Here is a 115343-nt window from a genome sequence, read left to right on the forward strand (position 1 = left end):
TTCCATCCATCAAGTCCTAGCCATTGCATCAGGCATCATATTTGAAGGGATACCGTTTTTATTGTTAGGAACCATCATTTCTTCTGCTATCACACTATTGGTACCGGATCGTTGGCTAATGCGTTATCTGAAAGCAGACTCTATTAAAAGCTATGGCATCGCCATTGGTAGCGGTCTTGTATTACCTATCTGCGATTGTGCTACTATTCCTATGTTTAATGCATTATTAAAGCGTGGTATCCCTCAACATATAGGATTATTGTTTATGCTCGCAAGTCCTATTATGAACCCCATCGCATTATTAGCAACCTATTATGCATTTCCAGAGACGCCACAAATAATACTAGCTCGCATAATTGGTGGTATATTAATCGCATGTATGGTGGCCCTCACATTTAAATGGAAACCACACAAATTATCTACCATCACTAACAATTTACCTCAGCCAAAAGATTATCAGTATGGTTCACCAAATCAAGAAGGCAATAAAAAGAAAATCTTTCTATTGCACGTAGAGCGTGAATTCAGTCAATTACTTATTTACTTCTCTGCAGCAGCTTTCACATTAGCCCTATTCCAAGTATGGATAAAACCTACCTTCTTCTCTGGTTCACTCGATGTAGCCACACCTATTGCTAATGCATTATTACTAGCTTTAGCTTTCCTCTTCTCCCTATGTTCTACATCAGATGCCATTATAGGCCGTTCGTTAAGCAATTTATTTCCTATATCAGCAGTTCTTGGTTTCCTATGGTTAGGTCCTATGATTGACATCAAAAACGTATACATGTTACGTCAGTATATCTCAACATCATTTATACTTCGCTTAGTTATTACTATAAGTATTATTACGTATATCATGACATTGCTATTTCAATTTTTATTTAATGTATAAGGAGAACAGACTATGTTATCAGAACTACGAAACAAAGACATACTCAGTGTCATCAAGGGTCTGCTATATACGGCATTAGGTATTAGTTTTTTATATCTAATCATTACGGGCCAATATAAATTATATGTGGCCCCTCGATATGAATTATTTTTACTCTTAGCAGGTATAGCACTATTATTGGGAGGCATTATTTCAATCCTTTGGTCCCCAAATAAACAATATAAACATAATTGGCGCTCTATTACACCAATCATAATCCCTCTTGTGTTATTTGTGGTTCCACCAATTTTATCGCCTAACTCTGTACAAGTAACTGGAAATACGGCCGCCACAGAAGATACTAATGATTTTAATTTTTCTCAAGACGATATTGGCGAAGTTATTACAATCAATAATGAGGCCAAAGATCCTGGCATTTCAAAATCCAAAAAGGAAATCGTATTAAACTCGGATAACTATTATCGCACCATCGTTGCACTCGGTTCTAAACCAGAGGAATATGTAGGGTACAAAATCTATATGACAGGTTATGTTAATCGAGAAGACAATACATTAAAATCCAATGAGTTTACACTTTCACGTATGGCCATGGCTTGCTGTATTGCAGACGTCGCCCCTATTGGTCTAACAATGCATAAGAATGATGGGGATTCTTATAGCAATAAACAATGGGTAACCGTAGAAGGCACTGTATCCACACGAGACTTTCACGGGCGCAAGCAACCATACATAGAAATTAACAAAACAAAAGATGCACAAGAAATTTTAGGATATGTATATCCATAATATAGTAAAAGGGCTACCACAAATGTGATAGCCCTCTATTACTATTTTGTATATATTATCGCAAATGGCCTATAATACGTTTCCCCATCACAGCAGCTACAGCACATAAAAATACGTCAGGCCCAACAGGAATCAAGAAACAAGACCAGATAACAGCCCACCAACCAATAGGTGTCCCTAAATATACATTCATTATCATATATAAATAAATCATGCCAAAACCATATACAATAAGCAGATTGATAATAGCACCAATGAGCAATGTTTTAACAGAATGTGTTGGTGAAAGCTCACTGAAGCGCCCCACCACATAAGCGCCAACCATAAATCCAATCAAATAGCCGAATGTAGGTTGCAATACATAGCCTGGCCCGCCGCCAGATGTAAACACAGGTACACCGATAAGTCCCAATATAATATAGATCCCTACACTAATGGCACCGAGGCGGCTGCCTAATATAATACCAGCCAGTGTAGTAAATAAAATCTGCAGTGTAAATGGACAGTTTGGAAGTGGCACACGAATAAATGCACCGGCTGTAATTAATGTTACAAATAAGGCTGTCATTGTCAACTCTCTTGTGCTGAGACGTCGATTGGAAATGGAACTCATGGTATACCTCCATTAATAGAATAAAAGAAACCTATCTAAACAAACTACATATCTATTCAAGGTTATTAAACCATTCCATTTTATTTATGTCAACCATATATACTTATATTAAGTTTACATTATGCAAAATATACAAATAAAAAAAAGGATATACATAATGTATGTCGAATATATTATGTATATACCTAAAAATAAGTATATAGTTTTAGTTTTCATTTTATATTCATTTTGTGATATTAAATTATGTATAAGTAGATTGAGTAAAATCTACTTGCACAATTGCTTTTGAGCAAAATCCTTTTATGGAGGTAATTAACATGAAAAAAGTAAATAATTTATCTAAAGTATTATGTGCTCTTGGCGTAAGTACTGTATTGATTGCAGGCGTAGCATCTGCAGCTCCTACTTACCCAGCTCCTAGTTCCTGGAATGGTGTTGGTAGCGTAGCATCTCCAATGCAAAGTAGCGAAATCGACTACGTAGGCGCTGTTACTACATTACATCGCTACTATCCAGATGCAATGGTAACTTCTATCTCCTATGATGCAAAACATCATCCAACTTACGAAGTAGAAGCATATACTAAGACACAAAAAGTGGAAATGAAAATCGATGAAGCAACAGGTCAAGTTGTTTCCAATCAAGCAAAATCCATTAGTGCATGGAACAAATTAAAGAAATCTCACAGCTTTAATCCACAAAACTCCATCACACCAGAATCTGCTGAAACAAAAGCTATCGAACGCGTAGGCAGCGATTTCCAAACAATGGAATGGGAATTGGAAATGGAAGGCAACAAACTTGTCTACAAACTAGACATGACTAACGGCGGCGACAAAAAAGCAGACGTTAAGATCGATGCTATTTCCGGTAAAGTTCTCAGTGCTAAAGTAAAAACTACAAAATACTAAGCATAACCCATATATTATATAGATACACCTAACCACTATATAATATATCTCTCCAATTTCTTAACACACTCATAAAACTAAACACTCATAAAAACTATACACACATAAAACAAACCCTTTTAAACACACATATACACATATTAAAAGACCTTGAATCGTTGAATTCAAGGTCTTTTTCTTTACAAGGTTTTCTTTTTATGTTCTATAGGTTTTTGGAGTTATGCTTTAAGGAGTTGAGAAGTTAAGGATTAAGCTTTATCCAATGCTTGGGAAAGATCATCGATAATGTCATCAATGTTTTCAAGACCAACAGATAGGCGAATCATATCTGGTGTAACACCAGCAGATTTTTGTTGTTCTTCATTAAGTTGAGCATGTGTTGTAGATGCAGGGTGAATAACAAGAGATTTAGCATCCGCCACATTAGCAAGGTTGGAGAAGATTTGCAATGCATCAACCAATTTAATGCCTGCTTCTTTGCCACCTTTTACACCGAATGTAAATACGGCACCTACCCCTTTAGGGAAGTATTTGTCAGCTAATGGTTTGTATTTGCTATCTGCAAGTTCTGGATAGTTAACCCAAGCAACTTTAGGATGTTTGCTCAAGAAATCCACTACTTTACGAGTATTTTCTACGTGACGTTCTACGCGCAAAGACAATGTCTCAATACCTTGCAAGATTTGCCAAGATGCTAGAGGCGTAATGCATGCACCTGTATCACGAAGCAATTGAGCACGGATTTTTACGGTGAAAGGAATTGGTAAATCGCCGTATACTAAACCATTGTAATGTTCGTCACCTTCAACGAAACTAGGATATTTACCAGATGCTTTATAGTCGAATTTACCAGACTCTACAACTACACCAGCCAATGTTGTACCATGGCCACCAAGATATTTAGTAGCAGAGTGAACGACTACGTCAGCACCATGTTCTAATGGACGGAACAAGTATGGAGATGCAAATGTATTATCTACGATTAAGATAATATTATGTTTATGTGCAATATCAGCTACTGCTTGAACATCGATAAGATTAATGCCAGGGTTACCGATAGTTTCGATATATACAGCTTTAGTATTATCATCAATAGCTGCTTCAAACTCTTCCAAATTATCAGGATTAACAAATTTAGTGTGAATGCCTAAACGAGGTAATGTAGCAGTAAATAAGTTATATGTACCACCATACAATGTAGATGCTGCAACGATATTATCACCTGCGCTTGCTACATTCAAAATGGAGTATGTAATCGCTGCAGAACCAGATGCTACAGCAATACCACCAGCACCACCTTCAAGTTGAGCTACACGAGCATCCAATACATCAGTAGTAGGATTGCCAAGGCGAGAATAAATGCCACCAGGATTAGTCAAGGCAAAACGGCCAGCTGCTTCCTCTGCATCTTTAAATACGAAAGATGTTGTTTGATAAATAGGTACTGCACGAGAACCAGTTGGATCCACCGTTTGACCTGCATGTAATTGTAATGTTTCAAATTTATATTGTTTGCTCATTAAATTCAACTCCCATTCATATAAAGGAATAAACTTCATTTCTTATGCCTATTATATTACTATGTATTAAAAAATATGTCTACCACTTTTTATAATACATTCTCCATAACTATAAGCTATAGCAAAAATTTTGGTGCCTATCTATGTACCGGTAAACCAAATCAATTCCCAATGGCTCCACCGGCCGGGTCTGACTCCGGCCTGCGGCCTCCGCAGGGCCAAAGTCGCCCTTGGAAACCGATTTGGTTTTCTTCATATATAACATATTCAAAGGGCGCCAAAATTTGGGTGCCTTCAACTTAAAGTTCGAGATGAGAAGAACCTACCAGTTCTCAAAACGACTTCGGGCTCTACTAAAATTTGGGTGCATCTTAAAATTATAGCTGATATGGAAAGAACCGAATGCGTTCCCAAAGACGACTTTGGCCCTGCGTAGGCCGTAGGCCGGAGTCAGACCCGGCCGGTGGAGTCTTTGGGAACACATTCGGTTCACTTACATACTCTGCATTTAAATATAAGCACCAAAATTTTTATCTCGTTCAAACTTCATCTTCTGAATTTGTTCAATAATATATGGTGTTTCTTGGTATACATAATAGTTCAACCAATTCGTAAAGAGCAATGTGCTTACAGATCGCCATCTTACGATTGGTTTTTGTTTTGGATCATCATCAGGGAAATAGTTTTCTGGCACCGCAATGTCTTCACCTTTGGCAAGGTCTCGTACATATTCACGATTGAGTGTATCCCAATCGTACTCAGAGTGACCAAAAACAAAGATATGTTTATTATCCAAACTACGTACGATAGCAGCCCCAGTTGGTTCAGAACCAGCTAACAATTCTAATTCCCTATGTGCTTTAATTTGCTCTAATGAAACTGTTGTATGTCGGGAGTGTGGCATCCAGAACTTTTCATCAAATCCTCGCAAGAGTACTGGTTGATCGTTGTAGATATCATGCTCATAAACGCCGAACAATTTAGTATCCATAATTTGTTTATTAATACCAAAATGATGATACAAACCAGCTTGTGCGCCCCAACAAATATAGAACGTGGAGTATACGTGTTCTTCACTCCAATCCATAATTGTTACGAGCTCATCCCAATAGTCAACCTCTTCAAAAGGCATCAACTCTACAGGAGCACCTGTGATAATCAAGCCATCAAAACACTCATCTTTAACTTCGTCAAAGGTACGATAAAATGTATCCAAATATTCTTCGTCTACATTTTTAGATTTTCGAGATGCTGTATGCAATAAAGTTAGGTTTACTTGCAATGGGCTATTACTAAGAGCGCGGAGGATTTGTGTTTCTGTAACCTCTTTTGTAGGCATCAAATTGACAAGTAAGATTTGGAGCGGCCGAATTTGTTGTGTTTCTGCTCGTTCTGTATCCATTACAAAAATATTCTCTTGTGCTAACTTTGTTATAGCCGGTAAATTCTTAATAACTTTAATGGGCATCGTGAAACCTCCTAAAACCCTTTAGCAATATAAGCGCGATGCAATGCCTCTAAACCTTCTGTCAATGTTGCACGAGGACAGGCAACATTAATGCGTTCAAACTTTTCACCATCTTTACCAAACATGGAGCCACTATCTAGCCATAGCTTTGCATCATTAAGTAGCCATTGTTCACGTTCTTCTGGTGTCAATGGCAACTGGGAGCAATCAAACCACATGAGATACGTACCTTCAGGTCGATACATGTGCAGCTTTGGTAAATGTTCTTTAAAATAATCAAGGGTATATTGAATATTACCTTGAATATATTCCTTTAATTCATCAAGCCATGGTCCACCGACTTCATAAGCGCCTTGACAACCTACGAGTCCCATCGTATTCAATTGGCTATATCCTGCACGGTCAATTTCTTTTATAAATCGACGACGCAAGGAATCATTAGGAATGAAAATGTTAGACACTTGTAAGCCTGCAATATTAAAGGACTTACTAGGTGCTGTACAAACGATGCAATGCTCAGCATAGCTTTCACCAAGATTAGCAAAAACAGTATGCTTGTGACCATCCCATACGAAATCCGCATGAATTTCGTCGCTAATAATAATGACATTATGTTTAATACAAATATCTCCAAGACGTTTTAATTCTTCTTCGGTCCACACACGACCCACAGGATTATGAGGATTACAGAGCAAGAATAATGTTACATTATGCTCAATAATAGCCCGTTCCACACCTTCAAAATCGATTGTGTATCTATCTTCACCTTGAATCAAAGGCACGTTAATCAAATTACGATTATTATCATCGATCACCATGCTGAATGGATAATATACAGGTTGATTAATGAGTACGCCTTCCCCTTCCTTTGTGAAAGAACGTACTGCCATAGCAAGAGCAAATACAACGCCCGGAGTTTTTACGAGCCATTTTTTATCTATATTCCAATTAAAACGGCTAGCAAACCATTCTTTTAGTACATTGAAATATGCATCATCAGATTCCGTATATCCGAAAATACCATGATTAACGCGATCTAACAAGACTTGCTTTAATTCACTAGGAATTTCAAAGTCCATATCCGCTACCCAAAATGGTAATACATCAGCAGGTTTACCACGTTGTGCAGCAAAATCATATTTTAGAGACTTTGTATGTTTGCGATCTACGATTTTGTCAAAATTATATCGGCCCATAATAGCCTCCTTTTATTTATTGAAAGCTTGTGCTAAATCAGCAATCAAATCATCTGTATCTTCAATGCCAACGGACAAGCGCAACAATCGACGTGTAATCCCTTTGCGTTCCGCATCTTCAGGTTTTAAATCTGGATGTGTTTGTGTAACAGGATATGTCAACAAGGATTCGGTGCCGCCTAAACTTTCAGCAAATTGAATCAATTGAATACCTTCTAACACTTGTTTAGCGGTCTCTTCACTATCTACTTCAAAGGACAACATACCACCAAAGCCAGTAGTTTGAGATTTGTTCACTTCATAGCCTGGATGGTCCGGAAGTCCAGGGAATAATACCTTTGTTACCTTCGGTTCTTGTTTCAACCATTCTGCGAGAGCAATGGCATTCTTTTGATGCTGTTCCATACGGAGCGCCAAAGTTTTAATGCCACGAATGACAAGCCAGCTATCAAAGGCAGATAAACACGCGCCTACTGTCTTATAAATAAGACGCAACTGAGCTGCCAAATCATCATCTTTCACAATAGTAAAACCAGAAATCACATCATGATGACCACCGATAAATTTAGTCCCACTATGAACAACAATATCTGCACCAAGATGTAATGGTTTTTGGAAATAAGGGCTTAAAAATGTATTATCTACGATAACAAGTGCATTACGGTCATGTGCCATTTTACTCAACGCACGTACATCAGTAATTTCCATCATCGGATTTGTAGGTGTTTCAATATAAACAGCTTTAGTATTAGGTTTAAATGCTGCTTGTACAGCATCAAGGTCAGATGTGCCTACATAAGTAAATTCAACACCATTCTTTTCGTAGATATTAGTAAATAGTCGAATGGATCCACCATACAAATCATCCCCTAAAATAACATGGTCTCCAGGGGAAAACAAATGGAATACTGCATCAACAGCAGCCATGCCAGAAGAAAAGGCGATAGCATCAGTACCTTCTTCAAGACCTGCAATTAAAGTTTCAAGGCGATCACGAGTTGGGTTAGATTCACGTGTATATTGAAATCCTGTGGTTTCACCTAAACCAGGATGTGTAAATGTACTGGACATATAAATGGCTGGAGAGATGGCCCCTGTACTATCTGGTTTACCACTACCGTGGACGCATTTTGTATTAAACTTCATCGTATTGTCTCCTTATATATCTGATAAGATATGTTTCTATCTGCAAACTACAACCGTAGATAATATAATTCCTGTATTTAACTAGGAAATAATAATCCCACTTCGAAACTATAGTATTATAATATATCTATTATAAAAAGTACGCTGTGCTTAGTCAATTAAAAAGGCTTGTCATATAGCTGAATACGTCTATTGAGTCATATGTATTTTGAATGACTTGTCATAACTTTTAGTTTACATACAATAAAGGTCTGTGAAAATGCAATTTTGCTCATTTTCACAGACCTTCTATTTTAATCCTGATGCTCTATACATATATTCAATTTGCTAACATCCAATCCACTAGTAACCATAATACAACTAACACCACTATAAGTACTATAGTCAATGGTGTAGATGGGGTCGCATCAATAAATCCATATTTATGTGCCATTTGCTTTGTAATGACTTCTACCCCTGTTGGATTTCCAAACCGGTTAGCCGCGGTCTTTCCAGGCAAGGCCATTAATATTAATACTGCCGGAATCCCGACAAAAGGTATGAGTCCCAATAGAACAGGCCACCCAGACCAACCAAGATCATGTAAACGTCGAACAGCAACGGCTACACCTGGTATGATAAATCCAATGGACAAAATAAAAAGGACTACCAAACCTAGTCCAACGCCCGTTGTCCCCGATACAGGTGTTACACAACTAATAGCAGCACATATAAACAATATAATGGCTATAATTAATTGGTACACAAGCATAAAATGCCAGTATTCACTGCGACTAGCACGTCCCTCAAAATCCGCATATTTATGAACCACACAGTGTTTAAAATTTTCTATAAAACCCAATTCATAGGCATCAAGTGGTAATGGAATATTTTTCATATGCCCACAATAAGGACAATAACGCTCTGAACTAGGTATTCTTTGTCCACACTTTGGACAAGCACGCATGCCGAACCTCTTTCTACAATATGATTTACATAATACTTAGTATCTAATTCGAATTATTTAGTTTCATCTATTATTCATTTTACAATATTTTTCAATATAGTCAATAAATCCATATTTAAACTTTCATAAAATTTTCATATAAAAAGAACCTCGTCTTACCAAATGGTAAAACGAGGTTTGACTAGAACATGCCTCTAGCATTAAAGGATACCCATGCACTTTCAACAAACTGCTGGGTAAAAATCCAAACGTATAAAATAATAGCCACCGCACCCATCAAAATATCTTCTCTTACAGTAGGCGTATGCTCTAGGCCTAACTGTTGCTCCATAACAGGTGTAACACAGGTATACCCTGTTTTTCCCCCATACACATTCATGGATACGTCACCTTTTTTCACAAGATTAGATAAGAGCACAAAGATACCAACAATAGGAATAAATACTAAAAGAAATGTTAATCCGCTCTTTCCAACATCATGCAATCGACGACAGGTAATAGCAAGACTAGGTAGAAAAAATACGAGCTGTAATATGACGAGCAGCACCATTGCATAATCACTAGCAGCCGATGTATTGCCGAGCACCATATCTACGATAAGACCGAAACAAGCTAGCCCGTCTAAAATAATTTCTCGGCACACCATAAAACGCCAAAACTCACTGCGGCTAGCACGACCAGAAAAGGTAACATATTGCTTGAATCCACGTTTAAGGGCATCCATATAACTTACATCATATATCATATTCTGATTCATAGGCCCTCCTTATCGCTCTTCATATTTTTGATCGTACGGCACAATCGACTCAATACGCCACGTATCATGCTCATATATCATCTTGACGAACATTTGATTAGGATAGGCTTTATCTGTGAAAGTCAGCTCAAAGGAAATATGATCTACATCGTCATCATCTCGCAACACAGCTTGTAAACGGAGCGAAGACATTTGACGATTATGAGTAGCTTTAACAGATTTAACCCATTGATCATAGGTGCCATATTTTTCACGTTCTCGATGAGCCAATAAACGATATGCCTCTTGATATTGTTCCTTATTAAGATATGTATAATAATTTATTACAACCTGTTTAGCAGATTCAACAGCTGTACTACTACCTAAGGTCTTCTGTGCCATAATCATAAACGCACCAGGTTGCATCTGTAAATACGCATCGATTTCCTTATCTGCAGCAGAGGAAAAACTATATATCCCAATCCCCCAACTAACAATAGTAAGAAAAACAGCAGCAATAATACTTATTTTCCCATATGATGTATGAGATGCATTGCTTAATATACCTAGGTTTTGTGGATTATCCACCGCGTTATCGCTAAATAAATCTATTTCTTCAAAGGATTCAACTGAGCTTTCAATAATAGGATGTTTCTTTGTACCTCGCAGCAATAATACGATAACGATTAGAATGCCTATATAGGGAATAAACCCTAATAGCAATAGCCATTCGCTATTATTTGTATCATGTAAGCGACGTACCATAGCACCCAAATTAGGCAATGTAAGGGCCATAATCGAAATAAACCACAGCGCAAAAACTATGCCTATTGTATATATAAATAGGGCACTATACAGGGACAGTAAACCTAGCACGGCGAAGCAAACACCAACAATCAAATGTTCAACAAGCATAAATCGCCAAAATGCGCCCCGAGAAATGGTGCCAGAAAAATCACAATACCGATCTATAATATTATCTTTTATTGTATCAATTACTAATTGTCGTATCATTAAACATCCTTTTTCTCAAACGACAGGGCAACTATATTATGCACCAGCCTTTAAAACGGCTTGCTTCATAGACTGTACATAATCAAATAATGCTTGGTCTGCATTATTGCCATGTTCTGCCACGATTTTTACAATAGCAGATCCTACGATAGCACCATCGGATACACGCGCCATAGCTTCTGCTTGTTCAGGTTTGGAAATACCGAAGCCAACGGCTACAGGAATATCTGTGTATTTACGAATGGTTTCAACGATGGATTTAATATCCGTCTTGATTTCGCTACGCATACCGGTAACGCCCAAGGACGATACACAATACACGAAACCTTCCGCTTCTTTTGCGATCATTTCGATGCGATTTTCAGATGTTGGGGCAATCAAGGATACTACTTCAACACCATGTTTATGAGCAATTGTTCCAAGTTCACCTTTTTCTTCAAACGGCATATCCGGCACAATAACGCCAGAGATACCCACCTCTTCGCAGAGGGTAAAGAATTTTTCACGACCGAATACATAGATAGGATTCAAATAGGTCATGAATACGAGTGGCACTGTCACCGCATCATCACCAGTACGCAAACGGTGTACCATATCGAAGATATCGTGAATTTTTACACCTGTAGACAATGCACGCGTGCTTGCCTCTTGGATAACTGGGCCTTCCGCTGTCGGGTCCGAGAACGGAATACCAATTTCCACCATATCAGCGCCAGCTTTCACCATGATGCGAATATACCGTTCCGTATTTTCAATACCATGGTCACCAGCACTAATAAATGGGATGAATGCCTTGCCCTTTGTGAAAGCGTCTTTAATTTTACTCATGAAGATCCACCCCTCTGTATTTCGCCATAGCCGCAACGTCCTTATCGCCACGACCAGATAAACAAATAATAATGATATCGTCCTTACTCATGGTAGGAGCAATTTTACGTGCATGTGCCACCGCATGAGCACTTTCAATAGCAGGAATAATTCCTTCTAAGCGGGATAGATATTCAAACGCATCTACTGCTTCATCATCTGTAACAGGTACGTATTCAGCACGGCCACTGTCGCGCAAGTACGCATGTTCAGGTCCAATGCCAGGATAATCAAGGCCTGCAGAGATGGAATATACTGGCGCAATTTGACCATCTTCATCTTGGCAGAAGTAGGATTTCATGCCATGGAAAATACCTACTGTACCATTTGCCATCGTAGCAGCATTCATATCTGTATCTACGCCATGGCCAGCTGCTTCACAACCAATGAGGCGTACACCTTCATCAGGAATGAAGTTATAGAACATCCCCATCGCATTGGAGCCGCCACCAACACAGGCCATAACAGCTGTTGGCAATTTCCCTTCCGCTTCGAGAATTTGTTCACGCGCTTCACGGCTGATGATGGATTGGAAATCGCGAACAATCATAGGGAATGGATGAGCCCCCATAACGGAGCCCAACACATAGTGTGTATCGGACATACGATTTGTCCATTCGCGCATAGCTTCGGATACAGCATCTTTCAATGTGCTAGTACCTGTTGTTACAGGATGTACCTTTGCACCCAACAATTCCATGCGATATACATTGAGCGCTTGGCGTTCACAGTCTTCAGCGCCCATAAATACTTCACATTCCATGCCCATCAACGCAGCTACCGTAGCTGTTGCTACACCATGTTGACCAGCCCCAGTTTCAGCAATAACGCGTGTTTTACCCATCCGTTTTGCCAATAGCATCTGGCCAATTACATTGTTCAATTTGTGAGAACCAGTATGGTTCAAATCTTCACGTTTCAAATAAATTTTGGCACCGCCGAGGTCCTTTGTCATGCGATCTGCATAATACAAAAGGGATGGACGACCTGTATATTTTTTATGTAAATCCTCAAGTTCGCGCACGAACTCTGGATCATCTTTGTACTTGTTGTACGCCTCTTCCAATTCGATGACTGCATTCATCAATGTTTCTGGCATAAATTGACCACCAAAGGCGCCAAAATAACCATGTCTTTCTTCACTCATATAACTTACCTTCCTATACTCTTCACAATCTTGATGAAAGCTGTAATCTTCTCATCATCCTTCACACCATTTGTTTCAATGCCACTGCTAATATCAATACCATATGGGCGAACAGTGCGAATCGCACGCGCCACATTCGTACTGTCGATACCTCCAGCTAGCATGAATGGACGTTCAAAGGCATCTAAAGAGGACCAGTCGAATACTTCTCCTGTACCGCCCCTCTCATCTTTATGATATGCATCAAAGAGAAGCATATCTGCACTGCTATCAATCCATTTTTCTGTATCTGCAGCAGTGCGGATTTGAATCGCTTTCCAAACCTCTACATTAGTACGTTCTTTTAAGGATTGGATGAAAGTCTCATCTTCATCGCCATGCAATTGCACAGCATCTAGATTGGCTTCATTAGCAATGGTAACGAGGTTGTCTACTGTTTCATTTACAAAAACACCGACAGTTTTTATTGTATCATTCTTATCATGTTCTGTATCTGAGCCATATTTTTTGGCATATCCTCTGTGTAGTTCTTCAACTAATATTTTAGCTTGGTCAACAGTAACTTGTCGTTTGCTCGGTGCAAATACCAATCCCATATAATCTGGCTTTGCCTCCACTACAGCAGGAATTGTTTCAACCTTGGAGATACCACACATCTTAACCTTTGGTGTGTAATAGGTTGGGCCATAAAGGTAGGCCAATTTTTCCACCTTGTTAGGAGAACGCATAAAGGTTTCCCCCATCAAGGCTACACCGATATTGTTATCCCGCAATACTTGGATATCCTCTGGTGTTTCAAGACCACTTTCAGATACGAAGATCACATCATCTTGAACGAGATTACGCAAACGCACACTATTTTGTACATCTACGGTGAAGTCTTTCAAATTGCGGTTATTAACGCCAATAATGCGTGCCCCACAATCGATAGCCATTTGTACTTCCTGTTCGTCATGAGCCTCTACTAAAGAAGATAAGCCTAAGGAATCGGCTAACTCACGGAACTTAGTCAATGTAGGCACATCGAGGCATGCACAAATTAATAGAATTGCACTAGCGCCCCACACCTTCGCTTGATAGATTTGGTATTCATCGATGATGAAGTCCTTACGAAGCACAGAGATTTTGACAGTGCTTGCAATTTCTTGCAAATATTTTTTATCGCCTTTAAAGAAGTCTGGCTCCGTCAAAACAGAGATAGCCGCAGCACCAGCCATTTCATATTCTTTGGCGATGTCTAAATAGGGAAAGTGCTCAGCGATAATGCCCTTAGATGGAGATGCCTTCTTTACTTCGCAAATGAAGTTAAAGTCTTGCTGACGAAGGGCTGCTTCAAAAGGAAATCCTGTATCAGAGGGTAACGCCAACGCCGCTGCTTTTACAGCCTCAGGTGATTCCACCTGTTTTTCTTGGGCTACCCGAATTTTGGTAGCCTCTACAATTGTATCTAAAATCAATGGTTATACCTCTTGTGTTGCTTTCACAAATTGTTCCATTGTAGCAAAAGCCTTGCCAGAATCGATCATATGTTTTGCCTCTTCAATGCCCTCTGCCAATGTAAGGCCCTCTTTTGCAAGATAAATCGCCATGCCTGCGTTAAGAAGAACTGCGGTGCGTTTACCGCCTTGCTCACCACTGAGAACGCAGCGAGTAATCTCAGCATTTACCGTAGCATCGCCACCTTCAAGCTCAGTTTTATCAGCGTATTCGAAACCATAGTCCTTAGGATCGAATTCGTAGCTTGTGAAAGTACCATTATTAATTTCGCATACGTACGTTTTGTTGGTAGCCGTAATTTCATCAAGGCCATCGAAGCCGTGTACCACAGCACCGCGTTTCACACCAAGGTTAGCCAATACATGAGCCAATGGTTCTACCAAAGATTTATCGTAAACGCCCATCAACTCAACCGTAGCGCCTGCTGGGTTCGCCAATGGTCCAAGGATGTTGAATACAGTCCGAACGCCTAACGCTTTACGTACAGGTCCTGCATATTTCATAGCTTGGTGGTATACAGGAGCAAACATGAAGCACATATTGGCTTTGTTGAGAACTGCCTCGTTTTGTTCACCATTAAGCTCTAATTTAGCGCCTAATGCTTCGATTAAATCAGCAGCACCACATTTACTAGATACACTGCGGTTGCCATGTTTCGCTACAGGAATACCTGCTGCAGAAATGATAAAGCCAGATGTAGTAGAAATGTTGAATGTATTCGCTTCATCGCCACCAGTACCAACAATTTCAACTACTGTTTGCTCGTGCGGAACAGAACCAGCCTTTTCACGCATAACCTCAGCAAAAGCTGTAACCTCATCTACAGTAGGGCCTTTTGCTGCTAGAGCACACAAGAAACCAGCCATAGGGACTTCGGCTACGTCTCCACTCATAATTTTGTTCATTGTATCTTTTGCAAGGTCGTAGGATAAATCTTGACCATGGGTTACTTTATATAATGCTTCTTGGATCATTTATAACTCCTTACTTGTTGTTCATTTTGCTTCTGTTCAACGGTAATAGGGCATAGACTCTCATTCATATCGCTTGTGGATTCACAGGGACCTATTCCCTCCACCGGCCGGGTCTGACTTCGGCCTGCGGCCTTCGCAGGGCCAAAGTCGGGACTAGAACCCTGTGAATCCACAATAACACTACGACATTTAGTCCTCTATATGCCCTACTACCTGCTTACACTGCCATCAAAATGAACAACAATTAAATATTTAAAATTGTTTCTGCGGCGCTGGGAAGGAAAACGGCGATGCCGTTTTCTTTCTTTTTGCGTTTAAGGAAACAAATGATTCGCAATTTTTATTAAAAGTGGTCATAGGACCGGATTTGGATTTAAATAAAGATGAAGTCGAGATGGTGGTCCTAAAACGACTTTGGCCCTGTCCCGCAGGGACAGATCTGGCCGGTGGAGGCTTTAGGGCCTCCATCTCGACTACAAATGTATATAAGACAATACCGGTCCTGGTACTACTTAGATAAGAAATTGCGAATCATTTGTTCCCCATTTGGTGTCATGATGGATTCCGGATGGAATTGCACACCGTAGATTGGGTAGTCTTTGTGTTCTACGCTCATTACTTCACCGTCGTCTGTAATGGATGTAACGATGAGTTCGCTTGGCATGGTTTCGTCAATGATCGCCAAGGAGTGGTAGCGTGCTACTTCAAATTGTTCAGGTACGCCTTTAAGGATTTTGGATGGGTGTACTTGTTTAGCTACGCTTTGTTTGCCGTGCATAACTTTTTTTGCGTAGGAAACGGTGCCGCCGAATACTTCGCCGATGGCTTGGTGACCAAGGCATACGCCGAGGATTGGGAATTCGCCTTTGCATTCGCGTAATAGGTCTTCGTATACACCCGCATCAGCTGGTCTACCAGGTCCTGGTGAAAGTATCACATAGTCTGGTTTCAACGCGCGGATTTCTTCAACTGTTAATTCATCACTGCGGATGACTTTAATGTCTGGATCGATAGAGCCTACTAATTGGTATAAATTAAAGGAAAAACTATCGTAATTATCTATAAGGAGTACCATTATTCTACCTCCTGTGCATCTGTAATTGCGGAAATCATGGATTGGCCTTTGATCAAGGTTTCGTTATATTCACTAGCAGGAACACTATCGCGAACGATACCTGCGCCGGCGCGAACATAGACCTTACCGCCTTTATTCATAGCCATGCGGATACCGATACATACGTCCATGTTACCGGAGAAGTCGATATAACCTACAGCGCCGCCATATACACCGCGCGGGCTTTTTTCAAGTTCGTGTAAAATCTCGATAGCACGAATTTTAGGAGCTCCGGACAAAGTACCTGCTGGCAATGTAGCACCGATGGCATCGAGAGCATCTTTACCGTCTTGAATATCACCGCTTACAGTAGATGTAATGTGAATTACGTGGGAGAAACGTTGCAACATGTGTAACGCCTCTACTTGTACGGAACCGAATTTAGCAATTTTACCTAAGTCGTTACGGCCAAGGTCAACGAGCATGTTATGTTCAGCCAACTCTTTTTCGTCATTAATGAGTTTTTCCTCAATAGCGAGGTCCTCTGCTTCGGTTTTACCGCGGCGCATAGTACCTGCAATTGGGAAGGTGTACATTTTACCATCCGTCAATTTTACCAATGTTTCTGGAGAAGCACCTGTAAGCTCTACATCGCCACCAGATAGGTAGAACATATATGGAGATGGGTTCAACGTACGCAATACGCGGTACGCATTTAACAAGCTGCCATCGAACTCAGCTTCACGGCGATTAGATACAACACATTGGAAGATATCCCCTTCTTTGATGTAATGCTGTGTCTTTTTAACAACTGCTTCAAACTCATCCTTTGTAAATTCAGAGGTAAACTCTGTTTTAAGAATACCTTTTGGAACATCTGCCTCTTTCCCGTTTACTACGAGATCAGCTAATGCTTTAAGTTCAAGCTCAGCCTTATTGTAGTTACGTTCTAAATCATTTGTGCTGATGTTAGCAATTAAGTAGATTTTATTTTTATAATGGTCAAAGGCGATTACCTTATCAAAGAGCATAAGGTCTACATCGTTTACCATGGCGGAGTCATCGTCTGGTGTTGGGAAATCCAATGTTGACTCGATGTAGCGAATGTATTCGCAAGCAAAGTACCCTACAAAGCCGCCTGTAAAGGTTGGTAGCTCTTCTAAGCGAGGGCTTTTATATTGGCTCAAAATATTGCGAATCTCTGCAGCTGGGTCAGAGCATTCAAAAGTACGCGTTGTACCGTCTTTGATAGTCATTTTATGGTTTTTGCAAAAGAGCTCAATCTTAGGATCGTAGCCTAAGAAGGAGTAACGGCCCCAATGATTACTATTATCCGCACTTTCAAGCAAGTACGTATGACTACTCACTTGTTTTAACGCTTTCAACACACTAATCGGTGTGCGTACGTCGGATAAAATTTCCATATATACAGGCACGATATCGTAGCCCGGTGCGATAGCTTTCACACGGTCAAGACTAGGAAAAATCATGAGAACCTCCATCTGGCATTTGCCAATAAAAAAACTCGCCCATGACAATGTAACGTCAAGGACGAGTCTATAGTTCTATTATTACAATATGATTGTATGTGCTATAAATCGCGGTACCACCTTGTTTGAATGCAGCGCATTCCCCTTTCGCAGGATACTAACATATCCCTCACGACTAACGCTCGTGTGACGTCGCACCATACTAGGAATGAAAATTCATTCTGTTCCATGCGCCCTCGGTGGTCCATTTAATAAGCTGCGTACTACGGGTTCTCAGCTAATCCCGCTCTCTGTGAGTGCATTTCCTATTTTTATCTCCACCTCATCGGTTTCTTTCAGGCGAGTATAAAATTATAATCTGATTATAATGTTTCTATAGAATGAAAGTCAAGAAAAATCTCAACTAACATTATAATTTCTAAACTTATTTGTAGATTTCTTTCCTATGTGCTACTTCAAATAAAAAGATAACAAGTTTATCATCTTGAATATCTGCAAAGAGCCGATAATCCCCTACACGATAGCGCCAAACACCTTTAAGATTGCCTTTTAAGGGTTTTCCATGCATTCTCGGATCAACACAATCAACAAGGTTCTTAACAACCCAGTTTTTTATAACTCGTACTACCGGTTTATCTAACTTCTTCAATTCTTTTAATGCCGAATCAGTAAATATAACCTCGTACATGTTCTATACCCCCAGTTCTTTCCAAACTTCCTCATGGGAGTAGTGTTTTTCTTTATTAATCCGATTACGAGCCCTCAAAATACGCTTTTCATCTAGTGCTAAGTCATCTTCAATTTTATCAAACACGACTTGTCTAATGAACGATGAAATATTTAAGTTATGTGCAGCTAAATAGGTTTGTAATAGTTTTTCTTCATCTGAACTAATACGTAATGAAATCGTTGCCATATGCTCACCTCCAAAATCATAGTATTAAATTAATTCTATCCACTCTCTTTAATTCGTATTACTTGTATTACAATTATATCTAATTATATATTATTTTTCTAATATTTATAATGCATAACAACCTATATCACGTTATACTATAAATTACATACTAGTATTCATTTATCGATTTAGGAGTTTTTATGGAAACGTGGAAACGAACGGTATACATCAGTTTAGTCTGTGTATTCTGTACATCCTTTGGGGTTAGCCAATTAGGTCCAATTCTCCCGCTCTATTTTCATGATCTAGGTGTCAACACACCAGAAGGGATGTCCTTATGGTCTGGCTTAGCTACAGGGATTACATTTCTTATTGTTTGCTTGGCTGCACCATTTTGGGGCCGTCTTGCAGATAGAAAAGGGCGCAAAATTACATTAATTCGTTCTAGCTTTGGTATGGCTCTCTGTAATGTATTAATCGCCTTTCAAACAACGCCAGAAGGGGTTGTTTTAATTCGATTAATCCAAGGTTTAGTCAGTGGTTTTTACTCGGCAAGCATTACATTAATTGCCTCAGAATCACCAATTGAACGGACTGGCTGGGCTTTAGGTCTATTGGCATCGGCCAATCTAGCAGGATCGCTCATTGGACCGTTATTAGGCGGATACATTGCAGATACTGTAGGTATTCGCAATGATTTTATCATCGTCGGCATCCTCATGGGCTTAGCTGGTGTATTAGCCACAGCATTCATCCATGAAAACTATGTACCAAAGCCTAATATAGAAAAACTTTCTATTAGTAAATTAAAGGAACAAATTCCTGAATTTAGTAGTATCGTAGCACTATGTGTGGCCTCCTTTATCTATGCTATCTGCATCATGTCCTTACAACCTGTTATCTCCGTATATATTAAGGGCATTGTACCGAGCAACACCGAGAATTTAGCATTTATTGCAGGCGCTGTGTTCTCTGCTATGGGGATTGCCCAATTGATGAGTAGTTCACCTCTTGGAAAACTCGTCGATAAGGTAGGACCACGTAAGGTACTCGTAGTATCGCTTATCTATGTAGGTTTATTCAATATTCCTCAAGCGTATGTTACAGACGTTTACCAACTAGCACTCATTAGATTCCTACAAGGCTTTGGTTTAGGCGGTATGCTTCCTGCATTGAATACATATCTATCCTCCAAAACACCTAGAGAATTTACAGGACAGGTTTTCTCCTACAATCAATCTTGTTTGTTCTTTGGATATTTCCTTGGTGCCATCGGCGGCTCTAGTCTTATGGCTCTACTAGGTTTCACTACACTATTCTGGGTAAGTGGTGGATTATTCATCCTCAGTGCCCTATGGATTGCCTTTAAACTAAAATAATTCATATAACAAAACCTTCAACATATGAGAATAGATGTTATAACTACATCGACGATCATCATTGTTGAAGGTTTTTATATTAATCTAAGGCATTGCCAACTAGACTTATATTCTTTATCACATTTTCTAATACTTCTGCACCAGCTACTATATCATCCATAGCAGCAAACTCTGCTGAATTATGACTAATTCCATCACGGCAAGGAATAAATATCATCCCTGTAGGTGCCACCTCAGCCCAATGCATCGCATCATGGCCAGCTCCGCTAGGCATAATCATATATTCTAACTGTAGAGATGTAACGGCTCTTTCAATCTCCTTAACCATAAGCGGATGCATAGATACTGGATGGTCCTTTGAAATAGGCTCAATAGTATAAGATAGACCTCTTTTTTCTGCAATAACATCGATTAATTCTTTAATAAGAAATACTACAGAATCTCGAGCTACCTTTGAAATACTTCGAATGTCTACACCTAGTTTTACAGCTCCAGGAATCACATTCATAGCACCAGGCACAACTTCGGCAATACCAACAGTGCCTACCACAGGTGGTTCCTCTTGCATCGATGTTACCTCTTCAATACCGAGAATGATTTTTGAGGCCCCACACAATGCATCATGGCGCAAATTCATCGGCGTCGCACCACTATGATCTGCATTACCACGAATGGTCACATAGAATCGTTCAGGTGCGGCAATGCCAGATACAATACCAATCTGTTTCTGTTCATGTTCCAATACTTTACCTTGTTCAATATGCATTTCTATAAAAGCTTTTACAGGCCGATTATATGCCATACTTTCAATAGCATCGGGATGTAATTTACGCTCTTTCAACGAATCGTATAAGGATATGCCTTGTGTATCGACTAATCGGTGTAAATCATTTAATGTCAATTTGCCCCGCATAGCCTTGCTCCCCAATGTGGCAGCTCCAAATCGACTAGACTCTTCACACATAAAATCTACTACAGCAATAGTGTGTTCATGTTCAAAACCATCGTCTATCATGCTACGCACTGCTTCAATGGCTGATAAAACGCCAACTACACCATCATAATTACCACCATTGGGCACACTATCTGTATGTGATCCAACCATTACAACTGGTAAATCAGGATTTGTACCAATCTTATAACCGATAACATTACCAAATCCATCTATCTCTACATCAAGGCCCGCATCAATCATACAATCTATAATATATTGACGCCCTTCCCAATCTGCATCGGTGAAAGCAAGGCGATTAACGCCTTCTCCAAGTCCAGTCAACTGTGCCATAGCAGCAAAATCTTTTTGTAAACGTTCTTTTTGTATCATATGTAGCCTCATATACTAAATACCATCATATAGCTTACTATCTGTTCCTATACATTTTACTATAGGAATAGATATCTAAATAGTCAACCAAGTGAGGTATGTATATAAAATTAAAAGACTAACTATGATATAATAGTAGTAATAAAGGAGGTACCTATGACGTTAAATGTAAGCAAAGAAAAACTCACTATTTTAGATGTACAATTTGACAACTTTGAAGACTTTGATGCAGTTTGGTATGCCATAGGTTCATCTATGATTGAGGACTTTATACCTACTACTGAATCTGTTCTAGAATTAAAAAACTACGTTGTAAATAGAAGAAAGGAACTACAAATTGGCTAAAAACCAATACGAGGGTTACCAATATATAGATTTAGATAATTTCTATACCTATAAAAACTCAACGGTTTTAATAAACAAACAAAATATTCTAGATTCTAATTCAGCCAAAAATAATGAACATCTACATGTATCAAAACGGCTTGCAGATTTATATATACAGCCGATTTTAGTGTATTCCACTGATGATATACAAAAAATTCATAAATATCTTTTTCAAGACGTTTATTCTTGGGCCGGTCAATACAGAAGAGTTAATATCTCTAAAAGTGGAAATCCTTTTATGTCGATTCAATCATTTAACTCTGCCGAGGAATATCTAAATGATTTGCTCAATACATATCATCAAAAGGCCAACACAAAAGAATGTATTATTCGCTCACTGGCTAAAATTTTAGATTCGCTAAACTTCTTTCACCCCTTCAGAGAAGGGAATGGTCGAACACAACGCGAAGTAATTCGAGCACTTGCCATATCAAAAGGATATCGAGCACAAATCCGTGTTGCCGATAATGACATCATATATAATACCTACATGGACGGTACGGTATATGGAGACTTACAAAAACTAGAGAATTTATTTGAATTAATATTAGAAAAAATATAATATATTATAGCAATAACAATAAAACACATATGTCACGATAATTAACTATCGAGCATATGTGTTTTTCTATGTCTACATTATCTCTTTCTTATTCAATTTCTCTAACACTTCTCGTTTGATTTGTCGTTGTCTATCCCAAGCAATGATGAACACTGTGGCGATGATACAAATCATACCAAAGATACCCACTAAAGTGAATTCATTGCCTAAAAGGGCCCATCCAAATAATGCGGCCGAGATTGGTTCTAAGGATGAAAGAATCGATCCTTGTACGGCACCGATACGGCGCACACCTTCGATATAAGCATTAAAGGATACAACTGTACCGAGTATGATAATCGTAAACAATCCACCCCAAGTCATACCATCCCAAATAGCTTCTGATGCCACTTGACGGAATACGATACACGCCAAAATGCCAGATATAAACATCCCAAAGCCAACGATGGATGATGTACTGTATTTTTTTAAGAGTTCAACAGGTTCCAATGTGTAAACACAAATACTCGCCGCAGAAATGAGGCCCCAAAACAAAGCAACCCCATTAAATGCAGATAGATTTAGCCCCTTTTGCATGATAATACACACCGTACCAATCATAGCGAGGGCTACACAGTATAATTCTGGTAAGGATGGCTTTTTAAAATATCGTAAGAATAAATAAATAATGAGCAACGTCGGCGCCACATATTGAAGAACAGTAGCCACACCTACACCCGAAATAGCGATAGCTTTAAAGTACGAGTACTGTGCCAACGCAATGCCCAATAAACCGAATATGAGGAGTTTACCAAAGTCTTTTGGATTTTTAAATATATCAAAAATGCGTATCCCATCCTTCATATAGGTGAGTAGAATTGTTAATAAACCTGCTACAAGTAACCGCACTTCTAACAGCCACTCTACATTTAAATGCTTTGCATTTTCGAGGAATTGCACCGATGTACCTGAAAGCCCCCAAAATAGTGCCCCCATAATGGCAAGGCCCATGCCTATCCACTGTTTTTCTTCCATACAACCTCCGCATAAGGATTGATTACTATTACAAAGAGTTTATCATTAAGATGATTGACCTCGTTTCTCTAAGGCAATGATGATAACTGTAGCAATAATCATGGCCATCCCTAAGATACCAACCCAATTAAATTGATTACCTAACAAAGCCCATCCAAAGAAAGCTGCCGAAATCGGCTCAATCGATGACAAAATAGATCCTGAGACAGCACCAATACGTTTAACCCCTTCAAGGTACGCATTAAAAGACACGATGGTGCCAAGAAAGACTACATTAAAACAGCCTACCACAGTCCATACATCCCACGTCGCATACGAATGAGGTTGCTGGAAAAGGACCGCTGCCACGAGACCACTAAGGAGCATACCAAAGCCTACAATAGGAATTGTCCCATAGGTAGCTAATAATCGCACTGGTGAAACACTATATACGGCTACGCCCACGGCAGATAATAAGCCCCAGAACAACACGTCACTACGAAAGCTTTCAAAAGAAAAACCATTATTTCCCATCAAACAAATAGTGCCGGCTAAAGCAAGGATAACTGAAATGATTTCTCCTGTGGATGGCCGTTTTCCATAGCGCACCAGCAAATAGATGATAATCATAGATGGCGCCAAATACTGCAATACCGTCGCAATGCCCGCACCGGCGATGACGATGGAGCGGAAATACGTGTATTGGCACAGGGCCATACCAAATACGCCGAATATTATGAGGCCTAATGTATCTCGCCAATTACGGAATACATTAAAAATAGCATTGCCTTGACGAATCCACCCATATAAAACGGTTAAAAGGCCGGCCGTAATAAGACGCATCGTCAAGAGCCATTCTAGGTTCATATTGCGGAAATTACCTACGAATTGGACAGATGTGCCTGACACGCCCCATAAGGTGGCGCCTAATAATGTTAATATAATACCGATAATTTCATATCGTTTCATCATGTTACTCACCTAATAGAGACACATGCACCTTTACAACAACCTTACGAATTTTTATAGGCTTATCGTCAACGGCTAAAAGAGGACGATGAATATCCGATGGGAAAAATACCGTATAATACCCTTCTGGACAGTGGATGTGTCCTTCATCGACAGATTCATTAGGATAGAAATAGCAATCTCGTTCAGGATAAGATTCAATCGGTTTTACACGACCACGATCTACAAAAAAGCCCATATTCTCTTCACCCTTTACCATAAACTGTATATCTATATAATTTTTATGAGATTCTGGTTTTGTAGTTTCAAACAATTTTGTTTCCACATCATCCACATTGGCATACATCATATCACCTTCGATAGCATGACGACCTCCTGGCAATGCTTGTAAATCAGTGTTTTTTAAGAAATCAAGGGCTCGAATGATGGCTGCGGGATAGCCCATTTTTGTATAATCTGCATGTATACTGGAGAAAAACATAACTATATCCTTTCTATAGGAACCATACTGCATAGACATACTATACTAAAATACAATAGTAATACGATCTTTATACCTCTATCGTAGCACATAAAAAGCTTAGCTTCCACATAGGATTATATAAACACAAACCCTCCATACGCTACATATATGGAGGGTCCGTAAAATACTATTCAGTTTTATGACTTACGTCAAGACTGTTATACATATGAAGTTGTCTATGAAATTGTATATGTAGTTGTTACTTACATGTTAATTCATATTAGAATTAACTACGTGGACAATTTTATATTACTCTTTTTCCTTAAAAGCAGCGATAATCTCATCGGCTTGCTTATGAGGAACCTCTTCATAACTATAGAACTGACGATTAAATACGCCTTGTCCTTGTGTCATAGAGCGCAAAACAGTAACATAATCTGACATTTCTGCCAATGGTACTTGCGCTTTAACAACAGATATACCAGTTCTTTCACTTTGTTCCATGCCTAATACGCGACCTCGACGACTATTTAAATCGCCCATGATGTCACCCATGAAAGCATCTGGTGCAAACACGTTAACTTCATAGATTGGTTCTAATAGGACTGGTTTCGCCTTTGGAATTACATCCTTGATAGCCTGTGACGTAGCTACTTTAAATGCTAACTCTGAGGAGTCTACACTGTGGTAAGATCCATCCAAGAGTGTCACTTGCACGCCAATCATAGGATATCCCGCAATTAAGCCTTTATCTAGGGTTTCTTTGGCACCCTTTTCCACTGCTGGTATATATTGTCTTGGTACAGCACCACCAAAAATCTTGTCTACAAAGGCAAATTCTTGACCATCATATAATGGATCAACTTGAATTTTAACATGTCCATACTGACCATGACCGCCACTTTGTTTTTTATATTTCGATTCTGTTTCTGCAGATCCTTTAATTGTTTCACGGTATGGAATATATGGTGTTACAAGTTTCGCTTGTACGCCGTATTTACGGTCCATCTTGTTAAGGATATGTTCTAAGTGCACTTCGCCCATGCAGTCAATTTGCAATTGGCGAGCTTCCGGATTTTTCACAACTACACAAGTTGGATCTTCTTCGGCTACTTTTAACACAGCGCTAGCTAATTTTTCCTCTTCACCTTTTTTCACAGCTTCCATAGCTACGGTATATAAAGGTTGAGGGAAACGAATTGCATCGTACTTCACCTTAAAATCAGGAGCTGTTAAGGTATCGCCTGTTTTTGCATTAGCTAATTTCGGTATCACTACGATATCGCCAGCTTTTGCGGCAGTCACTGGAATTTGTTGCTTCCCGATAAGGGTAACCATCTTATTCCATTTTTCCTCAGTTCCTTGATTAACGTTGAACAGCTTATCACCTTCTTTGAGTTCACCAGAGAAGATGCGTACAAAGCTTTGTTTGCCTGCGAATGGGTCAAGCAAGGTTTTAAACACGAATGCGGTTAGGGGTTTATCCACATGCACTACAACTGGTTCACCAATGTCTGCTGATTCAGCAGTCATCACTTTTTTTGCTGCATCTGGCATATACCGAATCATTCTGTCTAATACTTGATCTAAGCCAATACGGGATGTGGCGCTGCCACACATGATTGGACACACACGGCCTGTAATCATCCCTTCGCGTAGACCTTGGCGAATTTCTTCCAATGAAAGTTCTTCACCTTCTAAATATTTTTCCAACAATTCATCGCTACCTTCAGCCGCGGCCTCTACGGTCATTTCCCGTATTTCTTGGGCCTTTTCGATAAGATGAGCCGGTACAGCAATCTCTGTTGGTTGGCCGTCTTTGTAAGTAAACGCAGTCATTTTGGCTACGTCTATAACGCCTTCAAAATTGGCACCTTCGCCAATTGGAATTTGGAGTGGCATAATTGCCTTGCCAAATAGTTCACGCATACGTTCAATAGTACCGAAGAAATCAGCACCATCAACGTCCATTTTATTGATAAATGCCATACGTGGCATTTGTAATTCAACAGCATAATCCCACGCGCGCACCGTATCTGTTTCAACGCCAGTCGTTGCAGATAATACCATTAACATGCCATCACAAGCACGCAATGCGGCACGAACTTCGCCATGGAATTCATTGTAACCCGGTGTATCAATAAAGTTAACCTTATGGTCATGCCATTCACAAGGGGCCATCCCCAATTGAATCGTTACATTCCGTTTAATCTCTTCTGGCTCAAAGTCCATAATATGTTTATTATCTTGACCACGGCCAACAAAATCAACAGCACCAGAGGTTAATAACAAGGATTCTACTAAAGCCGTTTTCCCCGCCCCATCGTGGGACACCACAGCTACATTACGAATCTGATCACTACTATATTCTTTCATCGGAATCGCCTCCTTATGTGAAACTTTGAGTTCTTGATATATGATTTCGACGTAATACTATAAAAATCCTCTTTTTCCGAAAAAATATTTATCGAAAAAAGAGGATTTTTTATAATAATGAAATTATCGGCCTACCAAGGCTGCACAGCCACCAAAAAGAGCCATGAAAATAAGCGAAATAATGACGAAGATAACAAATGTTACGATACCGGCAATGAATACTTGCATCTTAGTCAACGTAGTTTGTCTTGCCATCAATTCAAGGCCTACCCACACGGATAAGACAAAAATTACTAAAGAGCCTAAATTAGAAATAAGCTTGGATAATGTAGAGCTACCAAATAGGCCACCGAAGATAGCCATGAGAATAAAAACAATTGTATACACACAAGTACATAATAATACTTCATAACCTTGTAGATACCATTGGACCTTCATAACAGACTGTACATCGTCAGTACCGCCCATTTTTACAGCCACCCAGTTAAATACATAGGACCCAACAGCCACCATGACAAAGGACCAAATGATACTAGCAATATAGGCTAGAATAAAGAAGAAGCCTACGCCAGCCCCAAGGAGCATGCCCATAGCAGAAAATTCGTTTCTAGGAAGCAATGGGAACAACAAGGCCCCAAACAAACCTAGTAAAATGTAAGGAATCGCCCATAAGAGCGCTGTCCCTAAGAAGCCCTTTTTCAATGTACCATACTGTACGACTTGATCGATACCACCCTTGAATGGTTGAGTCAATAGATTCCAAAAGTCAGAATACCATTTTGTTTCCATAAAATCACCTCATATAATAAAACAAAATAAACTATGTTCTTATTATATCTAGGTTTTATTTATATTTCTACATAAATATAACAATTATAAACAATTTAATCAATAATCTATATCAATGTGTTTAAAATGACCCAGTTCTCTTACCGTAATGCTTAGAATCCCCATTTTTCTTCCATCCAACAGTATCACCAATGGACATAACGCGACGCGTCAAGCAATCTTTACATTTATCTGCATTATCATCCACACATGGTTTATTATCATATAACAAATATTTGGCACGATGTTCTGGGATTGTAATGATAGGCATCAAAATATTGGCACCTGCAGCGAGCCCCTTTTCACGACCTAGTGGATCTAATGCTTGTAACGCTGTAGTAGCTGCAATATTTACGTCTTTCAAGAATAGACGGGTTAAGGCAATCATCTTGAGCCCTAGTTGAATACGGCGCAATTTACCAGCCTCATCATCAATGCCCATTGCTAACGCCTCTTGGCCTAATGGCGTATCATGATGCACCACATAGGGGCCCATGCCAATCATATCGATATCCATATCACGGTAGAACAAGATATCGTTCACAAGGTCTTCCTCGGTTTGCCCAGGCAGACCAATCATAACGCCTGTACCCACTTGAAATCCTACACGACGCAAACGGCGTAGACATTCAACTCGAGTTTCAAAGGAATGTAGTTCATCGCGAGGATGAATTTTGTGATATAACTCTTTATTCGTCGTTTCAATGCGCAATAGGTAACGGCTAGCACCCGCCTCACGCATGCGGCGGTACGCCTCTTCACTTTGCTCCCCTACGCACATCGTAATACCAAGGGAACCATCGCCGATAGCTTTGATGTCGCGGATAAGATCGACTACATAATCGACAAATACATCATCACAACGTTCTCCAGATTGAAGCGTAATAGAACCATATTCATGGTCATAGGCCCACTGTGCCATCTTGATGATATCTTCACGATTCATATCAAAGCGTTCCGTCTTATCATTTTCGCGGCGAATACCGCAGTAATTACAGTTTTTAATGCATCGGTTCGAGAATTCGATGAGGCCGCGATAATACGCTACAGGCTGTACATATTTTGCCTTCACTTCGTACGCTTTTTTATATATTAGCTGCAACTGTTCTTCATCAGTTACAGACATGAGAAATCTTAGCTCATCCTCTGTCAGCCATTCATCGCCGACGAGGTCTTTTGTGAGAATATCTTGCACTTGCAAATCATCACTTCCTTTCATAACGAATCGTCATCGATTCGCTTGGTATGGTAATAGATTCAATATCAGTAACGCAGATAAATCCATTAATTTCGCGTGGTAAATCTCGCACATGCTTCACTTGGTTCGTTAAACATGCATGCGCCATCATACCACGACTCATTTTGGAGGACGTACTCATCTGTTTATATGTATCGCCTCGTAATTCCCAAAATTCAACGGTTACCACCTTTGGATGATTCACCATTTTTGCATATTCTTTAGACGCTAGATTTAGGATCCAATCCTCCTTGTGAAAGTATGCATCCACCACTTCACGCCAGATTTCATATAAATTAATCCCTATCTTATCGACCATATCTAATCGATAGTCACGTACGCCCATCGTAGGCTCTACAACGCCGTATAACGCAGACATGATAACGAGATGCTTCTCACCAAAGGCTTTAGCCTCATCAGATAGTCCTGCCCAGTCTAAATATTTAAAAGCGATCCCATCGTAACTTTCACAAGCGACACCTACTGGATGAAACTCAAAATCTTGATAAAAATCAAAGAGCGCTTGTGCCTTATCATCCTTTAATTTCAAGGCCTTGCCAAGTGATGCCACATCGAGAGATTGTACATGATTTACAATCTCTTGAGTAATATGAGGCTGAAATTGACTGTCACGGATTACTGCTGCAGTATGGGAAATTGTTTTTGTCTTACTAGGAGAGAGGACGATTTTCATGGGACAATTCCGCCTTGATACTTTCCTCTGTCAAATTGTCAATAAGATCTGGATTCCACAACATGAGAGGCACGGCCACAACGTGACTAGCTTTCATTTCTTTACACAATTTAATGCATTCTGCCAAATAAGGAGATTCATTATCGTGGATATCACAAATGATAACTACATGGCGTCCCTTAAGATTAACCCCTTCGTAATCGATGCTTTCACCAGACACGGTAAGCAAACCTGTTTCCAAACGACCTTCGCTCATATCATTTACGCGAGACATTAAAATATGCTCAAGCATTGTGGATACAGGTGTTACAACAGGGCCTGTACCAACGAGGGCCTCCGGTTGAGCATGAACGATAACGGTTTTCTTGCGTTTGTCCGTTCTAAACTCCATAAGTGCATGTTCTAATGCGGAGAAGAACACAAATAATTGCCAAGGATCTAAGGAGCCTGTTTGAAACATATCGATAATAGCGCCATCCTCTTCAATGTTAAGACGCGCTAATAATTCTTCTGCAATGTCGCGAACAACCTCTTTATAATCAGATTGTAATGGTGCATTTAATTCATTCATATCTTTTTCTGTTGCCATGAAATCCTCCCAAAAACATATATAAACTGCTATAGTAGCAAATTAAATTCCATTCTTTATTGTACCATATTTCACAGGCTTATACGTTACTACAACTACATTTCATAAATCTATTTGGTTCTGGTTCTAAACAAAATAAAATACCGCCTATTTCTGTGAAAGCTTTCACAAAAACAAGCGGTATATATTAGCCTATAACTAATAAGTAAATATTCATCAATGTTACGATAATACCAATGCCCCAAAGAATAATCCCCGTAAATCGGCGGTTCGTATAAGCGCCCATAACACGACGACTACTCGTCATATATAATTGCAAGAATATGGTAATCGGCAACTGTAAACTCAAGAACATTTGTGAAACGAGCAAGGCTTGAAAGGAATCCGTAATAAACAGGATCAATAATAGTGCAGGAATATATGTTAACCCCAATCCTAAACGACTATGAAAGTCCTTCATATCATAGGACTCGCCAAACATGCCGGCAAATATGCTCGCCCCAGCCATACCAGCTGTCGCCGATGATGCAAGGCCGGCAAACAGCAAGGCCAATGCAAAGATAGTACCTGCAGCAGGTCCAATTAAAGGTCTCAATAATTCCTCAGCCTGTTCTAATTCGGTAACAGCAATGCCATGACTAAAAAATACGGCCGCCGCTAGTATAATCATGGCGGAGTTAATCATCCAACCAATGCCCATAGATAATAATGTATCTACGAATTCATATCGCAACTGGCGATGCATAATCTCCTTATCTTGTCGATTAAACTGACGACTTTGGATGACCTCGGAGTGCAAAAACAAATTATGAGGCATAACAACAGCCCCTAAAATGCTCAAGATAACGAGCATCGATTCATTAGGTATGCTCGGATTGACCCAGCCAATACCCGCTGCAGCCCAATTGACATCGACCATATTGACCTCCACAAGGTAGGCCAATGCGATAAGGGATACAAACCCGGCTATGATACGTTCTAATTTACTATAGGAGTTTGTAATGAGCATAATTGTACATACGATAGCCGTCAACACGCTACCGATAACGAGAGGGATACCAAAGAGCATCTTTAATGCAATAGCAGCACCAATAAACTCCGCCAGCGCCGTTGCTACGGCCGCAATCCCTGCCGTACTAAGCACCGTACGAGATAACCATTTCGGTAAGAATTCATAAGCACATTCTGCTAGGCATTGCCCCCGCACAATCCCCAAATGGGCCACATTATGCTGCAATAAGATGAGCATAAGCGTAGATAGTGTTACAACCCATAGCAATTCATAACCATAGCTAGCACCTGCTGCTAAGTTGGCAGCCCAGTTGCCAGGATCAATAAATCCGACGGTTACTATAATACCGGGTCCGATATACTTAAATACTTCACTAACATGTTGTTTGCCATTCTGATGGACGGTAAACAACTTATTTTTAAGAAAATTAATCATGTTGTTCCCTTACAGGGATTATAGAGTGAACGTCATTTCTGTTTGTACACGCGCATCTGCTTTAGATTTTCCATTCTTGGAACCTGTATAGCGAATACGAACATCACCGTTAGTCTTTACACGAGAGTCATCAATTTTGAATTTCTTCATTTTTTCCTTAATTTGTTCATCTGTTAAGGTCCGTTCTTTGGTGATTTTCTTATCTCGTTCAATGCGATAATCCATGACATCACGCATGTTTTCTTGGTAGATACGCAACGCAAATTGACGATCATTGTCGTTCATTTGTTCCCGTTTTTCCACAACTTCATCAAGTAACGGCATCAACTCATCCTTTGTATAGCTAGTGCTATCATCGAATGTAAATCCGTGTGTATCTGTAATGGCCCCATGTTTTACCAGTGTCTTTAACGCTTTGTATGTCCAATCATTTGGTGTAATAAGGTTAGCGCTACCAGGATGTGCAGCAGATACGACTTTAACATCATCAGTACTCATACCATCTACCACAGGACGGGCACTAGGAATTGTAAAGTCTTCTGCATGGGCCACACCAAAGGATGCCACCAAACAAAGGGTTCCAATACTAAGGACGCGACGAATCATCGATAAACGACGTATATATTGTGTATTCATAAAAGTCTCCTTAAATTAAATTTTATACAATTCATTATAAGCAATCAGATATGAATACGTCAACTCTATCCCTATTCCTTACACTGTATGGTTAATAAAAAAGACCTCACATCAGACGATGTGAGGTCTCAGCATGGCGGAGGATTAGGGATTCGAACCCTAGCGACGGTAACCCGCCCTAACGATTTAGCAAACCGTCCTCTTCAGCCTCTTGAGTAATCCTCCATGCTTTACTGGGTAATCATATCATACCCAGTAAGGCGTTGTCAATTGAATTATTTCAACATAGATTCAATGAACCAAATTTGTTTTACATAATATTCAATATGGTCTTCCATCATGTTGGAAAGCAAGAAATTATCTTCCTCACCAGCAGCTTCACGGATAGCAGCAGCTTGATCCTTCATATATTTGAAGTCGTGAAGTAAAATTTCAATAACTTTATGTTGAGGAACATCTTCTTGACCTAGCTCACCGATTTTTGCTAATTTAGCATATTCAACAGAATTTACCAATGGAAATTCACCTTGCATTTTTACATGTTCAGCGACTGCATCAAAGTATTCAAAGGCTTCATCATAAATGGATTCTAAGTATTCATGGATAGATTTGAATTGTGGACCAGTTACATTAAAATGAAGGTTGTGTAATTTTACATTCCATACGGAAAAATCTGCTAAATATTGATTTACTTGTTGTACGTTTTTCATAATAATTACTCCTTTTTCATTTAATTCTCAATTACAATTTGTCCTAACATCAGGACAAATCCAGTCAGCGTTTATGCCTGTTATTTATTTCTGTAATTTATAATCAGTATTTATTACATAATCATATTAACAATAATGATTTTCCTTGTCAATAACTTTATCGATTTTTTTCAATGAATTTTTTATGAAACAAAAAACCTCTTACCATCAGATATGCATCTAACAGCAAGAGGTCTAAGCCAGTCTATATTATATATAGTATTCTATGTAGTTTTCAGGATATGGACTATCATTAGATGCGCCATTTTTATTCTTTCGTCTAGGCTTCCGAACATACATATTTTCTGGATCTGTTTCAAAGATAACCATATCTTTCGGAATATCGTGTTTTATAACTAGATTACAACCGATTTTAGTGCGCGCCCCAATCGTAATATCCCCTAAAATTTTTGTACCTGTACCAATGAGTACATCATCTTCAATGGTGGGATGGCGCTTTGTTTTCTTAGAGGACATACCGCCCAATGTTACTTGGTGGAACAATGTCACATTATCTCCGACGACGGCAGTTTCACCGATAACAACACCCATACCATGGTCAATAAATAAGCCTCGACCAATGGTAGCTCCCGGATGAATTTCAATACCTGTTACATGACGAGAATGAAGTGCTATACGGCGTGCCAATGTAGGCCATCCCGCTTTATAGAGACGATGTGCAAAGAAATGCCAGAACAAAGCTGTAATATGAGGATACGTCCATATAACCATCCACACATTAGTAGCCGCCGGGTCAGAATCCATGACGCGTTTAATATTATATTGAATTTTGCCCCATAACTCGCGCAAACCTTGCATCATAAGTACTCCATATCTACGTTCATTACACGAACAGTGTGTCTATCAAAAATATAACGCCCTTGGATACTCCCAAGGGCGTAAGTCACGGTTTTAATAATTACCAAACTATACACTGGGTATAATCATTTGTACACTCTATAAATATATTCCTACTCTAACACCTAGGAATATATCTGTCAAGAATTTTGAGGGTCTTTAAAGTCCGCAGTTTATAGGAAATAACTGAGTTTATCGTATCTTACTAAGTGTGTTAATTATCGAATCCCACGTAACAGGCACAGTCACAATGGCAACGGCAATTCCTATCCATAAAAGACTGCCCACGATAACTATAAGCCTAGAGAGCACAAACTGGAAAGCCCTGCTATTGCCATATAAGATGATGTTCTTTCGTTCATGCAATACAATATGACCCCATAAGAAACCAGCCAAGGTATACGTTACAATATGTGGATCTAATATCAAATAAGAAACCACATCTGGCATATGCTCTTTTCTAGATATAATCGGTGAAAGCAAGCCATTCACTTCAACAGCCCATAGTTTATACCAGAATAACATCAATATGGCAGGCCACATAGAACGCCATGTCATCCATAAGACATAACAATAATTTACCAACGCCCCTGCTACTTGACCAGGATGCTGTTGTAAATATCGTTCCATCCAAGAGTTTAAACTGTAACCCTGCTCAACTTGCCAATAGTGAAACTGTACATTTCGTTCCCCATGTGTAAAATCTACGAATCCCAGGGTTTGTAGTAGGACGAGAGCAAATATAATAATGGTGACAAGCTGAAACCATTCACTAAACATCCAGCTAGACGGCACCATACTGTCTGTTACAGTAATGTCGATTCGCAATACTAATAGTATCAACGATACGTAAGCACTCCACCGTGTCCATCGGCTGTATGTATGTAGGGAACTATGATTACCAACAACGAGCGCTGTGGGATGCAATGACAATAATAGGCCAAACACAAAGCAAAATATGATTGCCGAGATGACAGCTATAAATTCGTAATTCATCTTAACGGTACGCTACGCGTTCAGGTTGCATATCGTGGAAATGAAGGCGCTCTTTTGCCGTCTTTTCCCAGTCTGTACCAGGCTTGCCATAGTTTGCGTATGGATCGATGGACAAACCACCGCGCGGCGTAAACTTGCCCCATACTTCGATGTATTTAGGATCCATCAACTTAATCAAATCCTTCATGATAATATTAATGCAGTCCTCATGAAAGTCCCCGTGATTGCGGAAACTAAATAGATATAATTTCAAAGATTTGGACTCAACCATTTTCTTATCTGGCACATAAGAAATATAGATGGTCGCAAAGTCTGGTTGCCCTGTCATAGGGCACAAGCTAGTGAACTCAGGACAATTAAACTTAACGAAATAATCGTTATCAGGGTGTTTGTTATCAAACGCCTCTAACACCTGTGGTGCATAATCAGTAGGATAATCGGTCTTGTGACCTAACATCGTTACGCCTTGTAACTCTTTTTCAGATCTGCCGGATGCCATAAGGAACCTCTTTCTATAAAATAATATAATATATGGAGCAATTCATGCGATACTTAATTATATCATAGGGGGTTCAACCTCATTATATTTACGCTTCTATATACGTAATTAATTGTTTAAGATGTTCTAAAATAATGATTATATTGATCTCCAAAGATTAATACCACCAATAGTAAACGCGATTAGTTTTATCAATATACCACTTTCAACTTGTATGCCCCAACCAATAAAACAAATGCCTATAATTATACTTGATATACGGGTAAAATAACTTGTTTTACTATATTTCAATAAACGTATAGCCTTTTTTATACCTTCCCCAAACCGTCCTTCCTTTATATATCTATAAATGACTTTTATTTCCCCAAAATTTAGATATATAAATACCGCATTAATAGCCCCAAAACAGACTATAGCATCTATCTTACGATACGAACCATTTCCTAACTGAACTAGTGAGTATACAAGAGCCACATCCAATAAAAAAAGAACAACAAACATATATATAGCTTTAAAAAAATTTTTATTGTTAGAAGACATTCCTACTTCTCCCTTGATTCTAATTTCTTCTAAGGCTAGCATATCATTTCCAGCTCTAGCTTTTTCTTCAAATTCAAGGAGACTAAATTTTACTTCTTCTAAAAAATTTATATTCCCAGATTCTATTATAGCATCTAGTTTTCCCTCAATCACATTATCAACTCTTTGAAATACATATACTTCTCCTATCGTTTCAAGGTCCGTACCTGCTATAGTTTTAGTAGGAGGCCTGTCTGTAAAATAAGCTTTACCACCATATAGAATATATTACTTAGAATAATAGCCATCACTATGATATGTACCCCCTTTACTGGTTGTCCAGTAAAGGGGGTACATATAACTCGTATGGTACGTATGCTAACTAGAAAACATGATATAGCGCCAGTATTGGCACAATTAAAGTTGGTTTATACTGCCAATACAACACTATTAGCTGAAGCAGCTTTGTATAACTTTTTAGGAACGTGGTCGTCTAAATACCCTAAGATTAAGAATACATTATCCGACATACTGATTTATCCACTTTTTTGACTTTCCTGAATCCATTAGACCGTCAATATATTCTAATAATCTAATTGAAGAATGGAATAAACACATAAAAAGACGAATAAGCCATAAAGAACAATTTCTCTCAATTGAGTCATTAGATAGTTTTGTATGCACATTTGCAAGTGAGTATAATACTAAATACTTTGGTAAAATACATCGTGGATTTGGTGTAGCATTTAGCCAGTTACAAAATATATTGGGTGATTGAAAATAAAATGACATTTACACAAAATTATTGATACTACCTAATTTTCTAATACCTCATAAGTTTTATAGCTATTAATATCATAAAAAATACGATTAGAAAAACATATTTCATATTAAATAGATTATTAATCTCTTTAAACCCATTTTTCTTAAATGCTTGCATTAATAACTCTACTTGTTTACGACTTAACATATATAAAACTATGTGCAACGCTATCACCGCTAGTATTGTTGCTTTTAGATTTCCTTCGTATCCACCAGTTATCATTGAGCTGATAAGAGCTATATCCATAAGAATAATTGGAATAGTACATATAATAACTCTGTAGATAAAAAATTTACTATACATTAATTTACACCTTCAAAATAGGATACACTTTATTGAATAGTAGTATTAGGAAAATAAAATCGTTTCTTTTTATTTTCATCAGCCTCTTCAAAAATTTTCCCACCTATTGAAATTTCCCCTTCAACATAAAGACCCTTTTGAGAAATAGCTCCAACTATTGTAGGTTTAACCTCGTCCTTTTTATCGCTTTTGGTTGAATACATAACCTTTCCGGCCCCCCCAATACCGCCTCGAATAGTTCCCTCTAAATAAAAATTATCATTTCCTAATTTATTAACAGACTCAAGTTCAACTACCGCTAACTTCCCTCCTGCTCCTATCCCAGGGTTTTCAGGGTTAACTACTGCAAGCCCTTTAACCTGTATTACACCAACATTATTATTTACTTCAGAAGAAATTAGACCATTTTTATAATGCCATAAATTTTCTTGCCCAGCTATAATAGTTTTTCCTCCATCAAATATAACTCCCGACTTTAAGTCTGTGAGTGGGACCTTCCCATCAAGGCCTGGGCCTTTATTTACTTCCTTAAATCGACCTGTAAGCTTACCATGGATTACCTCCCCACTGTGACCAAATGCATAGTCTTCACCAATCGAAGCTAAATTAGTATTTGCAACAGCTACGGTCGCTTCACGATCAGTATAATAAGCTTTACCACCATAAAGAACATATCTTGTAGTCATATAGGGTGGATTAGGAGGGTATACAGGGACCATTTGATCAGCCAAGGCATTGCCGAACTCCTTTTCTGTATATTGAGCTGGATGAGTCGTATAGTGAAATTCTATATTATCTTTACCAACTATCGCATAATTCTGCCCGCCAATAGTAATAACATGTGCTCCCTCATCAGCAAATCTATCTCCTTCATTTGCATAAACTTTAGGTTTGTTTTTTTCATATTGCTTAGAGTAATAGCCATCACTACCACTATGTTTTTCCATATGAATATTATCTAAATCATTTCGCCAATCAGATGAGGCTGCCCGATTATTTCTAGACTCTAGAAAAATCACATCTGCTTTATCTCTTAATATTTTATCACTTTGCACAGCTTTTTGATCTTCAAATTCAGCTATAACAGCATCACCCTGACTATAAATATACTTTTGCAGAATATTATACATAACATCTGAAAAAGCTGTTTGCCGCCCTGAAGTTAATACATCTGGATCACTTTGACGTAAAGATTCATAAACCTCTGATGATAAATAATTACTAGTTTTGTAGAATCCATTATAAGCATGTTCAAATTCCATCAGACTATCATAGTAAGCAAGTTTTTTTATCAAAATGTCTTGGCTTGATTTAGAAAACATAAAATCTATTGAAAAATTCAACTGATCTCCATGCGTTAACCAATTATTTGTGGTCGCAGATAAAGCAATCCCACTTTCTGTGCTCCCTAATGATTTTCCAACAACTGTACTGAACCACTTATGTAAATTTCCATCTCTATGCTTATCTAATACTTTATTTAAGTATTCATTCCCTGCACCAATTGCTAATCCATTTAAAGAATTCCCACCGGACAAATTAGAAACAAATGCACCAAAAGCACCATGTAAGGCAACTTTATATACACCACCCTCACTCCAATTCTTAGCTTCTTTCTCATACCTAGCTTTCATAGCAGCATCAGTTTCTGATTGTGCTTTTAATTCGTATTTTGTCTTTTGAGCAAATGCTAAATCGCCAATTAACTTAAAGCCTTCATCAGATACAGCATTGACATATTCCATACGTTCTTTTACATCAGCCTTATCAAATATAGGTTTAATACTATTGAGTGCATGTTCAGTATCTCTGTTAATAGCAGTAAGTGGTTTACGCTCTACTTCTACCAATATATTATTACTAATAGCAGATTTTGTTGTAGATTGGGCTTCATCTGATACGGGAATAGAAACTACCGGAGATAGTCCCAATGGGTTGATTTTACCGAGAACACCCTTTGCTGTCAATCCAGATGTGTTCATAGCTATCCCAGACTTTTTAGCCTTATACGAAGCTTCATTATGAATATCTTCCATAACTAGAGATTTAGTAGATATCTTATTTTTTTCAGGTGTAGCCTTACTAGTTATAGTGGCTCCTTTTAATGTTGTCGTATCGCCAACAACAATATTTACACCATCACTACCAGCATGAATACCAGATTGTTCTGTAACACTCTTATAAGTACTATCAATATTACCTTTTACATTAACACCATTAATCGTAGGTTGAGATATAAAGTTTGCACCAGAGATAGATATCCCCTTGTTCTTAGATATTTCATGATAGATCTGACTGTCTTGCAAGCTCTCTACAGTCAGATTATTACCTACATTCGCCGTTACACTTTTCCCAGAAATAGTAGTTCCGATAAGGTTCGTATCATTTCCACTTGTAATAGATACGTTGTTAGAACCTACAACATGTGTACCAGTATGAGTAGTACTATCTTCTATACCATTTTCTGTCCCTTTATAAGCTGACGCCGACCAGCCTACGAGCCCGCCAGTTCTCATACCAATATTAGCAGAAATATTCCAACCGCTAGACTTACTATTTGTTTCAATACGTTGCGTATTAGAACCTGCCTCTAGATTAATAACATTGGACGCATCTAATTGTACATTCTCCCCTTTGATTTGTTCACCAATTGCAGTAATATTACCTTTAATTGAATCTGCACTATTAGCATGAATCAAAACAGTTCCGTCAGAGTCAATAGTCCCACCAGAGTACGTATGGCGTTCTAACTTCGACTCAGCTACACTTTTACTAGATCCAATACCTATTTGTACATTAATAGCTCTATCAATGGCTCTATCAGTAGCTTTATTTATATTGTCCTTATTCTCTTCTAAAAGGCTTCGTTTTTTCAACAAAACATCTTGTTTAGCTTTAAGCTCAGCTAATTTAGTCGTATCAGTTTCCGGGGTATTAACTATATCAGTATTAACGCGCTCCAATTGCGATTCAATGGTCCTCATCTGACCATTATAACTTCTATCAACAATTTGTTTGGCTTCACCAAGGGCAGAAAGCAACCTATCTCTCGATTGTTTGCCTTCTAATGATTTAAAATGATTATTTTTTCTATTAGATGCACTATGTTGTTTTTTGACAGCACTATCTAATTTCTCAACAACACTGCCACCTAAACTTACTGTTAAACCAGAGGATTTGCGTTCATGACGTTCCTCTTGTTTATATACGTCATCTTTACCATCTAATAGTATATCTTGTCCGACAATGATAACACCATTTTTGCCAACCGCATTTGTGGTAGTCAAATGAACTGTATCACCAGCTTGTACAGTAACCTCACCATTAGTAGATCCTAAAGTAGTGGCTTTATGAGTAGTTTCATCGATATAATAGTTATCTTTAGATTGTTTTTTACCAATCATGATCCCCATACCAGCACCCATAATACCAGATTTTTTTACATCTTTAGAGGCGGTACTTAGCGTATGCTCTGCTGCTGCATCAGTTCTTACATCATGACCTGCTAATACAGATGTTCCTGCAGTACTCACCACATTAGAGGATGTAAGTGTCACATCATTATTAGCACCCACCACAACAGTATGACCACTAACGGTACTCATTAACGCATGTTTAGATTCATCATTAGTCTTAATTTTAGTTGCTTTCTTATTAAGAAACCCTTTTTCTTTATAGGATAACGCAAAGGCATCCTTAGATTCACTATATCCATTTTCAATGGATACGTCATGTTCACCGATCACTTTTACAGCACCGGAATCACTACTAACAGTCAGATTACGAGCCTTGATATCATTTTTGGCGCCAATAGATACATTGCCACCAGCCTCTACTGTCGTTCCTAGTTCAGTTTGACGATAGGTTCGTAAATAATTATCCCCATCTTGAGTCATATCTTTTTTAGCAGTAAGAGTATCTGTAGTGCTATTAATATCATGTCCAGCGGTAATAGTGATAGCGCCTTCTTTACCTAATGCTTCGATAGTCGCACCACCTAAGTTTACATCATTGCCAGCAGATACAATCATAACGCCTGTATCGCCAGTTACAGCAATACCAGCTGTTTTATGTAAAACATCTTGGTTTGTTAAATGCGCAATAGAGTTGTTAAAGGTAATATCCTTTTTTGCTTGTAATTCTACAGCATCACGGCCAACAATTTGCCCTTGTTGGTAAATAGTTGTATCCGATTGCAAACCAACTTTGTCTGCATTAATATGACCGCTATTAATAATATCTTGATTAGATGCAAGAATGACTGTTTTACCTTGAATCACACCTTCATTACGGATACTATCCTTTGCATTCATAACTAATGTATTAGCACTCATTAAGGTTCCATCAGTATGTAGCTGCAAACCATTGCTTTGTTTAAGATATACTTTAGGATAGATTACCTCAACAGGCTTACCCTCTACCATAACAACATCTTTTACAAGCCAGACCATATCACTAGTGAGACTAGCTGCTTGTTCTGCCGTCAGTGCTACACCTGGAGCAATACCATGTTGTTTAGCGTATACAATACCAGCATCCATTAAAGCTTTAAATTGACTTTCATCATCTGTATACCCATCAAGGAATCTATACCCTGTACCAGAGACAATCTGATTTCTAACTAAGGTCTGCTCATACAAGCCATCGCCTAGTCGTTTTTCAATATTCTCAGGCTTTGTCTTCATCTCTTTATACATATAATCGGATGATAAAAAGGCTTTTTTATTCGTAAATTGCGGATCTGTTTCAACTACATAGTTAGCAGTGCTTTCAGGATGTATTCTATACAAAGATTCTGTAGGCAATGCCAAAATATTAGTTTCTGCTGTTGGTTTAGATGTATCATTACTGCTATCTTGTGCAAATGGATTTAAGAAATCTTGTACCTCTTTACGGTGATTAGCACCAACCTCACCTTTAGCCTTACCATTTTTATCTTCTTTCTTAGCAACCCCAAGTGCTATTGGGTTTTCTTTATTCACTTGTGGTGTCATAAACACTTGACCCTTATAACCTCGACGCCAAGATTTATGAGGAAATTTACGCTTATATCTATAGGTTGCTTCAGTAGTCCCAAAAGTATTTGTTACTTCTTGATTTTCCTTTGCAACTTGATTAATTGCTCCAGTAGTAGCTAACGTACCACCTACAACCATTTGACTATTTTCATTAGTACCAGTTCCGGTGAATGACATATCTCCACCAAAGCGTACTACACCTGGTGTACTATTTTTTACTTCTTCATGAGAAGTCATAGTCTTAGTTCGAATTATAGTATAATCGTCTATTTTTTCATTAGCCACACCAGAAATCTGTTGGTTATATAGTTTAGCCTTTTCATTATGCGCTTTGATTTTATCATTTAATGATGCCAAAATAGGCTTAAACTGTGCATCCCACGCCTCTTGTTCAGGACCTGCTATTTGAGGGCGCTCTGTCGTCATAGATGTAATGCCAAACTCATTAAAAATAGGGTCATTATAGGCATATGATGGTACTTGTGTACCAATATATTCTGCTGGAATGGGCGCTTCACCAGCCGCTTGCTCTTCTGGTGTAATCTGTTCTACAGTAACATATTCTGCAGCCTCGTATATAGGCATTGGTGCCTTACTACTATGACTATGATAGGCACCATAGCCACTGTTTAATGAACTAAATTCAGACTTTTTAAAGGTTTGACCTCGCTCGCTATGATCTTTGTCTGTAATCAAGATTTGATCTTCTTGTGCTGTAAGCATAGTGTCATTACTTGTACCAGAAAGACCTTTTTCAATTTCAGGACTAACACGTTTTGCTGTAAAAGAAGAGTTCTTATTTTGATAGTCTTTGCTTCGAATAACACCATTACCCATTCCATCAATAGTACCACCGATATTGTGCAAAGTATCGTGGCCATCTAACGTCATAGTGCCACCACTATATATAAGAGATTTTTCTCTATTCAAAATAGAGTCCGCTTCAATAGTTACATCTTCTCGACCTGCAATAGTACTCCCTTTATGAGCAGATAATTCCTCTTGTACTAACTTAACAGCTTTTAGTTTTTCATCATATACTTTAGATAGTTCTTTGATTCGGTTCAAATAGTTATCTTGTTCAGTTTTTGATGTAAAAGCTGTAGTATCTACAGCATAGGCTGCTTCAAGCTTATCTTCTGCTGCTTTCATATCTGCCATAGCCGCATCTAATTTGGATTCTAACGCTACATTCTTACGGTTTTCGAGTACCTTCGTTTGTATCGCTACTTTTCCACCATAAATACGACCATTCTCTGTATTATGTAGGTCTTTACTGTTAATTGTCGTAGTACCACCAGATACAATCACTGCATCAGTATTACGAACGGTACCTGCCACAACAGACAAGGAACCCTTACTTGTAACAGCGCCTTGCGTGTTAGCACCAGCTGCAATTGTATTTTTGTTAGTTAAGGATTCTTCTACCTGAATATGTCCATTATTAACAGATGTAATATGCCCTGTATTTGTTAGTTCTTTTGTTTCTAATGCTAACTCTCCACCAGAGGCAATTATTTTTGTATTCTGTATAGAGTTTGCTTTAGCCACGAGACTTGTATCAGATTGAAGTGTACCATTAACAGATAGATGACCATTAGCATCTACTGAAACAGACTGAGTGCCTGCCACTACACCATTAAGATTAACACCTACACCAGCTTCAGTGCCAACCATAGTAATATGATTCGCGTACATCCCACCTACTGCCGCCACATCCAAACCAATCGTTGGTTTTGTTTCCACAGTTGAAGCCTCTAAAGCTGTAGCCTTTAAGTTGTTAGCATCAATGTGATTTTGTCCTGTACGAGTATTAAGTTTGTTTGCCCAAACACCTGCATTTACATCAATAGTTCGTGCCAAGATAGACACAGAATCTGCACGTTTCCCATCAAGGCCTTTATCTTCAATAGAAACATTTCCTTGTTCTACACGGTAATGTTGTAAATTTCCAGCATCATCTAATTCTGGTTTACCTGTAGTTAACACAGCATGATCTGTATTAAGGAAACCCCCTCCATTAACGGTAATGCCATTAGGGTTAGCCACCACAACGGAGGCTTTTTGTCCCGCCACTTCTAAATAACCATTCATAGATGTTGGTGCATCTGATGTAACTTGGTTTACGATAACCTTTGCAGTACCATTCACCAGGTTACTATTGCCTTGCACATAACCAGCAAGTTCTGTTTTACTCGTTACATATGAGTTATTTAGAACAGCACCCTGTTTCTCAACATTAAATTGGTCATACTTATTCATAGAGATGCCACCATTAGTAGGTGCCGTAATATTAACCAATGGAATGTGATTAGCTGTTTCCTGAACTAATGGTCGTTCCGTAATCACTGCATTATTATCAGGCATAATAGGAGCTGCCAACACCATCGATTGAGATGCTACTACTACGCCAAAAGTGAGCCAAGACAATATCTTTCGTCCCAGCGTACGTCGTTCTTGATTTGTTTTACACATACAACTCTCCAACTATATATACAAAAACTCTCTTATATTAGGGGCTGTATCAACACATATGAGCCCTCTTCTAAAACATCATCACTAAATAGATACTCTCTTTTATGATGCCACTCTACCTAGAAACGATAGCCTACAGTAAATCCTACATAGAATTTCTTAGTGTGGTATCCAGCAGGTTTATACAATGGTGTACTAATAAATGCATCGACCATGAGCCCTGATGCATAGTTACCACGTATACCTAATGCTGTACCAGCAATACTTTTCCCAACTAACGATTCTGTACTTTTACCATATACGGCTCCTACATCAAGGCCAAAATATAGTTCCGTGTTTAGCCGCGGAATAACTGAGGATACTTCATTACGTATATACCAGCCACTATCGCCCATAAGTGTATATTCACCATCGAAGCCATAAATACTATATCGATTACCAATATTGATAGTATCTACACTATATACTCTTTTTCCCCCTTGCACCCACTGTCCATGGAATGAAGAGGTGAAGGATGCCGGTCGACGGCCCATAACAAATGGTTTACGATAATCTACATCAACAAGCCACATATGATATCTTGAGGTAGGCCCACCCATGGCAACAGAAGCCTTATGTTCAGGTTGTGCACCAAGTGCACCTATCCCCCATTGGAACCCTAAACGAGAATACAGCGTAGCATTCCCAATATATTTACGGTTAGAAACACCAAACTCCATTGAAGTAGTACGTAATGCTTGCACAGGTATTTCCATATCATTGATAAAGCGATGATTATGCCGTGTGCTAATAGAAATATCAAATGCTCGCTTTTCACGTTGTGTACGCGACCAAACATGATTCCATTTCGCCTTCATAGTAGTGGACTTACCACCGTATGTGAAATCATAAGGATTAGATTGAATGGTTTGATGATATCTTGATTTAGAAAAGCTTAAACTAAACGTATTTTTTCCATGAGGTATCACATAATTAAGACTGGCTGCACGAGTTCCTTTTATACTCCCTGCACCACTTAAATCACCTGACAATGACATGGTTAACGTATCGTTAGCTCGAAATACTTGATCTAACGATGCAGTAAAGCTACCTTGATACACACCTGTTGATTCCAGTCCACTATTATCGATACTAATTGATCCGTGTACTGGTTTCTCTTGTTTAATCGATAACTCAATAATAGAAGTACCAACAGCTGTACCTGGAAGTAACTTCATTGTTACCGATTGAGATGATACACGTTTCATCTGCTCTAAGCCTTGTTCTACATCTCGGATATTAAGAATATCTCCTGGACGCACAGGAAATGCAGTGTGCCAAGGACCATGAGCCGAAGAATCACTATATCGAATATCTTCCACTCGTCCCGGTAGAACCATAAACTGCAACGTGCCAGAATTTACATTTTGTTCAGGAATATATACTTGTGAGGTAACGAAACCTCTATCTAGCAACTTGCGTTGAAGGGAATTACGTATATTAGTAATATCTGCTACTGTTACTGTTCTTTGCTCATTTTTACGTGCAATCTTATGTAAGAAAGCAAATTCCTTAGGTACACCATCTAACTGAATATGATGAATAAAAAAAGACGCACCATTCTGATTTGAAGGTACGTCTATAGGTGCCGGTTCACTAACAACGGTTTCAACGCGCTCAGTATCTAAACGAAGGTTCCGTTCCTGTTGAACTTCTCGGTCTTATTGTAATTGTTCTTGCTGTGCCATAGGCATAATCGGATTCTCTGCATATGCCTCAAAAGGCATAGATGCACCCAATATACCTAGGCTAAGAAGAACTAAGCGTTTTATCTTCACAAAACTCTCCTAAATACATACTCTAACAACACCAATCATGATTAAATCATAATTTTTTCTATCAACATAATAACATAATTAAAGTTTTTTTGTAAAGTATAAATTATTATTAAATTTATACTTTATGCAAAATAAACTAACAACTTATATAGCTGTACTATTAATTGCATGAAATTAAAGTTTATAATAAAATATTCATATACATTTGGTAACATTACTACATTCAGAACGATATAACACCTTATGGAGGTCCCTTATGAAACTAAAACAGCTTATTTTATCTAGCATCGCTCTAGGTGCGCTAGCTTTCACAGTAGGCATGGCACAACCAGCACATGCAGCAATCGGCATGGAAACACCAGCGCCAGCTCAAAATTTAGAAAAACCTGCATCTGTAACGACACAACATCACATCAATGTAGATGGCAAGGTATTAGAACCTGTAAAAGACCATCAAAACGTGGCCTATGTTGATGGCCAACCGCTCGTAGCATTGCGCCAAGTATCGGAAGCGTTAGGCTATAAGGTAGCGTGGGACGCACCAACAAAAACTGCATTGGTAGACATGAGCATTGCTACACTAGCCATCCAACCAGATCAAGCGCAAATCGTAAGAAAAGGCAAATTGCAAATCATCAACCTTGATACATCTGAATCTATGCTTCCTACACCGCGCATGATAGATGGTCAATTATTCGTAAGTCCTAGCGCATTCAAATTACTATTGAATGACGTAAAAATTACGAAGGATGAAATTTTCATTGCTCCACAACGGGCGCAACTAGCATCCACAACCAATACGAACGGGCCTCACAAAAATGAAATCAGTACATTCTTGCCACCATCAGATAATACGTCTGCCAAGGTAGAAACGAGTTCTAAAGTGGAATCCAACACAAAATCCGCTGCAAAGGACGAACCTCTTATCAAGGTTAAACATACACAAACAACTGACAAAAACACAAAATAATAATACAAACAGTAAAGCCCTTCGGACGCAACCGAAGGGCTTTTGTATATGCAACAACGGCGGTTCCAATAAGGACCGCCGTTTTGTTATCCCCTATTATTTAAATAGAGTGTTAAACAAGTTTTGCAACAAGGAAAGCAAAGAGCTAAGAATATCTTGTGCTGTTTTATCTGTATTATTTGTAGTATTAGCTGTTGTTACAGAACCAGCCGCTTTAGTAGGCTCTACTGTTGTTGTAGTTTTAGCAGCAGGAGCTGGTGTAACTGTAGTGGCTACAGGTTCCACAGGTGTTCTACCAGTAGATGGTGTAGGTGTCAAAACTGGTGGACGAATGGAATCAGTATATTTATAGCCATAAGATGCGTTAGCTGGTTGTGCTGTAAATGCTATAACGCCTAAAGCCATAACAGACGCCATAAGTGTTAAAGATAATTTTTTAGCTTTTCTCATAAGAAACCTCCTAATAAAACACATATATAATCCACTATGTTATCAAATGTTTTGATAACATTTCGCATTTTATACTTAGGAGATAAGCTGAACATGAAAATTTTCAAACTTCATCGAATCTTAATCGATTTCAAGCTATCGGAAAATCCTTTGATTGCTTCTTTGGCATCATCTAAAACGCCTTTTGCATCACTTGATGGCTTTATACCTTCTTGATTCATCGATTGACTATTACCTTGAGCGCGTTTCATATTCTGATTTGCCTGCGCCATGTCACTTTTTATACCATCCATCGTACGCCCAAGCTCGCCAAAGGTACTTTCATCATAAATGGCAAAATTACTACCCCCATTGGATGTAATATTCAATGGTCCCAATGTTAATTCGCCATTATCGATATGCAATGCATCCGTTGAGATAGTTGTTACCGATGTATGTACTTTCACATCAAAGAACGATAAATGACGTCCTTGATTGTGAAAGCGCCCCGTAATAGATTGTATAGGTATGAGTATGTAACGACCTGTACCAGATGTAAAATCGCCCCACACCACCATATCTTTAGGCTGTCCCTTACTTGAAAAATTAAGGTTCGCCGATACAGGAACAGCAAAATCCGGTGTTTTTAAGGCCATGCTACTATCTAGATCCGTAGCGACCCCCGTTAATTCATAGGCCCGCGTATCTAGATTATATACACCTTTAGCCTTTAACTTACCGCCAAATACATTCGCATATACCTCTTTAAAATCCAGTATGCCATCTTGATAGGTTACATCGCCTACCACATTTTCAAAGGTTAGTGCAGGGATTCTAAGGATTGGCATGGTAACACGTCCCGATGCAAAGGGCCGATTAATATCCCCCGTCACTGCTGTCAGCAAGGTCATCTTATCGTGAATACTATCACCAAATCCTAAGGATGCCGGATCTACACCATAAATATTTAGATTCATATTCAGCGTAGGCATACGATGCTTAAGCACATCTTTTAGATCGATACGGCCTTCCAATGTGAGGCCATCCCCAATGGCGGTGCCTCCGAATTTACCAGTTGTTAGATTCATGCGAATGGCACGATTCGTATCAATATCAAATCGAGCATTCACATTCTTCATCACATAATGTCGATTCTTTTGGAATATTTCCAATTGGCAGTCTGAAAGCTTCACAATCGCATCGATATGTTGACCATTCCAATTAAAGTTACGCACCTTTTTCCCTAGCTCTTCTTGACGTTCTAGGGTCGTTTTTTTAGGTGCTTTAGGTCGCTGTTCTACTTCAGATAAGGGTTTATTAATATCAGGAGAAGCCGGCACAAAATCGACCCGATTATCGTCATCTAAATCTACTACAATGACCGCATCATTTAATTCTATGCCTCGTATGGCAGATGCCTTAAAATTACGAGTAATCACATCCCACATATTAACGCGTATCTTACCGGAAGGTACGGTCATCAACTGATGTCCATCGTCATCAGCCCATTGCAAATCCTCAAAGGATATAGTTCCCCATGGGGTAGCACTCAGGCTAGCGACGGTAATAGTCCCTCGCATCATGGTCTGACGTGCTATTACCTCATTAAAAATAACACCCATGCCTCGACTCGCAATAGTAGCTAAGATGGAGATAATGACTACCGTAATTCCAATAAATGCAATGATACCCAGTATACCTCGCTTATATAGTTGTATATATTTGCTCCAATACGAGCGTAATCGTCTAGTCATACAATTATTATAGCATTAAATTTTACAAAACCAATCACTCACAAATATATAAACGCAAAGAGCTGCTACACACCAATGTATGTAGCAGCTCGCGTATTACATATATGATTAATTAAGCTTCATCGTCAGTAACGGCCTTCGTACCGCGCGTACCGGTTCTAATCCGCATGGAATCTTCTACGTCGTACACAAAAATCTTACCGTCCCCTACCTCGCCAGTTTGCAAGGTATCGCGTGCCGTATCCATTACAAGATCAACAGGCACGTCACATACAACGGTTTCAACCTTCACCATTGGTACAAGATTGACCGCATACTCTTGCCCACGATAGACTTCGGTATGCCCTTTTTGCAATCCACAGCCAAATACTTGGGAAACCGTCATCCCTTGAATGCCAATGCGATTCAAGGCCTCTTTTAAATCTTCTAATTGCTCTGCCCGAGCAATGATATCTACTTTCTTCATCCGTTTCATAGTATCACCTCATCTGCGTTTTCATTACTTCTATTGTACCATCTGTGAAAGCTAGCTTTCACCATGAATACGTTACACCAAGGAATGTTGGTCAGAGGTAATAAAACGTCCACTGCTCTTAAATTCAGATTGATTATACGCACCTTCGCCATGTTCACTAATGTCGATTCCCAAGGATTCGGCACTAATGCTAACGCGCATATCCATAAAGTAGCTAACCACCTTGAAGATGACAACTGTGCCAATAATAGCAAGGGCAATGGCTACGACGAGAGAAATCAATTGAGGAACGAGCAAGTTACCACCATAGAACAATCCATCTGCGCCATCAGGATTTACAGTAACCGTAGCAAATAAGCCTGTTGCAATAGCGCCCCACGTACCGCCTACACCATGAATACCAAAGGCATCGAGAGAATCATCATAACCAAACTTGCTCTTTAAAATTGCGACCGCCACATAGCAACAGATGGCGCCGATAAAACCGATTGGAATCGCTGCTACAGGTGTTACAAAACCAGCTGCTGGCGTAATAGCAACAAGGCCAGATACACCGCCAGATACAGCACCTAACACGGTCGGTTTACCACGGTGATATCGTTCTACCAATACCCAACCAACGATGCCGATAGCAGCAGACATTTGCGTCGTCAACACTGCATTTGCAGCCAAGGGGCCAGCCCCTAGAGCAGAACCGGCATTAAAGCCGAACCAACCGAACCATAACATGGCACCGCCGAGGACGGTCATTGGCAAGTGATGCGGTAACATTGGCATGCGCCCATAACCGCGACGACGACCTAAGAGCAAACAAAGTACGAGACCTGATACGCCAGACAATACATGGATAACAAGACCTCCTGCAAAGTCGAGTGCCCCAAGATTGGCGAGGAATCCACCGCCCCATACCCAATGGGCCATAGGATTATAAATGAGTACGGACCAAATCACAGCGAATACTACAAAGGGTGCAAAGCGCATACGTCCCGTAATAGAACCGCTCATGATGGCTGGCGTGATAATAGCAAACATGCATTGAAATGCAATAAAAGCCATTTCTGGAATATTCGCACCTTCCATGATGCTATTCTCTGTGCCCATAAGACCAATTTTATTGAGGCTACCAATAATACCATGTACATCGTCACCAAAGATCAATGTGTAGCCTATGAGCATAAACTCTACAGAAATCACACCTATCAGAAAGAAGCTCTGCATGATAGTGCTAAGTACATTTTTACTGCGTGCCATACCTCCATAAAATAAGGCAAGCCCTGGTGTCATGAAAAACACCATAGCAGCCGCTATGAGTATCCATGCTGTATTACCTGTATCGATACCTATCATAATAGACTCCTTTCATAAAAAAAGCACCTAGTCTCAGAATATTCTGAAAACTAGGCACCGTTACCTAACTATTTTATTGTTGAAATACATCTTTACTTACATCCTATAGCATTTCTAACTATATGTCAATAAATTCTATAGAATATATGAAATGACAAATGTATCTTAATTGACACTCAAACAAATAGAACACGCACCCACTAATGTGAGTGCGTGTTCGTATAGTATAGCAAATCAGAATTATGCTTTTGCTTCTTTACCGTATTTCACAAGGCTTTCAGCTTCAATTTCAGCTTGTGTACGGTAATCTTGAGGCATACTAGACAAGCGGATCCAGCTACGTACAGCCTCTACTAATACGATGAGAATCATGAGGAACATAGCAGCACTGAACGCTACTAGGATCCATTTACCAGCTGGGATATAGCTGTTAAATACGTTTTCAAAGTCGGCAGCGATAGCAACGATAGCCATGAGGATACAAGGAATACCTGTTACCCATGCATAACGTTTGTGACCAAGACGCATAATAACTGTAGTACCTACAGCCAATGTCATAGTACCTAATAATTGGTTAGATACACCGAATAGAGGCCAAATAATACCGATATTACCTTGTAGAACTAGGTAGCCCCACAAAATACAAATTAAAGCTGCACAACCATAAACGCCAGGAGCCCAATGTTGGTCGTTGAATTTAGGATGGAAATGACCTAATAATTCTTGAAGCAAGTAACGACCTACGCGAGTACCAGCATCGATCAAAGTCATGATGAACAATGCTTCGAACATGATACAGAAGTGATACCAGTACCCCATCAAGTGATCCATGTTAGGCAATCTAGAGAAGATATGAGCCATACCTACTGCAAGGGATACGGCGCCACCAGGACGGTGCATCAAGTCTTCACCAACCATTGCGGACAATGCTGGCAATTCATGAACTTGAAGTCCTAACGCCTTGAAGGATTCAACTGTAGAGTTAATAGCAAAGTAATCATCTGGATGCAATGCAGTAGCTGCAATCAACGCCATCATAGCGATGAAGCCTTCTGTTAACATTGCACCATAACCGATAGGTAAAATTTCTTTTTCATTAGTAAGCATTTTTGGTGTTGTACCAGTTGCGATAACAGTATGGAAACCAGATAACGCACCACATGCAATAGTAATGAAGATGTAAGGGAATACAGAACCTTTCAATACAGGACCGCCGCCCCAGATATAAGGGGTAACAGCTGGCATTTGGATTTCAGGCATTACGATGATAATACCAAGAGCCAATGCGCCGATTGTACCGATTTTAAGGTATGTGGACAAGTAATCACGAGGAGCAAGCAATAACCAAACTGGCAATGCTGCTGCAAAGAAACCATATACTGCAAGCATGATTTCGATAGTTTGCAAGTCATATGTAAACCAAGAAGCATATTCGCTAGCTGCTACGTTTGGACCGTAGATAATAGCTGCGAAAATCAACGCTACACCGATAATAGTTGCTTCTTGAATTTTACCAGGACGCAACCATTTCAAATAAATACCAATGAAAATAGCGATTGGAATCGTAGCAAATACGGAGAAGAAACCCCAAGGGGAATTATGCAATGCGTTAGCTACTACTACGGCCATACCAGCAAGGGTAATGATCAATAGGAATAATGTAGCAAGCATAGCACCGAAACCAGCAAATTTACTGATTTCTTCGCGGGCAATATCCGCGATGGATTTGCCATCATAACGAACGGACGCAAATAAGATAACCATGTCATGTACAGCACCAGCGAGTACGGAACCGATGAGAATCCATAATGCGCCAGGCAAATACCCGAACTGGGCTGCAATAACAGGACCTACAAGAGGGCCTGCACCAGCAATTGCTGCAAAGTGATGACCAAATGTTACCCATTTGTTTGTTGGCACGTAATCGTGACCATCATTGTGGACCATAGCCGGCGTTGGACGATACTGATCGAGTGTCAGCACCTTGGCCGCTATGAAAGCCCCATAAAAGCGGTACGCTAAAATTAGAATACACGCGGAGGCTATAACTAAGTAAATACCATTCATAACCATAAAAACACCTCCAATGTACGTGACATCGGAGGTGCCGAATAAATAGTTCTAATAAAATTAGGTCTCCAATGCCACTGTAGCTTATAAATTGATGAGTACTTACATACTTATTGTATATGTAAACAAGAATATGTCAATTTACACTTAATCATTTTAGATACTCATTATTCGTTAAAAGCATATATCGAAGACTATTTTATTATTTTACTATGATATTTCCAAAGGTTCGTAGTAGATCAAGCCCTACATTACCGCTTTTTTCAGGGTGAAACTGCATGCCATAGACATTTCCTCTCTCCACAATGCCCGGTATCTTAATCCCATAATCCGCGGTTGTTGTAATATATTGAGAATCTGTATCTACGTAATAAGAGTGCACAAAATATGTATATTTATCAGTTACATCAGAAAAAGCACTGTCTTTGCGGCATAGTGTATTTTGATTCCACCCCATATGAGGTACACGAAGGCCGAGGTTATTAGGAATGGCTTTCACAGTGCCCGGTATAATACCCAATCCGGGAGTCGGTCCATATTCTTCAGATTCATCAAATAAAAGCTGCATCCCTAAACAAATACCAAGCAATGGTATGTTGCGCTCCACCACCTCATGAATAACGTCAATAAGACCGCGCTCACGAAGGACGGAAACAGCCGATGCATAGGCGCCGACACCCGGTAGAATCACACCATCAGCAGCCAATATAATATCTCGATCAGCGGTCAATACCGCATCAAGACCGATATGTTGTAATGCTTTTTGTACATTAAATGTATTGCCCGCATCATAATCAATTATGGCAATCATAGTGACATCCTTTCTTTTACGCCTATGTAAATAGCAACATACGTCGCAATGTACATCGCTATATAAATGACCTACATTATTGACGAGCCATATACTCTTTCAAAATAGCGCGCATAATAGCACCATCACTAGCAGGTGGTAATGTTACACGCAACCAATTATCTCGTTGTCCACGACGTACTTGATAGCCCTTAGCGAGCCATTCATCAGCAAGGCTATCCGCATTAGGTACGGACATAAAGATAAAATTAGCACCGCTCTTATAATAAGTACCACCCACTTCATCCAATGTTTGTTCCCACAAGGCACGTTCTGCGGCATTCTTCTCTATAGTGCTGCGCAAAAATTCACGATCACCAAAGGCAGCCTCAGCAGCTACTTGGGACAAAGTATTCAAATTATATGGCAAGCGAATGGTTTGAATATAGTTCGCTAATTCAGCGCTACTCATCATATAGCCTACGCGATAGTTCGCAAGGCCATAGGCCTTAGAGAAGGTACGCATAATAAATACATTAGGAAATTCATCAAGCAAAGCTCGTGCCGTTGGCACCTCTACGGAGGTTACGAAATCGATATAGGCTTCGTCGATGATGACTAACACATCTTTTGGCAATGTACTGATAAAGTTACGAATATCTTCAACAGTTTCATAGGTCCCTGTTGGATTGTTAGGATTACAAATCCATACGAGGCGCGTCGTAGTATCTACGGCTTGACGCATCGCCTTAAAATCGTATTGACCTGTAGACTCGATGCATGGCACCTCGCGAATGACTGCCCCTTCTACAAGGCCGTTAAGGCCATATTCAGAAAAGGCAGGAACGCTAATAACGATAGAATCGCCAGCATTGATAAATGTTTTATTTACCATGGAAATCACTTCATCAAGACCGACGCCAATAACGAGTTGATTTTCCGCTACCTTCCAATAATCCGCTAAGACGCTTCGCAAAGATGATGCATTGCCATCAGGGTATAGATTGGCATCATTATTCGTCACATAATCTAGTACTGCTTCGCGCACCTTTGGCGATGTACCATAAGGATTTTCATTGGCTGATAATCGCACAAGGCGCTCCACACCGAGGCGAGCTTTGACGGACTCTGCCGGTTCCTCTGGCACATAGGGCTTTAATTGGCCAATAATTTTCTTCATACTCTACTCCTTACAAATCTGTAATCGCTTTGCGTTCCTGTGTTTTGCTGATGACGCCCTCACGGCTTGCCAACTCTTCTAAGATGGCTTCGTAAGAAACGCCCTTTTCTACCAATAATACGAGCAAATGGTAGAGTACATCTGCTGTTTCATACACGAGTTCTTGGGGGTCTTCGTTCTTAGCGGCGATGACAACTTCTGTTGCTTCTTCGCCTACCTTTTTCAAGATTTTATCGAGTCCTTTGTCGAACAAGTAATTCGTATAGGATCCTTCCTTTGGTGTTTCCTTGCGCCCCTTAATAATGGCGTATAATTCTTCTAATGTTTGTTGATTGGCCATTGTTCTTCTCCTTTGTGAAAGCTAACGCCTATGCGTCATCTCACCTCATATTTTGTATATTTCTACGCTTCTACATCGTAAAAAAAGCAGCTCACCGCTCCTGTATGACATGCAGGCCCTTCCGCATTGACGAGAACCAGTAATGTATCGCCATCGCAATCGAGCTTCATATCCACCACGTGTTGCACATTGCCACTGGTACCGCCTTTATGCCAAAGTTCTTGGCGAGAACGAGACCAGAACCAAGTTTCCTTTGTCTCCAATGTTTTGTGAAAGCTCTCTTCGTTCATCCACGCCACCATGAGCACTGCTTTTGTTGTATTATCTTGAACGACCGTCGGTAATAGGCCGCCACCCTTATTAAAGTCTGGTTTCATGTATGCTACAATCTCCTACCCTATCTAACAGCAATGCCCGCTGCCTTCAATTGTGATTTTAAATCGGGAATGCTAATTTCACCAAAGTGGAATATAGACGCTGCTAGCGCACCGGTAACACCAGTTTCGGTGAATACATCGATAAAATGCTGTACCGTACCTGCACCACCGGAGGCGATAATTGGTACATCTACGACCTCTTCCAAGGCTTTATATAGTTTAATATCAAAGCCGGATTTAGTGCCGTCCTTATCCATGCTCGTTACAAGTAACTCACCAGCGCCACGGCTCACAGCTTCTTTAGCCCACGCTAGGGCTTCCCAATCGCTACGCTTGCGACCACCATGGGTATACACATACCATTTACCCGTCTCTGGATCCGTTTTTACATCAATAGCTACCACCATACATTGATTACCAAACTTTTGAGCGCCTTCACTGATGAGTTCTGGGCGCGCTAAAGCCGCTGAATTCAGCGATACCTTATCGGCGCCAGCTTTTAGCAATGCGCTCATATCGTCCACTGTTTTAATACCACCACCAACGGTGAGGGGCATGAACACATGTTTTGAAATATCTGTAACCACATCGCGCATCGTCGTACGTCGGTCTACTGTAGCCGTAATATCGAGGAATACGAGCTCATCTGCCCCCTGTTCCTCATAGGTAGCTGCAATATCGACAGGACTACCTACATCAACGAGATTTACAAAGTTAACACCTTTTTTTACGCGCCCATTATCTACGTCTAAACAAGGAATAATCCGTTTTGCTAACATGATGCATTCTCCTTATTAAACGCAGCAATTTCTTCTAATGTAATAGTGCCTTCATATAGAGCCTTACCTACAATGCTGTCTACAACACCGCGTTTTTCAAGATTCTTAATATCCTCTAAATGGCGGACACCACCGGATGCGACAATACGGGCCGTAGGGAATTGTTCTTGTAAGGAACCCAATAAGTCTTCATTAGCACCTTGCATTGTGCCATCTCTATCCACATCGGTAACGATAAAATACTTCGCACCGGCTGCCACCATAGCACCAATAAGATCAGTCATAGGCACATCAGATTGGTCGAGCCAACCTTCTGCAGCAACCTTACCATTCTTACCGTCTACGCCGATAACGATGCGTTCTGGACCGTATTCAGCGATAACCTGTTTCGTCAATTCAGGATTTTTAAGGGCTACGGAACCGAGAATAACGCGATTGACACCCATTTCTAAATATAAGTCTACCGCATCTTTATCACGAATACCGCCACCGATTTCTAACACACCTGTAAATGCAGCGCGCACGCGTTTAACGATATCCACATTAACTGGTTTCCCCGCCTTTGCCCCATCTAAGTCGACGAGGTGCAAAGCGCCAACGCCAGCAGCCTCGTACTGAGATGCTTGGTCAACCGGATCTGGATTGATGATGGTTTCCTTTGCAAAATCTCCCTTATATAGGCGTACACTGCGACCATCTTGTAAATCTATAGCTGGAAAAATCATAGTATCTCCTCTATTCACGAGCCTTATGTGGCCCTGCTTTCACCATTCATAAGGGCTTTATTAAATCATACCCTTTGTAGAATTCACACCTTGAATGTCTGGGTTAATGGTAACCGCCTTACGCAATGCACGGCCCGTAGCCTTAAACATGCTTTCAATAATATGATGCGTATTGCGACCATATTCGTTGCGCACATGTAAATTCATAGCACCACTCACAGCCAAGGCTTGGAAAAAATCCTCTACCAATTCTGTTTCAAAATTACCACCCAATACAGGAGTCGTAAACTCACCATTAAACACGAGGTATGGACGACCGCTAAGATCGATAACAACCTGTGTCAACGCTTCATCCATAGGCACCCACGCGTCGCCATAACGCTCGATTCCCGCCTTGTCACCTAGAGCCTGTGTCAATGCTTGCCCTAAGGTCAATGCAATATCCTCTACCGTATGATGCGCATCCACGTACGTATCGCCTACGGCTTTTACAGCAAGACCAAAACGTCCATGCTTAGCCAACAAATGGAGCATATGATCAAGAAAACCGATGCCTGTATCGACGTGAATGTCCTGATTTCCATCTAGGGTAAGTGTAATTGTAATATCTGTTTCGCCCGTTTTACGAGTTACCGTAGCTGACCGATTTGTTCTCATCATAGTATCCTCTTATCATTAAGGAAGCCCTTTAAGGCGTTCCCATCCATACAATTATTTTTCAAAGCGCACTTCAATAGCACGAGCATGTGCTTCAAGACCTTCTGTACGAGCCAAAGTAGTAATATCCTTCGCAACCTCTTGTAAACGTTCACGGCTAAATTGAGTAAAGGAAATGCGTTTTACGAAATCGTACACACCAAGTGGGGACGAGAATTTTGCAGTACCACTCGTAGGTAATACGTGATTTGTACCGCCTACATAGTCGCCCAATGGCTCAGAGGCATATCTGCCAAGGAATACGGAGCCCGCATTTTCTACCATGCTCATATATTCCATAGGGTCCGGTAATTGAATTTCCAAATGTTCTGGTGCTACTTCGTTCATCACGGTAAACATATCTTCTACGCTATCCATAACAGCAATATAGCTATTGTTTTCGATAGCTGGACGAGCAATGCTTTCACGAGGTAATTGTGAAAGTTGACGTTCTACCTCATCAGATACGAGGTTAGCTAATTTTTCACTATTGGTAACCATGATGGCACGAGCTCGTGGATCATGTTCTGCTTGAGACAATAAGTCCGCAGCAAGATGTACTGGATTAGCACTTTCATCAGCGATGACACCGATTTCACTAGGACCTGCAATCATGTCGATATCAACTTGACCAAATACTTGGCGCTTGGCAGTGGCCACATAAATATTACCAGGGCCTACGATTTTATCTACCTTTGGAATTTGTTCAGTACCATATGCAAGAGCCGCAACACCTTGAGCACCACCCACTTGGTATACCGCATCAACACCAGCAAGTTTTGCAGCGCCTAGCACAGCAGGATTAATGCCATCCTTTTGAGGAGGTGTTACCATGATAATTTCCTTAACACCAGCGATTTTTGCAGGCAATGCAGTCATCATAATGGTAGATGGATATGCCGCTGTGCCACCTGGAACATAGAGACCAACACGAGCCAATGGCGTTACCTTTTGACCACGTGTAATGCCTGGTGTATCCATATCGACAAAGCCTTGTTCAATTTCACGGCTATGGAATTCAGTTATATTTTTCTTCGCTACCAATAAAGCGTGTTTCAAGTCTTCTGGTAAATTGTCCCATGCCGCATCGATGATAGATTGATCCACCTTGAAATCATCAAGCTTTACGCCATCGAATTTTTCAGAATATTCACGGAGTGCTGCATCGCCATTAGCACGCACGTTTTCGATAATATCGTACACGCGGCGTTCAATTTCCATATCTGTTGTTTGTTGTGTATATTGGCGAACAATGCTAAGCATTGCATCAGGAGATTCTTTGTAAATTTTCATTGTATATCCTCATTTCAAACTATGTATATGAATACTTCTATTGTAAACGTTTCTCATCACATCACGATAGCATAGGCAATCTATTTTTTATCAATAGCTGATTGTAATTGGTCAATCAACGCAAAGATAGTATTTCTTTTTTGTTTTAATGCCAATGGATTTGCCACAAGGCGCGTTGAGATTGGTTGGAGCCAATCATAGATTTTAAGATTATTTTCTCGTAGCGTTGTACCCGTTTCCGTAATATCTACAATGGCATCGGCTAGACCTACGAGGGGCGCCAATTCAACGGAACCTTCGATTTTAATGATTTCTACGTCTTGGGATCCGAAATATTGTTTTGTAATGGTTGGATATTTTGTACCAATCCGTTGACGACGGCCTTCCTTCGGATTGTACCCTTCTAAGGAGGCCAAGATAAATTGGCATTGGCCCGTTTTCAAATCTAGCATTTCATAAGATGTATTGTCTTGTTCATCCAGTACATCACTACCAACGATGCCTAAATCAACGACACCATTATTCAAATATGTCGTTACATCAGGGCCCTTCGCTAAGATAACCTCTACCGAATCTCCCAATGGGATAATCAACTTGCGCGCTTTGTTGCGTAATGGTTCGCAGTCAATACCACAAGACTCTAAGAGTGGAATAAAATCCTTTTCAACGCGCCCCTTTGTCAAGGCGATGCGCAATTTACCATTATCTTGAATGTTGCTTTCACCTTGCATAAGCACATCTGTAAGGACATCGATGTTGAAAGCCATACCAACGGATGGCATCGGTGTGCCATCAAATCCAGATAAGAGACCATCATAGCGACCACCGCTGACGATGTATTGAGATACGCCATCTACATAACCTCTAAAGGTAAGGCCTGTGTAATAGGATTGAAGTGGTTCTGTAGACACATCAATGCGAACTTGTTGGCCAGTCGCTTCAATTTGTCCCGCTAGAGCCATAAGACTATCTAAAATACGTTGTGCCCCTGCAGGCAAGATGACTTGACTGAGCTCATTTTTAATATCATTTACAGTGCCGAATAAACGAGGCCAAATCGTAAGGAATGGATAGAGCGCGTTATTTTTAAATTCACTGATTAATTCATTGTAGCGTGGCAAATATTTTGTAAATAATGCATCTAACAAATCGGCCCGTTCACCATCAGTCAAACCCAATGCATCGGTAATGGCACGAGAGAAACGAGCATCGCCAATTTCTAATAATAAGGTATTATTAAGCTGTGATTCATTCACTTCTTTAATGATCGCAAAGCATTCTAGTTCAGCATCAATACCTTCATAGCCGACCATTTCGATGCCACCTTGTGTGACTTGGTTGATATCGCCACGATGTTGCTTATTTTTCATCAATACGTCACCAAGGTAGTAGAACTTGCGAGGCAATTCAATATTCGTAGTCGCCAAAAAACGACCAATTGGCATGGTTAAATCGGGACGGATAACCACAGATGCATCAGAACTACCAAAGAATTCGTACATATGTTGACCACGGCCTAATGTATAACCATTAAACACATCTTTGTATTCTACAAGGGGTGTAGAAATTTTTGTATACTGACGATTGCGGCAAAGGCTAAGCAAATACTGACTCACATCATCCTTACGCTCCGCTACAGCCCCTATATCATCACGAAAACCTGTAGGCAACTGTTTCTGTACCATGAGGATCATCCTTTCTATAAACCATGCTAATATTTCTATTTAAAATATATAGATTCTTTTAGATTTTATCACTTTAGCGTATTAAAGCATAAAACTATAATAATACTCCTCTATAGAATTGTCAATAGAGGAGTATTATATCTAGTCCCAAACCTTTGCTACATCTGCTACACTATGCGCATCAGATCCTAGCACAAAGGGTACACCAATAATGGCAGCTATCCCTTGAATAAAACGGCTTGGATACATTTCACCGCAATCAGGTTTAAAGAATCCACTCATATTATAGTCTAGTTCTCTACCTTGAACGCGCATAATATGTAATATATCGCTCACTAATTGAGCATTTCGTTTATCTAAATGGTGTTCAAAACCGAAATGGTGTTGGTACTTCTTAATTAAATCAAAATGACCGATTCGTTTTGGCGTATAGGCACCCAAATCAGCACGCACCGCTTGGCGAATGATACTAAAGTATTTATAGTACAGTTCACTTTGGTTAAACATCCAAGGGGCAAAGCCCTTTGCAAATTCATCTGTATTATAATCAACACAGTAGTATTTTCCACCTACACCATCCATAAAGTGAACAGACAGTATATTATCATCTGTTAATGGACCATAGCGATCAAGAAAGTCTTGAATATCGCTTTCAAAGCCAGGAATATAATCTACCTCAAAACCTAATGAAATATCGATATGTGTTCCATAGGCACGTTGTAATTCTCGCCCCAATTCAAGATAAGAATCCACTTGATTGAGTTTAAGAGACGCCGTATCATAGGCAATCTTATCACCGTCATACTCAGCCTCAAAGGCCTTTGGTAACGGAGCATGCTCTGTTAAACACACCTTTTCGATGCGCAATTCAATGGCTTTTTCAATCATCAATGCCGTTCTATCACCGCTACCATGTGGACATAATTCAGTATGAAAATGACCATCTACCAATCGGCTACGATACGTACTATTGCCTATGAACTGCCGTTCTGCTTTCATATTTATCATAACTACCTAACCCCTATCTATGTGGAACATATAATCCGCAACCCCACGGACATATGAATGATTTAATATCTATTATTATACCAATAATGCGTAAGTTTCGGTATCCTGATATTTACCATGTTTAAAACCAACTTCAGGGGTAAGCCCACAATAGGTAAAGCCGAATCGATTGTGTAATTTTGTGCTTCCCTCATTACCTGCAGTGATAACAGATACTACATTATGAATCATCGTATCCGCTTTGGCCATCTCCAAAATACGTTCCATCAGCCGCGTTGCCACACCTTGGCCACGGTAATCTTGGTGAATATAAATAGATAATTCTACAGTACTTTTGAAAGCATCCTTTAATCGATATGGTGAAAGCGATGCATAACCTACCACTACATCATCAATGGTTCCTACAATGATGGGATGATGCTCATCGCTGTGAGCATTATACCATTCATACCACTCTTCTAATGTGCGTGGTTCAAGGTCTAAGGTAGCTACGCCGTGTTCGACCTCGTAGTTGTAAATAGTTAAACAAGCAAACACATCATCTTTTGCAATTGATCGAATTATTAATTCACTCATATATTCCTCTAAAACAGTTTATAAAAATAACCTTAGTTGTAACTACCTATAACAATTGGCTCAACAATAAGACAAAAAAATAAGCAAGAAAAAGGACGAGCTGCAACTCGTCCTTTTTTGTTATATTGTAGGTAATTTTGTACGCTTTACTACCTATTTGTAGTATATCATAAATATATAACACTGACTAGTAATAGAAGATAGTCAATTATATCTCTATAATACTCCAAATAGAATAAGCGTAACTACAACTAACGCAACAATAACTATATAGTCTAATAGTTTAAGGCCTACAGACGCGGCAAAGCTATGTGTCTTGCCACCAAAGCCTCTAAGTTCCAAGGACAATGCCATCGTTTCAGAACGGCCTAAGGATTTTAGCAGCAATGGTTGGATAACAGAGGCATAGGATTTGATGCGTTTAAAGATATTGCCTTCTAAAGAAAGACCTCGGCAGGATTGCGCCTCTTGTACAGCCTTGCTTTCACCAATAAAATCAGGTACAAAGCGGAGGGCTGCTGTAAACATAAATGCATATGCGTAAGGAATTTTGCATTGTGTTACAAGGGCCGCGGTTAAATCTTGTAATTTAGTCGTTGCCAAAAGTGCAATAAATACGAGTGTCATGGCAAGCATACGAAGACCAGATACAACGGCAGATACAACGTCCCCGCTACCTAAGTATTGAACAGCGCCTAGGAATACGGCGAACACAACTAAAGCAAACACCGCCTTGTATTGTTTCCATAATAAACCGGTCAACAACAATGCTACTAATTCTACGACAACTAATGCCATCAATGACATCCAGTCTCGCAAGAAGATGGCCCATACGGATACGGCGAGGGTCATCAAAATTTTTGTTAATGGTACTAATCGTTCCATGGTCCCCTCCTATTCTGCCAATTGCGCGATAAGGCGCGTCCGTAATTCATCCATCGATTTGCAGTAGCCTAGTCCTGGTACCGCTTGTGAAAGCTCTACACTTGGTGGTTTTGTGAGACCAAGATCATGTAGTTCATCGGTAGATTTCGAAAATAATTCTTCTGGTGTACCATCAAAGGACACAGTACGATGGCCCATGATGATGGCACGAGAGCATTCAGAAGCCATGATTTCCATATCATGGGTAATCAATAAGATTGTAATGCCTTCGCTGTTCAACTGACGTAACAAGGCTAACAATTCTTTTGTTTCCTTTCCATCTTGACCACTTGTAGGTTCATCGAGGATGAGGATTTTGGACTGCATCGCCAACGCCGATGCAATAGCAACGCGTTGCTTTTCACCGCGACGCAATGTAGGCGGATACTCGTCACGCAAATGACTGATACCACAGCGATCTAACACTTCGTCCACAATGTGTGTAACCTCGTCTTTAGAACGTCCCAAGGATTCAGGACCAAACGCCACCTCTGTAGCCACAGTAGGTCTAAACATTTGGCGATCTGGTTGTTGGAATACATACCCAATAAATTGGCCGCGTTTAGATGGTGGCATAGATGTAATATCCTTGCCGTTATAACGGATGTGGCCTTCAGCAGCCTTTTCGAGGCCTACTAAGAGACGGGTAATCGTCGTTTTACCACAACCATTTTTACCACCAACGGCAATAAATTCGCCTTCACGAATGGTAAAGTTTACATTTCTAAAAATATCTACGGTAGGCACATAGCCAAATCGTAAGTTTTCTACCTTAAGCATGTGCGCCACCTCCTGTACTTTCACCTACATGATTACTATATTGGACTTGGCTTTCACCAGCATCACTTGTATGTTCATAACGAGAACGATCGATGGCCTTAGCCATTTCGATGTGATGAAGGCCCTTAATAGCCGATTCGATACTAAGCCAAGGTTCATCGCTATGATAACCAGCCTTTTCCAATTCCATATACGTTGTAAATACGGATGGCAATGCTTCTACATAAATATTATGATTGTACATGTATTCCAATGTTGTAGCCACATCGCTATCACATACGATTTCACCATCCACCATAAGCGCCATGCGATTAGCATATGGCAATACGGCATGCAAATCATGGTCGATAACCACAACAGTGATACCATGATTGCGGTTCAAATCACCAACAAGGCGATATAGTTCGGCTGTCCCATCGGGGTCAAGTGAACTAGTTGGTTCATCGAGAACAAGGACAGATGGATTGGTTGCCAGCACGGAAGCAATCGCCAAACGTTGACGTTGACCGCCTGACAAACTCGTAATTTTACGATCCTCAAGGCCTTCAATACCAACTTGTTTAAACACCTCTGCACAACGAGCATCGATGGTTGCTCGATCGTAACCACGGTTTTCCATAGCGAAGGCTACTTCTTCGCGAACCGTCATCGTTACGAGTTGTGTATCATAATCGGCAAGAACAACGCCAACATGATTTGCTAACTCAGGAATCGATAATTGCGTTGTAGCCTTACCATCTACGAATACCATACCTTCTAGACGACCGCCATAGAATTTTGGCACCGCCCCAACCATAGCCATACAAAGCGTACTTTTACCACAACCGGCAGGACCTGTTACAACGAGGAAATCACCATCATGCACATCGAGGTTGATGTTCTTTAACGTAGGCGCAGTCGCCTTAGGATGGTAATAGTTCATATGCTCAATGGAAATCTTTGCATCCCGTTCTGGCGTAATAACGAGACCACTATGGTCGCTAGAAGCTTCGCTACCGGTAGGCAACATGCCTCGCTTAGCGAACATCTTTTGAGCTGGAATATATAAAATCGGTGTAATGGCCGCATTAACAGCAGCTACGGCGAGTACGGCTGGCCAAATCACAAAGAGATATACATTGTTAGGCAAGCCTGCAATTTGCCACAAAAGAGTAATAAAAATACCACCAGATACAACAGTACTTAAAAAAGCTGTTACGATTGGCGTAATTTCGAAAGAACCAATTTTGCTAATTTTCATAGTAGCCATAGTACGAGCAATAAGCGTTACCATCAATGCACCAGCAGGTTCTGAAATCAAGTTACCATATGGGAAACCAGATTTTGATGTCAACACCTCAATCAAGGCCGCCACTAAACCAATGCCCAATGCTTGAGATACACTAGGTTTCGTCAACAAGATCGCTACGCAGTACGCTGAAATCATCCAGTTTGGCGTAATCCCTGCAAAACTAGGACTCACCAAGTGCAAAATTGTACCTAACGCAAGCATTAAGGTGCTCACCGTTACCCATCTAAACTGTCCACCCTGGTCATGAGTGTACACAAGATCCTTTATTCGTTCCATAATAGCCTCTTTTCTAAAAATGAATATATAATCTATATTTTATCACTCTTCGAGGACTTTTGCACGCATGACGGTTAAAAGTAATATCTCAACTTGTATAAACTCACTTCAGATCTTTTAATCTTTCAGTGAGAAACGTTTCTACACATTCCTCAAAGCTTAGATCCATGCGTTCCGCGAGGATTGCTAACCACCATACACATTCGCCAATTTTAGATGGTAACAATTCTTTGTCTGCACTAGGCCAACGACCTTGATTATCCATAGTCAATCGCCCCACTAAGCCCGCATCAGTTAAAAATGCCAACGCATCTTCTTCTACCGACCAAACAGAACCATGTATCTCTTTTTCTAGTTCAAAATATTTATTTCTTATTTCTTTTGAAAGTAAGTTTACTTCTTTTAAATCCATGATGTCCTCCTAGAAAGATTTCTTAATACCCAAATCAAGTATAACCTGATTCGTCTTAATCTATTATCAATACATGCTAAATCAATTAAATAGCTAAAATCTAGATCTACCTGTTCTCTTGGTGTTAAAAATAGAATAAGAATGGCTTAATACCCAACTAAGAAATATTAAGTCATTCTCATTTTTATTTTCCTGAAGTTTTATCTTCGCTAGTTGTTTCAGCAACTTTCGCTCTAATGTCTTTTGCCGCTCCTGCGGATTTTTCTTTCACGGTATCTGTAATATCCCTAGCTGCATCAGCCGTTATATCTTTCACTTCTCTAGCCTTTTGTTTTAGCTCTTCAGCCTTCACCTTAAGGGGCGCTTCTAGGTCCTTTGCCACATCTGCAGACTTAGCTTTTACTAATTCATTTACATCATGTGCTGCATCAGCCGATTTCGCCTTTACATCCGCCGCCTTTTCCTTAACTAAGCCCTTTACTTCTTGCGCCGCATCAGCGGATTTAGCCTTTACATCTGCCGCCTTTTCTTTAGCCAATACCTTTACTTCTTGCGCTGCGTCAGCAGTTAAATCTTTCACAACACTAGCCTTGGATTTAGCTAATTCTTTTACGTCCTTTACCGCATCTCCCAATTGATCTAGAAATTTCATGTTAGTTCCCTCCAAATAAATTTGTAATGAATGCCTTCTCTCTTTCAATTACAGATTAAGATTAAATAAAATCTTACTTTTATATCATTAAATCACAATGCATTCAAATTATAAAGAGTGTTCACGCATCTTCATGTTACTATTAAAATCATTTTATAGCACCATCTATTAATGATGGTGCCTTTAAAAACTAATGTACTTCATCCAATAGTATTTTAAGATAATCACGTCTACTATTTAATATTCTATCAATATAAATAGTCCGATCTAAATAACGGTAAAAACTTAAATAATTATGACAAAGCAAATATCTATATTCAATTTTACTTCCCATGTTTATCAATAATCGCTGTCCCATTTCTGGAAAAGCTCTTAAAGAATCATTCGTAGTCACTATATCCGAAATAGTTTTCTTAGCTAACTCAATATCCCCGGTTTCTTCTTCTATAAAGGATTTTATTTTAAGCAAATCTTCTCGTGCTTTTGGTGCATAACTAATTTGATGATCCATAGTTAAATCCCCAATTCACTCTTTAGTTGCTCTGATGAAATCCACCCTTGTTCTTCACCAGATTTGCGACCTGTCTCTAAAGCGCCCATAAGTTTTATCGTAGCCATTACACGTTCATAATCTTGAATATCCATAATTGCATATCGGCCTCTACCATTTTTAGTTAAGAATACAGGACTATCTATAGCAACATCACGCAATACTTCAGAATAATTACGTAAATCTGAAATCGGTTTTATATTCGGCATACCATCACCTCAAAAAAACTTTAGTAATATAACACTCATTTTTCAAATATCTTATTATTATTGTAGTTAAATTATCATGTAAATTCAACATCAAATTTTACAGCTTTTCCCAAATTACTATCAACATATATGATACTGCTTTCTTCCTTTTCTTGTTATATACTTGTGATATAATGCGCATAGATACTTATATACGAAGAAATCGACAATAATTTAATAACTAATATAATAAATTCTAATTACATCCATGTAATACATATAATTTATCTTTAATAAAGGAAATCCATCATGGCACAAGCATTAATCGTAATCGACATACAAGAAGGCTTAGTTAAAGAAAATCCTTTCAATACAAAAAATTTTATCATAAATACAAAAGCAATCATTCAACATTTCAGAGATCAAAATATAGAAGTCATTTTTATCAGACACTCTGAAGCTGAAGGTTTATTAGCAACAGGTAGCGATAATTGGCAAGTCTATCACGAATTAAAGCCTCAAGAAAACGAAAAGATTTTCAATAAATATTACAATAGCATCTTCAAGGACACTGAATTAAAGGAATATTTAAACCGAAAAAATATTACCGATTTAACATTTGTAGGAATGCAAGTGGAATTTTGCATTGATACATCTGTGAAAGTAGGCTTTGAATATGGTTATAAAATCACCATCGTCGAAGATGCGATTTCAACCTTTGACAACATCCATCTATCTGCCGATCAAATCTTATCCTTTTACAAAGAAAAAATTTGGAGAAATCGATTTGCGCAACTAAGAACAACAAAAGAAATTCTAGCTATTAATTAAATTGTTATTCTCACTTTCTCGTCATATAGTTGTGATATAATGCATATAAATACTTATGCCTAGGACATAGGAGGTCTACATGTACAAATATATTACAATCTTAGGCGCTGCAGGCCAAATTGCACAACGCTTAACGGCGACGTTATTAACATATACAGATATGCACATTACTTTATATGGACGTCAATTGAGCACACGCATTCATCCGGAAATTTTAGAACACGAACGGATAACCGTTATCGAAGGATCGTTCCAAAACCCTAAAAAATTAGAGGAAGCCGTTAAGAATACAGAAGTCGTATTCCTCAGTGCTATGGAAACAGGCAGTGATATGGCAGCTATTGTGAAAGCACTTGCTCGCCAAAACATTCGTCGTATCATCGGCTTATCCATGGCCGGTCTATCTGGTGAATTTCCAAAAGCCTTAGAAAAATGGACCTTCGATAATCTACCAATTAGCTATGTACAAGGCGAACGTCAAGCGCGCAACGTTTTACGAGAATCTAACCTAAACTACACTATTTTGCGTTTATCTTGGCTCTATAACAATATGGAGAACACAAATTATGAATTTATCGCAGAAGGCGCTCCATTCAACGACGCACAAGTTACACGAGAAGCTGTGGTAAAAGCCGTGTATGATATCCTACACGTTGAAGACGAAACGCCATTCAGCCGTGCCAGCATTGGTGTGGGTGAACCGGGTACACACTACGATAAACCATCGTTTTTATAAACTACCATACATTAGGAGATATCTATGGGAAATTCAAATGATACAATCATCCTAGAAAGTAAAACATATAATAAATTAAAAGCCCAGTTAGAAATATTAACCGCTCTAGTGGAAGGACAAAATGATATCATTCAAGGACGTACAACAACCATAGAAGAAACTTTTAATCGTATTGATAAAATGATACATCAATTGGACTAATCTGATATTAATATCCTTAACGGTTTATAAAACCACCATATACCTTCGGTATACATTTCTTACTTAAGAAAATGTATACCGATTTTTTATTCCCATAATTTATGGTTATTTATGTAGATAAACAACGTTATTTACGCTATACTAATAACAGAATTAAGATACACTAATAAACAGGTAAGGAGATATCATGAATCGCATTGTTGTTATAGGTAGTTGCAACATGGATATTGTGGTCCTCGCGGATAAGCGTCCCGCAGCAGGCGAAACAATTATGGGCAACGAATTGCACATCGCTCACGGTGGCAAAGGTGCCAACCAAGCGGTTGCTGCCGCCCGCCTAGGCGCAGAGGTTACCATGGTAGGCTGCATCGGGGAAGATGCATATGGACAAATGATTTTGGATAACCTCAAAAAAAATCATATCAATACGGACTATATCGTCACTGTCCCAGATACGACAACAGGTACTGCTCATATCACGTTAGCCGAAGGTGACAATAGCATCATCGTCATCGCTGGTGCTAATGCTAAGGTAGACAAAGCTGTAGTCGATAATGCTTGGTCTGCTATCGAGCAAGCAGATCTCGTAATGGTACAAAACGAGATTCCTATTCCCACCATCGAATACATCGTTCGTCGTTGCCACGAGGCTAATGTAAAAGTCCTCTTAAATCCAGCTCCGGCAGCAGAGCTCAATCCTGAATGGTTGGAACTAGCAACCTATACTACACCAAACGAGCACGAATTATCGGCCCTCTACCCTAACAAAACTACAGAGGAAACATTATTAGCTAATGAAAATAAGATTATCGTTACTCTCGGCAGCCAAGGTGTAGGCTACGCAGACAATGGCGAAATTCACATTGTTCCTGGATTCAAGGTAGAACCAGTGGATACAACAGGTGCAGGCGATACCTTTAACGGTGCCTTCGCAACAGCTATCGTTAATGGTAAAAGCTTAGCTGACGCGTTGCACTACGGCAATGCAGCTGCGGCCTTATCCATCCAAAAACTAGGTGCTCAGTCCGGAATGCCTACGAAGGATGAGGTCGACGCATTCTTATCAGATAAATAGTAGGGAGCTGACTAGGACTTAAAAAGCTCCACCGGCCGGGTCTGACTACGGCCTACGGCCTTCGCAGGGCCAAAGTCGCTTTGAAAGTCCTAGTCAGCCCCAACAAACATTTATCTAATAACGAATACTTTCGATCTCTATATAATAAAAGGAACAATGAACGATGCTTTAGCAGCCTCATTCATTGGAATGAAAGGAATTTATATGCAACGACACGGTATTTTAAATAGCCATATTGCTAAGGTACTTGCTGATTTAGGTCACACAGATACAATTTGTATCTCCGACTGCGGATTACCAGTACCTGAAGGGGTTCAAAAGATTGATTTAGCCTTAGATTTTGGTGTACCAAGCTTCGAACAAGTGGTATCCATCATCGCTAAGCATATGAAATCCGAAGCGGTTCATGTGGCAAAGGAAATTAAGGAAAATAATCCTGAAGCTTATGACTTCTTGGAGTCTACCTTCCCATCCAATCAATACGAATGGATTGAAACGAGCCATGAAGCTTTCAAAGAAGCAACAAAACAATGCAAATGCATTATTAGAACTGGTGAAGCATCTCCGTATGCGAACATTATCTTGCGCGCCGATTGTATTTTCAGCGATCGTCCCTAGAGCAATAGATTAAGAGATACTTTCACCAATCATATAGGAGTAGTTATGGAAATTGTTATGTCAGGCATTGCAAAGGCATTTGGTACGAACCAAGTACTACGCGATGTAAGTATTACCCTCAAGGAGGGCGAGGTTCACGCCTTGATGGGCGAAAACGGCGCCGGCAAATCCACCCTCATGAATATCCTTACCGGGATTCACAAGGCAGACGCTGGTAAAATCACCATCGACGGCGTAGAGCGGACCTTCCCGAACCCAAGAGAGGCCGAGCTAAACGGTGTGGCGTTCATCCACCAAGAGCTCAACATTTGGCCAAATCTAACATTGTTAGAAAATCTATATTTAATGAGACCGAAGCGCAATAAATTCGGTATGCTCGATAAAAAAGCGATGCTCGAAGAAGCACAAAATACGTGCCGCGAACTAGGTATCGAATTGCCGCTCACAACGGAAGCAGGTCTTTGCTCCGTCGGTCACCAACAGATGACGGAAATCCTTCGTATCTTGATGTTAGATGCCAAGGTTGTCATCATGGACGAGCCGACAGCAGCCCTCACAGAACGTGAAACGGCGACATTGTTCAAAATGATGCGCAAAATGAAAGCCCGTGGCGTGGCAATCGTATATATCTCTCACCGTATGGAAGAGGTATTTAGCGAATGCGATACCATCACGGTTATGCGTGATGGTCACACCATCATTACAAAACCAACTGCTGAGATTTCTGTAGATGAAGTGGTACGCCACATGGTAGGTCGTTCTATCGACGAGTTCTACCCTGCTCGTACAACTACACCAGGCGAAGTTGTGATGAGCGTCGATAACCTCAAACCAGAAAGTTTCGACAACGAAATCTCCTTTTCATTGCGCAAAGGCGAAATCCTCGGCGTAGCAGGCCTTATGGGCGCTGGCCGTACAGAAATCATGCGCGCTATCTTTGGTGTAGATAAACACAATGGCGGTACCGTAACAGTTAACGGATCCGTTCTCAATTGTAAAAAACCAGAAGATGCCATCAAAGCTGGCATTGCTTTCATCACAGAAAATAGAAAGAGCGAAGGCTTGATCCTCGATTTCTCCATCGGTTCCAATATTACATTGCCGAACCTTGGCGACATTTGTCCATCTCATGTGCTGGATAAGGGCAAGCTCAATTCCTTTGCTAACGAATTGTCTAAAAAGCTAGGCGTTAAAACACAATCTATTCACGAACCGGCATCGTCCCTATCTGGTGGTAACCAACAAAAGGTGGTTATCGCTAAATGGGTAGGTAAAAAGCCATCCATTATCATCATGGACGAACCGACACGCGGTATCGATATCGGTGCGAAACGTGATATTTATGATTTAATGAACGAATTAACGAACGATGGTGTGTCCATTATCATGGTGTCCTCTGAGTTACCTGAAGTGCTAGGCATGAGCGACCGCGTTATGGTCATTCATGAAGGTCGCGTAGCAGGTATCTTGGACCGCAGCGATGCAACACCAGAATCGATTATGACATTAGCCACAGGAGGACAATAATGGACAGCAAAGCTCTACAATATGTGAAAAAATTAGGCCCCCTCATCGGCCTCATCCTATTATTTATCATTATCTCTGTCATGAACGACAGTTTCCTTGAATTCTCTAACTTGCGTAACTTGTTACGCCAAGTATCCATCAATGCGATCATCGCCTTTGGTATGACCTTCGTCATCTTAACTGGCGGTATCGACTTATCCGTTGGTTCTATCCTTGCCCTCTCTAGTGCAGTAATGGCCAACCTCATCGTAACTGGTACTGACCCTGTATTAGCTATTGTATTAGCCGCCGGTGCAGGCCTTGTATTGGGCGGTATTAACGGTCTCGTTATTACTTATGGCCGCGTAGCTCCATTTATCGCTACCTTGGCGACCATGACAATCTACCGTGGTGCGACGCTAGTATTCACAGACGGTAACCCAATCTCCGGTCTTACTCAAGATCCTCTATTCCACGGCTTTGGCCAAGGGGATATTGCAGGCCTTCCAGTTCCAGCCATCACAATGTTCCTTGCTTTCATCATCCTCTGGTTCGTATTGAGCCGCACATCCTTAGGCCGTAAAACATACGCCGTAGGTGGTAGTGAAAAGGTAAGTTACATTGCTGGTATCAAGATTGACCGCGTTAAAATCTTCGTGTATGCCTTGACTGGTATGCTCTGTGGTATCGCTGGTGCAATCATCACTTCTCGTCTTAACTCTGCACAACCTACAGCAGGTGCAGGCTACGAACTTGACGCTATCGCAGCAGTAGTTCTTGGCGGCACAAGCCTTGCTGGTGGTCGTGGTCATATCGTTGGCACATTAATTGGTGCCCTCATTATTGGTACCCTCAACAATGGGTTAAATATTCTCGACGTTTCCAGTTTCTATCAACAAGTTGTAAAAGGTATTGTTATTTTACTGGCTGTTCTTGCAGACCGTAAGAAAGCCTAGGAGGTTCCTATGAAAAAACTATTGTTACTGTTGGCGATGGCCGTTATGGTTATCGGTCTTGTAGCAGGCTGTGGTAAAAGCGCTGATAACGGCGGCGACAAAAAATCCGGCACTATCGGCTTCTCTGTTTCCACATTGAACAACCCATTCTTCGTATCTATGAAAGAAGGCGTTGAGGCTCAAGCTAAAGCGCTTGGTCTTAAAGTTAAAATCGTTGATGCTCAAAATGACCCTGCAAAACAAGCAAATGATATTTCCGACTTGATTGAAAGCGGCGTTTCCGTATTGATCATCAACCCTGTAGACTCTGCAGCTATCTCTACTTCCGTAGAAGCAGCAAACGCTAAAAACATTCCTGTAATCACTGTTGACCGTTCTGCTGATAAAGGCAAAGTAGTAGCTCACATCGCTTCTGATAACGTAAAAGGCGGCGAAATGGCAGCTCAACTAATCGTTGATAAAGTTGGCAAAGCTGCAAAAGTAGCTGAAATCGAAGGTATCCCTGGTGCTTCCGCAACTCGTGAACGTGGCCAAGGTTTCCACAACGTAGCTGACAAAGACTTAACAGTAGTAGCAAAACAAAGTGCTGACTTCGACCGCACAAAAGGTTTGAACGTAGCAACAAATATCTTGCAAGCTAACCCAGACGTACAAGCTATCTTCGCTCATAACGACGAAATGGCATTAGGCGCTATCCAAGCAGCTAAATCCGCAGGCAAAACAATCTTCATCGTAGGCTTCGACGGTACTGCTGACGCAGACAAAGCTGTTAAAGACGGCACATTGGCTGCAACAATTGCTCAACAACCAGACCAAATGGGTAAAATCGCTATCGATACAGCTCAAAAAGTTATCAAAGGCGAAGCTGTAGAAGCTAAAATCCCTGTAGATCTTAAAGTTGTTACAAAATAATTGTATATAGAAACTGGGTACAGAAAAAGAGTCGCACCATTTGGAGCGACTCTTTTTTATTGCTATATTGTAGGACAATAGGATACAAGAGCTCGAATACATCCCCTACTACAAAATAGAACAGGCCTGTTCTATTTTGTAGTACCCCTATATATCCTTTCTGAGAATTAGTACAGGCCTGTACTAATACTGAAACCACATGTATAGGACGTTCTGAGATTAGAACATAAAGTTCACGTCTGTACGCCAGTAATCACCTAATTTATTACCGTCCATGTCTTTATTGCCGAAGCCATAGTAAGCACCGATGGATACATTTTGGAATGGTACGTAGTTTACATTAGCTACAAAGCCTTTAAAACCATTACGTACATGAGCAACGCCCTTAGTATCCACATAGTGTTGATTGTAGAAGCTATAGGCCGGTGCAAAGGCACTACTGAAGACAGGCGAGTTAGCTTCTTCATAGTAATATTGACCACGTACGCTATAGGTACGAGCTTTACTAATATTGTAATTACCATAACCTATACTAGCCATCCAAGCTTGGGAATTGGATATGCCTGGTGCTGTAAGCCATTCGCCGAATGCGTTCCAACGGTTGAAGTTCATATTCGCGTTAAGGCCCCAAATATTTTTGTACGGGGATTCGATAAAGGATTTAACTTGTTTACCTGTAGCCGCATCAATGTCTTGACCTTGGTATAATTTACCATTATGGAATCGGCCATACATACCGCCAAGGGTAACATGTTTGTTAAGTTTACCTTTCACTTCTAGCATAGCTGCAGAGATAGTGTTTTCCTTATTTTGGTACGTACCTGCACCACCCCACCAGTAACCATAGCTAGCGGATACATCTAGCTTACCATGTTTATACATAAGGCGCGCCCCATCGATGAGGTCATCATACATGAGCCCTAGTGCAGGCGTATAGAGTTGACGGCCTACGCGCAATGTTGTGTCTTTACCAAAATGATGATCTACATAGGCAAGATTTACCTGAGCTATATTAGCATTGCTATTGCCGAGCTCACCGGAACCTTGTACACGAACAACGGCATCGGTTTTATCATTGACCTTAGCATTAAAGATCACACGCGCCCGATAATCAAAGGAGGAATGCTTTCCATAAGCATACGCATCATTTTTCAATTGGCTGCCGCGATAGCGTAAACGATAATTTCCTGTTACCTTCACATTACCCACTTGATCTTCTAATTTTGCTACACGCACGCCCAATGTATTGAGTTCATTACTAAATTCATCGGCCAAGCGATTAATCATAGCTTGTTGTTCCGCATTAGCGCGGTCTTGATTCGCCATGGCTTTCGCTACCATTTGAGCCATTTCATAGCGTGTAATATCTTTATTGCCTTTGAAAGTCCCATCTGGATAACCATTAATAATACCGGCAGATGCCAATTGTTCTACTGATTGATAGGCCCAACTAGAAGGCTCTACATCACTAAATGGATTGGCTGCATAGGCACTAACAGAACCCAATACAAAACAAGAAACTAAACTTGCTACTAATTTTCTATTCATAGAGATAACCCACTCTCATCTATACACAAACAAAATATATGACTCTATATTCTCTACACCGCATCATCATACTATATAACATGCGATACACGTATTAAAGATACCGCCTATTCATGAGGTGTTGTATAGTTAATATCTTGTGCCTTGTAGCTTTCACCATGAGCCAATACATGCACGATGGTTTCTAATGTGGCACGCACAGTTTCAACAGCCATACTTGGTTGATTTGGTTTATCCACCACTTGAGATGGCAAGTACGGAATGTGCATAAAACCAGCCTTGATATTGCCCTTTTGTGCCGCATAATGGCATACACCATACATCAAGTGATTGCATACAAAGGTACCAGCCGTATTAGAAACTTTTGCAGGAATGCTCGCTTGATGCAATGCATTGACGATATTTTTAATAGGCAATGTAGCAAAGTACGCACTAGGCCCATCAGCTACGATTGGCTCATCCTCTGGTTGATTGCCTGCATTGTCTGGAATACGAAAATCATCGCAGTTAATAGCAACACGTTCCACTGTAATATCTGGACGGCCCCCTGCTTGTCCTACACATAGAATAAAGTCTGGTTGGCATTTTTCAGCAGCTGCTTTCACAGTATCAACAGAAGTATAACGTACAGTTGGCACCATTTGAGTTACCACCTTGTAATCGCCATCAGTATAACCATCCATCGTTTTTACAGCTTCCCATGCAGGATTAATAGGTTCGCCACCAAATGGATCAAATCCAGTAATTAAAATAGTTTTCATCATAACACCTCATAAGGATATTTCAAAAGATTGTTCATCCACAGAACAAGGTCTTAAATAAAATAGTACATCAATAGGATGTTCAACAAGAGCATAATCAATGCAATTGGAAGTTGAGCTTTAATAACACCGTATTGGTCGCGCATTTCAAGAAGCGCTACCGGTACAATGTTAAAGTTGGCAGCCATCGGTGTCATCAAGGTACCGCAATAGCCAGCAAGCATTGCGATAGCACCAATAGCAGCTGGGTTTGCACCATGAGCTACAACGAGCATTGGAACACCGATAGCACTTGTAATCATCGCAAAGGCTGCAAAAGCGTTACCCATGATCATTGTGAAGATGACCATACCGATGCAGTATGCTACAACTACGAGGAATACATTATCTGCAGGCACCACACTAGCTACAGCACTGGAGATAATTTTACCAACGCCAGCCAAATTAAATAGATAGCCTAGGGCCGCTAATAATTGGGACAAGATAGCAGTCCAACCGATAGCATCGATAAGACGACGACCTTCATGGAAGCCTTGGTTAAATGAACCCTTAGTGATGTAAAGAGCAGCGCACATTGCGATGATGGCCGCAATACCAATGCCTACAAGAGCACCTAATTTAGTGAAGAAACCGATTACGAAGGTAATGATACCAACAAGTAAGGCCGGTACGAAAATAACATTACCAATACGAACTGCTTCGCCTTTTTTGAATTCAATAGGAGATTCAAAGTAATGACCTTTGCCGAGTTGTTTTACCAAGACGATAACAGCCATGGCGATAACGAGCCAGCCATTGATTTCTTTTGATAGATAAGAACCAAAGATAAAGGACACGCTGTACAAGAGCCAGAATAAACCTGTACCGATACGATATTTATGTTCTTTATCTAAAAATGATTGAATGGCAAAGATAAATAAGATGATCCCTACGAGAAGGTATACATAATCTAAGGGCTGCATTTTATAGATAAGTTCTAACATATTATTCAGCCTCCTTCTTTAATTCTTCTGGTGTAACAAGGATATTAAATTCATTAGGTACTAATTTACCAGCTTTCATATCCTCTTCGTCACGCGCTACAGAGGCTTGAATTGTTTTATCAAAGATAATAAAGCGAATGAAGTTAACGATATAGGCACAAACAGCAGTTGGCAATCCGTATAACACCATATCTGTTAACTCTACAGAATAGCCTAATTGTTCCATAACACCTTTGATAAGCAATAACCCACCAGCAGCAAGGAATAAGTTTTGACCGAAGAAATTGCCTGTATTATCTGCAGAAGCAGCTACACCACGCACCTTATCAAGAGTACGTTGAGATACTGGGCGACCTTGAGCTACTGCAGCTTCACTCATAGGTGCAATCAACGGACGTACCATGGCAACCATACCGGACATATTAATACCAAAAGCTACAGTTACTTGGCGCACAAATAAGTAAATCATAAAGATACGACCAGCCGTAGCAGCATTGATCTTGCCAATCAAAATTTCTGCCCGCTCACGTAAGCCATGACGTTCCATAAGACCAATAACAGGTAAAATCAAAATAAATAATGACATATAACGATTTTTAACAAAAGCCTCCCCAATGGCACCAACGATATCGTTGATACTGAGACCACCTGCAAGGCCCGTTACAAAACCTGCGGCTACGACAACTAACAAGGCATTAAAGCGCAGCATCAGACCGATGACCATCACTAAAATACCAGATAAGACTAACATAGTCTCACATCCTTTCAATAAACCATCTACCATTCAAAACGAACGCATAGATATGACATATATGTATATATTATATATCTAAATGTAAAAATTCTGCACTATCTTATACAAAAAAATACACCTCATGAGGAATATTCTCACGAGGTGCTTGTATTAGTTATATCAAGTCTTTTTTAAACAATACCGTTGTATGTTGTTTTCCTCTAAAATGTACTTGATCATAAGCTTTAAATCCAAAGGATTCATACATCTTAGGCAACCATGGGTGCTCTTTAGCCGTCCCCAATGTAACAGCTGGTGTCTTAAATTGAGTTTTTAACAACTCTTCTGCATAACCTAGTGTTTCCCGTGCAAAGCCTTTGCCTTTGAAAGCTGGTGCTGTTACGAAATGGGCAATATGTGGAAATTTATCCGGTGTAGAGTATTTAACCCACGGCATGCAGAATGTAATAGAGCTCACTAATTGTCCGTCAATATACAATCCATATACAGGATAGTTTTCAATCCACTCTTTAGATTCTTCTTCGGTAAAATCGATGGCATCAAAGGTAATTGGAAAATCTTTAATAGCTGCATAACCATCAATTAAAACCTTATGGTATTCCGCTGTATCTTCTACTGTTAATTGTCTGAATTCTTTCATTGTCTTGCCCTCATTTTATATCTTTATCAAACTACTATTTTTATATTTTATACATATATTCTGTATATTTATTATCATGAATGTAATTATACTACTATATGTATCTAAATGCAATAATTTTACATAAATATTTGATGAAGTTTTATAATCTTTATAATAAACAAAAACAGGATGCATCACGAGGATACATCCTGTTTTGGAGCTTTCACAAGCTCGAGGGGAAGTTATAGTCAATGTATTATTGGCTAATACGGGAACCATATACGTCGCGTTGGTTTTTAGGTTCGTTGTTAACGCGAACACGTTCTGTTTTATGACGGTCATTATCGCCACCAGAAATACGGTCAACACGGTAATGGTTAAGACGAATATTTTGTAATTCAGGTTGGAATTCATCCATAGCACGACGCATGTTATCATCGATAGGTGCACCGTTTTGAAGAGCACGGTACAACATAGTTGCGAATTCGTAACGAGTCATTGTTGCATCGCCTTTGAATGTGCCATCAGGGTAACCAACAAGGATACCATTACCAGCCAATTGGCTAATGTATTGGTAAGCCCAGTGATTGCGAGGAACATCTGGGAATTCAGCAGTTTTGCTAGGATCGATTGCATGTGGATTCAATACTTGTAACAAGTTATTGTATTTATTTTCAATATCTTGAAGACGTGCGTTCAATTCAGCAATTTCACGGCCCATAGCTACACGGGAACGAGATTCAGGTGCACGTTTGCCAAGACGAATGGATACACCTGCATTTAATTGAGGATTACCATTACCTACTGTGCTACCGATGGAGAACATTGTGTCTTCATTAGGACGGTAGAAAGCACCCAATGCAGCAGAGTTAGCATTATGGTAGTGACCATAACCAGCAGCTACTGTCCATTTATCATCTGGGTTAAAGTCTAATGGATGTAACGCAGCCAATGCAGCAGAACCTGCACCTACTTTGTTAACGCGTTGTTCTACATCACCTACACGATTATTCAAGTTAGTAATATTATTATTGATTTGACCTGGTGTGGAGTTGTTGATTTGAGTTTGTAAATCATTTGCTACGGAGTACAATTGGCTACCATTTACAGCGTCTGTGGAGTCAGCGGAAATTTTACCAGCTGCTACATTATGAATTTGACGTACTTCATTTGTATTACCAACAGATACAGAGCCAACAGGATTTGTACCTGCAAAGCCACCAAATGTATGACCTGCTACAACACCATTAGTTACACTAGTTGCTGCACGAGTAGTTGAATCAGCACCTAATGCGATGGAATTTGCAACAGATGCATTCGCTTTATTACCAATAGCAATGGCGTAATCTGCGTTTGCAATAGCGTCAGAACCGAATACATTAGAACGCACACCTGTCGCTTGTGCACCTGCACCAAAAGCTTGTGCATGGTTAGCAGTGGCTTGCGCAGAGGAACCAATAGCGGTAGAGTGATTATCTAATGCCCATGCACCAGAGCCAATTGCATTAGATTTGTATCCAACAGCACGACTTTCATAACCAACAGCTACGGCACGATCTGCACCATCTTGACGAGCAGACAATTTACTAGCCAATTGAGCATCTGTAGCGACATTAGGATTAGCAACAAAATCACCTGCTTGTGCACGTGTACCAATTGCTATAGTTCCAACGCGATTAGCAGTCGCAGTATTGCCAATAGCAGTTGCATTGCTTAATGTTGCTTGAGATTTGCTACCAATAGCAATTGCTGCATCACCACTTACAGTATTAGAATTACCAACAGCTACAGAGTTAGCGCCATAAGAACCCGCTTGGCGCGTAGCACTATCTGGCTCATTATCGCTTGTACGATCTCGGAAAGAATGGTCTGCAATAGATACTGTATTGCCTACACCAAAAGCTGTTGCATTTTCTGCACCACCAGCGATTTTATTTTGTACACCAACAGCAGCAGAACGATTTGCTGCAGTAGTTGGATTCACACGATGGGAATCTGTTGGTGTTGCTGCTGCTTGGAATTCACCTACAATGTTGTTATAACCATATGCTACGGTTTGATTACCATTTGCTTCATTTGTGTCACCAAATACTTGTGCATAACGGCCAAATGCTGCATTGCCATCACCAAAAGCATTAGCATCTTGTCCATTTACATAGTTTTGGTTACCAAATGCACTAGTAGAACCAGATGTGCTGCGCACTTCATTTTGTTGGCCTACTGCAATATTACCTGAACCTGTTACTACAGTTGTTGGTACTGTCACATTGCTGGATACTGGTGTATCACTAGTTACAATTAAACCATCAGCAGTATTAATTGGTGCCGCACTAACAGGAGCAACTGCGGATACACCAACAGCTGCTGTAGCAGCCAATACTGCAAATGCTAATTTTTTGGAATGTTTGTTTTCTCTCATCTTACACCCTCACTAAATTAAAATCCTTAACAATATACAATACAATTTTTCAGCCTCTCTATTCGCCTCTCTCTTTAGCCTAACCTAAACATATTTTTCTCTCTATCTCTAAATAATTATGTTTGAGTTAGTTTAAGAAAAATTTATATTGTTAATTACTTGCATAGCATATCAAAATTTTACGATATGCACAAGACTTTTTTCCATATAAAGTTCATTAATAACACTTCACATACATCAAAAATAGCTTGATTGCCATTGTTCTATACCCTATTGATATGTTCATCAATTTTTATGATGAGCTTTAAAATCAGAATATTTTGTACCCTTTTCATACGATACATCAATTTACTTATAAATAATCAATATTTTAATAAGCACAGCAAATCCAAAACACATCACCCTCACTATATTTTCATGAACAAATTATGAATACTAGATGTTTCTATTCATTTACAATACTGAATAATTAGTTGTTTTTATGTATTTTTAAATATATTTTAATATTAATTCGAACATTATCTCAACCACATCAAATCTCTATTTTTAAACAAACTATAAACGGTCTTTTCCCTTTTCCCTTTTCATTTTCACTAACCTTCCATAAGTACTTAATTACGAAAATCATATACAGAATTATTAATTTACATTTATATACATACAGGATATAATCAAGATGAACACTATATATCTTATTTCGTAATATATAAAGGAGAGGATATTATGGAAAAAGTAAACCAACGCGGAAAGTATTTATTCATTGCTGGTATTATTAGTTTAATTATTGCCATTGTAATCTTATTTGTCATTCCAGATCCATCAGCTAACAATGTGGAGATTGCAAAAAAAGCTACTAGTGCAATGCAAGCGGCACAAGAAATCTCTAAAAACAATCAAAGTAGTATTTTAATGCATACAATTGGCATGGGTCTATTAGGCTTTGGTATCACTGGGACTGTGGGTGGTTTCATCCTAAAATCTTTTAAGAAAAAACAATAGAATATCTCATATAAAAAGGTGTTACTACATCCCCTATTGAAACAGTATTAGCTGTTATCAATACAACGAGGATGTGTAACACCTTTTTATTATCTATTTGATTTATTATAAAAGAACTATCAAACCTATTTAACACGTTTCATAATTAGCAATGCCAAAATAATCCCTAATGAGGATGTCACAAGTTGTGGCCAACTAGATACAAAGAGCATGGCATTTACAATCTTTGGTGGAAGTTGGAATAAAGAAAAAAACAACGAATATCCACCAAATAGAACGCCTGCTTTCACCAATGCAGCCACAATGATAAGTAAAAGTTTTGGTTTATGTTGCAACCAATGTGCGACTAATACATAGGCTGTCGTGCCTAATCCTGTAATAAAAATAAATGGTGGCAATGGTAACATGCCTTGTAAATGTGCTACAACTGGCGCAACCCAGGCAATAACAAGACCATTTTTCCAACCATAACGCCATGTGGCAAGCACAAATGTAGCCGATGTGATAGACCCAATAAGGAACATGCTGATCTGATTCGGAATAAATGGAAACATAAGACGCAAACTTTGCGCTAACAAGGCTACGGCCAACAAAAGGCCGGTGCCTGTAATAGATTTTGTAGACATAAGAACCTCCACTTATACGATATAAATTTTACAAGAGGTACTTACCTCAAACAAATAGATTAAGCTTTCACAAAAAATAAACGTACCCGATCATACACCCAGTTATAGACATAGGTGTACACCAAGATAATCAAAGTCATAGAAATATCCGTAATAAAAGCCATCCACAGGGTGATACTCATCATATACATAATCATTGGCACCGTAGCCGCCAATAATAGACCTTCAAACAATACAGCATGAATCGTGCGAATTACAGGGCCTCGTGCCAATCGATCACCTGGTACTAATTTATCAAAGATCCAGTTAAATATGAAATTCCATATGACTGCAGTCAACGAAATTAATATCATCAGCAACAACGGTTGCCCCTCATGAGGAATAAACTCAATGACCAACATCCCTATTAAAATCGCACCCAGTTCAAATATTACTGATTGTATCGTACGTTCAAGAATAGACATATATACCTCGCGTTTATATGCAACCTCTATATGCGTTATTATAACACAATCTAGAGTTTCATTTTAGGTATGAAAAAGCCCTAATATATCTATCGAGCGACTTGCCTCTAAGTGAGTCACTCCACTTTAGGATAAAAAAAGACCCACGGAACATTCTGTGAGTGCGACTTGCGAAGAACTGGAGTGCGAATAGAATGTTCCGTGGGTCCCTATTTTATTATCCTAAAAGTGGCATTACGAACTGAATCCATGGAATACCCACTACGATAAAGATCGCGAGGTAGATAATCCCAAAGATAGCACCTAATTTCCAGAATTCAGGACCTTTGTTATAGCCACTAGCAAACCAAATTGGGCTGTGACCAGTACCATATGGTGTAAGGATACCCATAATACCCATTGGTACTAACAGAATTAACATAACTTGAGCTGGATCAACACCAGGAATTTGAAGAATTAGAGTAGCAAACAAGCCTACCATAGCTGTTACATAAGCAGTGCCAGAAGCAAAGAAGTAACGAAGTAAGCAGAATGCTAATAACAAACCAAGAACTGCCATTGTAGGATCTAAAGAAACCAAAGAACCACCAGCAGATTTAGCAAGCCATTCTAAGAAGCCTACGTTTTTAAGGCCAGAAGCCATCGGTACGAGTGTAGCAAACCAAGTCAAAACATTCCATGCTGGTTTGTTAGCAAGGAAGTCTTGCCATGTCATAATCTTAGTGAAAATCATCAAGATAATAACGATCAAAGCTGTTGTTGTAGGGTTTACTTTGAATGTAGAAGCACCAATCCACAACACAAGAGCCAATACAGAAATTAAGGCCATGAAGATTTCACTGCGTGTCATGGAACCTAGTTTCTTATACTCATCCTTTGCCCAGGCTGCAATTTCAGGAGAGCCTTTCACCTCTGGTTTGCAGAATACATAGGTCAACAATGGAGTGATGATGAACAAGATAAGGCCTACTGGCAAGAATGCCAAGAACCATGTGCCCCAGTTCGCCGCTACGATACCAGATTTAGCAGACAATTCTAGAGCCAATGGATTTGGCGCTGCACCAGTCAAGAAGATGGAGCTAGATACACATGTAGTTGCCAACGCTACCCAGTTCAAATAGGAACCAATTTTACGAGGGTTCTTATCTGGATAGGAGTCAAACATCGGACAAATACTAGATACGATTGGATAAATCGTACCACCAGAACGAGCCGCATTACTTGGAATAAATGGAGCTAACACAAGGTCCGTAATGGCAATGGCATAACCAAGGCCTAAAGAGGACTTACCAAGCTTTGCTACGAGGAACAAAGCAATCCGACGACCAAGGCCAGAGTTTTCATAACCAATACCAATCATGAAGGCTGCAAAGATCAACCATACGATAGCATTAGAGAAACCACTGAGGCCCCAGCTGATAGCTTGCGCATCAGTAATCGCCTTAGCGACACCGGTTGCTTTATCTACCACAGGGGCAGGACCAACCTTAAACAACATAGATACGGTAACAGCAATGATACCGATAAAAGCTGGTGGCATTGGTTCTAAAATCAAACCTACCACAAGGCCTGCGAAAATACTTACATAAATCCAAGAATTTGCGCTAAGACCTTCAGGAGCGCCGATGAGCCATACAAGAATAGCTACTACAAGCGGTGCGAATAATTTCCAATTCAACTTCATTAGAAACTCTCCTTACTACTTCAAAACAAAAATTGCAAAAAAATGCCTATTTAGTATATCAAAAATTTTAATAAGATGATATAAACTTAATCATAATACTTATTAATTGATAATAAACTTTTAGTAATAAATTTCATCCTACTAGATAATTTTAAATTTATGCAATATAATATATATCTAAAATTGTTAATTCACCTAATTTTACTGAAAGGATTTAAATGAAACCATTCATACACTATATAAAACCTTTATGGTTTCCTGCCATCATCGTATCGGTCCTTTCGTTACTCACTGTAGCAGGCACATTATATATACCAACATTGACGGCAACCATCATCAATGATGGTGTCCTTAAAGGCGACCTAGAGATGATTACCACCTCTAGCATGAACATGCTTGTTGTGGCATTACTAACCGTCCTATCCGCTATTCTAGGTGTTGCTATGAGTGCTCATATTTCAGCATCTGTAGGCAAGGTATTGCGTGACGATCTAGTAAAAGCATTACAATACTTTTCACTCCGCGACTTTACACACTTTGGTACTGGCACCATCTTGATGCGCACAAGCCGAGACGTAGAAAAAATTCAATCTGTTCTCGGGGAAGGTTTAAATATGATCCTCCCTATGCCACTCATGATTTGCGTCGGTCTAGGACTTACCTTCTATAAGAGCTGGCAACTAGGTCTCGTCATCCTTGCCGTTATGGCTTGCATGATATTTACCATTATCTTTATTGAAAGTCGCGCCTTACCAATTATCAAAGCTATTCAATTAAAGCTAGATGATATCACCGATATGGTTCGAGATCATATCGTAGGTATGCCTGTTATCAGAGCTTTCAACAGAAAAATCTACGAAAACGACAAGGAAATTGTTATTTTTACAGAATCCGCCCAACTGAACAAAAAGCTGCGCCAAACCTTTGCCATCGGGTTACCGACGATACTCATTCTATTTAATATGAGCACCGTTGCTATTCTCTGGCTCGGCGGCTACAACGTCAGCATGGGTTCCCTACAAGTAGGTGACATCATGGCCGTTATCGAGTATGCAAACCTCATCCTATTGAGTATGCTCATGGCCATATTCGTAATCATCGACATCCCGGAAGCTATCGTGTGTTACGCTCGTATTCGTGAGTTGTTAGAACACGAAAATACAGATTCATTCCCTGAACCATATGCTAGTAGTATGACAAATTCAATTTCTCAATCTACTAAGTATTCTACTAATCAAGGAAGCTACCAAAACTCTACAGGAACAGAAACAGAAACCTTAACCTCAACCTCAACCTCAACCTCAACCTCAACCTCAACCTCAACCTCAACCTCAACCTCAACCTCAACCGATAATACACCACTTCTGGAATTCCGTAACGTTACCTTCCGTTACGACAATGCTGAGTCCCCTGCGCTGGAAAATATCTCCTTTACGGTATATCATGGCGAGACGTTAGCGATTATGGGCGATATCGGTTCTGGTAAAAGTACAATCACCAATCTTATCCCTCGCCTCTTCTCTATTGAATCTGGAGATATTCTCTTTAAAGGTAAGTCCATTTATGAGTGGAATGTAGATGACTTGCGTGCCCGAATCGGTTATGTACCACAACGAGCTTATTTATTTACTGGTACAGTAGATATGAACGTACGATATGGTGCAGCACCAAATCAGGAAATTACCGCTCAAGATGTAGAAAATGCATGTCGTCTATCCAAGGCAGATGAATTTATCGACCGTCTTGAAGGTGGTTACCAACATATGGTCGCTCAAGGGGGCACTAATCTATCAGGTGGTCAGCGACAACGCCTTGCTATGGCTAGAGCCTTAGTGCGTAAACCTGATTTATTCATATTCGACGATAGCTTCTCTGCTCTCGATGGTACCACAGAACGTGCTGTTCGCAGTGCATTATACGAAGAATTGCAAAAGGATAATCGCCCTGCTCTCATTTCTGTAGAACAAAAGGTAAGTGCTGCTAAAAAAGCAGACCATATTCTAATCATCAACAGAGGTCAAGTTGCAGGATATGGCACACATGATGAGCTAGCAACTACCTCTACTGTATATCAACAAATTTTAGCATCTCAGGAGGTGACAGCATGAGCCCATTACGTCGTTTCCTAATAGAATCTAAAAGCCAATGGGGTTGGCTCGCACTGCTTATCCTAGCACTTATTACAGCTGCTATGTTTGAGGTATCTGCTCCGGTGTTACTTGGCAAGGTCGTAGATGCTATTGTTAGTGGATTACAAACAGATCAAGATATCAATACTATCTTTGCCTCTATTGATACAATCATCCTCTGGCTCATTGCCATCTATAGTGGACATGCCTTATTCACCTACTTTGGGGAATACATGATGGCCTCTATCGGTTCAAAAACAGTACTCGCTTTACGTACACGCATGAGTACTCATTTATACTCATTGCCTATCGAGTACTTTCACGATCACCAGCGAGGTGATTTACTAAGCCGTCTCACCTCTGACTTAGATACTGTAGCAGAAACAATAGGCCGAGGCGTGCCAGGCCTTGTATCTGCCATTATCGGCATTATTGGTGCTACTGCAATGATGCTGTGGATTAGCCCTATACTAGGCATCTCTATCATCGCTATTATATTCATAGGTATCGTATGTTTAACATGGTTATCTAAACGAGCGCGTCGCATCTATCTCAAAAACCAAAGTGCTCTAGGTGCTTTCAATTGTGGTATAGAGGAAATCGTAGTAGGAAAACCGCTTATCCAAACCTTTGGACTAGAAGAAACCACTACTCATCAAGTAAACATACTTAACGAGAATCTCTTTAAAAGTATGCGAAATGCTGCTTTCACAAGTCAACTAGTAGAACCGCTCGTTAAATTTCTAAATCAAATCACCTATTGCCTCGTTGCCATTCAAGGGGGGCTCATGGTATTACGTGGTTCTATTTCCATTGGTGATATCCAAGCCTTCTTCCTCTATGTCGGTCAAGTTTCGGACCCTCTATCCCGCAGTTCCTATATCCTCACAAAATTCCAAGAAACTGCGGCGGCCTTGGGCCGTATTTACGAGGTTATTGATACACCATCCGAAATCGATACGGGTAAGAAAACGCTAGCTAATACATCAACACATCCAGGCACTATAGATTTTGAACATGTTGATTTTGGCTATACGCCGTCCAATGTATTTATGAAGGATATCAACATCCATATTCCTGGCGGCGCCATGGTAGCTATTGTAGGTCCTACAGGTGCTGGCAAGTCCACATTGGTAAACCTTATTATGCGCTTCTATGACATTATAAATGGCCGCATCACCATCGATGGTGTCGATATTCGCGATGTGTCTCGTGAAAGCTTACACAACACAGTAGGCATGGTATTACAAGATGCTTGGATTTTTACAGGCACTATCGCAGATAATATTGGCTACGGCAAACCAAATGCTAGTCGTGAAGAAATTGAATACGTTGCCAAACTCGCCATGGCAGATCACTTTATCCGAACCTTGCCAGATGGCTATGATACAGTTCTCAAACAAGGTGGTGATGACCTATCTCAAGGTCAACGCCAATTAATCACCATCGCTCGTGCCTTCTTGGCAGACCCTAGTATTCTCATCCTCGACGAAGCAACAGCAAATGTAGATACACGCACCGAGGTGGAGGTTCAAAAAGCTATGAATACCCTCCTCAAAGGACGTACAAGTATCATCATCGCCCATCGCTTGTCTACAATTAAGAATGCGGACTTCCTACTCGTAGTAGAAAACGGTACCATTGTAGAACAAGGGACACATCACGAACTGATTGAACGCGGTGGTCACTATAAAGAACTATACGAAAACTATGTAGCAGGAATAAGTATGTAAAATTCATATAGCAATTAACAATGAATGAAGGAATTATCTATAACTTTTTGTGAAAAATGATATTCCCAACTTTATAAATATATACTTTATCAACCTCTATATTAATCATTTCTTTAATATACTCTGATGTAAATATTAGTACTAAAATAAAGATGTTACCAACCTTTCCAAATCCGGTAATGGAAAGGAGGTGCATTATGCGTAGTACGTTTGTTTCTCTTCTCTTAGCAGTCATGATAAATATAATTTCTTATTATATTTGTAAATGGTTAGACTTGCTATTTTTGTTAATTGGTAACTAGCCTCGGGTTGTTCCGTAAAAACAAAAGAACCACTGATAAGCTGCAACTTATCAGTGGTTCTCTTATTTGTGCATATGCATAGCACGTTTCTCTAGTAAAAGTATATCATGAACCTATCTAGAGAACAAGTAGAACACCAAGATACTTTATTTCGATTTAGTATCCCTTCTTATTCACCTTTTGGTACAAACCATAGGCCATTGTTATTTTTTTCCATGTAGTCTTTGAATTCTTGAGAGTGGTAAGCTGCTACGATGTCTTTTGCCCATTGTGCATCTTTGTTTTTCTCATTAACTACGAGTTGTAATAACCATTGTGGCAATACGTCTTCATTTGCCAATGCAGATTTAGGATCAATTTTTGCATTATAAATAATAGCGCCTGTAATAACGATATAATCGAAATCAGTACGTACAGAAGGAATTGTAAGGGATTTCATTTCTGTAAATTTAAGATGTTTTGGATTTTCAATAATATCTGCTTGAGTTACTGTTGCTAAATCTTTGTTAGGATCAAGCTTAATCCAACCGATTTTTTGCAATAACGCATAAGCACGAGCCATGTTGGATGCATCATTAGGTACAGCAATAGTGTCGCCATCTGCTACTTGATCTAAAGATGTTTTAGAACCACTAAAGATACCTGCTGGTACTGTTGGAATTGGTGTTAATGCTACAAGATGACCATTTTGTTTTTCGTTAAAGTTTTTCATGTATGCTGTATGTTGTTCAACGTTAAAGTCAACCTCACCATCACTTAACACTTGGTCAGCTTGTACCAAATCAGACATATCTACGCCTTTAAAGGTATAGCCTTGTTTCTCCAAAATTGGTTTTACACCTTTTTCAAACAATTCAGAGTAAGGCCCCTGAGATTTACTGTAGGTTAATTCTTTTTTAGCACCATTATCGCTATTATTAGAACCGCAGCCTGCGATAAAAGCTACGCTGAATACTAATGCTGCACCAAGGGCAAGAAGCTTTTTAAATTTCATAGTATTTTCTCCTATACTTTCACAATCAATATAACTAAAATCTATTTCATCAAATTAGGAACGACGCGCACGACGTGCAAAATAGTTACCTATTGTTTGAATAATTTGAACAAAAATAATCAAAATAACTACGGTAAATAACATCAATGGGAAGTTCAATCGTTCATAACCATAGGTGAGGGCCAAATCACCTACACCACCAGCACCAATAGCACCAGCCATAGCAGTAGCACCGATTAGACCAATAGTACCCGTTGTAATAGATAAAATAAGCGAACCCTTTGCTTCTGGTAAAAGAAAATGCCAAATCACTTCAAAATGAGAGGCCCCCATCGATTGTGCTGCCTCGATAATGCCTTTATTAACCTCTAAAATAGAGTTCTCAAAGAGTCGGGCAAGATAAGGTGCAATGAATATAACAAGTGGTACAATAGCCGCTGTTGTACCAACACGAGTACCTACAATCATCTTAGTTAACGGTAATATAAACACCATCAAAATGATAAATGGTACAGAACGCACAATATTAACAATTGTATTTGTAATGGTATAAACAATACTATTTTTAACGATACCATTAGGATTTGTTACTACCAGTGTGACTGCGATAATTAGACCTAGTACTGTACCAATGAATAGAGATAGGAACACCATATATAATGTCTGTTCTGCGGCTAATAATAACTGCGATCCTGGAACACCAAGTTCTTGCATGAAGAAATCCATTATAGTGTCACCTCCTGCCATTCAATACCTTGAGCGACAAGATACTCTTTTACCTTGCCCACCTCAAAATCATCGCCAATAAACTGAACAATAAATATACCAAGCACAGTATGTTCTAATTCTGTTACCGTAGCAAATAATACACTCGTTTCTAAATCAAAGGTTTTATTAATATGATATAGAACATTATCTGTCGTATTATTTCCTAAGAAATGCATCTTAAGAATTGTGTATGGCCTTTTATCACAAGCTAATGTATGTTTCACTGTTGATGGAATTTCATCAGGAATTACAGTCCTAACAAATCGCTTTGTTGTTTCGTGTTTAGGTTTACTAAACACCTCAAGTACAGATCCGCTCTCTATGAGCTTTCCATGCTCCATAACTACAACTCGATTACATATTTTCTGAATTACATCGATCTCATGAGTTACGATAACTACTGTTACTCCTAGTTCACGATTAACACGTTCTAGTAATTGTAATATAGAATCTGTTGTATCAGGATCTAGAGCACTGGTTGCTTCATCACAAAGCAATATGGATGGATCTGTAGCTAATGCACGAGCAATACCAACGCGTTGTTTTTGACCACCAGATAATTCTCCAGGATATGCATTTGCTTTATCGCCCAAATCAACAAAGTCTAATAAGGTTTTAACTTTTTTATCAATGTCGGATTTTGGCACTTTATTAAGAATTAGTGGGATAGCCACATTATCATACACAGATTTAGCATTCAACAAATTGAACTGTTGAAAAACCATACCGATGCGCTTACGAACCTTTCTAAGCTCATTAAAACTTAAACCATTGATATTCACACCATCTATTTCAACATGACCAGAGGTAGGTACCTCTAAGGCATTAATCATGCGAAGCAGTGTAGATTTACCAGCTCCACTAAAGCCAATAATGCCAAATATATCGCCTTTTTCTATGGTAAAGTTTACATCAGATAATGCAGTAACCTTTTGCTTATTAACGTCAAACTCTTTCGTTACATTTCGTATAGCAATCACTGTACCACCTATTTCCCTATACATTAGTAGGAATTAATATTTTTCTAAAACATATCTTTAAAGTATGTTTTAATTGTATACTTAGATTACTACAATTTATAATGACTGTCAAACACAAAAAAACCTCAAAACTAAATGAACTGCACCTCCAAAAATTGTGTCCAATTTTTGGGGTGCAGTTCAAAAAAGGTTGAGGTTCTTTTATTTATCTATATCGATTAAATAAGTACAATGATCCTAGTATAATTGGCGCTCCAATATAGAGTCCCATATTAGGATATTCTCCTAATAAAAAGGCTGCTACTACGGCTGCCACGATTGGCGAGATATACATAAAATTGGTTACATCCGAAACTTTTTCAGCATGTTCAAAGGCATAGCTCCAGAATACGAATCCTAATGCACTGGAAAAGAATGCTAGGTATACCATAGCAAGCTTCGCAGTGACTGGTGCGGCTACAATCATTTCAATAGCATGATCTGCAAAAGGTAGTGCCATAATAGCACCTGTAAACATGGACCACATAGCGATAGTAATAGAGTTATAACCTTTCAGACTAAGCCCGCGATTTAGAATATTATAAACCGCAAACAGTATCATACCAATCAACGTCCATATGGCCCCCATTGGAATGGTCAGAGTGGAATTCCAAAAAATAATAACGGCCACACCTATAAAAGCAGTTATGGTGAAGAGCCAACCTATAGGGCGTATTTTATCCTTATAGACTACCAATGCCATCAACGCTGTAGTCATCGGTGTCAAAGCCATAATAATACTAGATGTAGCGGCCGGTATTGTTCGCAATCCTTCATTAAAAACGACTTGGTAAACGAAGTTTCCTGTAGCCCCTAACAGAATATATATGCCCCACTCACGCCAAGATGTAGGTATATGTAATCCCTTAAATACACCAATAATTAGCATGAGTATAGCACCACCTACAACCCTCGCTACCGAGAGTGTCAATGCATCTACTGATTGCAATGCTACTTTACCAAAAGGAAACGCCGTAGCCCAAACGGCAATGGTGGCAGATGCCCCTAAAATGGCTTTCATACGATTTGTCATTAGCATCTACCTTTCTACGTAATTCCATAATCAATACTATCTAAATATTACCATAATAACACCCTACAATTCCAAGAAGATCCATCACAATATATCGAATACTTTCCATTTATTGATATAAGTTTTCATTATTTAAAGATAATACAAAAATTAGTTCTTTCAAATATACACACCCAAATAAAGCAAGTTAAGTACTACACTTTCAATATATTTACATAGTGTTTCCAATATTATTAAATTACAAATAACACCTATTCTTACGAAATTTGCATAGTATGTATTGAAAATCCATATCATTTATATATTGTGAGTTTTAGATAAACATTGTACACTAGATATATCAAAATCTATAGTTATATCCATTTATGGAGGTGCAAAATGCAACATACTGCATGGAAAGATTTTAACACAGGTGTGTGGGATAAAGCGATTGACGTACGCGACTTTATCCAAAGAAACTATGTTCCCTATGAAGGGGACGACTCCTTCCTAGTTGGTCCTACAGAACGTACTACAAAATTGTGGGACAAGGTAATGAAACTATACGAAGAAGAACGCGAAAAAGGTGGCATGCTTGATGCCGATACTTCCGTGGCTACACACATCACTGCGCATGCCCCAGGATATATCGACAAAGACCTTGAAACTATCGTTGGTTTACAAACTGATAAACCTCTAAAACGCGCTATGTTCCCTTATGGCGGCCTTCGTACAGCAAAATCTGCTATCGAAGAATATGGCTTTAAAATGGATCCTCAAACAGAGGACTTCTTCAAAAAACATCGTAAAACTCACAATGACGGCGTATTCGATGTATACACTCCAGAAATGCGTGCTGCTCGTACAGCGCACATCGTAACTGGCTTGCCAGATGCATATAGCCGTGGCCGTATCATCGGTGACTACCGTCGTATCGCTCTATATGGTATCGACTACTTAATCGAAGAGAAAAACCAAGAATTCAGCATCACTATGGGTGATATGCTAGAAGACGTAATCCGTGACCGCGAAGAAATCAAAGAACAAATCCGTTCCTTGAAAGAATTAAAAGAAATGGCTGCATCCTATGGCTACGACATTTCCGAACCAGCTAAAGACGTTCGCGAAGCTATGCAATGGATTTACTTCGGTTACCTTGGTGCCATCAAGGAACAAAACGGTGCCGCTATGTCCATCGGCCGTAACTCTACATTCCTTGATATCTATGCTGAACGCGACCTTCGCAATGGTACATACACAGAAGAACAAATCCAAGAATTCGTAGACCATTTCATCATGAAATTGCGTATGGTTCGCTTCGCACGTATCCACGAATACAACAACTTGTTCACAGGCGACCCTGTTTGGACTACTGAATCCATCGGCGGTATGGGTACTGACGGCCGTACATTGGTTTCCAAAATGTCCTTCCGTTACCTACATACATTGACTAACCTTGGTCCTGCTCCAGAACCAAACCTCACTGTACTATGGTCCCCTCGCATGCCAATCGGCTTCCGCCGTTTCTGTGCGAAATTATCCATCGAAACTTCTTCCATCCAATACGAAAACGACGAATTGATGCGTCCTAACTCTGGTGATGACTACGCTATCGCATGTTGCGTATCCCCAATGCGTATTGGTAAAGAAATGCAATTCTTCGGCGCTCGTTCTAACCTAGCAAAATGCTTGCTTTACGCAATTAACGGCGGCGTTGACGAAAAACTTAAGAAACAAATCGGTCCTAAATACCGTCCTATTACATCCGAATACTTAGACTTTGACGAAGTATGGGAAAAATTCGACGACATGATGGAATGGTTGGCAGGCGTATATGTAAACGCATTGAACATCATTCACTACATGCATGATAAATACGCTTATGAAAAACTAGAAATGGCATTGCATGACCGCAAGGTAACTCGTTGGTTCGCAACTGGTATTGCTGGTTTATCCGTAGTAGCTGATTCCTTGTCCGCTATTAAATACGCTAAGGTAAAACCTATTCGTGACGAAAACGGCATCGCTGTTGATTTCGAAATCGAAGGTGAATTCCCTAAATATGGTAACGATGACGATCGTGTAGATAGCTTGGCTTCCATGGTTGTTTCCACATTCATGAACAAGGTGCGTAAACATCCTACATACCGTCAATCCGTTCCTACTATGAGCTTGTTAACAATTACTTCTAACGTAGTATATGGTACTGCAACAGGTTCCACACCAGATGGCCGTAAAGCTGGTCAAGCTTTCGCTCCTGGTGCTAACCCTATGCATGGTCGTGATTCTCACGGTGCCGTAGCTTCGTTATCTTCCGTTGCAAAAATGCCATGGCGCGATTGCTCTGACGGTATTTCCAATACCTTCTCCATCGTTCCAGACGCATTAGGTAAATCTGGTGAAACATTTGTATCCGTAGGCGATTTTGATATTGAGTTAGACCCTTCTCAATTGCCTAACAGCAATACAAACTTCGCTTGCAGCGAACCAAATGTTACTATAGAGGAAGATAAATAATCTTCCACCGTATTGTATGCTTTCACCGGCGTCAATACTCGTATTTTGGTTGAAAGGAGGAATACCCATGAGCAACCAACAACAAGTGGATAACTTGGTAGAATTATTGGATGGCTACTCCCAAAAGGGCGGTCACCATTTGAACGTTAACGTGTTCACTCGTGAAACATTGTTAGACGCTCAAAAACATCCTGAGTTGTACCCTCAATTGACTGTTCGTGTATCTGGTTATGCAGTACACTTCAACAAATTGACGAAACAACAACAAGATGAAGTTATTTCCCGTACATTCCATCAACAAATCTAATCGAGGTTTTCTATGACAGGACGTATTCATTCACTAGAAACGATGGGTACGGTTGATGGTCCAGGCATGCGCATGGTGGTATTCCTTCAAGGATGCCCCATGCGTTGTGCCTATTGCCATAATCCAGATACGTGGAATGAAGAAAGCCAAGAAGCTAAGTTCATGACCGTTGAAGAAATTTGGCAGCAATACGAACGTAACCGTCAGTTCTATACGAACGGTGGCATTACTGTCACAGGTGGGGAAGCATTGATGCAAATTGACTTTGTCATCGAGCTTTTCACATATTTTAGTGAAAGAAACGTCCATACCTGTTTAGATACAAGTGGAATTTGTTTTGATCCCCACCAAGAGGTGGCATACCGTAAGTTACTGAGCGTAACGAGTCTCGTCATTTTGGATATTAAGGACATCGACCCTACTGTCCACAAATGGCTAACCGCACAGCCTTTAGAACCAATCCTTCAATTCGCAAAACTGACAGCTGATGTAAATGTGCCGATTTGGGTGCGTCATGTGGTGGTACCTACCGTTACAGACAATGCAGATCGTCACTATAGGCTAGGCTTTTTCTTAGGATCACTACGCAACTTACAAGCCGTCGACTGTTTACCATATCATGTGATGGGTGTTGCCAAATACAAGGAGTTAGGGATTACCTACCGCCTTGATGGCATCCCGGCCGCTACAAAGGATTTAGCCGCCAAAGCGAGCAAAACCGTTGTAGAAGGCATAAAAGCATATCGTAGACATTGGTGGAGTCCCATCAAAACACAAACTAATCATAATCAAGTTTGAGGATAACTACCTCCCTTGATATATATCATATATATATTAAAAACTTGATCTATGATACTAGCCCTAAACGAAAATAACCCCTGACCACACAACCGGTCAGGGGTTATTTGTGTATCTATTAGGAAACGACGTTAATCGGTTCACCTTTCAAAAAGGCTTGTACATTATCGCGAATAATACCTACCAAACGTTGACGCGTTTCGAGGCCCTTCCAGCCCATGTGAGGTGTGATAATGACATTATCCAATGTATACAGAGGACTATCCTCTGCTGGAGGTTCTACCTCTTGTACATCAAGGCCAGCACCGTGAATGCGTTTAGCTGCCAAGGCGTCACATAAATCCGCTTCATTAATAAGTGCACCGCGACCCGTATTAATGATGACAGCATTAGATTTCATCTTAGCGATTGTATCCTTATTAATCAAATGTTTTGTCTTATCATTCAATGGGCAATGTAAGGAAATATAATCACTTTGCGCGAGTAATTCATCAAGGCTTACATAGCGAATACCCTCGCTATCTTCCTTTGGCGTACGCGTATGAATTAAAATGTTCATATCTAAAGCCCTTGCTACCTTTACAACAGCCATGCCGATATGACCTGCACCGATGATACCTAATGTTTTACCATTAACTTCGGTGTGAGGGACTTGTAAATGTTTAGTAAAATTGCTACGGTCGCCTCTAGCAAGCATACCGATTTGTTGCTGCATAGTAGATGCAAAATTTAGAAGCATCATAATCGCCGTATGAGCTACCCGTTCCGTACTATAAGCTGGAATATTGCACACCGTAATGCCCTTAGCACGCGCCGCATCAAGGTCGATGTTGTTATATCCAGTACCAGCTTCTACGATGAGTTTCACAGATTCAGGAAATTGTGAAAGCAACTCTGGCCCTACAGGTATTTCTTTTGTTACCACTACAGTAGCGCCTTGAATACGTTCAATAAGCTCAGCATTTGTGCTATCGTCATACACTTGTACATCATTTGATAATACAGAAAAATCTAGCAAGTGATCATAATTCATCTTACCAGCATTAACCACTACAACTCGTTCGTTCATCATATCCTCCTCACGATTGTTATCATAAGTGAAATCATTTTATATACTAATTATACTACTAAATGCTACATATTATACGTCATATTCATTATCTCCTATGCTGATTTTGACTAATGACTCCTAGAATCTAAGTATAAATGAAATTTCAGCATAAACTTTCACAAAAACTATTGTTTAATTCCCTAAAAGTTATACAATAAAAGTAATGTATTTTAGGAGTGAAATAATCATGAGACCAACATATTTAACGATTGATACAAGCTTGGTTCGCGAGAACCTACGAAAAATAAAAGACAGCCTCCCTGAATGGAGTACATCCACAGCGGTTATCAAGGCCAATGGCTATGGTCACGGCAGCGTTATGATGGGACGTATTGCTGTTGAAGAAGGTTATGAATCCTTAGCCGTTGCCATTCCAGAAGAGTCTGTACCACTTCGCAATGCTGGCATTATGGTACCTATTTATCTATTGGGTCTGACGAGACCACAATCCTTTGAACTTGTAGCGGATACGAATTCCATTCCCGCCGTTTGCGAATCTACCGATTTAGAGGCCCTCAACAAAGTGGCGGACAATCACGATATGATTATCCGCGTTGCCGTAGCCGTTGATACAGGCATGCACCGCATAGGTATTAAACCAGAAAATGCGGTGGAATTCATTAAGCGCGTTGAATCCTATCCAAATCTTGCAGTAGACGGATTCTTTTCACACATGAGTAATGCCGATGCAGCAGATCAAAGCCACGCTCATGGACAGGCTCAAAAATTCCATACAATGGTGGATGAAATTCGTGCCTTTAGACCTGATGCGGACTATCGTTTCTCCCTCGCCAACAGTGCCGGCCTACTATCCGTAAAGGATAGTCTCTTCACAGATGCACGACCAGGTATCATCCAATACGGCATTATGCCATCTCTCGATGTGCCAAATCGATTAGGTCTAAAACCGGTTCTCTCCTTCCACAGTGAAGTCGTTCATGTGCAGCATCTCGAAGCAGGCGAAGGTATTGGTTATGGTTCTACCTATGTCACACCAGAACCGATGACAATCGCTACTATTCCTGTAGGCTACGCCGACGGGTATCCACGCAGCCTATCTAATCGTGGTACTGTTCTCATCCAAGGTACTCGTTGTCCTGTTGTAGGGCGCATTTGTATGGACCAATTCATGGTCGCAATACCTGATACAATTACAGTCAAACCAGGCGACAAGGTAGTACTATTGGGGTCTCAAGGTCATGAAAGCATCTCGGCTCTTGAAATTGCAGCCCTTGCCTCCACCATTCCTTATGAAATCTTCTGTGGCTTCTCTGATCGCGTGCCAAGACAATACATATAACACAAGAGGATGACACAATTTATTCTATTGTCATCCACAAAAGTAAAAGCACCACCGAAATTCGGTGGTGCTTTTATTCTCCTATACCATACACATATGGATTGTGTGTGTTGTGTGTGTATTGTGTGTTGTGAGAGAGATATTTTATATACATCATGTATATACTTATGAATTGGGAGGGAGCCCTTCATAAGGAGGCCCTAAGGAGACAGACGGCATAGGAGAGAGTCAATGTTTGTCTGATCCACCAAAGGGCCCGTATCTGGGTGCACTGGGAGATGTATGCACCCCAAGGCGCCGATGGGATGGCGCAATGTATGTGTATTGGTATAGTAGATTATTTATGAGCTTTATCTGCTTTTTCAGCTTTTACAGCTGGAGCAGATTGAGCTTTTTTATTGGATTTTACGACCTTAGTTGTTTTATGGTCTTTTGTATCCGCTTTTACAACCTTTGTTGTTTTTGCATCCTTTTTATCTGCTTTTGCAACTACAGGAGTTGTATCAGCATCCATGGATGCCGCTGCAGGGTTTGCTGCTGCAGGAACTACAACAGGTTGTGCAGTTTCGTTTACTGCAGGCTTAGCAGTTTCAGTCGCTACAGTTTTTGGAGCTTCAGGTTTAGCAGCTTCAGGGGCTACAGATTTAGCAGTTTCAGTCACTACAGGTTTAGTATTTTCATTTGCTACAGGTTTAATAGCTGCAGACACATCAATTTTTGGTGCTGTTGCTTCTTGTTTTACTACTGGTGCAGTTTGTACTGCTTCTTTTACTACCGGCACAGGTTGTACTTGTGGGGCTTCTGCTGCATAAGCAACTACGCTAGTGCCTAATACACCAGCTACTGCCAATGCAAGGCTAGTTCTTACGATAGATTTCTTCATCATGTCCTCCTAAGTTTCAAATAGTTAATTGCATATAAGCTATGGAATATAACCTATGTACAATCACATCTGTTTACCACCTAGGCCTATGGCGGCTAACTGAGACCATCTTAGCCACCGCGTATGAGATGCAAATTAAGATATCAGAACAGCTCAATTTATTGCATGAAATATATATGAATTTTCGGCTAAATTTCTATAGAATTTTTACAAATGTGATTCATGAATCATCAATTCATATTATGTCTGCTGATTTCTGTGAAAGCCCATAGCATGCAACATTTCCCATATTATTAAATACTAATTTTTTCAATATGACCCACAGCTAGATCATTCATGAGTAAATTTTTAGAAAAAATACTATATTTAGCTACCAAAAAGCTACCAATAGATTTGTAATTTTTAAAAAATAAATTTGAAATACTGGTTAGCAACTCTTGCGAGTTTTCCCTATTTATTGCTCGCAATATAAATTGAAAATAGGCATGGAAAAGACGATAGATTTTTTATTTCTATCGTCTTTAATACTTTATATTCCCTTCGACAAACTTGAAGTTGTTTACTTACAGTACTCCTCTATTTTGTAGCTATATTCTTTTAGAAGTCCCCGTGAATAAATCTTTTTATTTTTTGAATCTCTAACTTCTTTCCAAAGGATAGCCGCAACTTTTAACTTGTTAGAGTAATGATTGCTAAACTCATCTGCACAAAAATCCTTTAGAAATTGATTCCATTGGCAAGCTGAATTATCATACTTGGCGTAGTCTGACTCTCCATAGTATATTTTAATCATATCTTGGATTGTAAAATTTATGTTGTTGTCCCGTTTTACTTTTCGCCAAGCTGTTGCCATATCAGCATTAAATTTAAAGGGATTAACACCTGTTACAGCTGAAAAATAATCACGAAATTTCTGATTAAAGGAAAACCCACATTCAAGTAATGATGTATTTAGGGTTATTATTTCGGTTTGATTTTTATTTCTTTTCCTCAAAAATTTTTCTACTCTATTTCCCTTAAAATATTGTTCTATAATATGATTTAATTCTTTTTTTGTACATCTGTATTCTAATCCAAGGTACTTACAAATTTGTGAAAGCTCTTCTCGATACCAGTAGTATCTGTTAAATTCTTCAAATGATTTTATATCTCTAAAATCAGGTCTATTTTCTTCCAAATGCTCACCTCTACAACTCCAAATTTCTAAATGGGGTTTTTTTATATATTAGATACTTTCAACAAAACGCAACATTCCAGATACCCTAAAAAAGCTATTAAACATATATTGACATATATTAACATACTCTAATATATAATAAGAACCCCCTAGGCGATAACCTAAAGGGTTTTTTAGAGAGGACAAATTATAATCAACTTATAGACTATCATGAATATCTAAGAGTATCAATGAAGCTGGTATTATCTATATTTATTTAATCTATCCAATTCATTGATACTCACAGAAATTCATAAAATTAGTTGGAGCTGATAATAGGATTCGAACCTACGACCTACTCATTACGAATGAGCCGCTCTACCAACTGAGCTATACCAGCATGTGTATAGTAACATCCTACTCCTATTGCAGTAAGATGTCAAATACACCTATTTTACGCCTTTTACAGATACAAGTTCACCTGTGAAAGCGTCTACATGCACTTCAATTTCTTGATGATTAGCGGCACCAAATGCTACATCGTATACAAAACGACCTTTTTCATTTTTTACAGACCAGCTATTAAGGCTAGTTGCTTGGCCTTTTGTTTGAGCAAAGGCAAAGTTTACAACTGCGTCTGGCGTTAAAATACGAGTAGGATCAAAGGCCTTTTTCTCTAAACCAACCTTGTATGCGCCTTCTTTTGTTTCACCAATTTGATTTGTATTGTAGTTGTATTTCAACTCATACTTACCTGTTGAATCAAAGCCTTCAACTTCATATTTAATTTGACCATCTTCGCCATCAAATGCAATTTCTGTAATCGCTGCTTTTGGATGTTGTTGAATGAAAGCATTGAGCAATGTATTGGCGCCTACAATGGCTGCATGATTAGCATCAACAACTGCTACTGTCGGTTGTACCGGTACAATACTAGCCGCATCAACAACTGGTGCATTTACCCCAAATGCCGCTGCTAGTGCCAATGCAATACCGCCTTTTACGAACATAGATTTCATAAGTTCCTCCTACATAAATAGTATTAGTAAATATTCCATATACTATTATTATACACAATAATTAGGGCTTTCACGAACAAAATCATAATCTAAAATAACACCCACGAATAGATAGCATATGTTACAATTTAATTAGTAAAACAGTAGTTAATAATATATACAAGTGAGTACTATGATTTCTTTATATCCAACCTTTTACCATACATTTCAATGCAAAGCCAATCAATGTCATCATACATGTTGTCAAAAGTGGACTATCGATGTAGATGAGGAGACGGCTAAATTATATCAAACACTGCCTACACCATTAGGCGAAGACCTACGGAAATTTATGACCGTCGATGACGAAGGCTATTATTTCATGTTTAGCGACAAACAGCCTACCTGTCCGTTGCTACGGGAAGATGGATTGTGCCGCGTAGTCTTAGAACTAGGCGAAGATAGTTTATGCGATACCTGCCATATGCATCCGCGGTTCTATAAATATATCGAAGACCTCGAGCTCTGTGGCGTCGGTCTATCCTGCGAAGAATCGGTAGAAAAGTTACTAGCTACCGAAGGCGATCAATTGCTATTCACCATCGAAGATGATGACGGCGAATTTACTGCTGAAGACCGTCCCGTACTCGAAAATATCTTTGACCTCTTAGCATTAGGTATTAATCCGGCTATTTGTCAGTTTACACTCAATCATTCTATCCACTACTGCCAAGAGTTAGTTACTATATATAAGAAAACGGAGCCTATCGATGAGGAATGGACAAATCAACTAGCCCATTTAGAGGCCATGCTGTCATCGACAACGGCATCAACTACGATGGACTTACTTAAGGTCGACACCATCGATGTATCCGCACTCAACAAGGTGTATCAATACATCTTATACCGCCAAATTGATATGCTTGCAGAATACTCGTTAGAAAGCCTTGTGCGATACGCCTTTGACGCCACAGTATTCATAGCACTGCTAACACATCAATTCGGAAATCTACCAGAACAAATCAGACGATGGTCTGAACAAATCGAATACGATGAAGATAATGTAGCATTCTTATTTAATGAATATGAAAACAACAACCATGACAAATAAGAATTATCGGACAAATCATGCGTAGTTGCTATATAACGATGAAAAGACACATTCCAAAAAACGGAATGTGTCTTTTTAAAATAGTAGTATGCCTAAAAATTTTATGCCTACCCAGATGATGTACGCACCGCATATAACGAGAAGTCCTTCAAAGGCATTGCCCGAAACGGAGGCCCCCACAATACGTCCTACCACGGTGATTAAAGACATGGTAAGAAGAAGGCAAATAATCGTAAGAAATACGCCCAATAACAACACGAGGACGACAGGAGCTTTAGCGAAAGCAAAGAGTACACCAATGCTCAACATGTAGATACCGATTACCACTTGCGCATAGGCAATACAGTGGAATACACCGGTTAAAATAGTCATCGTATAGCAATGACGAGCACGCCATAATGCATAGCCGCTGATAAGTATAGCCATAACTAAAGCTTTCACAATCAGCAATAGCCATCTGCTCACATCCCACAGAGGTGTCGTCGTATTCAACTTTTGTAGCAATCCATTGATTTCAATGATATTAACCATAGGAAGTTGTTCAATTTTCATAAATGTGGTAGGATTCATGATGAAGTGTTTCATAGCCTCCGCATATACCGAATCACCTATAGCGGTGAATTGGTAACATATAACGGCTAGCACCATCATCACGACTAATTGAGTTATGCTGGTACGTTGACGATATATGCGTACGCCATCCGTATCGATAGGCCCTACTAATCGATCAAAGAATTCAATCATATGTCCTCTTAATACTTATTAATACAACACAATACAAAGTATGCGTCAATGCACATAAACAGTACATTATTTCATGAAACGCTCATTTATTATAACATAAAAGCAAGGTATAGAATATACCTTGCTTTTAATTTTATTATATTTTTATGTTATAAATAGTTTAATTTTACTCATAAAAAGTTATTGCAAACTTCCTAAGATTTTAGTCAAATTATCATCCATTCGTTCAAGATATGTTTTATCGTCTTCCTTGCTTTCGATAGTATAAATGGTTTCTACCTTAGCGCCTACTTCTTGAGCTAATGTCTTAGATACTTCTGGACTAGCCATTTCTTCTGCGAAGATTGTGGTAATCTTATTTTCCTTGCAGTATTCGATGAGTTTAGCCAATTGTGTTGCATTTGGTTCACCTTCTGCAAACACATCTTCTACGCTATTTTGTTCTAATCCAAAGTCACGGCATAGATATGCAAAAGCAGCATGACCTGTTACAAAGTTTTTGTGTGGAGCTTTTGCAAATTGACCTTCATATTTTTGAATCATCGCATCTAATTTTGCCACATAATCATTGTAGTTCTTTTCGTAATAATCCTTATTAGTAGGATCTACCTTTACCAATGCATCCTTAATATTTTTAACTTCGATCTTAGCATTTTTCAAAGACAACCATGTATGAGGGTCTTCAGCGCCATGTTCTTTAATTTCGTCAGGATCTGTGTTCTTAATAGCCTCTACACCGTCAGATGCTTTCACAGATACAAGTTTGTCGTTTTTAGCCGCATCAATCGCTTGTTGCGCCCAAGGTTCCATGCCGAGTCCGTTATAAACAAATACTTGCGCTGATGCTAATTGTTTCATATTCTCTGGTTTTAATTCAAAGTCATGTGGTTCCGTACCATCTGGAATAATCGTAGATACCTCTACCTTATCGCCACCGATAGCCTTCGCAAATTCAGACATAGCATTAAAACTTGTTACCACTTGGATTTTCTTACCTGCTTGTTCCTTTGGCGCATCATTACCACAGCCTGCAAATAGAGCAGCCATCAGCACGCCAACTACTAACAATACCAGTTTCTTGACCATAGTAGGCCTCCTTTTTCTAAATCCTGAGTGCTCATGCTATTATAGTATATATAGTATTCTTTAATTGCAGTTGCGACTCAGTTGCATTTGTAATATAGTTATAGTATAAACGTAGTAATAATTTTGTCAATCAGAAAAGTGGTTTTTATGTTATCAATTCAACATCTTTATTTTTCATACCAAGGTCAACCGCCCTATGTGCTAAATGATTTAAACGTAGAGGTGCATAGTGGCGATTATATTTCCATCGTAGGCGACAATGGTTCTGGTAAAAGCACCCTCTTGCGCCTCATTCTAGGTTTTCTAACGCCTGTAAAAGGTTCCATCACATGTAACACGAACAATATTCGTTATGTATCACAAAAGAATGATTTCTCCCATGCTGGATTTCCTATTACAGTCTATGAAATTCTAGATTCCTATCGCAAGCTATTGAACATCAAAGATAAACATGAAGTGAATCGCGTTCTTGAGCTCACACATATGACGGAGTTTAAAGACCGACTCATCAGCAAATTATCCGGCGGTCAAGCACAGCGCGTTTCTATCGCACGGGCCCTTATCGGTAGCCCAGATCTCATCATTCTCGATGAACCATCAACGGGCATCGACCGCAAGAGCCAAGAAGGTATTTATGCCCTCTTGCGCACACTAAATCAGGAACACCATATTACCATTATTTCTGTAGAGCATAATTTGGAAATGGCTCTTGCAAATTCGACAAATATCTATCACATTGCAAATGGTCAAGGTCATCTCTGTTCCCCTGAACAATATGCTTGCGAAATCATGCATAACACGGGATGCAATCCTGTAGGCCATGAAAACTGTTCCTGCTTTACAGACGTGACGGCTCAGGCTCAGGATACAACATCTAAGGAGGTGCGCCATGTTTAATTATGATTTCATGCAAAATGCCTTCTTCGTAGCAGTCTGCATTTCTCTATTATGCCCATGCATCGGTATATTTATGGTATTACGCCGGTCCAGTATGATTGGCGACACCATGAGCCACGCATCCCTCGCCGGGATTACCCTCGGTTTATTGACCAATACGAACCCTATATTAGGGGCTTTCATATTCACCGCTATCTGCGGCGCCCTTATCGAGTTCTTGCGAAAATACTTTTCTCATCATCTTGATTTAATTCTTACCATCATCTTATCTCTCAGCATCGGTACAGCCATTACCCTCATCAGTTCGGGCAAGCTGAAAGCTAACGCTAACGTGTTCTTCTTCGGTAGTATCTTAACCGTAAATACTACAGATATGATTAGCATTGCAGTACTCACTATATTATCTGTGTTAACCTTGTATTTCCTCTACAACTCACTTCTCTACATCGCCTACGATGAAGAGGCCGCACGAGTAGCGGGTGTAAAAGTGGATTTGATTAACTATGTATTTGCTATCTTAATGGCGGCAGCCGTATCCATTTCCATCAAAATCGTCGGCGTTCTCGTATTAAGTGCCATGATCGCCTTACCGGTAGCCTCTGCATTACAATTGGAAAAAGGTTTTAGAACAACCTTACTCTGCTCCATTGGATTTAGTTTACTGGCCATGATTATCGGCCTATTCGGATCCTATTATCTTAACGTGGCGCCAGGTGGCTTTGTATCACTTACATCGGTATTCATCCTATTGGTAGTACTCATCATCAAGAATATTAAATCCATTATTCGGAGGATGCAATTTAGTAAATAAATAGTATGTGTACAAGAGTACATACAGTTAATAGTTACCCCATGATAGAAAGCGTTATTATGAATACAATACATTGGCCAGAAGGCATAAAAAAGACCAAACAGCGCGAGGCTATTTGGTCCGTATTAAACTCAACGGATAAACCGATTACCGCCATCGAAATTGCTGAACGATTAGGCGATGGCAGCACCACCTGGATGTCTACCATTTACCGCACCCTTGAGTTATTAGAAACAAAAGATATCGTTACACGTACCACCATCATGGGTAGCGACATGGCGTACTACGAAATTACACCCCATACGCACCGTCACTATGCGGTATGTACGAAATGTGGAACTATGATACCTCTACATACCTGCCCCGTCGTAGAAATGCCACAGGAACTTACAGATGTAGATTTTACAGTAACAGAGCATCACCTAGAAATTGCGGGAATCTGCAAGGACTGTAAAAACAGATAAAACGCCAAAAGGGCCCCTAGTCTAATGTACTAGGGGCCCTTTCATATGGGATATCTAATATCAATCTATATAGTTTTTAATCGCTTCATTGAACAATGTTACCTTATATTCGCGAATCTCATAGGTTGCCAATTGCTCCGCATAATATGCGTCAAATTGTACCGCCTCTTCTAAGTCCTCAACTGTTCCTTGAGCGATAATAAGGCTTTCACCAGAGTTATCTGGTCTTGAGCCAAACATTAAAAATTTTCCTGCATCAAAATATGTTTTATACCAGATATGATGCTTCTCTCTCATTGCCTCGAATGCTTCCGGCGGGATGCGATTCATATCTAGCTTGATAGAAATCGTATACATAATAGGCTCCTATATCATCTTTCTCTACCATACTATATATCCCTCTCTTATGTATAGTATAGCATTTTTCCAATAATGTATCCATTGCACAACAATTAACAGGGCCTAGTCGTATGTGACTAGGCCCTGTGTATTATGCATAGTATAGGATTTTATACGCTTTCACCAATTACAACATCAATGGAGCAACAACGAAACCAAGTGCTACAGAAATAGCAATGGCAAGTACGCCTGGGATGAAGAAGGGATGGTTAAATACGAGATGACCGATTCGGGTCGAACCTGTATCATCCATTTGTACAGCCCCCAAAAGTGTTGGGTATGTAGGTAGTACAAAGAGTGCAGATACGGCCGCAAAGGATGCGATAATGATATATACAGACCCCGTATTTTCCGGTGTAATACCTAAAGCAAGGATTACTGCCGGTACAAGTGCTTGTGTAGTCGCTGCTTGGCTATACAAAAGCGTACTAGCGAAGAAGAAGGCCACTGCTAACAAGAATGGATATGCCGTTACCATGCTAGAGGCCATGGCTTTAATTTCAGGGATATGACCTTTTACAAAGGTATCGCCTAACCACGCTACGCCGAGAACACAGACGCAAGCAGATAAACCAGATTTGAATGTACTTGTGTTGACAAGTTGTGCTGTATCTAATTTACAGAAGAATGTGATAGCCGCTGCAATAATCATCATGAATCCGACGATGGCATCGTTTCGGCCGAAGATAACCGGTTTAATAATACCGATATTCTTAGAAATTGCTGTTGCATAGAATACGATACAAATGATACCAATTAAGAAAATCAAAACAGATTTTTTCGCACCTGGTTTTAGATGGAAATCCACATTCTTTTCGCGAGGTGGTGCCACATGGCCTGCTGCCAAACGTTCTTGGTAAACAGGATCAGAAGACAAATCATTGTTCGTAAAGGTCGACATGATAAAGGCAGTAATCATAACCGCAATAAATGTTGTGGAAATACAAATACCAAGCAATGTTGGATAGCTAACACCGAACGGTTCAAGGAATCCGCTCATAGCAACAACCGCTGCGGATACAGGGCTTGCGGTAATACCAATTTGGCTCGCTACAACGGCAATCGATAGTGGTACGGACGGCTTGATGTTCTCGCTCTTTGCAACCTCTACAATTACAGGAATCATAGAAAATGCCGTATGACCTGTACCAGCTAAGATTGTCAAGAAATACGTAACTGTAGGAGCTAAATAGTTGATGTGTTTAGGATTTTTACGCAAGATATTTTCCGCAATGCGTACTAAATAATCTAAACCACCAGCCAACTGCAATGCACAAATTGCGGCAATGGCTGACATAATGATTAGGATAACATCCCAAGGGATTTGCCCTGGGAACATCCCCATACCGAGGCTCAGCAATACAACGCCGAGGCCGCCAGCATAGCCGATGCCCATGCCACCGAGGCGTACGCCCAAGAAGATGGCACCGAACAAAATAATGACTTGCATAATTACATAAATGTCCATACGATGACCTCCTTTGAATATATATACTATACATATATAGTATCATAGATATGCAGAATAATCATCGTATTTTGAGAATGTATAGAATATATTTTACATTATGCAAGTAAAATGCTTTTTATTATAGAATGATTGGCTTCAAATCTTCTAATACGCCCTCTTCTTCTGTGGCACGTTTAATACTTTCACCTACGATGCGAACCATGTCTTCCAATTGTTCCACCGTGGATGCCAATGGTGGCATAAGGATAACCACATCGCCGATTGGGCGGCAAATAAGGCCTTGTTCACGAGCTAGAACAGCAACCTTTGCACCTACCGCATCATTTGGGCGATACGCTTCGTGAGTAGCAACGTCCTTTTCAAGTTCAATACCTACAATAAGACCTCGTTGACGTACTTCTTTAACATGTTTTAACTGTTCGATAGGTTTAAGTGCCTTTGTGAAAGCCTCAATCTTCGCAGATAATCCTTCGATAACCTTTTCATCGCGGAATACTTTCAACGAAGCCAATGCAACAGCACATGCCAAGGCATTACCGGTGTAGGAATGACCATGGTAGAATGTTTTCTTTTCTTCAAATGTGCCAAGAAATGCATCGAATACGCGTTTTGTAGTCAATGTAGCGGCCAACGGCAAATAACCACCCGTAATCCCTTTGGATAAGGTCATAAAATCAGGCGATACGCCTTCATGTTCACAAGCAAAGAATTTACCTGTACGGCCAAAGCCTGTTGCCACTTCATCAACGATGAGGAATACATCATGTTTGGCAGTTAACTCACGAACGCGTTTTAAATAGCCGTGAGGCATAACAAGCATACCGGCCGCAGCTTGCACTAATGGTTCCATAACGAGAGCTGTAATTTCGTCTCCTTCTTCATTGAGGATACGTTCCAATTCTGCTAAGGACTCTTCAAATGCTTTATCTCGATCTGCTACATCACGGTATACACCAGGGCTTGGCAAGGTTAAAGGTTTGAACAACAAATTATGGAATACTTGATGGAACAACTGAATCCCACCTACGGATACAGTCCCCAATGTATCACCATGATAGCCCGCATTGAGTGCAATAAATTTCGTTTTCTTTGTTTGACCTACTAATTGACGGTATTGGTACGCCATCTTAATAGCGACTTCAATAGCCGTACTACCATCATCGGATAAGAATACCTTTTCCAAACCTTCTGGTGCAAGTTCAACTAATTCTTTACACAACTGCGCTGATGGAGGGCTCACCAATCCGAGCAATGTGCTATGCGCAATCTTATCAACTTGGTCCTTCAACGCTTGATTAAGCACAGGATGATTATGGCCATGAATATTAACCCACAAGGATGATACACCATCATAATACTTTTTACCCTTGTCATCGATCAAATACACGCCTTCACCGCGTTCGATAACTACAGGTTCTTGTGCTAACCAGTCTTGCATTTGTGTAAATGGATGCCATACAAATTCGTGGTCCCATTGTGCAATTTGTGAAAGTTGTGAAAGTTGTTTCTCTGCCATCATAACACCTCATACTTAAGATTTTATATCTATACTATCTACTTAATTCCAGATTCCTTGTATATAGAGCTTTCACTAAATGCCCCATACAGTTTGCCAAATCTTAGCCGAATCTAAGAACGAACGCCCCCAACCAAGCTTGATATGCGCTTGATTAGGTCCTTGATATGGAGGAAGTACACCGAGCACCGGAATACCGGTATACCGTTCCATATCCTCAATATTCGTCTTTAATAAGAATGGATCCACCACAGTCGTATCATTTACAATGATTCCTTTTACATCAATATGATGCTGTTTTGCATACTCATACGTTAACACAACGCGATTGATAGAACCTAGACGCCCATCAGCAATCAATATGGCAGGATATGCAATATCCGTCATAAGATTTGTAAACGTAATATCCTTAGTAAGAGGCGTTGTAATGCCACCAGCCCCTTCTACAAATGTAATATCGTGTTGATTTACAACCGTTTTTACATGATCTACGATTTCCGGATAATCGATCTCTACACCGGCCAACTCTGCCGCCAAACGCGGTGAATAATCCCCTGCCAATGCAATAGGATTCACCTCATGGCGACGCGACTCAGGAATACCTACAGACTGCATCAAATAGGTAGCATCCTTACTTTCAAGACCCATGCATATTTCATCTTCATCCATCGTTTCGCATTGAGAAAATGGAACCGCACTAGACGACACAGGCTTAACCATGCCTACATCAAAACCATCGTCCACTGCTAACGCCCCAAGTAATCCTGTGACAAATGTCTTACCTACATCCGTATCCGTACCAATAATAGAAACACCTAACTGTCTCATACGAGCACCTCTTTACCATATCGAATCAGCATTAACAACTATGCATATATAATTAGTTGACAATTTAATTACAGTATAAAACTTACAAATAAAACAGTCAACTATATACAATCTATACAGGTTGACAATTTTCGCTATAACAAGAGCCACTCATACCTTCGCAGCGACATTCCACTCTTAAATATAGAGAGATTCCGCTATATTGAGCGGGTAAGCATAACCCAATGAGACTAGTTTACACGCAAAGTAAATAGAAATAGAGGGTCCCTTTCCACAGCGACTTTGGCCCTGCGAAGGCCGTAGGCCGGAGTCAGACCCGGCCGGTGTTCTCTCTCATTAAATGCAGAGGAATTCCGCTACATTGTGGTTATGAGAAAACTCGATGGGACCTAATTACATCTATAGTTATAGCAAGAGCCACGCATACTCTCGCGCGACTTTGGCCCTGCGAAGGCCGCAGGCCGTAGTCAGACCCGGCCGGTGGAGCGAGAGAGTATGCGTGGCTCTTGATAGCCTAAATGTAGAATTGTAATAGGGCCCCATCGAGTAGATGATTAAACCTCAATATAGCGGAATTCCCCTGTATCAGGATCCATCATCCCCCCGTAGAATCCCATGCCTCTTGGGAATAATGGATGGTGACGCAAGAATTTAACTGTATAGCGTACATTTTCTTCAGAAATGTGGAAACGGTCCATCCAATCGATAAGACCTGGTTCAATCATGCGAATCGCATCTTCATTAATGCCTTTGGCTTTCATAGATTCCATAAATTGTTCTGCGGAAAAGTCAATCATACCACAGTTTTCGTGACCGATGACGATTACATCTTCGATGCCCATGCCGTATGTAGATACAAGCAAACTTTGAACGATGTTATCAATCGGTTGCGTTACGCTGTTGCCGGCTGTCTTAATGGTGATGACCTCGCCACGATCAAATCCTAAGGATTCTTCGAGCATCCCCACTAAACGCGTATCCATACATGTTACAATGGCTAATTTCTTTGTAGGATGACTAGTTAAACCCTTTTGAGCAAGCTCAGGGTGTTTAGCTACATATTCTTTGTTTTTTTCAATGATACCATTAATATCAATCATAATGCACCTCGCATATTCTATGAGACATGTTGATGTTCTCTACGTATTTTACTAGGAATCATATTTCATTAAGTATAATTATCCCGTATAAGATTATATAAAACTTTCACCATAAGATACAATACTATAAGCTATGTATACAAGATACTTAATGAGGAATCCCCCTCGATTAATTCCCCCGATTATGTTATTATTAAGTCGTAGTTTATTTATACATCCTGTGCGATACCACAGCGATGTATGTACCAAGTAGGTACAATTAGGAGGTTTTATGATGGGTATCAATACAAAAACACTGCCAGGCATATTGCTCTGTGCAATTCTAGCCATTCCATGTTGGCTATTAGGACAGCATTTTCATTTTATCGGCAGTCCAATCTTCGCGATTATCCTCGGTATTATTATTGGTTCTTTATTCACATCTTGGAAACGAGAAAAAACGGGCGCCGGCATTGGATTTACGTCTAAAAAAATCCTACAATGGGCCGTTATCCTTCTCGGCTTTGGTCTTAACATCACCCAAGTATTGCATGTAGGTTGGGTTTCCTTACCAATTATCATCTCAACCATTGCCACATCGCTTATCATTTCTTACATCATATTCAAAGCCACGCATATCGATTCTAACACAGCCGTTTTAATTGGTGTTGGTTCTTCCATCTGTGGTGGTAGTGCCATTGCTGCGGCGGCGCCTGTTGTGAAAGCTAGCGATCAAGATATTGCACAAGCTATTTCCGTTGTATTCTTCTTCAATGTAGTCGCTGCATTCGTATTCCCACCTCTTGGCGATGCTATTGGATTGTCTAACATGGGCTTTGGCCTCTTTGCGGGCACAGCCGTTAACGATACATCATCCGTAACAGCTACTGCTGCTGTTTGGGATAGCATGAAGGGCACAGGCACGCAAGTTCTTGAATATGCAACCATTGTTAAATTGACACGTACATTGGCAATCATCCCTATCTGTTTAGGTCTTGCTAGTTATCAAGTGTACAAAGCAAAACAAGCGGCTAAGGCAAGCGATAACGCTGAATCTGTTAATATTGCAGCTATCTTCCCTAAGTTTGTTCTTTACTTTGTCATTTGTTCTCTTATTACAACTGTATTGTCCTATGCAAATGTGGACATTCACTTCTTAGACATATTCAAAACTATTTCTAAATACTTTATCACCATGGCCATGGTTGCTATTGGGCTTAATACAAATCTTGTTAAGCTTATCAAATCTGGTGGTAGTGCCCTTGCATTAGGCGCTGCATGCTGGATTTGCATCACCCTCGTCAGCCTAGGGATGCAACATGTTATCGGTTTATGGTAAAATAGAATAAAGCTTCGTTTAATACAGAATAGATTTCTATGTAGTACTTTATAACACTACACAGGGGTCTATTCTTTTATTATACGTACCAAATTTACCTAAACGTATTATCCATCAAGAAAGGAGGATTATCTATGTATTTCCTGCAAGGTTTATTAGTAGGTCTCGCCACGTTTGCACCGATTGGGATGCAAAATCTATTTATCATTA

Annotated in this window: 111 protein-coding genes, 2 tRNA genes and 1 pseudogene (2 of these 114 only partly in view); 30 read left to right on the forward strand and 84 right to left on the reverse strand. The window is 39.7% G+C overall.

Annotation, left to right across the window (positions count from 1 at the left end; all coding sequences use genetic code 11):
• A protein-coding gene (locus O3598_RS04870; protein ID WP_371452012.1) for a permease crosses the window boundary here: on the forward strand, nucleotides 1-895 show its 3' portion. The gene continues 632 nt to the left of window position 1, outside the view; 895 of the gene's 1527 nt are visible here — the last part of the coding sequence; its start codon lies off the left edge, out of view; the stop codon is at nucleotides 893-895.
• 12 nt (nucleotides 896-907) lie between these two features.
• Complete coding sequence (locus O3598_RS04875; protein WP_316064213.1) at nucleotides 908-1681, forward strand: TIGR03943 family putative permease subunit; 774 nt, start codon at nucleotides 908-910, stop codon at nucleotides 1679-1681.
• A 55-nt stretch (nucleotides 1682-1736) separates the two neighbouring features.
• On the opposite strand, the gene O3598_RS04880 is transcribed toward O3598_RS04875, so the two are convergent.
• Nucleotides 1737-2294 (reverse strand): biotin transporter BioY, encoded by a 558-nt coding sequence (locus tag O3598_RS04880; RefSeq protein ID WP_005375383.1) that lies wholly within the window; start codon nucleotides 2292-2294, stop codon nucleotides 1737-1739.
• Between the two features lie 317 nt (nucleotides 2295-2611).
• On the opposite strand from O3598_RS04880, the gene O3598_RS04885 reads away from it, so the two are divergent.
• Nucleotides 2612-3205 (forward strand): PepSY domain-containing protein, encoded by a 594-nt coding sequence (locus O3598_RS04885; protein WP_371452014.1) that lies wholly within the window; start codon nucleotides 2612-2614, stop codon nucleotides 3203-3205.
• 248 nt (nucleotides 3206-3453) lie between these two features.
• Here O3598_RS04885 and O3598_RS04890 read toward each other — a convergent pair whose 3' ends face one another.
• The 15 genes from O3598_RS04890 to relB form a co-directional block, all read right to left on the reverse strand.
• The gene (locus O3598_RS04890) at nucleotides 3454-4725 is read right to left on the reverse strand and encodes an O-acetylhomoserine aminocarboxypropyltransferase/cysteine synthase family protein (protein ID WP_205095962.1); all 1272 of its coding nucleotides are present in this window, start codon (nucleotides 4723-4725) and stop codon (nucleotides 3454-3456) included.
• A 508-nt stretch (nucleotides 4726-5233) separates the two neighbouring features.
• Nucleotides 5234-6193, reverse strand: coding sequence for a homoserine O-acetyltransferase MetA (metA, locus tag O3598_RS04895; RefSeq protein ID WP_371452016.1), 960 nt, complete (start codon nucleotides 6191-6193; stop codon nucleotides 5234-5236).
• Nucleotides 6194-6204: 11 nt separating this feature from the next.
• Nucleotides 6205-7389: a MalY/PatB family protein gene (locus O3598_RS04900; protein WP_156930940.1), complete on the reverse strand. Its 1185-nt coding sequence runs from the start codon at nucleotides 7387-7389 to the stop codon at nucleotides 6205-6207.
• Nucleotides 7390-7401: 12 nt separating this feature from the next.
• Complete coding sequence (locus tag O3598_RS04905; RefSeq protein ID WP_009661751.1) at nucleotides 7402-8535, reverse strand: trans-sulfuration enzyme family protein; 1134 nt, start codon at nucleotides 8533-8535, stop codon at nucleotides 7402-7404.
• A gap of 319 nt (nucleotides 8536-8854) precedes the next feature.
• Nucleotides 8855-9481, reverse strand: coding sequence for a DUF805 domain-containing protein (locus O3598_RS04910; protein ID WP_009661703.1), 627 nt, complete (start codon nucleotides 9479-9481; stop codon nucleotides 8855-8857).
• A gap of 181 nt (nucleotides 9482-9662) precedes the next feature.
• Entirely contained in the window at nucleotides 9663-10238 is a 576-nt protein-coding gene (locus O3598_RS04915) for a DUF805 domain-containing protein (RefSeq protein ID WP_009661731.1), read from the reverse strand.
• Between the two features lie 9 nt (nucleotides 10239-10247).
• Complete coding sequence (locus tag O3598_RS04920) at nucleotides 10248-11231, reverse strand: DUF805 domain-containing protein (protein ID WP_287500656.1); 984 nt, start codon at nucleotides 11229-11231, stop codon at nucleotides 10248-10250.
• Nucleotides 11232-11267: 36 nt separating this feature from the next.
• Nucleotides 11268-12059 carry a tryptophan synthase subunit alpha gene (gene trpA, locus O3598_RS04925; protein WP_371452019.1) on the reverse strand — a complete coding sequence of 264 codons (792 nt, stop codon included), beginning with the start codon at nucleotides 12057-12059 and terminating at the stop codon, nucleotides 11268-11270.
• On the reverse strand, nucleotides 12052-13245 hold the full coding sequence (trpB, locus tag O3598_RS04930; protein WP_009661830.1) for a tryptophan synthase subunit beta: 1194 nt from the start codon (nucleotides 13243-13245) through the stop codon (nucleotides 12052-12054). Before trpB ends, trpA begins: the two co-directional genes overlap by 8 nt.
• A 5-nt stretch (nucleotides 13246-13250) precedes the next feature.
• The gene (gene trpCF / locus O3598_RS04935; protein WP_371452021.1) at nucleotides 13251-14702 is read right to left on the reverse strand and encodes a bifunctional indole-3-glycerol-phosphate synthase TrpC/phosphoribosylanthranilate isomerase TrpF; all 1452 of its coding nucleotides are present in this window, start codon (nucleotides 14700-14702) and stop codon (nucleotides 13251-13253) included.
• Between the two features lie 3 nt (nucleotides 14703-14705).
• Nucleotides 14706-15716, reverse strand: a complete 1011-nt coding sequence (trpD, locus tag O3598_RS04940) for an anthranilate phosphoribosyltransferase (protein ID WP_156930936.1) — start codon at nucleotides 15714-15716, stop codon at nucleotides 14706-14708.
• Nucleotides 15717-16224: 508 nt separating this feature from the next.
• Complete coding sequence (locus O3598_RS04945) at nucleotides 16225-16791, reverse strand: anthranilate synthase component II (protein ID WP_005375507.1); 567 nt, start codon at nucleotides 16789-16791, stop codon at nucleotides 16225-16227.
• The gene (locus tag O3598_RS04950) at nucleotides 16791-18260 is read right to left on the reverse strand and encodes an anthranilate synthase component I family protein (RefSeq protein ID WP_156930935.1); all 1470 of its coding nucleotides are present in this window, start codon (nucleotides 18258-18260) and stop codon (nucleotides 16791-16793) included. The genes O3598_RS04945 and O3598_RS04950 overlap by 1 nt, the downstream gene beginning before the upstream one ends.
• Nucleotides 18261-18684: 424 nt before the next feature.
• A complete protein-coding gene (locus O3598_RS04955; RefSeq protein ID WP_059361407.1) occupies nucleotides 18685-18948 on the reverse strand; it encodes a type II toxin-antitoxin system RelE family toxin in 264 nt (87 codons plus the stop codon).
• A 3-nt stretch (nucleotides 18949-18951) separates the two neighbouring features.
• Nucleotides 18952-19176: a type II toxin-antitoxin system RelB family antitoxin gene (gene relB, locus O3598_RS04960; protein ID WP_005375493.1), complete on the reverse strand. Its 225-nt coding sequence runs from the start codon at nucleotides 19174-19176 to the stop codon at nucleotides 18952-18954.
• A gap of 182 nt (nucleotides 19177-19358) precedes the next feature.
• Between relB and O3598_RS04965 the strand changes: the two genes are divergently transcribed.
• Nucleotides 19359-20537, forward strand: coding sequence for an MFS transporter (locus tag O3598_RS04965; RefSeq protein WP_156930934.1), 1179 nt, complete (start codon nucleotides 19359-19361; stop codon nucleotides 20535-20537).
• Between the two features lie 79 nt (nucleotides 20538-20616).
• Here O3598_RS04965 and O3598_RS04970 read toward each other — a convergent pair whose 3' ends face one another.
• Nucleotides 20617-21861: a M20 family metallo-hydrolase gene (locus tag O3598_RS04970; RefSeq protein WP_156930933.1), complete on the reverse strand. Its 1245-nt coding sequence runs from the start codon at nucleotides 21859-21861 to the stop codon at nucleotides 20617-20619.
• Between the two features lie 156 nt (nucleotides 21862-22017).
• Between O3598_RS04970 and O3598_RS04975 the strand changes: the two genes are divergently transcribed.
• A complete protein-coding gene (locus O3598_RS04975) occupies nucleotides 22018-22206 on the forward strand; it encodes a hypothetical protein (protein ID WP_005381626.1) in 189 nt (62 codons plus the stop codon).
• Nucleotides 22199-22810, forward strand: a complete 612-nt coding sequence (locus O3598_RS04980) for a Fic/DOC family protein (RefSeq protein WP_156930932.1) — start codon at nucleotides 22199-22201, stop codon at nucleotides 22808-22810. The genes O3598_RS04975 and O3598_RS04980 overlap by 8 nt, the downstream gene beginning before the upstream one ends.
• A 72-nt stretch (nucleotides 22811-22882) precedes the next feature.
• Here the strand turns inward: O3598_RS04980 and O3598_RS04985 are convergent, their stop codons facing one another.
• The 16 genes from O3598_RS04985 to O3598_RS05060 form a co-directional block, all read right to left on the reverse strand.
• Complete coding sequence (locus tag O3598_RS04985) at nucleotides 22883-23824, reverse strand: DMT family transporter (RefSeq protein ID WP_156930931.1); 942 nt, start codon at nucleotides 23822-23824, stop codon at nucleotides 22883-22885.
• A 45-nt stretch (nucleotides 23825-23869) separates the two neighbouring features.
• Entirely contained in the window at nucleotides 23870-24775 is a 906-nt protein-coding gene (locus O3598_RS04990) for a DMT family transporter (protein ID WP_156930930.1), read from the reverse strand.
• A gap of 1 nt (nucleotide 24776) precedes the next feature.
• Nucleotides 24777-25253, reverse strand: coding sequence for a NanQ anomerase/TabA/YiaL family protein (locus O3598_RS04995; RefSeq protein WP_105083444.1), 477 nt, complete (start codon nucleotides 25251-25253; stop codon nucleotides 24777-24779).
• A gap of 291 nt (nucleotides 25254-25544) precedes the next feature.
• Nucleotides 25545-27611, reverse strand: coding sequence for an elongation factor G (gene fusA / locus O3598_RS05000; RefSeq protein ID WP_156930929.1), 2067 nt, complete (start codon nucleotides 27609-27611; stop codon nucleotides 25545-25547).
• Nucleotides 27612-27734: 123 nt separating this feature from the next.
• Nucleotides 27735-28400 carry a hypothetical protein gene (locus tag O3598_RS05005; RefSeq protein ID WP_016476060.1) on the reverse strand — a complete coding sequence of 222 codons (666 nt, stop codon included), beginning with the start codon at nucleotides 28398-28400 and terminating at the stop codon, nucleotides 27735-27737.
• Nucleotides 28401-28521: 121 nt separating this feature from the next.
• On the reverse strand, nucleotides 28522-29658 hold the full coding sequence (gene hydE / locus O3598_RS05010) for a [FeFe] hydrogenase H-cluster radical SAM maturase HydE (protein ID WP_016476061.1): 1137 nt from the start codon (nucleotides 29656-29658) through the stop codon (nucleotides 28522-28524).
• Entirely contained in the window at nucleotides 29645-30370 is a 726-nt protein-coding gene (locus O3598_RS05015; protein WP_316602362.1) for a YaaA family protein, read from the reverse strand. The genes hydE and O3598_RS05015 overlap by 14 nt, the downstream gene beginning before the upstream one ends.
• Nucleotides 30348-30959, reverse strand: coding sequence for a hypothetical protein (locus tag O3598_RS05020; RefSeq protein WP_005375495.1), 612 nt, complete (start codon nucleotides 30957-30959; stop codon nucleotides 30348-30350). Before O3598_RS05020 ends, O3598_RS05015 begins: the two co-directional genes overlap by 23 nt.
• A 187-nt stretch (nucleotides 30960-31146) precedes the next feature.
• Nucleotides 31147-32406 carry an Nramp family divalent metal transporter gene (locus tag O3598_RS05025; RefSeq protein ID WP_005375529.1) on the reverse strand — a complete coding sequence of 420 codons (1260 nt, stop codon included), beginning with the start codon at nucleotides 32404-32406 and terminating at the stop codon, nucleotides 31147-31149.
• A gap of 18 nt (nucleotides 32407-32424) precedes the next feature.
• On the reverse strand, nucleotides 32425-33042 hold the full coding sequence (locus O3598_RS05030) for a hypothetical protein (protein ID WP_316599166.1): 618 nt from the start codon (nucleotides 33040-33042) through the stop codon (nucleotides 32425-32427).
• Nucleotides 33043-33176: 134 nt separating this feature from the next.
• Nucleotides 33177-33267 (reverse strand) — tRNA-Ser (locus O3598_RS05035).
• 50 nt (nucleotides 33268-33317) lie between these two features.
• Nucleotides 33318-33752: a Dps family protein gene (locus O3598_RS05040; RefSeq protein WP_371452026.1), complete on the reverse strand. Its 435-nt coding sequence runs from the start codon at nucleotides 33750-33752 to the stop codon at nucleotides 33318-33320.
• A 249-nt stretch (nucleotides 33753-34001) separates the two neighbouring features.
• On the reverse strand, nucleotides 34002-34613 hold the full coding sequence (gene epsC, locus O3598_RS05045) for a serine O-acetyltransferase EpsC (RefSeq protein ID WP_005381969.1): 612 nt from the start codon (nucleotides 34611-34613) through the stop codon (nucleotides 34002-34004).
• A gap of 228 nt (nucleotides 34614-34841) precedes the next feature.
• On the reverse strand, nucleotides 34842-35645 hold the full coding sequence (locus tag O3598_RS05050) for a hypothetical protein (protein ID WP_119982464.1): 804 nt from the start codon (nucleotides 35643-35645) through the stop codon (nucleotides 34842-34844).
• Nucleotide 35646: 1 nt separating this feature from the next.
• On the reverse strand, nucleotides 35647-36144 hold the full coding sequence (gene queF / locus O3598_RS05055; RefSeq protein WP_038124640.1) for a preQ(1) synthase: 498 nt from the start codon (nucleotides 36142-36144) through the stop codon (nucleotides 35647-35649).
• A 138-nt stretch (nucleotides 36145-36282) separates the two neighbouring features.
• Nucleotides 36283-36837, reverse strand: coding sequence for a hypothetical protein (locus O3598_RS05060; RefSeq protein ID WP_316580474.1), 555 nt, complete (start codon nucleotides 36835-36837; stop codon nucleotides 36283-36285).
• A 138-nt stretch (nucleotides 36838-36975) separates the two neighbouring features.
• Between O3598_RS05060 and O3598_RS05065 the strand changes: the two genes are divergently transcribed.
• Nucleotides 36976-37215 carry a transposase gene (locus O3598_RS05065; protein ID WP_316580475.1) on the forward strand — a complete coding sequence of 80 codons (240 nt, stop codon included), beginning with the start codon at nucleotides 36976-36978 and terminating at the stop codon, nucleotides 37213-37215.
• A complete protein-coding gene (locus O3598_RS05070; RefSeq protein WP_371452093.1) occupies nucleotides 37202-37441 on the forward strand; it encodes a transposase in 240 nt (79 codons plus the stop codon). Before O3598_RS05065 ends, O3598_RS05070 begins: the two co-directional genes overlap by 14 nt.
• A 377-nt stretch (nucleotides 37442-37818) precedes the next feature.
• On the opposite strand, the gene O3598_RS05075 is transcribed toward O3598_RS05070, so the two are convergent.
• From O3598_RS05075 to O3598_RS05085, 3 genes and pseudogenes are all read right to left on the reverse strand, one after another.
• Nucleotides 37819-45282, reverse strand: coding sequence for a two-partner secretion domain-containing protein (locus O3598_RS05075; RefSeq protein WP_371452030.1), 7464 nt, complete (start codon nucleotides 45280-45282; stop codon nucleotides 37819-37821).
• A gap of 119 nt (nucleotides 45283-45401) precedes the next feature.
• Nucleotides 45402-46643: a ShlB/FhaC/HecB family hemolysin secretion/activation protein gene (locus tag O3598_RS05080; RefSeq protein ID WP_371452032.1), complete on the reverse strand. Its 1242-nt coding sequence runs from the start codon at nucleotides 46641-46643 to the stop codon at nucleotides 45402-45404.
• Between the two features lie 15 nt (nucleotides 46644-46658).
• A pseudogene (locus O3598_RS05085) lies at nucleotides 46659-46904 on the reverse strand (POTRA domain-containing protein); the annotation flags it as partial.
• A 451-nt stretch (nucleotides 46905-47355) separates the two neighbouring features.
• On the opposite strand from O3598_RS05085, the gene O3598_RS05090 reads away from it, so the two are divergent.
• The gene (locus O3598_RS05090; protein WP_009661861.1) at nucleotides 47356-48069 is read left to right on the forward strand and encodes a stalk domain-containing protein; all 714 of its coding nucleotides are present in this window, start codon (nucleotides 47356-47358) and stop codon (nucleotides 48067-48069) included.
• A 96-nt stretch (nucleotides 48070-48165) separates the two neighbouring features.
• On the opposite strand, the gene O3598_RS05095 is transcribed toward O3598_RS05090, so the two are convergent.
• From O3598_RS05095 to O3598_RS05205, 23 genes are all read right to left on the reverse strand, one after another.
• Nucleotides 48166-48519, reverse strand: coding sequence for a hypothetical protein (locus tag O3598_RS05095; RefSeq protein WP_371452034.1), 354 nt, complete (start codon nucleotides 48517-48519; stop codon nucleotides 48166-48168).
• Between the two features lie 110 nt (nucleotides 48520-48629).
• Nucleotides 48630-50252: a membrane biogenesis protein AsmA gene (locus O3598_RS05100; protein ID WP_302064660.1), complete on the reverse strand. Its 1623-nt coding sequence runs from the start codon at nucleotides 50250-50252 to the stop codon at nucleotides 48630-48632.
• A 112-nt stretch (nucleotides 50253-50364) separates the two neighbouring features.
• Entirely contained in the window at nucleotides 50365-50727 is a 363-nt protein-coding gene (locus O3598_RS05105) for a P-II family nitrogen regulator (RefSeq protein WP_005375366.1), read from the reverse strand.
• 72 nt (nucleotides 50728-50799) lie between these two features.
• Entirely contained in the window at nucleotides 50800-52074 is a 1275-nt protein-coding gene (locus O3598_RS05110; protein WP_105084239.1) for an ammonium transporter, read from the reverse strand.
• A 240-nt stretch (nucleotides 52075-52314) separates the two neighbouring features.
• A complete protein-coding gene (locus O3598_RS05115; RefSeq protein WP_316580480.1) occupies nucleotides 52315-54147 on the reverse strand; it encodes a carbon starvation CstA family protein in 1833 nt (610 codons plus the stop codon).
• Nucleotides 54148-54346: 199 nt separating this feature from the next.
• Nucleotides 54347-54955, reverse strand: a complete 609-nt coding sequence (gene hisH, locus O3598_RS05120) for an imidazole glycerol phosphate synthase subunit HisH (RefSeq protein ID WP_371452037.1) — start codon at nucleotides 54953-54955, stop codon at nucleotides 54347-54349.
• Between the two features lie 76 nt (nucleotides 54956-55031).
• Nucleotides 55032-56114, reverse strand: coding sequence for a histidinol-phosphate transaminase (gene hisC / locus O3598_RS05125; protein ID WP_287523373.1), 1083 nt, complete (start codon nucleotides 56112-56114; stop codon nucleotides 55032-55034).
• A 10-nt stretch (nucleotides 56115-56124) separates the two neighbouring features.
• On the reverse strand, nucleotides 56125-56454 hold the full coding sequence (gene hisE, locus O3598_RS05130) for a phosphoribosyl-ATP diphosphatase (protein WP_005381427.1): 330 nt from the start codon (nucleotides 56452-56454) through the stop codon (nucleotides 56125-56127).
• A gap of 62 nt (nucleotides 56455-56516) precedes the next feature.
• Nucleotides 56517-56831: a phosphoribosyl-AMP cyclohydrolase gene (gene hisI, locus O3598_RS05135; protein ID WP_009661708.1), complete on the reverse strand. Its 315-nt coding sequence runs from the start codon at nucleotides 56829-56831 to the stop codon at nucleotides 56517-56519.
• 20 nt (nucleotides 56832-56851) lie between these two features.
• A complete protein-coding gene (gene hisF / locus O3598_RS05140) occupies nucleotides 56852-57610 on the reverse strand; it encodes an imidazole glycerol phosphate synthase subunit HisF (RefSeq protein WP_005381416.1) in 759 nt (252 codons plus the stop codon).
• Complete coding sequence (gene hisA / locus O3598_RS05145; protein WP_371452039.1) at nucleotides 57604-58335, reverse strand: 1-(5-phosphoribosyl)-5-[(5-phosphoribosylamino)methylideneamino]imidazole-4-carboxamide isomerase; 732 nt, start codon at nucleotides 58333-58335, stop codon at nucleotides 57604-57606. Before hisA ends, hisF begins: the two co-directional genes overlap by 7 nt.
• A gap of 60 nt (nucleotides 58336-58395) precedes the next feature.
• Nucleotides 58396-58995, reverse strand: a complete 600-nt coding sequence (hisB, locus tag O3598_RS05150; protein ID WP_005375466.1) for an imidazoleglycerol-phosphate dehydratase HisB — start codon at nucleotides 58993-58995, stop codon at nucleotides 58396-58398.
• A 51-nt stretch (nucleotides 58996-59046) separates the two neighbouring features.
• A complete protein-coding gene (hisD, locus tag O3598_RS05155) occupies nucleotides 59047-60324 on the reverse strand; it encodes a histidinol dehydrogenase (protein ID WP_316599184.1) in 1278 nt (425 codons plus the stop codon).
• 80 nt (nucleotides 60325-60404) lie between these two features.
• Nucleotides 60405-62009, reverse strand: coding sequence for an ATP phosphoribosyltransferase (gene hisG / locus O3598_RS05160; RefSeq protein WP_119982456.1), 1605 nt, complete (start codon nucleotides 62007-62009; stop codon nucleotides 60405-60407).
• Between the two features lie 141 nt (nucleotides 62010-62150).
• Nucleotides 62151-63017 (reverse strand): histidinol-phosphatase HisJ, encoded by an 867-nt coding sequence (hisJ, locus tag O3598_RS05165; protein WP_371452042.1) that lies wholly within the window; start codon nucleotides 63015-63017, stop codon nucleotides 62151-62153.
• A 75-nt stretch (nucleotides 63018-63092) separates the two neighbouring features.
• On the reverse strand, nucleotides 63093-63593 hold the full coding sequence (locus O3598_RS05170) for a GNAT family N-acetyltransferase (RefSeq protein WP_371452043.1): 501 nt from the start codon (nucleotides 63591-63593) through the stop codon (nucleotides 63093-63095).
• A 216-nt stretch (nucleotides 63594-63809) separates the two neighbouring features.
• Nucleotides 63810-64478, reverse strand: coding sequence for an energy-coupling factor transporter transmembrane component T (locus tag O3598_RS05175; RefSeq protein WP_371452045.1), 669 nt, complete (start codon nucleotides 64476-64478; stop codon nucleotides 63810-63812).
• A gap of 9 nt (nucleotides 64479-64487) precedes the next feature.
• Nucleotides 64488-65297: an energy-coupling factor ABC transporter ATP-binding protein gene (locus O3598_RS05180; protein WP_371452047.1), complete on the reverse strand. Its 810-nt coding sequence runs from the start codon at nucleotides 65295-65297 to the stop codon at nucleotides 64488-64490.
• Nucleotides 65290-66864: a tryptophan transporter gene (locus tag O3598_RS05185; protein WP_371452049.1), complete on the reverse strand. Its 1575-nt coding sequence runs from the start codon at nucleotides 66862-66864 to the stop codon at nucleotides 65290-65292. The genes O3598_RS05180 and O3598_RS05185 overlap by 8 nt, the downstream gene beginning before the upstream one ends.
• Before the next feature lie 103 nt (nucleotides 66865-66967).
• Nucleotides 66968-67276: a nucleoside triphosphate pyrophosphohydrolase family protein gene (locus O3598_RS05190; protein WP_016476084.1), complete on the reverse strand. Its 309-nt coding sequence runs from the start codon at nucleotides 67274-67276 to the stop codon at nucleotides 66968-66970.
• A 184-nt stretch (nucleotides 67277-67460) separates the two neighbouring features.
• On the reverse strand, nucleotides 67461-67928 hold the full coding sequence (locus O3598_RS05195) for a surface exclusion protein (RefSeq protein ID WP_371452052.1): 468 nt from the start codon (nucleotides 67926-67928) through the stop codon (nucleotides 67461-67463).
• A 190-nt stretch (nucleotides 67929-68118) separates the two neighbouring features.
• Nucleotides 68119-68439, reverse strand: a complete 321-nt coding sequence (locus O3598_RS05200; RefSeq protein WP_005381530.1) for a type II toxin-antitoxin system RelE/ParE family toxin — start codon at nucleotides 68437-68439, stop codon at nucleotides 68119-68121.
• A 2-nt stretch (nucleotides 68440-68441) separates the two neighbouring features.
• Nucleotides 68442-68687, reverse strand: a complete 246-nt coding sequence (locus O3598_RS05205) for a type II toxin-antitoxin system prevent-host-death family antitoxin (RefSeq protein ID WP_005381552.1) — start codon at nucleotides 68685-68687, stop codon at nucleotides 68442-68444.
• Nucleotides 68688-68975: 288 nt separating this feature from the next.
• On the opposite strand from O3598_RS05205, the gene O3598_RS05210 reads away from it, so the two are divergent.
• The 8 genes from O3598_RS05210 to rbsB all read left to right on the forward strand — a co-directional run bounded on the left by O3598_RS05210 (nucleotide 68976) and on the right by rbsB (nucleotide 75501).
• Entirely contained in the window at nucleotides 68976-69497 is a 522-nt protein-coding gene (locus O3598_RS05210; RefSeq protein ID WP_005384462.1) for a cysteine hydrolase family protein, read from the forward strand.
• 79 nt (nucleotides 69498-69576) lie between these two features.
• Nucleotides 69577-70233, forward strand: a complete 657-nt coding sequence (locus O3598_RS05215; RefSeq protein WP_316601050.1) for an NAD(P)H-binding protein — start codon at nucleotides 69577-69579, stop codon at nucleotides 70231-70233.
• A 24-nt stretch (nucleotides 70234-70257) separates the two neighbouring features.
• Nucleotides 70258-70434, forward strand: coding sequence for an antitoxin PHD (locus O3598_RS05220; protein ID WP_371452053.1), 177 nt, complete (start codon nucleotides 70258-70260; stop codon nucleotides 70432-70434).
• Nucleotides 70435-70621: 187 nt separating this feature from the next.
• Nucleotides 70622-71509 (forward strand): ribokinase, encoded by an 888-nt coding sequence (gene rbsK / locus O3598_RS05225; protein WP_371450230.1) that lies wholly within the window; start codon nucleotides 70622-70624, stop codon nucleotides 71507-71509.
• Between the two features lie 204 nt (nucleotides 71510-71713).
• Nucleotides 71714-72127 carry a D-ribose pyranase gene (gene rbsD / locus O3598_RS05230; RefSeq protein ID WP_038149051.1) on the forward strand — a complete coding sequence of 138 codons (414 nt, stop codon included), beginning with the start codon at nucleotides 71714-71716 and terminating at the stop codon, nucleotides 72125-72127.
• 45 nt (nucleotides 72128-72172) lie between these two features.
• Nucleotides 72173-73654, forward strand: a complete 1482-nt coding sequence (locus tag O3598_RS05235; RefSeq protein WP_005384448.1) for a sugar ABC transporter ATP-binding protein — start codon at nucleotides 72173-72175, stop codon at nucleotides 73652-73654.
• The gene (locus O3598_RS05240; RefSeq protein ID WP_004697939.1) at nucleotides 73654-74589 is read left to right on the forward strand and encodes an ABC transporter permease; all 936 of its coding nucleotides are present in this window, start codon (nucleotides 73654-73656) and stop codon (nucleotides 74587-74589) included. The genes O3598_RS05235 and O3598_RS05240 overlap by 1 nt, the downstream gene beginning before the upstream one ends.
• Nucleotides 74590-74598: 9 nt before the next feature.
• Nucleotides 74599-75501, forward strand: a complete 903-nt coding sequence (gene rbsB / locus O3598_RS05245; protein WP_005384445.1) for a ribose ABC transporter substrate-binding protein RbsB — start codon at nucleotides 74599-74601, stop codon at nucleotides 75499-75501.
• 219 nt (nucleotides 75502-75720) lie between these two features.
• Here rbsB and O3598_RS05250 read toward each other — a convergent pair whose 3' ends face one another.
• The 6 genes from O3598_RS05250 to O3598_RS05275 all read right to left on the reverse strand — a co-directional run bounded on the left by O3598_RS05250 (nucleotide 75721) and on the right by O3598_RS05275 (nucleotide 82588).
• The gene (locus tag O3598_RS05250; protein ID WP_371452056.1) at nucleotides 75721-77049 is read right to left on the reverse strand and encodes an S-layer homology domain-containing protein; all 1329 of its coding nucleotides are present in this window, start codon (nucleotides 77047-77049) and stop codon (nucleotides 75721-75723) included.
• Between the two features lie 107 nt (nucleotides 77050-77156).
• Complete coding sequence (gene pcp, locus O3598_RS05255; RefSeq protein WP_038141567.1) at nucleotides 77157-77810, reverse strand: pyroglutamyl-peptidase I; 654 nt, start codon at nucleotides 77808-77810, stop codon at nucleotides 77157-77159.
• A gap of 53 nt (nucleotides 77811-77863) precedes the next feature.
• Nucleotides 77864-78793, reverse strand: coding sequence for a DUF979 domain-containing protein (locus tag O3598_RS05260; protein WP_371452058.1), 930 nt, complete (start codon nucleotides 78791-78793; stop codon nucleotides 77864-77866).
• Nucleotide 78794: 1 nt separating this feature from the next.
• Nucleotides 78795-79544 carry a DUF969 domain-containing protein gene (locus tag O3598_RS05265; RefSeq protein ID WP_016476098.1) on the reverse strand — a complete coding sequence of 250 codons (750 nt, stop codon included), beginning with the start codon at nucleotides 79542-79544 and terminating at the stop codon, nucleotides 78795-78797.
• Between the two features lie 157 nt (nucleotides 79545-79701).
• The gene (locus tag O3598_RS05270) at nucleotides 79702-80187 is read right to left on the reverse strand and encodes a GNAT family N-acetyltransferase (protein WP_316589592.1); all 486 of its coding nucleotides are present in this window, start codon (nucleotides 80185-80187) and stop codon (nucleotides 79702-79704) included.
• A gap of 238 nt (nucleotides 80188-80425) precedes the next feature.
• Nucleotides 80426-82588: an S-layer homology domain-containing protein gene (locus O3598_RS05275; RefSeq protein ID WP_316065026.1), complete on the reverse strand. Its 2163-nt coding sequence runs from the start codon at nucleotides 82586-82588 to the stop codon at nucleotides 80426-80428.
• Nucleotides 82589-83311: 723 nt separating this feature from the next.
• Between O3598_RS05275 and O3598_RS05280 the strand changes: the two genes are divergently transcribed.
• Nucleotides 83312-83587, forward strand: a complete 276-nt coding sequence (locus O3598_RS05280) for a hypothetical protein (protein ID WP_016476100.1) — start codon at nucleotides 83312-83314, stop codon at nucleotides 83585-83587.
• 125 nt (nucleotides 83588-83712) lie between these two features.
• Here the strand turns inward: O3598_RS05280 and O3598_RS05285 are convergent, their stop codons facing one another.
• The 3 genes from O3598_RS05285 to O3598_RS05295 form a co-directional block, all read right to left on the reverse strand.
• Complete coding sequence (locus tag O3598_RS05285) at nucleotides 83713-84213, reverse strand: ECF transporter S component (protein WP_016476101.1); 501 nt, start codon at nucleotides 84211-84213, stop codon at nucleotides 83713-83715.
• 59 nt (nucleotides 84214-84272) lie between these two features.
• Entirely contained in the window at nucleotides 84273-84677 is a 405-nt protein-coding gene (locus O3598_RS05290) for a PACE efflux transporter (RefSeq protein WP_005384425.1), read from the reverse strand.
• A 217-nt stretch (nucleotides 84678-84894) separates the two neighbouring features.
• The gene (locus O3598_RS05295; RefSeq protein ID WP_119209100.1) at nucleotides 84895-86361 is read right to left on the reverse strand and encodes a DASS family sodium-coupled anion symporter; all 1467 of its coding nucleotides are present in this window, start codon (nucleotides 86359-86361) and stop codon (nucleotides 84895-84897) included.
• A gap of 218 nt (nucleotides 86362-86579) precedes the next feature.
• On the opposite strand from O3598_RS05295, the gene O3598_RS05300 reads away from it, so the two are divergent.
• Together O3598_RS05300 and O3598_RS05305 are read left to right on the forward strand one after the other, a co-directional pair.
• Nucleotides 86580-88469: an ABC transporter ATP-binding protein gene (locus tag O3598_RS05300; RefSeq protein ID WP_371452059.1), complete on the forward strand. Its 1890-nt coding sequence runs from the start codon at nucleotides 86580-86582 to the stop codon at nucleotides 88467-88469.
• On the forward strand, nucleotides 88466-90223 hold the full coding sequence (locus O3598_RS05305) for an ABC transporter ATP-binding protein (RefSeq protein WP_316595921.1): 1758 nt from the start codon (nucleotides 88466-88468) through the stop codon (nucleotides 90221-90223). Before O3598_RS05300 ends, O3598_RS05305 begins: the two co-directional genes overlap by 4 nt.
• A 471-nt stretch (nucleotides 90224-90694) precedes the next feature.
• On the opposite strand, the gene O3598_RS05310 is transcribed toward O3598_RS05305, so the two are convergent.
• The 4 genes from O3598_RS05310 to O3598_RS05325 form a co-directional block, all read right to left on the reverse strand.
• Nucleotides 90695-91519, reverse strand: coding sequence for a MetQ/NlpA family ABC transporter substrate-binding protein (locus O3598_RS05310; protein ID WP_005384421.1), 825 nt, complete (start codon nucleotides 91517-91519; stop codon nucleotides 90695-90697).
• 54 nt (nucleotides 91520-91573) lie between these two features.
• Nucleotides 91574-92245, reverse strand: coding sequence for a methionine ABC transporter permease (locus tag O3598_RS05315; RefSeq protein ID WP_005381510.1), 672 nt, complete (start codon nucleotides 92243-92245; stop codon nucleotides 91574-91576).
• Entirely contained in the window at nucleotides 92245-93267 is a 1023-nt protein-coding gene (locus tag O3598_RS05320) for a methionine ABC transporter ATP-binding protein (RefSeq protein ID WP_371452060.1), read from the reverse strand. Before O3598_RS05320 ends, O3598_RS05315 begins: the two co-directional genes overlap by 1 nt.
• Nucleotides 93268-93472: 205 nt before the next feature.
• Nucleotides 93473-94339: a DMT family transporter gene (locus O3598_RS05325; protein WP_371452061.1), complete on the reverse strand. Its 867-nt coding sequence runs from the start codon at nucleotides 94337-94339 to the stop codon at nucleotides 93473-93475.
• A 378-nt stretch (nucleotides 94340-94717) separates the two neighbouring features.
• On the opposite strand from O3598_RS05325, the gene pflB reads away from it, so the two are divergent.
• The 3 genes from pflB to pflA all read left to right on the forward strand — a co-directional run bounded on the left by pflB (nucleotide 94718) and on the right by pflA (nucleotide 97940).
• Nucleotides 94718-96835, forward strand: a complete 2118-nt coding sequence (gene pflB / locus O3598_RS05330) for a formate C-acetyltransferase (RefSeq protein ID WP_005381464.1) — start codon at nucleotides 94718-94720, stop codon at nucleotides 96833-96835.
• Between the two features lie 67 nt (nucleotides 96836-96902).
• Nucleotides 96903-97142: an autonomous glycyl radical cofactor GrcA3 gene (gene grcA3 / locus O3598_RS05335; protein ID WP_005376651.1), complete on the forward strand. Its 240-nt coding sequence runs from the start codon at nucleotides 96903-96905 to the stop codon at nucleotides 97140-97142.
• A gap of 12 nt (nucleotides 97143-97154) precedes the next feature.
• On the forward strand, nucleotides 97155-97940 hold the full coding sequence (gene pflA / locus O3598_RS05340) for a pyruvate formate-lyase-activating protein (RefSeq protein WP_005376673.1): 786 nt from the start codon (nucleotides 97155-97157) through the stop codon (nucleotides 97938-97940).
• A gap of 118 nt (nucleotides 97941-98058) precedes the next feature.
• Here the strand turns inward: pflA and O3598_RS05345 are convergent, their stop codons facing one another.
• Nucleotides 98059-99009 carry a 2-hydroxyacid dehydrogenase gene (locus O3598_RS05345; RefSeq protein WP_156717951.1) on the reverse strand — a complete coding sequence of 317 codons (951 nt, stop codon included), beginning with the start codon at nucleotides 99007-99009 and terminating at the stop codon, nucleotides 98059-98061.
• Between the two features lie 229 nt (nucleotides 99010-99238).
• Here O3598_RS05345 and alr point away from each other — a divergent pair, with 229 nt between their 5' ends.
• Nucleotides 99239-100351, forward strand: a complete 1113-nt coding sequence (gene alr / locus O3598_RS05350; protein WP_156717932.1) for an alanine racemase — start codon at nucleotides 99239-99241, stop codon at nucleotides 100349-100351.
• Between the two features lie 337 nt (nucleotides 100352-100688).
• On the opposite strand, the gene O3598_RS05355 is transcribed toward alr, so the two are convergent.
• From O3598_RS05355 to O3598_RS05370, 4 genes are all read right to left on the reverse strand, one after another.
• Complete coding sequence (locus O3598_RS05355; RefSeq protein ID WP_232197164.1) at nucleotides 100689-101237, reverse strand: hypothetical protein; 549 nt, start codon at nucleotides 101235-101237, stop codon at nucleotides 100689-100691.
• Between the two features lie 556 nt (nucleotides 101238-101793).
• A complete protein-coding gene (locus O3598_RS05360; protein WP_005376691.1) occupies nucleotides 101794-102411 on the reverse strand; it encodes an SAP domain-containing protein in 618 nt (205 codons plus the stop codon).
• A gap of 303 nt (nucleotides 102412-102714) precedes the next feature.
• Nucleotides 102715-102790: transfer RNA gene (locus O3598_RS05365), tRNA-Thr, on the reverse strand.
• 49 nt (nucleotides 102791-102839) lie between these two features.
• Nucleotides 102840-103409, reverse strand: coding sequence for a PepSY domain-containing protein (locus O3598_RS05370; protein WP_005384409.1), 570 nt, complete (start codon nucleotides 103407-103409; stop codon nucleotides 102840-102842).
• Nucleotides 103410-103581: 172 nt separating this feature from the next.
• Between O3598_RS05370 and fliB the strand changes: the two genes are divergently transcribed.
• Nucleotides 103582-104499: a flagellin lysine-N-methylase gene (fliB, locus tag O3598_RS05375; protein ID WP_371452063.1), complete on the forward strand. Its 918-nt coding sequence runs from the start codon at nucleotides 103582-103584 to the stop codon at nucleotides 104497-104499.
• Nucleotides 104500-104574: 75 nt separating this feature from the next.
• Here fliB and O3598_RS05380 read toward each other — a convergent pair whose 3' ends face one another.
• Both O3598_RS05380 and O3598_RS05385 read right to left on the reverse strand, forming a co-directional pair.
• Nucleotides 104575-105243: a hypothetical protein gene (locus tag O3598_RS05380; RefSeq protein ID WP_316602556.1), complete on the reverse strand. Its 669-nt coding sequence runs from the start codon at nucleotides 105241-105243 to the stop codon at nucleotides 104575-104577.
• 180 nt (nucleotides 105244-105423) lie between these two features.
• The gene (locus tag O3598_RS05385; RefSeq protein ID WP_371452065.1) at nucleotides 105424-106329 is read right to left on the reverse strand and encodes a metal ABC transporter substrate-binding protein; all 906 of its coding nucleotides are present in this window, start codon (nucleotides 106327-106329) and stop codon (nucleotides 105424-105426) included.
• Between the two features lie 147 nt (nucleotides 106330-106476).
• On the opposite strand from O3598_RS05385, the gene O3598_RS05390 reads away from it, so the two are divergent.
• From O3598_RS05390 to O3598_RS05400, 3 genes are read left to right on the forward strand one after another with little or no spacing between them, the layout of a single operon-like run.
• Complete coding sequence (locus O3598_RS05390; protein WP_119982431.1) at nucleotides 106477-107226, forward strand: metal ABC transporter ATP-binding protein; 750 nt, start codon at nucleotides 106477-106479, stop codon at nucleotides 107224-107226.
• On the forward strand, nucleotides 107219-108037 hold the full coding sequence (locus O3598_RS05395; RefSeq protein ID WP_005376649.1) for a metal ABC transporter permease: 819 nt from the start codon (nucleotides 107219-107221) through the stop codon (nucleotides 108035-108037). The genes O3598_RS05390 and O3598_RS05395 overlap by 8 nt, the downstream gene beginning before the upstream one ends.
• 59 nt (nucleotides 108038-108096) lie before the next feature.
• Nucleotides 108097-108501 carry a Fur family transcriptional regulator gene (locus O3598_RS05400; protein ID WP_287532298.1) on the forward strand — a complete coding sequence of 135 codons (405 nt, stop codon included), beginning with the start codon at nucleotides 108097-108099 and terminating at the stop codon, nucleotides 108499-108501.
• Between the two features lie 60 nt (nucleotides 108502-108561).
• On the opposite strand, the gene O3598_RS05405 is transcribed toward O3598_RS05400, so the two are convergent.
• From O3598_RS05405 to O3598_RS05425, 5 genes are all read right to left on the reverse strand, one after another.
• Nucleotides 108562-108858, reverse strand: a complete 297-nt coding sequence (locus O3598_RS05405; protein ID WP_016476116.1) for a YciI family protein — start codon at nucleotides 108856-108858, stop codon at nucleotides 108562-108564.
• Nucleotides 108859-109027: 169 nt separating this feature from the next.
• Nucleotides 109028-110368: an anaerobic C4-dicarboxylate transporter gene (locus O3598_RS05410; RefSeq protein WP_005376674.1), complete on the reverse strand. Its 1341-nt coding sequence runs from the start codon at nucleotides 110366-110368 to the stop codon at nucleotides 109028-109030.
• Between the two features lie 121 nt (nucleotides 110369-110489).
• Complete coding sequence (bioA, locus tag O3598_RS05415; RefSeq protein ID WP_371452095.1) at nucleotides 110490-111887, reverse strand: adenosylmethionine--8-amino-7-oxononanoate transaminase; 1398 nt, start codon at nucleotides 111885-111887, stop codon at nucleotides 110490-110492.
• A 75-nt stretch (nucleotides 111888-111962) separates the two neighbouring features.
• Nucleotides 111963-112715, reverse strand: a complete 753-nt coding sequence (bioD, locus tag O3598_RS05420; protein WP_371452068.1) for a dethiobiotin synthase — start codon at nucleotides 112713-112715, stop codon at nucleotides 111963-111965.
• 554 nt (nucleotides 112716-113269) lie between these two features.
• Nucleotides 113270-113815 carry a beta-class carbonic anhydrase gene (locus tag O3598_RS05425; RefSeq protein WP_005376646.1) on the reverse strand — a complete coding sequence of 182 codons (546 nt, stop codon included), beginning with the start codon at nucleotides 113813-113815 and terminating at the stop codon, nucleotides 113270-113272.
• A 274-nt stretch (nucleotides 113816-114089) separates the two neighbouring features.
• On the opposite strand from O3598_RS05425, the gene O3598_RS05430 reads away from it, so the two are divergent.
• Together O3598_RS05430 and O3598_RS05435 are read left to right on the forward strand one after the other, a co-directional pair.
• Nucleotides 114090-115133 carry a YeiH family protein gene (locus O3598_RS05430; protein ID WP_270523811.1) on the forward strand — a complete coding sequence of 348 codons (1044 nt, stop codon included), beginning with the start codon at nucleotides 114090-114092 and terminating at the stop codon, nucleotides 115131-115133.
• Between the two features lie 134 nt (nucleotides 115134-115267).
• Nucleotides 115268-115343, forward strand: partial view of a LysE/ArgO family amino acid transporter gene (locus O3598_RS05435; protein ID WP_005376659.1) — the start only. Its footprint extends 536 nt past the window's final position; the window shows 76 of its 612 coding nt (coding positions 1-76); it begins with the start codon at nucleotides 115268-115270; its stop codon lies off the right edge, out of view.

The sequence above is a fragment of the Veillonella atypica genome, assembly GCF_041431435.1.
GTDB classification, from domain to species: Bacteria; Bacillota; Negativicutes; order Veillonellales; family Veillonellaceae; genus Veillonella; species Veillonella atypica.

Bases quoted from the DNA above. Each gene is read 5' to 3' on its own strand.
- O3598_RS05115 (WP_316580480.1), bottom strand. From the start codon at position 54,147: ATGGTTATGAATGGTATTTACTTAGTTATAGCCTCCGCGTGTATTCTA.
- O3598_RS05180 (WP_371452047.1), bottom strand. From the start codon at position 65,297: ATGCTTAAGGTAGAAAACTTACGATTTGGCTATGTGCCTACCGTAGAT.
- O3598_RS04875 (WP_316064213.1), top strand. From the start codon at position 908: ATGTTATCAGAACTACGAAACAAAGACATACTCAGTGTCATCAAGGGT.
- O3598_RS05265 (WP_016476098.1), bottom strand. From the start codon at position 79,544: ATGTTAGTCTTATCTGGTATTTTAGTGATGGTCATCGGTCTGATGCTG.
- rbsK (WP_371450230.1), top strand. From the start codon at position 70,622: ATGAATCGCATTGTTGTTATAGGTAGTTGCAACATGGATATTGTGGTC.
- O3598_RS05235 (WP_005384448.1), top strand. From the start codon at position 72,173: ATGGAAATTGTTATGTCAGGCATTGCAAAGGCATTTGGTACGAACCAA.
- O3598_RS04975 (WP_005381626.1), top strand. From the start codon at position 22,018: ATGACGTTAAATGTAAGCAAAGAAAAACTCACTATTTTAGATGTACAA.
- hisE (WP_005381427.1), bottom strand. From the start codon at position 56,454: ATGGCCAATCAACAAACATTAGAAGAATTATACGCCATTATTAAGGGG.
- O3598_RS05105 (WP_005375366.1), bottom strand. From the start codon at position 50,727: ATGAAACGGATGAAGAAAGTAGATATCATTGCTCGGGCAGAGCAATTA.
- hisG (WP_119982456.1), bottom strand. From the start codon at position 62,009: ATGGTACAGAAACAGTTGCCTACAGGTTTTCGTGATGATATAGGGGCT.
- queF (WP_038124640.1), bottom strand. From the start codon at position 36,144: ATGGCATCCGGCAGATCTGAAAAAGAGTTACAAGGCGTAACGATGTTA.
- hydE (WP_016476061.1), bottom strand. From the start codon at position 29,658: ATGAAAGGAAGTGATGATTTGCAAGTGCAAGATATTCTCACAAAAGAC.
- rbsB (WP_005384445.1), top strand. From the start codon at position 74,599: ATGAAAAAACTATTGTTACTGTTGGCGATGGCCGTTATGGTTATCGGT.
- O3598_RS05410 (WP_005376674.1), bottom strand. From the start codon at position 110,368: ATGGACATTTATGTAATTATGCAAGTCATTATTTTGTTCGGTGCCATC.
- O3598_RS05285 (WP_016476101.1), bottom strand. From the start codon at position 84,213: ATGTCTACAAAATCTATTACAGGCACCGGCCTTTTGTTGGCCGTAGCC.
- O3598_RS04970 (WP_156930933.1), bottom strand. From the start codon at position 21,861: ATGATACAAAAAGAACGTTTACAAAAAGATTTTGCTGCTATGGCACAG.
- O3598_RS05380 (WP_316602556.1), bottom strand. From the start codon at position 105,243: ATGATTGAATTCTTTGATCGATTAGTAGGGCCTATCGATACGGATGGC.
- O3598_RS05110 (WP_105084239.1), bottom strand. From the start codon at position 52,074: ATGATAGGTATCGATACAGGTAATACAGCATGGATACTCATAGCGGCT.
- O3598_RS04910 (WP_009661703.1), bottom strand. From the start codon at position 9,481: ATGCGTGCTTGTCCAAAGTGTGGACAAAGAATACCTAGTTCAGAGCGT.
- O3598_RS04920 (WP_287500656.1), bottom strand. From the start codon at position 11,231: ATGATACGACAATTAGTAATTGATACAATAAAAGATAATATTATAGAT.
- rbsD (WP_038149051.1), top strand. From the start codon at position 71,714: ATGCAACGACACGGTATTTTAAATAGCCATATTGCTAAGGTACTTGCT.
- bioA (WP_371452095.1), bottom strand. From the start codon at position 111,887: ATGGCAGAGAAACAACTTTCACAACTTTCACAAATTGCACAATGGGAC.
- O3598_RS05390 (WP_119982431.1), top strand. From the start codon at position 106,477: ATGTTATCAATTCAACATCTTTATTTTTCATACCAAGGTCAACCGCCC.
- O3598_RS05310 (WP_005384421.1), bottom strand. From the start codon at position 91,519: ATGAAATTTAAAAAGCTTCTTGCCCTTGGTGCAGCATTAGTATTCAGC.
- O3598_RS05345 (WP_156717951.1), bottom strand. From the start codon at position 99,009: ATGAACGAACGAGTTGTAGTGGTTAATGCTGGTAAGATGAATTATGAT.
- O3598_RS05190 (WP_016476084.1), bottom strand. From the start codon at position 67,276: ATGGATTTAAAAGAAGTAAACTTACTTTCAAAAGAAATAAGAAATAAA.
- O3598_RS05050 (WP_119982464.1), bottom strand. From the start codon at position 35,645: ATGAATTACGAATTTATAGCTGTCATCTCGGCAATCATATTTTGCTTT.
- O3598_RS05405 (WP_016476116.1), bottom strand. From the start codon at position 108,858: ATGTATACGATTTCTATCAAGCTAGATATGAATCGCATCCCGCCGGAA.
- O3598_RS05295 (WP_119209100.1), bottom strand. From the start codon at position 86,361: ATGAAGTTGAATTGGAAATTATTCGCACCGCTTGTAGTAGCTATTCTT.
- O3598_RS04950 (WP_156930935.1), bottom strand. From the start codon at position 18,260: ATGATTTTTCCTAGTCTTGACCGTGTGAAAGCTATCGCACCGGGCTAC.
- O3598_RS04990 (WP_156930930.1), bottom strand. From the start codon at position 24,775: ATGATGAAACGATATGAAATTATCGGTATTATATTAACATTATTAGGC.
- O3598_RS04890 (WP_205095962.1), bottom strand. From the start codon at position 4,725: ATGAGCAAACAATATAAATTTGAAACATTACAATTACATGCAGGTCAA.
- O3598_RS05100 (WP_302064660.1), bottom strand. From the start codon at position 50,252: ATGACTAGACGATTACGCTCGTATTGGAGCAAATATATACAACTATAT.
- O3598_RS05395 (WP_005376649.1), top strand. From the start codon at position 107,219: ATGTTTAATTATGATTTCATGCAAAATGCCTTCTTCGTAGCAGTCTGC.
- O3598_RS04915 (WP_009661731.1), bottom strand. From the start codon at position 10,238: ATGAATCAGAATATGATATATGATGTAAGTTATATGGATGCCCTTAAA.
- alr (WP_156717932.1), top strand. From the start codon at position 99,239: ATGAGACCAACATATTTAACGATTGATACAAGCTTGGTTCGCGAGAAC.
- O3598_RS05315 (WP_005381510.1), bottom strand. From the start codon at position 92,245: ATGGATTTCTTCATGCAAGAACTTGGTGTTCCAGGATCGCAGTTATTA.
- metA (WP_371452016.1), bottom strand. From the start codon at position 6,193: ATGCCCATTAAAGTTATTAAGAATTTACCGGCTATAACAAAGTTAGCA.
- O3598_RS05305 (WP_316595921.1), top strand. From the start codon at position 88,466: ATGAGCCCATTACGTCGTTTCCTAATAGAATCTAAAAGCCAATGGGGT.
- hisC (WP_287523373.1), bottom strand. From the start codon at position 56,114: ATGAAGAAAATTATTGGCCAATTAAAGCCCTATGTGCCAGAGGAACCG.
- O3598_RS05385 (WP_371452065.1), bottom strand. From the start codon at position 106,329: ATGGTCAAGAAACTGGTATTGTTAGTAGTTGGCGTGCTGATGGCTGCT.
- O3598_RS05250 (WP_371452056.1), bottom strand. From the start codon at position 77,049: ATGAATAGAAAATTAGTAGCAAGTTTAGTTTCTTGTTTTGTATTGGGT.
- O3598_RS05030 (WP_316599166.1), bottom strand. From the start codon at position 33,042: ATGAATACACAATATATACGTCGTTTATCGATGATTCGTCGCGTCCTT.
- O3598_RS04965 (WP_156930934.1), top strand. From the start codon at position 19,359: ATGGAAACGTGGAAACGAACGGTATACATCAGTTTAGTCTGTGTATTC.
- O3598_RS04985 (WP_156930931.1), bottom strand. From the start codon at position 23,824: ATGGAAGAAAAACAGTGGATAGGCATGGGCCTTGCCATTATGGGGGCA.
- pflB (WP_005381464.1), top strand. From the start codon at position 94,718: ATGCAACATACTGCATGGAAAGATTTTAACACAGGTGTGTGGGATAAA.
- O3598_RS05025 (WP_005375529.1), bottom strand. From the start codon at position 32,406: ATGATTAATTTTCTTAAAAATAAGTTGTTTACCGTCCATCAGAATGGC.
- O3598_RS05400 (WP_287532298.1), top strand. From the start codon at position 108,097: ATGAATACAATACATTGGCCAGAAGGCATAAAAAAGACCAAACAGCGC.
- hisD (WP_316599184.1), bottom strand. From the start codon at position 60,324: ATGAAAATTTACAAAGAATCTCCTGATGCAATGCTTAGCATTGTTCGC.
- O3598_RS05215 (WP_316601050.1), top strand. From the start codon at position 69,577: ATGTACAAATATATTACAATCTTAGGCGCTGCAGGCCAAATTGCACAA.
- pcp (WP_038141567.1), bottom strand. From the start codon at position 77,810: ATGAAAACTATTTTAATTACTGGATTTGATCCATTTGGTGGCGAACCT.
- hisF (WP_005381416.1), bottom strand. From the start codon at position 57,610: ATGTTAGCAAAACGGATTATTCCTTGTTTAGACGTAGATAATGGGCGC.
- O3598_RS05275 (WP_316065026.1), bottom strand. From the start codon at position 82,588: ATGAGAGAAAACAAACATTCCAAAAAATTAGCATTTGCAGTATTGGCT.
- grcA3 (WP_005376651.1), top strand. From the start codon at position 96,903: ATGAGCAACCAACAACAAGTGGATAACTTGGTAGAATTATTGGATGGC.
- O3598_RS05065 (WP_316580475.1), top strand. From the start codon at position 36,976: ATGATATGTACCCCCTTTACTGGTTGTCCAGTAAAGGGGGTACATATA.
- hisA (WP_371452039.1), bottom strand. From the start codon at position 58,335: ATGATTTTTCCAGCTATAGATTTACAAGATGGTCGCAGTGTACGCCTA.
- O3598_RS05300 (WP_371452059.1), top strand. From the start codon at position 86,580: ATGAAACCATTCATACACTATATAAAACCTTTATGGTTTCCTGCCATC.
- O3598_RS05280 (WP_016476100.1), top strand. From the start codon at position 83,312: ATGGAAAAAGTAAACCAACGCGGAAAGTATTTATTCATTGCTGGTATT.
- trpB (WP_009661830.1), bottom strand. From the start codon at position 13,245: ATGAGTGAAGAAAGACATGGTTATTTTGGCGCCTTTGGTGGTCAATTT.
- O3598_RS05325 (WP_371452061.1), bottom strand. From the start codon at position 94,339: ATGACAAATCGTATGAAAGCCATTTTAGGGGCATCTGCCACCATTGCC.
- O3598_RS04900 (WP_156930940.1), bottom strand. From the start codon at position 7,389: ATGGGCCGATATAATTTTGACAAAATCGTAGATCGCAAACATACAAAG.
- O3598_RS05090 (WP_009661861.1), top strand. From the start codon at position 47,356: ATGAAACTAAAACAGCTTATTTTATCTAGCATCGCTCTAGGTGCGCTA.
- epsC (WP_005381969.1), bottom strand. From the start codon at position 34,613: ATGATGCAAGGTTTGCGCGAGTTATGGGGCAAAATTCAATATAATATT.
- O3598_RS05175 (WP_371452045.1), bottom strand. From the start codon at position 64,478: ATGGAACGATTAGTACCATTAACAAAAATTTTGATGACCCTCGCCGTA.
- hisH (WP_371452037.1), bottom strand. From the start codon at position 54,955: ATGATTGCCATAATTGATTATGATGCGGGCAATACATTTAATGTACAA.
- O3598_RS04885 (WP_371452014.1), top strand. From the start codon at position 2,612: ATGAAAAAAGTAAATAATTTATCTAAAGTATTATGTGCTCTTGGCGTA.
- O3598_RS05370 (WP_005384409.1), bottom strand. From the start codon at position 103,409: ATGAAATCTATGTTCGTAAAAGGCGGTATTGCATTGGCACTAGCAGCG.
- hisB (WP_005375466.1), bottom strand. From the start codon at position 58,995: ATGATGAGAACAAATCGGTCAGCTACGGTAACTCGTAAAACGGGCGAA.
- O3598_RS04955 (WP_059361407.1), bottom strand. From the start codon at position 18,948: ATGTACGAGGTTATATTTACTGATTCGGCATTAAAAGAATTGAAGAAG.
- O3598_RS05185 (WP_371452049.1), bottom strand. From the start codon at position 66,864: ATGGAACGAATAAAGGATCTTGTGTACACTCATGACCAGGGTGGACAG.
- fusA (WP_156930929.1), bottom strand. From the start codon at position 27,611: ATGAAAGAATATAGTAGTGATCAGATTCGTAATGTAGCTGTGGTGTCC.
- O3598_RS05430 (WP_270523811.1), top strand. From the start codon at position 114,090: ATGGGTATCAATACAAAAACACTGCCAGGCATATTGCTCTGTGCAATT.
- O3598_RS05260 (WP_371452058.1), bottom strand. From the start codon at position 78,793: ATGTTAGAACTTATCTATAAAATGCAGCCCTTAGATTATGTATACCTT.
- trpD (WP_156930936.1), bottom strand. From the start codon at position 15,716: ATGATCCAAGAAGCATTATATAAAGTAACCCATGGTCAAGATTTATCC.
- O3598_RS05040 (WP_371452026.1), bottom strand. From the start codon at position 33,752: ATGAAAAACGTACAACAAGTAAATCAATATTTAGCAGATTTTTCCGTA.
- O3598_RS05170 (WP_371452043.1), bottom strand. From the start codon at position 63,593: ATGAGTGAATTAATAATTCGATCAATTGCAAAAGATGATGTGTTTGCT.
- O3598_RS05095 (WP_371452034.1), bottom strand. From the start codon at position 48,519: ATGAGAAAAGCTAAAAAATTATCTTTAACACTTATGGCGTCTGTTATG.
- O3598_RS05210 (WP_005384462.1), top strand. From the start codon at position 68,976: ATGGCACAAGCATTAATCGTAATCGACATACAAGAAGGCTTAGTTAAA.
- O3598_RS04880 (WP_005375383.1), bottom strand. From the start codon at position 2,294: ATGAGTTCCATTTCCAATCGACGTCTCAGCACAAGAGAGTTGACAATG.
- O3598_RS05355 (WP_232197164.1), bottom strand. From the start codon at position 101,237: ATGATGAAGAAATCTATCGTAAGAACTAGCCTTGCATTGGCAGTAGCT.
- O3598_RS05200 (WP_005381530.1), bottom strand. From the start codon at position 68,439: ATGGATCATCAAATTAGTTATGCACCAAAAGCACGAGAAGATTTGCTT.
- O3598_RS05270 (WP_316589592.1), bottom strand. From the start codon at position 80,187: ATGAAAGAATTCAGACAATTAACAGTAGAAGATACAGCGGAATACCAT.
- O3598_RS05195 (WP_371452052.1), bottom strand. From the start codon at position 67,928: ATGAAATTTCTAGATCAATTGGGAGATGCGGTAAAGGACGTAAAAGAA.
- pflA (WP_005376673.1), top strand. From the start codon at position 97,155: ATGACAGGACGTATTCATTCACTAGAAACGATGGGTACGGTTGATGGT.
- O3598_RS05075 (WP_371452030.1), bottom strand. From the start codon at position 45,282: ATGTGTAAAACAAATCAAGAACGACGTACGCTGGGACGAAAGATATTG.
- O3598_RS05290 (WP_005384425.1), bottom strand. From the start codon at position 84,677: ATGTCTATTCTTGAACGTACGATACAATCAGTAATATTTGAACTGGGT.
- O3598_RS05425 (WP_005376646.1), bottom strand. From the start codon at position 113,815: ATGATTGATATTAATGGTATCATTGAAAAAAACAAAGAATATGTAGCT.
- trpA (WP_371452019.1), bottom strand. From the start codon at position 12,059: ATGAGTAAAATTAAAGACGCTTTCACAAAGGGCAAGGCATTCATCCCA.
- O3598_RS04905 (WP_009661751.1), bottom strand. From the start codon at position 8,535: ATGAAGTTTAATACAAAATGCGTCCACGGTAGTGGTAAACCAGATAGT.
- O3598_RS05015 (WP_316602362.1), bottom strand. From the start codon at position 30,370: ATGAAAATCGTCCTCTCTCCTAGTAAGACAAAAACAATTTCCCATACT.
- O3598_RS05240 (WP_004697939.1), top strand. From the start codon at position 73,654: ATGGACAGCAAAGCTCTACAATATGTGAAAAAATTAGGCCCCCTCATC.
- O3598_RS05205 (WP_005381552.1), bottom strand. From the start codon at position 68,687: ATGCCGAATATAAAACCGATTTCAGATTTACGTAATTATTCTGAAGTA.
- hisJ (WP_371452042.1), bottom strand. From the start codon at position 63,017: ATGATAAATATGAAAGCAGAACGGCAGTTCATAGGCAATAGTACGTAT.
- hisI (WP_009661708.1), bottom strand. From the start codon at position 56,831: ATGAAACCAGACTTTAATAAGGGTGGCGGCCTATTACCGACGGTCGTT.
- O3598_RS05005 (WP_016476060.1), bottom strand. From the start codon at position 28,400: ATGGAAACAAAATGGTATTCTGACTTTTGGAATCTATTGACTCAACCA.
- fliB (WP_371452063.1), top strand. From the start codon at position 103,582: ATGATTTCTTTATATCCAACCTTTTACCATACATTTCAATGCAAAGCC.
- bioD (WP_371452068.1), bottom strand. From the start codon at position 112,715: ATGAGACAGTTAGGTGTTTCTATTATTGGTACGGATACGGATGTAGGT.
- O3598_RS04945 (WP_005375507.1), bottom strand. From the start codon at position 16,791: ATGGTACTCCTTATAGATAATTACGATAGTTTTTCCTTTAATTTATAC.
- O3598_RS05020 (WP_005375495.1), bottom strand. From the start codon at position 30,959: ATGGCAACAGAAAAAGATATGAATGAATTAAATGCACCATTACAATCT.
- relB (WP_005375493.1), bottom strand. From the start codon at position 19,176: ATGGCAACGATTTCATTACGTATTAGTTCAGATGAAGAAAAACTATTA.
- O3598_RS04995 (WP_105083444.1), bottom strand. From the start codon at position 25,253: ATGTTTTTCTCCAGTATACATGCAGATTATACAAAAATGGGCTATCCC.
- O3598_RS05220 (WP_371452053.1), top strand. From the start codon at position 70,258: ATGGGAAATTCAAATGATACAATCATCCTAGAAAGTAAAACATATAAT.